The sequence below is a fragment of the Paenibacillus allorhizosphaerae genome (assembly GCF_042659105.1).
Lineage (GTDB): Bacteria > Bacillota > Bacilli > Paenibacillales > NBRC-103111 > Paenibacillus_G > Paenibacillus_G allorhizosphaerae.
The window spans coordinates 519,043-634,385 of the sequence record NZ_JBHSRV010000001.1 but is presented as its reverse complement, the minus strand read 5'-3'; the positions used below and the strand labels follow the sequence as shown (position 1 = coordinate 634,385).

Annotated in this window: 110 protein-coding genes and 1 pseudogene (2 of these 111 only partly in view); 88 read left to right on the top strand and 23 right to left on the bottom strand. The window is 51.7% G+C overall.

The features are described from left to right. The 4 genes from ACFQI7_RS02690 to ACFQI7_RS02675 all read left to right on the top strand — a co-directional run. Positions 1–281: the 3' portion of a phosphotransferase family protein gene (locus ACFQI7_RS02690; RefSeq protein ID WP_218096858.1), read on the top strand. It extends 523 nt beyond the left edge of the window; only the last 281 of its 804 coding nucleotides appear in the window; its start codon lies off the left edge, out of view; its stop codon occupies positions 279–281. A gap of 36 nt (positions 282–317) precedes the next feature. Further along, the gene (locus ACFQI7_RS02685) at positions 318–440 is read left to right on the top strand and encodes a hypothetical protein (protein WP_268966793.1); all 123 of its coding nucleotides are present in this window, start codon (positions 318–320) and stop codon (positions 438–440) included. Continuing rightward, on the top strand, positions 424–675 hold the full coding sequence (locus tag ACFQI7_RS02680) for an HAD family hydrolase (protein ID WP_218096857.1): 252 nt from the start codon (positions 424–426) through the stop codon (positions 673–675). The genes ACFQI7_RS02685 and ACFQI7_RS02680 overlap by 17 nt, the downstream gene beginning before the upstream one ends. Before the next feature lie 164 nt (positions 676–839). Then, positions 840–1,796, top strand: coding sequence for a D-2-hydroxyacid dehydrogenase family protein (locus ACFQI7_RS02675; RefSeq protein WP_218096856.1), 957 nt, complete (start codon positions 840–842; stop codon positions 1,794–1,796). Positions 1,797–1,873: 77 nt separating this feature from the next. On the opposite strand, the gene ACFQI7_RS02670 is transcribed toward ACFQI7_RS02675, so the two are convergent. Continuing rightward, positions 1,874–2,776, bottom strand: coding sequence for an AraC family transcriptional regulator (locus tag ACFQI7_RS02670; protein WP_218096855.1), 903 nt, complete (start codon positions 2,774–2,776; stop codon positions 1,874–1,876). A 195-nt stretch (positions 2,777–2,971) separates the two neighbouring features. Here ACFQI7_RS02670 and ACFQI7_RS02665 point away from each other — a divergent pair, with 195 nt between their 5' ends. The 4 genes from ACFQI7_RS02665 (at position 2,972) to ACFQI7_RS02650 (ending at position 6,625) form a co-directional block, all read left to right on the top strand. Further along, on the top strand, positions 2,972–3,997 hold the full coding sequence (locus ACFQI7_RS02665) for a Gfo/Idh/MocA family protein (protein ID WP_218096854.1): 1,026 nt from the start codon (positions 2,972–2,974) through the stop codon (positions 3,995–3,997). 117 nt (positions 3,998–4,114) lie between these two features. Then, positions 4,115–4,942, top strand: coding sequence for a sugar phosphate isomerase/epimerase family protein (locus ACFQI7_RS02660; protein ID WP_218096853.1), 828 nt, complete (start codon positions 4,115–4,117; stop codon positions 4,940–4,942). After that, positions 4,939–5,889, top strand: a complete 951-nt coding sequence (locus tag ACFQI7_RS02655) for a sugar phosphate isomerase family (RefSeq protein ID WP_218096852.1) — start codon at positions 4,939–4,941, stop codon at positions 5,887–5,889. The genes ACFQI7_RS02660 and ACFQI7_RS02655 overlap by 4 nt, the downstream gene beginning before the upstream one ends. A 31-nt stretch (positions 5,890–5,920) precedes the next feature. Further along, positions 5,921–6,625: a PIG-L deacetylase family protein gene (locus ACFQI7_RS02650; protein ID WP_218096851.1), complete on the top strand. Its 705-nt coding sequence runs from the start codon at positions 5,921–5,923 to the stop codon at positions 6,623–6,625. Between the two features lie 113 nt (positions 6,626–6,738). Here the strand turns inward: ACFQI7_RS02650 and ACFQI7_RS02645 are convergent, their stop codons facing one another. The 4 genes from ACFQI7_RS02645 to ACFQI7_RS02630 form a co-directional block, all read right to left on the bottom strand. Further along, complete coding sequence (locus ACFQI7_RS02645; RefSeq protein ID WP_218096850.1) at positions 6,739–7,758, bottom strand: phosphotransferase enzyme family protein; 1,020 nt, start codon at positions 7,756–7,758, stop codon at positions 6,739–6,741. Further along, on the bottom strand, positions 7,751–8,578 hold the full coding sequence (locus ACFQI7_RS02640) for a putative protein N(5)-glutamine methyltransferase (RefSeq protein WP_218096849.1): 828 nt from the start codon (positions 8,576–8,578) through the stop codon (positions 7,751–7,753). The genes ACFQI7_RS02645 and ACFQI7_RS02640 overlap by 8 nt, the downstream gene beginning before the upstream one ends. Positions 8,579–9,172: 594 nt before the next feature. Beyond that, positions 9,173–9,676: an HD domain-containing protein gene (locus tag ACFQI7_RS02635; RefSeq protein WP_218096848.1), complete on the bottom strand. Its 504-nt coding sequence runs from the start codon at positions 9,674–9,676 to the stop codon at positions 9,173–9,175. 23 nt (positions 9,677–9,699) lie between these two features. Further along, the gene (locus ACFQI7_RS02630; protein WP_218096847.1) at positions 9,700–10,386 is read right to left on the bottom strand and encodes a helix-turn-helix transcriptional regulator; all 687 of its coding nucleotides are present in this window, start codon (positions 10,384–10,386) and stop codon (positions 9,700–9,702) included. A 179-nt stretch (positions 10,387–10,565) separates the two neighbouring features. Between ACFQI7_RS02630 and uppS the strand changes: the two genes are divergently transcribed. Further along, positions 10,566–11,315 (top strand): polyprenyl diphosphate synthase, encoded by a 750-nt coding sequence (uppS, locus tag ACFQI7_RS02625; RefSeq protein ID WP_218096846.1) that lies wholly within the window; start codon positions 10,566–10,568, stop codon positions 11,313–11,315. A gap of 116 nt (positions 11,316–11,431) precedes the next feature. Here uppS and ACFQI7_RS02620 read toward each other — a convergent pair whose 3' ends face one another. Next, positions 11,432–12,334 carry an AraC family transcriptional regulator gene (locus ACFQI7_RS02620; protein ID WP_218096845.1) on the bottom strand — a complete coding sequence of 301 codons (903 nt, stop codon included), beginning with the start codon at positions 12,332–12,334 and terminating at the stop codon, positions 11,432–11,434. 251 nt (positions 12,335–12,585) lie between these two features. Here ACFQI7_RS02620 and ACFQI7_RS02615 point away from each other — a divergent pair, with 251 nt between their 5' ends. The 6 genes from ACFQI7_RS02615 (at position 12,586) to ACFQI7_RS02590 (ending at position 19,445) form a co-directional block, all read left to right on the top strand. After that, on the top strand, positions 12,586–13,929 hold the full coding sequence (locus ACFQI7_RS02615; protein ID WP_218096844.1) for an ABC transporter substrate-binding protein: 1,344 nt from the start codon (positions 12,586–12,588) through the stop codon (positions 13,927–13,929). A gap of 516 nt (positions 13,930–14,445) precedes the next feature. Beyond that, entirely contained in the window at positions 14,446–15,207 is a 762-nt protein-coding gene (locus tag ACFQI7_RS02610) for a DeoR/GlpR family DNA-binding transcription regulator (RefSeq protein WP_218096843.1), read from the top strand. A gap of 33 nt (positions 15,208–15,240) precedes the next feature. Next, positions 15,241–16,302, top strand: a complete 1,062-nt coding sequence (locus ACFQI7_RS02605) for an ABC transporter ATP-binding protein (protein WP_218096842.1) — start codon at positions 15,241–15,243, stop codon at positions 16,300–16,302. Then, on the top strand, positions 16,295–17,173 hold the full coding sequence (locus ACFQI7_RS02600; protein WP_218096841.1) for a carbohydrate ABC transporter permease: 879 nt from the start codon (positions 16,295–16,297) through the stop codon (positions 17,171–17,173). The genes ACFQI7_RS02605 and ACFQI7_RS02600 overlap by 8 nt, the downstream gene beginning before the upstream one ends. A 127-nt stretch (positions 17,174–17,300) precedes the next feature. Further along, positions 17,301–18,041 carry a carbohydrate ABC transporter permease gene (locus ACFQI7_RS02595; RefSeq protein ID WP_377516745.1) on the top strand — a complete coding sequence of 247 codons (741 nt, stop codon included), beginning with the start codon at positions 17,301–17,303 and terminating at the stop codon, positions 18,039–18,041. Positions 18,042–18,146: 105 nt separating this feature from the next. Then, on the top strand, positions 18,147–19,445 hold the full coding sequence (locus ACFQI7_RS02590) for an ABC transporter substrate-binding protein (RefSeq protein ID WP_218096839.1): 1,299 nt from the start codon (positions 18,147–18,149) through the stop codon (positions 19,443–19,445). An 85-nt stretch (positions 19,446–19,530) separates the two neighbouring features. Here ACFQI7_RS02590 and ACFQI7_RS02585 read toward each other — a convergent pair whose 3' ends face one another. Beyond that, positions 19,531–19,842: a VOC family protein gene (locus tag ACFQI7_RS02585; RefSeq protein ID WP_218096838.1), complete on the bottom strand. Its 312-nt coding sequence runs from the start codon at positions 19,840–19,842 to the stop codon at positions 19,531–19,533. A 257-nt stretch (positions 19,843–20,099) separates the two neighbouring features. Here ACFQI7_RS02585 and ACFQI7_RS02580 point away from each other — a divergent pair, with 257 nt between their 5' ends. The 7 genes from ACFQI7_RS02580 (at position 20,100) to ACFQI7_RS02550 (ending at position 30,050) form a co-directional block, all read left to right on the top strand. Then, entirely contained in the window at positions 20,100–21,107 is a 1,008-nt protein-coding gene (locus ACFQI7_RS02580; protein WP_230414596.1) for a glycosyltransferase family 4 protein, read from the top strand. A 120-nt stretch (positions 21,108–21,227) separates the two neighbouring features. Next, positions 21,228–21,647: an Rrf2 family transcriptional regulator gene (locus ACFQI7_RS02575; protein ID WP_218096837.1), complete on the top strand. Its 420-nt coding sequence runs from the start codon at positions 21,228–21,230 to the stop codon at positions 21,645–21,647. Between the two features lie 62 nt (positions 21,648–21,709). After that, complete coding sequence (locus tag ACFQI7_RS02570) at positions 21,710–22,975, top strand: MFS transporter (RefSeq protein ID WP_218096836.1); 1,266 nt, start codon at positions 21,710–21,712, stop codon at positions 22,973–22,975. Between the two features lie 117 nt (positions 22,976–23,092). After that, entirely contained in the window at positions 23,093–24,133 is a 1,041-nt protein-coding gene (locus ACFQI7_RS02565; protein WP_218096835.1) for a LacI family DNA-binding transcriptional regulator, read from the top strand. Between the two features lie 363 nt (positions 24,134–24,496). Next, positions 24,497–26,431 carry an FAD-dependent oxidoreductase gene (locus tag ACFQI7_RS02560; protein WP_218096834.1) on the top strand — a complete coding sequence of 645 codons (1,935 nt, stop codon included), beginning with the start codon at positions 24,497–24,499 and terminating at the stop codon, positions 26,429–26,431. A gap of 20 nt (positions 26,432–26,451) precedes the next feature. Next, complete coding sequence (locus ACFQI7_RS02555) at positions 26,452–27,756, top strand: ABC transporter substrate-binding protein (protein WP_218096833.1); 1,305 nt, start codon at positions 26,452–26,454, stop codon at positions 27,754–27,756. A gap of 209 nt (positions 27,757–27,965) precedes the next feature. Next, a complete protein-coding gene (locus ACFQI7_RS02550; protein WP_218096832.1) occupies positions 27,966–30,050 on the top strand; it encodes an RCC1 domain-containing protein in 2,085 nt (694 codons plus the stop codon). Positions 30,051–30,146: 96 nt separating this feature from the next. On the opposite strand, the gene ACFQI7_RS02545 is transcribed toward ACFQI7_RS02550, so the two are convergent. Then, the gene (locus tag ACFQI7_RS02545; protein ID WP_218096831.1) at positions 30,147–30,962 is read right to left on the bottom strand and encodes a helix-turn-helix domain-containing protein; all 816 of its coding nucleotides are present in this window, start codon (positions 30,960–30,962) and stop codon (positions 30,147–30,149) included. A 429-nt stretch (positions 30,963–31,391) separates the two neighbouring features. Between ACFQI7_RS02545 and ACFQI7_RS02540 the strand changes: the two genes are divergently transcribed. The 4 genes from ACFQI7_RS02540 (at position 31,392) to ACFQI7_RS02525 (ending at position 37,109) form a co-directional block, all read left to right on the top strand. Then, the gene (locus tag ACFQI7_RS02540) at positions 31,392–32,390 is read left to right on the top strand and encodes a sugar phosphate isomerase/epimerase family protein (protein WP_218096830.1); all 999 of its coding nucleotides are present in this window, start codon (positions 31,392–31,394) and stop codon (positions 32,388–32,390) included. 374 nt (positions 32,391–32,764) lie between these two features. After that, the gene (locus tag ACFQI7_RS02535) at positions 32,765–34,081 is read left to right on the top strand and encodes an ABC transporter substrate-binding protein (RefSeq protein ID WP_218096829.1); all 1,317 of its coding nucleotides are present in this window, start codon (positions 32,765–32,767) and stop codon (positions 34,079–34,081) included. A 312-nt stretch (positions 34,082–34,393) separates the two neighbouring features. Next, positions 34,394–35,398 (top strand): ComEC/Rec2 family competence protein, encoded by a 1,005-nt coding sequence (locus ACFQI7_RS02530; RefSeq protein WP_218096828.1) that lies wholly within the window; start codon positions 34,394–34,396, stop codon positions 35,396–35,398. A gap of 202 nt (positions 35,399–35,600) precedes the next feature. Beyond that, a complete protein-coding gene (locus tag ACFQI7_RS02525; protein WP_218096827.1) occupies positions 35,601–37,109 on the top strand; it encodes a UDP-N-acetylmuramoyl-L-alanyl-D-glutamate--2,6-diaminopimelate ligase in 1,509 nt (502 codons plus the stop codon). A gap of 55 nt (positions 37,110–37,164) precedes the next feature. Here the strand turns inward: ACFQI7_RS02525 and ACFQI7_RS02520 are convergent, their stop codons facing one another. Then, positions 37,165–37,884, bottom strand: coding sequence for a DUF421 domain-containing protein (locus tag ACFQI7_RS02520; RefSeq protein ID WP_218096826.1), 720 nt, complete (start codon positions 37,882–37,884; stop codon positions 37,165–37,167). 416 nt (positions 37,885–38,300) lie between these two features. On the opposite strand from ACFQI7_RS02520, the gene ACFQI7_RS02515 reads away from it, so the two are divergent. The 3 genes from ACFQI7_RS02515 to ACFQI7_RS02505 all read left to right on the top strand — a co-directional run bounded on the left by ACFQI7_RS02515 (position 38,301) and on the right by ACFQI7_RS02505 (position 41,028). After that, complete coding sequence (locus ACFQI7_RS02515; protein WP_218096825.1) at positions 38,301–39,233, top strand: macrolide 2'-phosphotransferase; 933 nt, start codon at positions 38,301–38,303, stop codon at positions 39,231–39,233. Between the two features lie 199 nt (positions 39,234–39,432). After that, complete coding sequence (locus ACFQI7_RS02510) at positions 39,433–39,885, top strand: GNAT family N-acetyltransferase (RefSeq protein ID WP_218096824.1); 453 nt, start codon at positions 39,433–39,435, stop codon at positions 39,883–39,885. A gap of 60 nt (positions 39,886–39,945) precedes the next feature. Continuing rightward, positions 39,946–41,028, top strand: coding sequence for an S-layer homology domain-containing protein (locus ACFQI7_RS02505; RefSeq protein WP_218096823.1), 1,083 nt, complete (start codon positions 39,946–39,948; stop codon positions 41,026–41,028). A gap of 101 nt (positions 41,029–41,129) precedes the next feature. On the opposite strand, the gene ACFQI7_RS02500 is transcribed toward ACFQI7_RS02505, so the two are convergent. Further along, positions 41,130–41,435 (bottom strand): winged helix-turn-helix transcriptional regulator, encoded by a 306-nt coding sequence (locus ACFQI7_RS02500; RefSeq protein ID WP_377516579.1) that lies wholly within the window; start codon positions 41,433–41,435, stop codon positions 41,130–41,132. A 251-nt stretch (positions 41,436–41,686) separates the two neighbouring features. Here ACFQI7_RS02500 and ACFQI7_RS02495 point away from each other — a divergent pair, with 251 nt between their 5' ends. Further along, entirely contained in the window at positions 41,687–42,862 is a 1,176-nt protein-coding gene (locus tag ACFQI7_RS02495; protein ID WP_329958195.1) for an MFS transporter, read from the top strand. 181 nt (positions 42,863–43,043) lie between these two features. Then, positions 43,044–44,099, top strand: coding sequence for a hypothetical protein (locus ACFQI7_RS02490; RefSeq protein WP_218096821.1), 1,056 nt, complete (start codon positions 43,044–43,046; stop codon positions 44,097–44,099). 41 nt (positions 44,100–44,140) lie between these two features. Here ACFQI7_RS02490 and ACFQI7_RS02485 read toward each other — a convergent pair whose 3' ends face one another. Continuing rightward, the gene (locus ACFQI7_RS02485) at positions 44,141–44,557 is read right to left on the bottom strand and encodes a CBO0543 family protein (protein WP_329958194.1); all 417 of its coding nucleotides are present in this window, start codon (positions 44,555–44,557) and stop codon (positions 44,141–44,143) included. 99 nt (positions 44,558–44,656) lie between these two features. Here ACFQI7_RS02485 and speD point away from each other — a divergent pair, with 99 nt between their 5' ends. The 3 genes from speD (at position 44,657) to ACFQI7_RS02470 (ending at position 46,634) form a co-directional block, all read left to right on the top strand. Then, positions 44,657–45,466 (top strand): adenosylmethionine decarboxylase, encoded by an 810-nt coding sequence (gene speD / locus ACFQI7_RS02480; protein WP_218096820.1) that lies wholly within the window; start codon positions 44,657–44,659, stop codon positions 45,464–45,466. Positions 45,467–45,628: 162 nt separating this feature from the next. Next, positions 45,629–46,123, top strand: coding sequence for a hypothetical protein (locus ACFQI7_RS02475; RefSeq protein WP_218096819.1), 495 nt, complete (start codon positions 45,629–45,631; stop codon positions 46,121–46,123). Next, the gene (locus ACFQI7_RS02470) at positions 46,104–46,634 is read left to right on the top strand and encodes a hypothetical protein (protein WP_218096818.1); all 531 of its coding nucleotides are present in this window, start codon (positions 46,104–46,106) and stop codon (positions 46,632–46,634) included. Before ACFQI7_RS02475 ends, ACFQI7_RS02470 begins: the two co-directional genes overlap by 20 nt. On the opposite strand, the gene ACFQI7_RS02465 is transcribed toward ACFQI7_RS02470, so the two are convergent. Then, positions 46,631–47,515 carry a LysR family transcriptional regulator gene (locus ACFQI7_RS02465; protein ID WP_218096817.1) on the bottom strand — a complete coding sequence of 295 codons (885 nt, stop codon included), beginning with the start codon at positions 47,513–47,515 and terminating at the stop codon, positions 46,631–46,633. The genes ACFQI7_RS02470 and ACFQI7_RS02465 overlap by 4 nt on opposite strands. A gap of 204 nt (positions 47,516–47,719) precedes the next feature. Here ACFQI7_RS02465 and ACFQI7_RS02460 point away from each other — a divergent pair, with 204 nt between their 5' ends. The 4 genes from ACFQI7_RS02460 to ACFQI7_RS02445 all read left to right on the top strand — a co-directional run bounded on the left by ACFQI7_RS02460 (position 47,720) and on the right by ACFQI7_RS02445 (position 51,818). Next, positions 47,720–48,613 (top strand): DMT family transporter, encoded by an 894-nt coding sequence (locus ACFQI7_RS02460; protein WP_218096816.1) that lies wholly within the window; start codon positions 47,720–47,722, stop codon positions 48,611–48,613. 29 nt (positions 48,614–48,642) lie between these two features. Further along, the gene (locus tag ACFQI7_RS02455) at positions 48,643–49,383 is read left to right on the top strand and encodes an SDR family NAD(P)-dependent oxidoreductase (RefSeq protein WP_218096815.1); all 741 of its coding nucleotides are present in this window, start codon (positions 48,643–48,645) and stop codon (positions 49,381–49,383) included. Positions 49,384–49,472: 89 nt separating this feature from the next. Continuing rightward, positions 49,473–49,868, top strand: a complete 396-nt coding sequence (locus tag ACFQI7_RS02450) for a CHRD domain-containing protein (RefSeq protein WP_218096994.1) — start codon at positions 49,473–49,475, stop codon at positions 49,866–49,868. A gap of 489 nt (positions 49,869–50,357) precedes the next feature. Further along, positions 50,358–51,818, top strand: coding sequence for a hypothetical protein (locus ACFQI7_RS02445; RefSeq protein ID WP_218096814.1), 1,461 nt, complete (start codon positions 50,358–50,360; stop codon positions 51,816–51,818). A 32-nt stretch (positions 51,819–51,850) separates the two neighbouring features. Here ACFQI7_RS02445 and yyaC read toward each other — a convergent pair whose 3' ends face one another. After that, on the bottom strand, positions 51,851–52,459 hold the full coding sequence (gene yyaC / locus ACFQI7_RS02440; RefSeq protein ID WP_218096813.1) for a spore protease YyaC: 609 nt from the start codon (positions 52,457–52,459) through the stop codon (positions 51,851–51,853). A 156-nt stretch (positions 52,460–52,615) separates the two neighbouring features. Here yyaC and ACFQI7_RS02435 point away from each other — a divergent pair, with 156 nt between their 5' ends. From ACFQI7_RS02435 to ACFQI7_RS02385, 11 genes are all read left to right on the top strand, one after another. Then, positions 52,616–53,362, top strand: a complete 747-nt coding sequence (locus ACFQI7_RS02435; protein ID WP_218096812.1) for a creatininase family protein — start codon at positions 52,616–52,618, stop codon at positions 53,360–53,362. A 2-nt stretch (positions 53,363–53,364) separates the two neighbouring features. Next, entirely contained in the window at positions 53,365–54,822 is a 1,458-nt protein-coding gene (locus ACFQI7_RS02430) for a hypothetical protein (RefSeq protein ID WP_218096811.1), read from the top strand. 191 nt (positions 54,823–55,013) lie between these two features. Next, positions 55,014–55,724: a TenA family transcriptional regulator gene (locus tag ACFQI7_RS02425; protein WP_218096810.1), complete on the top strand. Its 711-nt coding sequence runs from the start codon at positions 55,014–55,016 to the stop codon at positions 55,722–55,724. 158 nt (positions 55,725–55,882) lie between these two features. Beyond that, positions 55,883–57,364 (top strand): aldehyde dehydrogenase family protein, encoded by a 1,482-nt coding sequence (locus ACFQI7_RS02420; protein WP_218096809.1) that lies wholly within the window; start codon positions 55,883–55,885, stop codon positions 57,362–57,364. 31 nt (positions 57,365–57,395) lie between these two features. Continuing rightward, positions 57,396–57,869 carry a GlcG/HbpS family heme-binding protein gene (locus ACFQI7_RS02415; protein ID WP_218096808.1) on the top strand — a complete coding sequence of 158 codons (474 nt, stop codon included), beginning with the start codon at positions 57,396–57,398 and terminating at the stop codon, positions 57,867–57,869. A 44-nt stretch (positions 57,870–57,913) separates the two neighbouring features. Further along, a complete protein-coding gene (locus tag ACFQI7_RS02410; RefSeq protein ID WP_218096807.1) occupies positions 57,914–58,504 on the top strand; it encodes a chromate transporter in 591 nt (196 codons plus the stop codon). Beyond that, positions 58,501–59,031, top strand: coding sequence for a chromate transporter (locus ACFQI7_RS02405; protein ID WP_218096806.1), 531 nt, complete (start codon positions 58,501–58,503; stop codon positions 59,029–59,031). Before ACFQI7_RS02410 ends, ACFQI7_RS02405 begins: the two co-directional genes overlap by 4 nt. A gap of 86 nt (positions 59,032–59,117) precedes the next feature. Beyond that, entirely contained in the window at positions 59,118–59,795 is a 678-nt protein-coding gene (locus tag ACFQI7_RS02400; protein ID WP_218096805.1) for a GntR family transcriptional regulator, read from the top strand. 44 nt (positions 59,796–59,839) lie between these two features. Further along, positions 59,840–60,124 (top strand): 2Fe-2S iron-sulfur cluster-binding protein, encoded by a 285-nt coding sequence (locus ACFQI7_RS02395; protein ID WP_218096804.1) that lies wholly within the window; start codon positions 59,840–59,842, stop codon positions 60,122–60,124. A gap of 73 nt (positions 60,125–60,197) precedes the next feature. Beyond that, positions 60,198–60,686 (top strand): RidA family protein, encoded by a 489-nt coding sequence (locus tag ACFQI7_RS02390; RefSeq protein ID WP_230414595.1) that lies wholly within the window; start codon positions 60,198–60,200, stop codon positions 60,684–60,686. A gap of 28 nt (positions 60,687–60,714) precedes the next feature. Further along, positions 60,715–61,011 (top strand): hypothetical protein, encoded by a 297-nt coding sequence (locus ACFQI7_RS02385; RefSeq protein ID WP_218096802.1) that lies wholly within the window; start codon positions 60,715–60,717, stop codon positions 61,009–61,011. Positions 61,012–61,141: 130 nt separating this feature from the next. Here the strand turns inward: ACFQI7_RS02385 and ACFQI7_RS02380 are convergent, their stop codons facing one another. The 3 genes from ACFQI7_RS02380 to ACFQI7_RS02370 all read right to left on the bottom strand — a co-directional run bounded on the left by ACFQI7_RS02380 (position 61,142) and on the right by ACFQI7_RS02370 (position 62,626). After that, positions 61,142–61,477 (bottom strand): 2Fe-2S iron-sulfur cluster-binding protein, encoded by a 336-nt coding sequence (locus ACFQI7_RS02380; protein WP_218096801.1) that lies wholly within the window; start codon positions 61,475–61,477, stop codon positions 61,142–61,144. 321 nt (positions 61,478–61,798) lie between these two features. Beyond that, positions 61,799–62,092, bottom strand: a complete 294-nt coding sequence (locus ACFQI7_RS02375; RefSeq protein ID WP_218096800.1) for a hypothetical protein — start codon at positions 62,090–62,092, stop codon at positions 61,799–61,801. 303 nt (positions 62,093–62,395) lie between these two features. Further along, a complete protein-coding gene (locus ACFQI7_RS02370) occupies positions 62,396–62,626 on the bottom strand; it encodes a hypothetical protein (RefSeq protein WP_218096799.1) in 231 nt (76 codons plus the stop codon). A gap of 191 nt (positions 62,627–62,817) precedes the next feature. Between ACFQI7_RS02370 and ACFQI7_RS02365 the strand changes: the two genes are divergently transcribed. From ACFQI7_RS02365 to ACFQI7_RS02260, 22 genes and pseudogenes are all read left to right on the top strand, one after another. Next, the gene (locus ACFQI7_RS02365) at positions 62,818–63,459 is read left to right on the top strand and encodes a DUF2306 domain-containing protein (RefSeq protein WP_218096798.1); all 642 of its coding nucleotides are present in this window, start codon (positions 62,818–62,820) and stop codon (positions 63,457–63,459) included. Between the two features lie 261 nt (positions 63,460–63,720). Then, entirely contained in the window at positions 63,721–64,719 is a 999-nt protein-coding gene (locus tag ACFQI7_RS02360; protein WP_218096797.1) for a Gfo/Idh/MocA family protein, read from the top strand. Between the two features lie 40 nt (positions 64,720–64,759). Next, positions 64,760–65,359, top strand: coding sequence for an adenylyl-sulfate kinase (cysC, locus tag ACFQI7_RS02355; protein ID WP_218096796.1), 600 nt, complete (start codon positions 64,760–64,762; stop codon positions 65,357–65,359). Further along, positions 65,356–66,801, top strand: coding sequence for a sulfatase family protein (locus ACFQI7_RS02350; RefSeq protein WP_218096795.1), 1,446 nt, complete (start codon positions 65,356–65,358; stop codon positions 66,799–66,801). Before cysC ends, ACFQI7_RS02350 begins: the two co-directional genes overlap by 4 nt. A 125-nt stretch (positions 66,802–66,926) precedes the next feature. Further along, complete coding sequence (locus ACFQI7_RS02345; RefSeq protein WP_218096794.1) at positions 66,927–68,324, top strand: sulfatase-like hydrolase/transferase; 1,398 nt, start codon at positions 66,927–66,929, stop codon at positions 68,322–68,324. A 203-nt stretch (positions 68,325–68,527) separates the two neighbouring features. Then, positions 68,528–68,902, top strand: a complete 375-nt coding sequence (locus ACFQI7_RS02340; RefSeq protein WP_218096793.1) for a sensory rhodopsin transducer — start codon at positions 68,528–68,530, stop codon at positions 68,900–68,902. 98 nt (positions 68,903–69,000) lie between these two features. Next, complete coding sequence (locus tag ACFQI7_RS02335; protein WP_218096792.1) at positions 69,001–69,759, top strand: DeoR/GlpR family DNA-binding transcription regulator; 759 nt, start codon at positions 69,001–69,003, stop codon at positions 69,757–69,759. Positions 69,760–69,996: 237 nt separating this feature from the next. Then, entirely contained in the window at positions 69,997–71,943 is a 1,947-nt protein-coding gene (locus ACFQI7_RS02330; protein WP_218096791.1) for an ABC transporter substrate-binding protein, read from the top strand. 123 nt (positions 71,944–72,066) lie between these two features. After that, positions 72,067–73,065 (top strand): ABC transporter permease, encoded by a 999-nt coding sequence (locus tag ACFQI7_RS02325; RefSeq protein ID WP_218096790.1) that lies wholly within the window; start codon positions 72,067–72,069, stop codon positions 73,063–73,065. After that, positions 73,062–74,216: an ABC transporter permease gene (locus ACFQI7_RS02320; protein WP_218096789.1), complete on the top strand. Its 1,155-nt coding sequence runs from the start codon at positions 73,062–73,064 to the stop codon at positions 74,214–74,216. Before ACFQI7_RS02325 ends, ACFQI7_RS02320 begins: the two co-directional genes overlap by 4 nt. A 17-nt stretch (positions 74,217–74,233) precedes the next feature. Continuing rightward, the gene (locus ACFQI7_RS02315; RefSeq protein WP_218096788.1) at positions 74,234–75,295 is read left to right on the top strand and encodes an ABC transporter ATP-binding protein; all 1,062 of its coding nucleotides are present in this window, start codon (positions 74,234–74,236) and stop codon (positions 75,293–75,295) included. Beyond that, positions 75,282–76,301, top strand: coding sequence for an ABC transporter ATP-binding protein (locus ACFQI7_RS02310; RefSeq protein ID WP_218096787.1), 1,020 nt, complete (start codon positions 75,282–75,284; stop codon positions 76,299–76,301). The genes ACFQI7_RS02315 and ACFQI7_RS02310 overlap by 14 nt, the downstream gene beginning before the upstream one ends. Then, positions 76,298–76,702, top strand: coding sequence for a hypothetical protein (locus tag ACFQI7_RS02305; RefSeq protein ID WP_218096786.1), 405 nt, complete (start codon positions 76,298–76,300; stop codon positions 76,700–76,702). The genes ACFQI7_RS02310 and ACFQI7_RS02305 overlap by 4 nt, the downstream gene beginning before the upstream one ends. Continuing rightward, positions 76,677–77,153: a hypothetical protein gene (locus tag ACFQI7_RS02300; protein ID WP_218096785.1), complete on the top strand. Its 477-nt coding sequence runs from the start codon at positions 76,677–76,679 to the stop codon at positions 77,151–77,153. Before ACFQI7_RS02305 ends, ACFQI7_RS02300 begins: the two co-directional genes overlap by 26 nt. Then, positions 77,153–77,977 (top strand): sugar phosphate isomerase/epimerase family protein, encoded by an 825-nt coding sequence (locus ACFQI7_RS02295; protein ID WP_218096784.1) that lies wholly within the window; start codon positions 77,153–77,155, stop codon positions 77,975–77,977. The genes ACFQI7_RS02300 and ACFQI7_RS02295 overlap by 1 nt, the downstream gene beginning before the upstream one ends. A 103-nt stretch (positions 77,978–78,080) precedes the next feature. Further along, positions 78,081–79,010, top strand: a complete 930-nt coding sequence (locus tag ACFQI7_RS02290) for a helix-turn-helix domain-containing protein (RefSeq protein ID WP_218096783.1) — start codon at positions 78,081–78,083, stop codon at positions 79,008–79,010. Between the two features lie 14 nt (positions 79,011–79,024). Next, positions 79,025–80,980 carry an ABC transporter substrate-binding protein gene (locus tag ACFQI7_RS02285; protein WP_218096782.1) on the top strand — a complete coding sequence of 652 codons (1,956 nt, stop codon included), beginning with the start codon at positions 79,025–79,027 and terminating at the stop codon, positions 80,978–80,980. A gap of 149 nt (positions 80,981–81,129) precedes the next feature. Beyond that, positions 81,130–82,119: a Gfo/Idh/MocA family protein gene (locus ACFQI7_RS02280; RefSeq protein WP_218096781.1), complete on the top strand. Its 990-nt coding sequence runs from the start codon at positions 81,130–81,132 to the stop codon at positions 82,117–82,119. Between the two features lie 37 nt (positions 82,120–82,156). Next, complete coding sequence (locus ACFQI7_RS02275) at positions 82,157–82,957, top strand: sugar phosphate isomerase/epimerase family protein (RefSeq protein ID WP_218096780.1); 801 nt, start codon at positions 82,157–82,159, stop codon at positions 82,955–82,957. Between the two features lie 48 nt (positions 82,958–83,005). Next, positions 83,006–84,403 carry a sulfatase family protein gene (locus ACFQI7_RS02270; protein ID WP_218096779.1) on the top strand — a complete coding sequence of 466 codons (1,398 nt, stop codon included), beginning with the start codon at positions 83,006–83,008 and terminating at the stop codon, positions 84,401–84,403. A gap of 245 nt (positions 84,404–84,648) precedes the next feature. After that, on the top strand, positions 84,649–86,157 hold the full coding sequence (locus ACFQI7_RS02265) for an MDR family MFS transporter (RefSeq protein ID WP_218096993.1): 1,509 nt from the start codon (positions 84,649–84,651) through the stop codon (positions 86,155–86,157). A gap of 83 nt (positions 86,158–86,240) precedes the next feature. Then, positions 86,241–86,596: pseudogene (locus ACFQI7_RS02260) on the top strand (ABC transporter substrate-binding protein); the annotation flags it as partial. A 141-nt stretch (positions 86,597–86,737) separates the two neighbouring features. Here the strand turns inward: ACFQI7_RS02260 and ACFQI7_RS02255 are convergent. Together ACFQI7_RS02255 and ACFQI7_RS02250 are read right to left on the bottom strand one after the other, a co-directional pair. Further along, positions 86,738–87,943, bottom strand: a complete 1,206-nt coding sequence (locus ACFQI7_RS02255) for an MFS transporter (protein ID WP_218096778.1) — start codon at positions 87,941–87,943, stop codon at positions 86,738–86,740. 72 nt (positions 87,944–88,015) lie between these two features. Then, a complete protein-coding gene (locus ACFQI7_RS02250; RefSeq protein ID WP_218096777.1) occupies positions 88,016–88,297 on the bottom strand; it encodes an ArsR/SmtB family transcription factor in 282 nt (93 codons plus the stop codon). Between the two features lie 110 nt (positions 88,298–88,407). Here ACFQI7_RS02250 and ACFQI7_RS02245 point away from each other — a divergent pair, with 110 nt between their 5' ends. Beyond that, a complete protein-coding gene (locus ACFQI7_RS02245) occupies positions 88,408–89,478 on the top strand; it encodes a DUF3231 family protein (protein WP_268966791.1) in 1,071 nt (356 codons plus the stop codon). 56 nt (positions 89,479–89,534) lie between these two features. Here ACFQI7_RS02245 and ACFQI7_RS02240 read toward each other — a convergent pair whose 3' ends face one another. After that, complete coding sequence (locus ACFQI7_RS02240; protein ID WP_218096775.1) at positions 89,535–91,196, bottom strand: hypothetical protein; 1,662 nt, start codon at positions 91,194–91,196, stop codon at positions 89,535–89,537. A 517-nt stretch (positions 91,197–91,713) separates the two neighbouring features. On the opposite strand from ACFQI7_RS02240, the gene rsgA reads away from it, so the two are divergent. From rsgA to ACFQI7_RS02225, 3 genes are all read left to right on the top strand, one after another. Beyond that, a complete protein-coding gene (gene rsgA / locus ACFQI7_RS02235; RefSeq protein ID WP_218096774.1) occupies positions 91,714–92,817 on the top strand; it encodes a ribosome small subunit-dependent GTPase A in 1,104 nt (367 codons plus the stop codon). 202 nt (positions 92,818–93,019) lie between these two features. Further along, positions 93,020–93,691: a hypothetical protein gene (locus ACFQI7_RS02230; protein ID WP_377516563.1), complete on the top strand. Its 672-nt coding sequence runs from the start codon at positions 93,020–93,022 to the stop codon at positions 93,689–93,691. Positions 93,692–93,873: 182 nt separating this feature from the next. Next, positions 93,874–95,613: a glycoside hydrolase family 55 protein gene (locus tag ACFQI7_RS02225; RefSeq protein ID WP_218096772.1), complete on the top strand. Its 1,740-nt coding sequence runs from the start codon at positions 93,874–93,876 to the stop codon at positions 95,611–95,613. 159 nt (positions 95,614–95,772) lie between these two features. On the opposite strand, the gene ACFQI7_RS02220 is transcribed toward ACFQI7_RS02225, so the two are convergent. Further along, positions 95,773–96,105 carry a hypothetical protein gene (locus ACFQI7_RS02220; protein ID WP_218096771.1) on the bottom strand — a complete coding sequence of 111 codons (333 nt, stop codon included), beginning with the start codon at positions 96,103–96,105 and terminating at the stop codon, positions 95,773–95,775. A 170-nt stretch (positions 96,106–96,275) separates the two neighbouring features. Between ACFQI7_RS02220 and ACFQI7_RS02215 the strand changes: the two genes are divergently transcribed. Genes ACFQI7_RS02215 through ACFQI7_RS02205 form a run of 3 tightly spaced genes read left to right on the top strand, consistent with a single transcriptional unit; the run spans position 96,276 to position 100,572 of the window. Then, positions 96,276–96,959, top strand: coding sequence for a TetR/AcrR family transcriptional regulator (locus tag ACFQI7_RS02215; protein ID WP_218096770.1), 684 nt, complete (start codon positions 96,276–96,278; stop codon positions 96,957–96,959). Continuing rightward, on the top strand, positions 96,956–98,683 hold the full coding sequence (locus ACFQI7_RS02210; protein ID WP_218096769.1) for an ABC transporter ATP-binding protein: 1,728 nt from the start codon (positions 96,956–96,958) through the stop codon (positions 98,681–98,683). Before ACFQI7_RS02215 ends, ACFQI7_RS02210 begins: the two co-directional genes overlap by 4 nt. Then, the gene (locus ACFQI7_RS02205) at positions 98,680–100,572 is read left to right on the top strand and encodes an ABC transporter ATP-binding protein (protein ID WP_218096768.1); all 1,893 of its coding nucleotides are present in this window, start codon (positions 98,680–98,682) and stop codon (positions 100,570–100,572) included. Before ACFQI7_RS02210 ends, ACFQI7_RS02205 begins: the two co-directional genes overlap by 4 nt. 128 nt (positions 100,573–100,700) lie before the next feature. Here ACFQI7_RS02205 and ACFQI7_RS02200 read toward each other — a convergent pair whose 3' ends face one another. Beyond that, a complete protein-coding gene (locus tag ACFQI7_RS02200) occupies positions 100,701–101,126 on the bottom strand; it encodes a VOC family protein (RefSeq protein WP_218096767.1) in 426 nt (141 codons plus the stop codon). Between the two features lie 198 nt (positions 101,127–101,324). On the opposite strand from ACFQI7_RS02200, the gene ACFQI7_RS02195 reads away from it, so the two are divergent. After that, entirely contained in the window at positions 101,325–101,642 is a 318-nt protein-coding gene (locus tag ACFQI7_RS02195) for a metal-sulfur cluster assembly factor (RefSeq protein ID WP_230414592.1), read from the top strand. Positions 101,643–101,696: 54 nt separating this feature from the next. Here ACFQI7_RS02195 and ACFQI7_RS02190 read toward each other — a convergent pair whose 3' ends face one another. Continuing rightward, positions 101,697–102,263 carry a hypothetical protein gene (locus tag ACFQI7_RS02190; protein WP_218096765.1) on the bottom strand — a complete coding sequence of 189 codons (567 nt, stop codon included), beginning with the start codon at positions 102,261–102,263 and terminating at the stop codon, positions 101,697–101,699. Here ACFQI7_RS02190 and ACFQI7_RS02185 point away from each other — a divergent pair. The 7 genes from ACFQI7_RS02185 (at position 102,238) to ACFQI7_RS02155 (ending at position 110,051) form a co-directional block, all read left to right on the top strand. Next, positions 102,238–103,578, top strand: a complete 1,341-nt coding sequence (locus ACFQI7_RS02185; RefSeq protein ID WP_218096764.1) for an ABC transporter substrate-binding protein — start codon at positions 102,238–102,240, stop codon at positions 103,576–103,578. The two genes, ACFQI7_RS02190 and ACFQI7_RS02185, sit on opposite strands and share 26 nt — an antisense overlap. Before the next feature lie 32 nt (positions 103,579–103,610). Continuing rightward, entirely contained in the window at positions 103,611–104,504 is an 894-nt protein-coding gene (locus ACFQI7_RS02180; protein ID WP_218096763.1) for a carbohydrate ABC transporter permease, read from the top strand. Between the two features lie 10 nt (positions 104,505–104,514). Next, positions 104,515–105,315: a carbohydrate ABC transporter permease gene (locus tag ACFQI7_RS02175; RefSeq protein ID WP_218096762.1), complete on the top strand. Its 801-nt coding sequence runs from the start codon at positions 104,515–104,517 to the stop codon at positions 105,313–105,315. A 108-nt stretch (positions 105,316–105,423) separates the two neighbouring features. After that, a complete protein-coding gene (locus ACFQI7_RS02170; RefSeq protein WP_218096761.1) occupies positions 105,424–105,840 on the top strand; it encodes a VOC family protein in 417 nt (138 codons plus the stop codon). 229 nt (positions 105,841–106,069) lie between these two features. Continuing rightward, entirely contained in the window at positions 106,070–107,788 is a 1,719-nt protein-coding gene (locus ACFQI7_RS02165; RefSeq protein WP_218096760.1) for a bifunctional metallophosphatase/5'-nucleotidase, read from the top strand. Between the two features lie 176 nt (positions 107,789–107,964). Next, positions 107,965–108,426: an MEKHLA domain-containing protein gene (locus ACFQI7_RS02160; protein WP_218096759.1), complete on the top strand. Its 462-nt coding sequence runs from the start codon at positions 107,965–107,967 to the stop codon at positions 108,424–108,426. Between the two features lie 326 nt (positions 108,427–108,752). Beyond that, positions 108,753–110,051: an ABC transporter substrate-binding protein gene (locus ACFQI7_RS02155; RefSeq protein WP_218096758.1), complete on the top strand. Its 1,299-nt coding sequence runs from the start codon at positions 108,753–108,755 to the stop codon at positions 110,049–110,051. Positions 110,052–110,154: 103 nt separating this feature from the next. Here ACFQI7_RS02155 and ACFQI7_RS02150 read toward each other — a convergent pair whose 3' ends face one another. Further along, positions 110,155–111,060 carry an ArsR/SmtB family transcription factor gene (locus tag ACFQI7_RS02150; RefSeq protein WP_218096757.1) on the bottom strand — a complete coding sequence of 302 codons (906 nt, stop codon included), beginning with the start codon at positions 111,058–111,060 and terminating at the stop codon, positions 110,155–110,157. A 474-nt stretch (positions 111,061–111,534) separates the two neighbouring features. Here ACFQI7_RS02150 and ACFQI7_RS02145 point away from each other — a divergent pair, with 474 nt between their 5' ends. Then, a complete protein-coding gene (locus tag ACFQI7_RS02145; RefSeq protein ID WP_218096756.1) occupies positions 111,535–112,839 on the top strand; it encodes an ABC transporter substrate-binding protein in 1,305 nt (434 codons plus the stop codon). Positions 112,840–113,554: 715 nt separating this feature from the next. Next, positions 113,555–115,343, top strand: partial view of a family 43 glycosylhydrolase gene (locus ACFQI7_RS02140; protein WP_230414591.1) — the 5' portion only. It continues 365 nt past the right edge of the window; only the first 1,789 of its 2,154 coding nucleotides appear in the window; the start codon lies at positions 113,555–113,557; its stop codon lies off the right edge, out of view.

The following is a 115,343-nucleotide window of genomic DNA, read 5'->3' as shown; positions in this document are numbered from 1 at the left end:
ATCCGGCCGGCGATGCCGCCCGATCGATTCTGCTGTTAAGTTATGGAACGATGCCGGACGGAACGCCCAACATTGTTAAAGCGATCGTTCAATTCATGAGAAACAAAATAAGGAAAGGATACACCAAACATTATTTGGAGCTCTCGGGACAACCGTATTCGAATATCGACAGCTGGATGCTGCCGGTAGCTGCCGCCAGATTGGTAGAGTGGATACCGCCGGCGGAAAAAAACAGCTTGCTTGAGCTCATCCGGGAGCGGCTTGGATCGATTCCGATGTAAACCATCAAGCAATTGCTTGTAGAAAGGGCGTCAGTCATGATAAAAGCCATCCTCTTTGACTGCTACGGCACGCTGGTTGATACGGGCAGCGGTTCCATTAAGGCAGTCCGGCAAATATTAGCAAAGAATAAAAGCACGGTGAATGCCGAGCAGTTTTAAACCGAATGCTACGTTTTTCGAACGGTTGTTAAGCAAATTGAAGCTGGGGCCGCACGAAGTCGTTTATGTCGGAGACTCGCCGGTTGACGATATCGAAGGTTCCGCTCAAGCGGGGATACGCAATATTTGGGTCAATCGAAAACGAGATACGTTTACCGGGGCTATCGTGCCGACGTACGAATGCGCGGATTTGCACAGCATTTTGGAGTGGATATACTCCGACCCAACGCATTGACGAGAATCAACAGCCGAAATACCGCTGTTGTTTACAAAGCGTTAAGTTCAAGAATATACTGTAACTAATATGTGTGCAATATGTACAAGCATTGATCAGGGCGGGCATTGTTGTGCGCCTGCTTCGCATCAGTGTAATTTTTGTGTTTTGAAGGAGGCCATTTTATGAAGCTTCGCTGTGCGATTTTGGACGACTATCAACAAGTGGCGTTAACAGCTGCGGATTGGTCGCGGATTTCGGACAAAGTCGAGGTCAGAAGCATCCATCGGCATATTGATAATCCGGATGAGCTGGTCGGTCAGATCGCCGATTGCGAGATTGTCGTGATTATGCGTGAACGGACTCCTTTTCGCGCGCCTCTTCTTGCCCGGCTTCCCCGTCTGAAGCTGCTCATTACGACAGGCATGCGCAATGCGTCGATTGATTTGGCTGCAGTCGCTTCGCAGGGAATCACCGTTTGCGGCACGGGAGGTGCCGGCAACGCAACCGCCGAGCTCACGTGGGCGTTGATTTTGGGGCTCGCCCGCAACATCGTGCCGGAGCACAACGCAATTCGGAGCGGTCAGTGGCAGAGTACGATCGGTGCGGATCTATACGGTAAGACGCTTGGGGTGCTTGGGCTCGGAAAGCTGGGCAGCAAGATCGCCAAGTTCGGCCACGCGTTCGGCATGGATGTCACGGCGTGGAGCCAAAATTTGACGAAAGAGCGGGCCGACGAGGTTGGCGTGAGATTAGCCGCCTCCAAGGAGGAGCTGCTGGAGAGCAGCGACTTCGTGTCTATACATCTTGTATTAAGCGACCGGACAAGAGGCTTGATCCGTGCCGCGGATCTCAAGTGTATGCGTCCTTCGGCATATCTGATCAATACGTCTCGCGCACCGATCGTGGATCAAGCCGCTCTGGCCGAGGCTTTGCAGAACGGCTGGATCGCCGGGGCTGCAGTAGATGTGTTCGAGGTGGAACCGCTACCGAAGGATCACATCTTCCGGTCGCTTCCGAATCTGTTAACTACGCCGCATATCGGCTATGTATCGAAAGCGAATTATGAGGCTTTTTATAAAGACGCAGTGGAAGATATCAAAGCCTATTTATCCGGAGCTCCGGTTCGCACGCTTTCTTGATCGCATTGAACAAATTTTATACTGCGCGCCGTTTTTTAAAAAAGTCTCCGTCATCGACCGACGGGGACTTTTTTATCTTACGAACGCTGATTGAACAGCCGTGAAGTTAACGTTTTGGCATATTCGGACGGCGTCATGCCTGTCGTCTTCTTGAATTGGCGCGAAAAATAATGAAGGCTGTTGTAGCCGAGCAGCTCGGAGATTTCCGTTAAATTGTAGTTGTTTTCGCGGATGTACCTTTTGGCCGTTTCGATCTTCAGATGGTTCCAGTATTCCATCACGCCGCGCTCCTGCCTGTTTTTGAAAATAATGCTCAGATTGGATTTGCCGACGCAAAAATGGCTGCACAACTGGTCGAGCGACAGCGTCCCGTGCAAGTTCTGCTTCATGTATTCGATGACGTTGTCGAACAGATCGGCCTCCCGCTTTTCTTTGACCGCGGTAGGTGCCTTCCGCCACTCTTGCTGCACCGCATGGTTGCGGATGAGAGAAACGAGCAATATTTCCAAGTACGAAACAAACAGCTGCTCGCTCGCGAACGGCCGGTCGTTCGGATTCGCTATCAGCCGGACGGTGCCGTGGGTCGGATTCGGACCGAAGGCATGGAAGCTTTCTTTGAGCAGCAGCGCCATGATCGACCGTTCTTCGCTGCCCAGGTGAAACCATTTGTTTTGTTTGAAAAAAGCAAGCGAGGGCGCATCGCATTCGAAAGTGACGAGGAAGACGTTCGGCGCGATTTTCCCGTTGGTGCGTGTGCTGTGAAACTCGTTCGGCTCGTGAACGAGCATATCGCCCTGCTTGAGCAAATACATGCCGCTGTCTGTAGTCACCTCGATTTCGCCTTTATCGACGTAATACACTTCCCAGAAATCATGCCGCTCGCCATTAAAATAATAATTTTTGGCAAACTCAAAATAATGGCACGATATCAGCTTTTCAATAAAGATTTCCCGGCTAACGTTGTACCGCTCAAAGAACATGCGAAGCAGCTCCTTTCTGCGCCTTCGTGTGTAGTTCTATCCTATTTTCTATGCGTGAAGAACAATTCCTTCCGAGTGCAAAATGTATGGAACATTGTATAACTTTCAGTGAAAAAAGAAAGTCGAATCGGATAAATCTTATATTCCGTTTTCTTATTATAATAGCGGTAACCTTCAATTAAGGAGATGGAGTCATTGTTAAAAATCGGATTAATCGGGCTCGGGTACATGGGCCGGATGCATTTCAGCTGCTACAAGAAATTGGAGGAAGCCAGCGCGGACGCTCGATTGACGGCGATATGCGACGGCGATGCATTAAAGTTCCAAGGCATATTCGCAGGCGGCAACATTCAGGTGCCAAGCGGCCAATTCGACTTTAGCCCGTATCGTCAGTACACCGATATTGACCGGATGCTTGAAGAGGAGGAGCTCGACATGGTCGATATCGCGCTGCCGACCTATTTGCATGCGGAAGTGGCGGTCAAAGCATTGAACAAAGGAATTCACGTGCTGTGCGAGAAACCGATGGCGTTGACGTCGGCACAAGGGGAGGCGATGATCCGGGCGGCGGAGCAGTCCGGGAAAAAGCTGATGATCGCGCAGTGCCTGCGTTTTTGGCCGGAGTACGAATATTTGAAAGAAACGGTGGAAAGCGGCCGTTACGGTAAAGTACTCGGGGCGTATTTCTTCCGCGGCGGGCATCCGCCAAAGTGGACGTTCAACGACTGGATGATTAAGGAGAGTACAAGCGGCGGAGGCTTGCTTGATTTGCATATTCACGATGTCGATCTTGTCCATTGGCTGTTTGGCAAGCCGCAATCGGTCTCGACCATAGCCCGGAGCGTGCTGCCGGAGAGCGCCTACGACATTTTGTCCACGAATTACTTGTTTGACGACAATAAAGTCGTAAATACGCAGATCGACCGGTCGCTCGGAGGCGAGTTCGGCTTCGAGATGGCTTACCGCGTCAACTTCGAGGGGGGCAATCTGTTGTTCGAGAACCGGGTGCTCAAAGACAATCCAAACGATGGGAAAGGCTTTGTGCCGCAGCTGCCGGCAGAGAACGGCTATTACCGCGAAATTCGCTACTTTATCGATGCGGTTCAGCACGATAAGCCCATTGAAAGATCAGCCCCGCATGATTCGTTAATGACGTTGAAAATTGTCGAAGCGGAGAAGCGCTCGGCCGACAGCGGAGGCATCAGAGTTACGGTTGCCTGATACGTCGGCGCCGTCGATGGAGCGATTCAATAGATCTCGTCCAGCATACGGTCGGCGAACACAACGATTTGCTTTTGCGAGGAAGATACAGACTGCTAACTTAAAAGGAGGAGACCGATGGAAATCGGAGTTATTAACATACTGAAAAATAACGGAAATTGCTTTGAACATGTCAGTCAATTCGGCCTTAACGTCTGCCAGTTGATGTGCTGGAATCCGGAGATGGCAACCAAGGAAGTGTTCGATAACGTCATTCGCGAGTCGAATCGGCATGGCGTGCGCATTTGTGCCCTCTGGGGCTGGGTGCCGGGTCCGGGCAAATGGAACTTTACAGAAGGACCGGTTACGCTTGGCCTCGTTCCGTCACAATACCGCGAGGAGCGGGTGAACATTTTGAAAACATGGGCGGATTACGCAGCCTACATCGGGGCCCCGGCGCTCATAACGCATTGCGGCTTTATTCCGGAAAATATGACCGATCCGGAATACCCTGGCGTCGTCGAAGCCATCCGTGAAGTGGCGCAGCATTGCGAGAAACTAGGGATCGGCTTCTGGTTCGAGACCGGGCAGGAAACGCCGGTCGTGCTGCTACGCACCATCGAGCGGGTAGGCACGTCCAATCTTGGGATCAACCTCGACCCGGCTAACCTGATTTTATACGGCAAAGGCAATCCGATCGACGCCCTCGACGTCATTGGCAGTTATGTCCGCAACATTCATGTGAAGGACGGTTTGTACCCGGAAGGCGGCAATGCACTCGGCAAAGAAGTTCCCGCGGGACAAGGGAAAGTGCGGTTCCCGGAATTTATCGCCAAGCTGCAGCAAATCGGGTATACCGGTGAGCTGATTATCGAGCGGGAAATATCCGGCGATGAGCAAATTCGCGATATTCGGGCGACAATAACCAATTTGAAACGATGGATGGGTGAGGAGGAGCTTCAATGAATTTGTTAACGACGTTAAAGGGTTCGCTCATGGAAGGGTATTTTCCGCAGGGCTGGGATTTGGAAAAAATCGACCGCTGCGCCAGCCATGGGCCGGCGGACGTGTTCGTGCGGGAGCCGCATTGGCATGAACGCTTCCAGCCGGTATCTTGCGGGTCGGTGCATGATTTTGAAGTGTATATGGGCCACGAGATCGCGCTGCAAATTAAGGCGGCCCGCGAGAACAGCCAGAAGCTGGCCATCATCTTCCCCGTCGGTCCGATGGGGATGTACCGATGGACCGTCTTTTTCTTGAAAAGCTGGAACGTCAGCGCGTCCCACGTACACGGCTTCAACATGGACGAGTGGAGCGATGCCGACGGCTTAACGCTGCCTCCATCGAATCCGGGCGCGTTCCAGTATGCAATGGAACATTCGTTTTACAATGTGCTGGGGGAGCTGACCGTTCCCGAGAACCAGCGCCATTTTGCGACCCGTGACACATTGCCTACTTATGCGGAACAGATCGCAAAGTTGAAGAACGAAGGCGCGAAGCTGGTCGTCGTCTACGGGATCGGCCGCGTGTTTCATATCGCGTTCTGGGAGCCTCACTTTGCAGGAGAATATGAGAGCGAAGCGGCTTGGCGCGCGCAGACCCATCGCGTCGGGGCGAGGCTTCATCCGCTGACGATCGAGCAAAACGCGATCACCAGTTTCAAAAGCCGGACGACGCTTGTACCGTGCTATGCGAATACGATCGGCCCGGGACTGTTTCTTGAGGCGGACTACGCGATCGGCGGCGCGGACGGCGCCTTGGGGCGGGGCATGATGTGGCAGGGGATGTCGCTGTGGACGACATTGAAATACGGTCCGAATCCGTGGATCCCGTCATCCTACATGCCGACCATGGCAGGGAAACTGTTCTTCCTGGAGGAGCTGGCCGGTCCGCTCGAGCCGGAATTGAACTGAGCTTCCATTAACTCGAAAAGGAGTTCTCCCAATGAACATTTTAGCAGTAGGCGCGCATCCGGACGATATCGAAATTTCTTGCGCCGGAACGTTGGCCAAACTGAAGCAGGCGGGTCATCACATCGTATTGTGCCACGCTTGTAAAGGGGATAAAGGCCATTACCATATTCCGGCCGACGAGCTGACCGAAATTCGCCGCCAGGAGGCAAGGGAAGCGGGCGCGCTCATCGGAAGCGAGGTGCTTTCGCTCGAATTCGGCGACGGTGAAATCATCGCGGACAATCAAGAGAACCGGATGATGTTCGTCGATATGGTTCGCTATGCGAAACCGGATATCGTCATTACGCACGCGCCGAACGATTATATGCCGGATCATATCGCCGTCAGCCAGCTCGTCTTTTACGCGACATTCTTCGCGACGCTTCCGAACATGAAGACAAGCAGCGAGGCGGCGCAAAACGTGTCGGCGCTCTATTATATGGATAATTTGTCGGGGCTCGGCTTCGAGCCGACTTTCTACGTCGACGTTACCGATCATTTCGCGACGAAGATCGAGATGCTGTCGAAGCACCAAAGCCAGCTCGTTTGGCTGAAGGAGCACGACAACGTGGACATCGTCGATTTCGTCACTACTTTCGGCAAAACGAGAGGCATTCAAGCGGGCTGCACGTATGCCGAAGCGTTCGTGCAGCATCTGGTCTGGACCCGGCCGAACGCCGTTCGGTTTCCGGTATGACCAATACAATCTATGAGAAAAACGGTTCCGGGTCGTTCGCGCCCTCGAGCCGTTTTTCAATTTCAATCGGCAACCTATCATGAAAGGAACGGGAGGGGAGGATGGCGGCAAAATTAATCGGTAATCAGAGCGCCAAGCTTCTTGCCCCGTCCCGAGTACTTGCTTAAGTGTGCGTCAAGCTCCATTTTCATAGGGCCGGCAGAATCGGTTTGGTTCAAAATTCGGCGAGTTTTCTCTACGAATCCCCAGTTCAAGCAGCCGGTTAACCATAGGAGAGAAGGCAGCCTTTCCCAGTCCTCCGGATACATGAAATCGGCAGCCCCATAGCCCTCGAGCAGGCTATGAGCAAGGGCAGGGGAAAACTCGTGCGAGGACAAACCTTCGGCGCGCGAATACCATTTGACCAGCCACGCCAGCGCTTCGACCCGCTCCGTGTACCCGATGTGTTCAAAATCGATGATGCCGATCAACTGTTCCTTGTCATCCCATAAAATATTTAATGGATTCAGATCCGATTGCATCAAAAATTCACGGGTCGACTTATAGGCGTGCTCGATATGCTTTTTTGCATCGGCTATGTAAGGCAAGAGCAGCTCCCGGCATTCGGGCGGTGCGGCGCAGGCGGCTTCTTCCAGCAGGCCCAGAAAAGTGCGGCTTCCTTCGCGATGCGATATTTTGGGCAGGGAACATTCGTAATCGGCGACAAGCGTGTGCAGCTGCCGGACCATGGCTCCCATCTTTGAAGCGACGCTTGGCGAACAGCGGGTAATATGCTGCCCTTCGATCCATTCGAACAGAAAAAAACGGTACTCCGCACCGTTCCAAATGAACTTGTGGTATGCATTCCCCGACAGTGCTGCGACCGGACGCATAAACGGGATGCCATTGTCGTTGAGAAAATAAATGAATTGCATTTGCTCGGCCAAAATCGTATCCGTTAGCGGCAAAAAGACATCGTGCTCATACCGTTTGCCGCTGATGAACCTTGCGGAGTAAGCCTTCTCTCCGATTCTGATTTTGAAATGATCGTCGCCGTGAAAATGTTTCTGCATGGTTGTCTCGATAACGAGGCAGTGAGGAATGAGATTATAAGCAGCCAGCGCTTGTTGAAGCATGTCCATTTGTTTATCCAAAGTCATCCTCCTTATGAGCGTCCGATCCGCTGTTTACAGGAGCGGGTTTGGTTCCGATGACGACTGTGGCGTCCATTTCATCGCACCTTGCGATCTGCGGAATCAATCCGCAACGAGCGAAGATTTGGGCGGACTGCGGCGCTTGACGCTCGCTTGCTTCGACCAACAGATGCCCGCCCGGCGCGAGCCAGCGGCTCGCTTCGACGGCGACTCTCCGCTGGATGTCAAGGCCGTCCGCGCCCCCGTCGAGCGCGACCCGTGCCTCATGGATGCGAGCTTCCGGGGGAAGAAGCTCGATCGCTTCGGTAGGCACGTAGGGGACGTTGGCGATCAGGACATCGACGCGTCCCCGCAGCGCTGCCGGCAGGGGTGCATACAGATCGCCTTCGTACACGCTTCCGCCGAAGGCAGCGACGTTGCGGCGAGCACATTGCACCGCAACAGGGTCGATGTCGGCGGCGTGCAATTCGAGCCGGTCGCAGACCGCGGCAAGCGCCGCACCAAGCGCTCCCGAGCCGCAGCATAAATCCACCGCGACCGCTCCCGGATGGGCGAGGGCGGCGGCTTGGCGTACGAGCAACGCGGTGCGTGGACGCGGGACGAACACGCCCGGGTCCACCGCGATCCGCAAACCGCAAAATTCCGCCCAGCCGACGATGTGCTCGAGCGGCAAGCCTGCGGCACGCCGGTTCACCATGGCGTCGAGATCGGCCGGTGTCCGTGCCGATTCAGCAAGCAGCCGAGCCTCTTCTTCGGCGAAAACGCAACCGGCGGCACGCAGTCTGGAGACGATGCTTGACATTTCATGTCGTATGTTCATTTATTCCTTTCCGACCGGGCCAATAATTGCAGAGAAGAAGTGAAGCCCGATTTGATCGATTTATGAAATGGTAGTCCTTTTATCTATGCAAACCCCGCGTAGACGACGAAGAGTCGCTACAAACTAATTTTATCGTTCTCGCAAGATGCTGCACAGGTAGAAAACGGTTATAACGAACCGCCCTCTTGCGCATTGGTTTTGGTTGCGAAAATGAACCTTCTTTTGGTGAACAAAAGCAGGGAAACCATGATCAAAAACAGGATCGCATTGCTGAGGCGAGAATACATTAATCTGTCCAGCGAATGGGTAAGCGTAGAGTCGATCATTTGAAACGTTCGTACGAATAACCATCCTTGATGGATGAAGCAAATCGTATATAACGTGATGGCGATTCTCCAGCCCCATTTTTTTTCGATTAATAGACCTACTCCTGCAAAGACCCATATTAACCCGCTTACTGTAAACGACTTAACAATCTCGGTTGCCCCTACGGATAAGTTAAACCCGCTGTTAGTAATTAATGTTATGTTTTGCAGCCAAAATAGCAGCCCAATGCCAATCTGAACGACGGAGAACACGTTGACGAAAGTGAGTCTATTGATTATTTTCTTTATTTCCCAACGTGAATCCGAGTTCGTCCAATACGTTCCGATGCCTGCCGTAGTACCGGTATTTCTTATCATATGCCGAGTCATTTATAAAATGGGTCAATGCATCCGCATCTTTCAACACTTCATCGTAATCGTCTTGTATAATATGTTTGTCATTATGACGAAATATCATCGTGCAGATCGTCTCGATCTCGCATTCGGTATAGGAACCAATGCTCTGAAGAATTTCTCTCGCTTCTATACTGCCGTATTCGCCGTGCTTTCGATGTTCGTCCACGCTCAGCGGAAGATGGCGGTACAGCCACAAATCATGCAATAATCCTGCGCTTTTGCAAATATCGGCGTCCAATCCGCGCTTTAATGCGATCAGCCCGCAAAATATCGATACGCCATACAAATGCTGGCTGGCAGGATGCTCCTGATCGTTAGTGAATGTTTGAAGTTTGCTTCTTACGGCGTGTCTCAGCAATTCGAATTTATCGGACAATTCTCAATCCAACTCCTTCCTAATTATTTATAGTGTATCGCATGCATGACCCTCAATATGTCCGCGTCGACTTGCCCTTCCATCACGGCCGCATCGATCAAAGAATGCATAGAACCGTCAAGGTACGGAAGCATGACGGCAAGTAGAGAGCCGCTCAGCTCGCCGTCTATGATTTTGGCGAATATCATGTTCACCGACTCCTTATCCAGAAACGGAATGAACCGTTCCAGCATCGTTTCGTCAAGTTGGTCATATGACGCTCGCTTCAGGAGATTGCTGAGTCCTGTCTCATTCATATAGGCGGCAAGTTCAACGACGTGCTTAATATCGATTCCGTGCTGTCCCAATCCTTCGGAGATTAACTCCAATGTGCTTGCTTTTAGCATAGGAGCAACATTCACAATGGAAACGACCGGCAGCTCGCCCACCTGCAGCATATCCGCGACCATATCCGGATTTCCTGAAGCTACATGGATCATGATTTCATTCTCCGCTTGCCCCGGCTCCCCATAGTGCAAAAGCCGGTCAACGGTGACGCCGAATACGGCGGACAAATGCGGCAGCAACGAGATGTCGGGGAACGAATCCCCCATCTCCCATTTGGATACGGCCTGCCTCGTTACATTCAACAGATCGGCAAGCTGTGATTGGGTTAAATCTTTGTGTTTGCGCAGCTTTGAAATGGCAGCGCCGAATTTTCGCATATCCATGCAATCTTCTCCCTGCAAATCAGTGGCATATGTATAATATTACCAATGAAGCGGGAGGAAGCAAAGCAAATAACGGTTGCGCATCAGGCAAATATCAGTGGAAATGCATGGAAAAAATGATGTGTTTTCACTATAATCGGATGAATGAGATTGATTGATGTACGGGGGGCGGGAAACGGATGATGAATTTCTCAAAGTTGAAGGATAAGTATAAAGCCGGAAAGATGAAAAAACGAATCAATTGGAACGGACCGCTGCCGGCGCACATCGCGATAATGATGGACGGCAACGGCAGATGGGCGACAAGACAAGGGCTGCCGCGGACCGCGGGACATTTGGCGGGCATGAATGCAATGCGGGAGACGATTCGCTTTTGCCATAAGACGCATATTCGTTATTTGACGCTCTACGCGTTTTCTACCGAGAATTGGAAACGGCCGAAGGAAGAAGTCGATTATATTATTCGTCTGGTGCATGCTTTTGTGACGGATCGCACGCTGAACGAATTGAACCGCAATAACATAAAAGTGAACTTTATCGGCGATATTTCCAGGTTCGATCTCGATACCCGGCAAATCATGCAGCATGCAGCGGATGTAACCCGGTTCAATACGGGAATGACGGTGAATTTTGCTGTAAATTACGGCGGCCGCAGCGAGATTGTCCAAGCCGTCAAATCGCTCGTCGCGGAAGGAAACAGCTCGTTTTCCATGGAAGAATTCGAGTCGCGATTGTATACCTCCGGCTGTCCGTCACCCGAGCTGATTATTCGAACGAGCGGTGAAAAGCGGTTGAGCGGATTTTTGTTATGGCAGTCGGCGCAAGCCGGGCCTTGGTATACCGACGAAATGTGGCCGAGCTTTAACGAGTATTTATATTATCAGGCTTTGCATGCGTATCAGTGCCGGAAAGTCAGGACGATCTCTTGAGAGAACTTTCCTTCAGTTCATCAGATTGTTGGTCTTACTTGTTCAAGTTAACTCATAGAGGGAACCTCACCAAACGAGGTTCCCTTTTGTATTCATCATTAACTTACACGCGGCTACTAATGCCGCTGCTGCCTGTACTGTGACGGCGAAACGCCCATCGTATTGCTGAACGCTTTGGAGAAATAGTGAATCGAGGAGAAATTGTACTTTTGCGCGATCTCGGTCACGGTCAAGTCGGTCTCGGTCAAATCGTCCGCCGCCTGGTGCAGCCTCCGCCGCTGGATATACTCATGCGGAGTCAGTCCGGTTTCCTGCTTGAAAATTTGATGAAACCGGCTTCGCCCCATTCCCAGTTCTTTGGCCCAGACGTACAATTCCGACTCCGACTGCTCCAAAGAGGCGTTGTCGATTTTTTCCAATAGCTGCGCAATCCGGGGATCGCACCAGGAGTCGTTTCTCACCGCGAGCGTCAAGTAATGATGAAGAAACGTTTGAAACGCGGCGTTATACTGCAGAGACTCGATCGGACTGCGCACGCCAAGGATCGAAGGGGGCTGCGTAAAGGCGTTGAAATAAGACAGCCACAAGGCGATGTTGTTCACTTTCATCACCTGATGCAGCTCAAGTCCGGACATGAAACTGGCTCTTTCCTCCAAAAACGGCCGATCCGCTCCTTTGAAATAATCCCGCTGATAATGAAATTCCGGCCGATGGACGTACCGCCAATCGAAGTAAGCGCACCGGTGCACCATCAACTGCTTCTCATCGGATATCCATTGATGGGGGAGTCCCGCCGCAATAAACACGAGCGATCCGGGCTGAAGCGAATGCTCTCTGCCGTCGAGCAGAAGCGTGCCGCGACCCTCCTCCACCAGGATGACCGCATTTGCGTAGCACACACGCAGCGGGCAATATTCCTTTGGCGTAAATTCATATTTTTGCGCAAATAAGAGCAGCGGATTGAAATCGGAATATCGGGTCAAGTAATCCACTTTTAAACGGTAAACCGGAATTTTCATCGTAGCACACGTCCTATGGCTTTGATCGTTCTTCTTATTATATTAATCCGATTATTCGCGGCATTCAACAATACAGCCCGATTTGTGCCATAAATCGAGGCATCGCATCGGAAAAAATGACAAAAAGTAAGCGTTTTCCGTAAAGACAACGTTTTTGGCGCCGAGTATCATAAAAGAAACCGCTATCATTTGTGTGCGTCGAAGCGGCTCTAAAGCAAAGGTTCAATCTACAGAAGTGGGGGGAATATGATATGGGCGCAACGATAAATAATAGAAGATCCGCTCTTATGGCACTTACGGGCATGGTATTATTGGCGGCCGTCACGGGCTGTTCCGGCGGGAGCGGGAATCCGGATAAAGCGGCGACTCCTGCCGGCGAGACCCCGAAAGCGGATCCGTTCGATACGAAGATGACAGCGAATTTATCCATGTATGTAGATATTAGCCTGCCGGACGAATGGTATAAAAAATTCATCATCGATCCGGTGACCCGCAAGTTTCCCAATGTAAAGCTTGAGCTTGTCCGCAAGGGCAAAGGAACGAATCCAAGCGAGCTGGTCGTCGCGGGAACGTTTCCGGATATACTGTATAACAGCCCGCCCAGACTGAACGAATACAAAGATCTCGGGTTGTTGTACGACATGAGCGACTTGATCAAAAAGAACAACGTCGATCTGAGCAAATTGAATCAGCCGGCGATGGATACCATCAAGCAAGTGGCGGGCCAAGGTCAAATCGTCGGGCTTCCGTTCTGGGTGAACTGGTCGGCGTTGTACTACAACAAGGACATCTTCGACAAATTCGGCGAAGCGTATCCGAAGGACGGCATGACGTGGGAGGAAGCGATCGAGCTGTCCAAGCGTCTCACGAGAACCGACAACGGAATAAGCTATAGAGGACTGGATCATTCGCTCGGTGGCTTTGTCGGCCAGCTTTCACTCGGCTATATCGATCCGAAGACGGAAAAACCGGCACTGCTGCAAACGGAAGGATTCAAACGTTCCTATGAAATGCTGCTGAGCTTATACAAAATTCCGGGTAACCAGGAACGAACATCCGCGCCCAAGGACGCGTTCCTGAAGGACAAAACGCTGGCCATGTGGCCGATGTATGCGGACGTACCGTCCTGGATCGCCGAACTGGAAGCGAAGGGCGAGAAGTTTAACTGGGACATGGTGCAGATGCCGGCGTTCAAAGAATCGCCGGGTGTATCGCAGGCAGTCGACTCCCATAATCTGCACGTCACCAGCAGCAGCAAAAACAAAGAAGCGGCGTTCCAGGTCGTGATGTTCCTGCTATCCGAGCAGCCGCAGCTGGAATTGGTCAAGAACGGTTTCCTTACTTCGTCCACGGACAAGGCGATCAATCAGCATTTTGGGGAAGCGATGCCGATCTTCAAAGGAAAAAATTTGAAGCCCGTGTTTGACTCCAAACCGGCTCCGAAAGGCGCCATGCATAAATACGATTCCATCGTTTCGAGCGAGTATACGAAAGCGTATACGGCAGTCGAGAACGGCTCCAAAGATGTGAATACGGCACTGCGGGAAGCAACGGAATTGGCTGATAAAAGAATAGAGGAAGCGAAGAAGAAATAGCGCCGATACGAGCTTAACAGTGCGAAAGCTTTATCCGCTGGCCGTTTCAAGGCAGTTACCCATCAAAGGGGGTAGCTGCTTTTTTTTGTGGAATTTTCAGAGGGAGCGAGTAGGGCAATGATATGAACTGGGACAAGCAGTCACTTGAGAACTTTGCGAATTATTCATACTTGCCTTAACACTTACATAATGTTGTATCAATATACTTAAAAATGAACAAAAGTAAGCATAATTGAACTGCAATTTGCATTGTCTCAACGGAACGATGATAAACGGCCTGAAGCCCGTTATGAAGGCGTTTCATTTGCCGATATGGGTCAACTTGTAGGCAGCAAGACATGCGTCAGTGGGGAAACAGACCGACGGTATACATGCAATCGGCTTTACAGATTCGACATATTGACTTAATACTCCTCTGATCCTTTCACGGTATCATTTGAAATGAACATAAATGAACAAAACTTACTATGAATCCGCACTCTAGCCATCCGATTGAACCAAAGGAGAGATGTCGGTTTGTTAGCGGTCCAGAGAAAGCTGCGGATTGTGGAGTACGTCAGGCAGCATCGCATGGCGACCATTGCCGCACTAGCCAAACAATTTCATGTACACGAGGCGACGATCCGGCGGGATCTTACGGAGCTGGAGCAAGAGGGATTTCTAAGGAGGACGCACGGCGGCGTTATTTTGGAGCAGTGGACCCACCTGGAGCCCAGCTTTAACGAAAGAGCGAGCCATCATTTGGATCAGAAGGCGCGAATCGGCCAAATGGCGGCAAGTCTCGTAGCGGATGGAGAGAACGTCATCATCGATTCCGGAACGACGACGCTTCATATCGCGAAAAATCTCGTCCATCGTGCCCATATTACCGTCATAACGAACGATATGAATGTCGCAGCGGAACTCCGCGACGCGCCAATGGTGAACGTGATTGTGACCGGAGGCGAGCTGTATCCGTCCAGTTATATGCTCAACGGCATGTTTACCGAACACGTGCTGCGATCGCTTCATGTGGAGAAAGCGTTCATCGGTACGCCGGCGCTTCATCCGAAGTACGGCTTAATGCACCCGGAAGCCCGGCTGGTGCCGGCAAAACAAGCGATGATTCAAGCTGCCGGAGAAATCATCGTGGTAACCGACGATAGTAAAATCGGCAAGCTGTCGCTTCATACCGTTGCGCCAAACAGCTCGATTCACACGCTGATTACGGGGACGGAAACGGAGGACATCAAGCTTAAGCCGTTCGTTGACCAGGGCATCAAGGTGTACACCGCTTGAATGGAACGGCAAATTAGAGGAGGGGGAATGAATGTGGCATCCATTGAGTTTGTGCGAGTGACGAAGTCGTTTGACAAAAACGTAGTCATCAAAGATTTGAACTTAACGATCGAGGACGGGAAATTCACCGTACTGGTAGGACCTTCCGGCTGCGGAAAGACGACGCTTCTCCGAATGATTGCCGGCATCGATCCGCAAACGTCCGGTTCGGTGCTGATCGGCGGGAAAGACGTGACGCGCGTCGCTCCGGGACAAAGAGGGGTGGCAATGGTTTTTCAAAATTACGCGATTTATCCTACGATGTCGGTGCGGGAAAACATTGAATTCGGCCTGAAAAACAATAAAGTCGAAAAAGAAGAACGAACCCGCCTCGTAGAAAGCGTAAGCGCAACGGTTGGGCTGCAAGATTATTTGGACCGCAAGCCGTCTACGCTATCCGGCGGACAGCGTCAGCGCGTTGCTCTGGCCCGTGCGATGGTCAAGAAGCCATCCGTGTTTCTGATGGACGAACCGCTATCCAACCTGGATGCCAAGCTTCGGGCGCAAATGCGCATCGAATTGATTGAAATGCACAAGAAACTGGGCACGACATTCGTCTATGTCACCCATGATCAAGTGGAAGCGATGTCGATGGCCGATACGATCGTATTGATGAATCAAGGGCAAATCCAGCAGGAAGCGAAACCGGAAGTAATCTACCGGCAGCCGAGCAACTTGTTTGCGGCGCAGTTTATCGGCGTTCCGCCGATGAATGTAGGGGATCTCGGGATCGACGGGGTGAAGTTCGGCTTCCGGCCGGAAAGTGCCGTATTATCGAATGAACCTCATGGCGAGTTTCATTATGCCGTACGCGGGACGATTGCGACAAGAGAGATGCTGGGATCGGAGACGCTGTATCAGGTGAGAAGCGACCGGCATTCCTTCATGGTGAAAAGCACGCAGGATCTGTTTTCCGTGGATCAACAAGTACATCTTGGCGTGGAAGCTTCGAAGCTATACTTTTTCGCAGCGGACGCAAATCGCATTGACCCGAACGACGTTCGCTTTGGCGGCTATCTGAAGTCGCTCTCGGCCGGAGGTCAGGCGCATGGATAGAAGAAAGCTGTGGGAGACGTTTCGTCCGTATGTCATGATCTTTCCGGCGATGACCGGCATTATTCTTTTTGTCATTTACCCTGTACTGTATTTAATTTATTTGAGCTTTTACAAATACAACCTGCTCAATAAAGACAAAAGCAAATTTGTCGGCTTCGATAATTTTGTCGAGGTGTTGTCGCGGGATGACTTTTACAAGGCGCTGGGGAACACGGTCATCTATACCGTCGGCGTTGTCGTACTGACGATGCTGCTGTCGCTCGTGATTGCCGTTTGGCTGAATAAGAAAACCCGAATGAACGCGTTCGTGCAGGCCGGTATCTTCACGCCCCATATTGTCTCGATCGTGTCGATTTCGCTCGTGTGGCTGTGGCTGATGGAACCGAATCACGGATTGCTCAACTACGTGCTCAAAACGTTCGGCTTGCCGCCGTCCCAGTGGCTGCAAAGCTCCAAAACCGCACTGATGTCCGTCATTATCGTCGCGGTGTGGCAAAATATCGGCTATTTCACGCTCATCATCGTGGCGGCGCTGCAAAGCATTCCGCCTAGCATTTATGAGGCGGCCGCACTTGACAATGCGAGCAGGTCCAAAGTGTTCTGGAAAATTACGATCCCGCTCATTTCGCCGCAGTTGTTTTTCATTCTGGTCATTATGACGATCGGTTCCTTTAAAGTATTCGATACCGTTCAGGTGATGACGGGCGGCGGCCCGAACGATGCGACCAAGACGATCGTCTACTATATTTACGGCTTCCGAACGACGAATATCGGCTACTCCGCTGCGACCGGCGTTGTGCTGATGGCGATCATCGGATTGTTGACGTTCGTCTATTTCCGGCTGCTGGCCAGAAAAGTTCATTATCAATAACCTGATGCCGGACAACGAAAGGGGGTTCCCTATCTTGAAAACATATGATTTAAATTGGCTCCGGTCAACGCTCGAATTCATCCTGAAAGCAGCGATATTGCTGGTGTTTGTTTTCCCGTTCTTATGGATGATATCCACTTCGCTGCAGACGTTCGAAGAGACGTTGTCTTTTCCGCCGACCTGGATTCCGTCATCGCCGCAATGGATTAACTTTGCCGATGCGATGAACGCCGGTCCGTTTCTGACGTATGCCAAAAACTCGATTATGATCACCGTTTCGATCATCGTCATCCAGATGGTGGTCATGATCCCGGCCGCTTATGCGTTCGCCAAATACAATTTCGCGGGAAAAAACATATTATTCGGTATGATTTTGCTTGCTTTCATGATTCCGGGGCAAGTGACCTTCATTCCCGTCTATTTGATGCTGGCGGACTGGGGAATCATCAAGACGCTGCTGCCGCAAATCATTCCGTTCATGTCCAGCGCCTTCGGCATCTTTTTGCTGCGCCAATATTTTATGCAAATCCCGCAAGAACTTATCGAGGCAGCCCGGCTCGATAACGCGAGCGAATTCAAGATTATGATGAAAATCATGATTCCGATGTCCCGGGCGGCACTAGCGACGATTGCGCTATTCAGCTTCGTCAGTCACTGGAACGATTATTTCTGGCCGCTCGTGATGACCGATTCGGCTGCCGTCCGGCCTTTGACGATGGGCATCGCCAAGCTTCGGGAGACGGAAGGGATCAGCAACTGGCATACGATCATGGCGGGCAACGTCGTCCTGGTCGTGCCGATTCTTATCGTCTATGTATTTTGCTCGAAGCAAATTGTGAAGGCGTTCGTCTATTCGGGAATCAAGTAAGAGAGTCTGGCCGGGAGCGGTCAAACCGTGGTTTGCGCGCTTCGGCGCATCAAATGATAGTATAGCTTCTTCAATTGAAAAAGAAATTACAGGAGGTCAACCGCAATGAACAAAAAGCATGTCGTATTGAGCTCGACCTTAGCATTGAGTCTGCTCGCGGGCTGCACGCAGCCGGCAACCGACACGGACTCGGGGAAGGCGCCGGCCGGGGATCCGGCCAAAGGAGGCAAGGCCACCGTTCAGTTCTGGCATTCCCTGGGCGGGAAAAACGGCGAATATATCGACGCCATGATCAAGCGCTTCAACGAAACACATCCGAATATTGAAGTGGTCGGATCGTTCCAGGGCAGCTACGATGAAACGGTAACGAAGCTGCAGCAGGCGGTTGCGGCCAAGACCGCGCCGGATGTGACGATGCTGGAGCGCGCTTACGTCGAGCTGTTCTCCGATGCGGATGTGCTGGAAGATTTGACGCCGCACCTGAAAAAATCGAACCTGAGCGCAGATCTGTTCACGCCCGGTCTTATGGGTCATTCGACGTTCAACAAGAAATTGGTCGCGCTGCCGTTCAACCGCTCTACGCCGATCCTGCATATTAACAAATCGATTCTAGACGAGAAAGGGCTTGCCGTTCCTACGACATGGGACGAATTGAAGAAAGTAGCCAATGCGCTGGTCATCAAGGAGAACGGCGAATACAAGCGTTACGGGATGACGATGCCATATGACACATGGTACCCGATCGCGATGATTACGGAAGCGGGAGGCAAGTTTTTCAGTGACAACAACAAGTCGATCGGCTTTTACGACAACGGGGTAGGCGTGAAAGTATTCAGTTTCTTGAAAGATCTGCAAAATACCGGCGGACTTTATTACCCGCCTGCCAAAGATTCCGGCAATATTACGAATCAGATGTTCGTGAGCGGGAAAGTCGGCATTTTGTACGGATCGACCGGGAGCATCGGCAGTCTCGCCAGCACGGTGCAGTTCAACTATGTAACGGCCTTCCTGCCAAAAGATAAAGTGTATGCCAACCCGACAGGCGGGGCAAACGTAGCGATGCTGTCCTCGTCCAAAAATAAAGAGGCGGCATGGGAGTTTTTGCGCTGGTTGTCCACCGATCCGAAAGGCGGGCTGCAGTTCGTGCTTGATTCGGGATACCTGCCTTATACGAAGGCGATGGTGGAATCCAAGGAAATCAAAGATTTGTGGGCGAAAGAGCCGAACCGCAAAGTAGCTTACGATCAGCTACAATACGCGGTCGATACGAATAAGCATGTCGCTTGGCCGGAAGTCATGAACGAATTTTTCTCGGCGATGGAAGCGATCTTGTACGACAGCAAAAATATTCAGTCGACGCTGGATACGTTCAAGAAGGAAGCGGAGCGGATTTTGTCCAAATAATACAACTCGCGGATCAGCAATCCGGTTAATGATAAATATGGCGTATAACAACGTTCAAGCAGGCCTTCGCCAGGCCTGCTTTTTTCTACGCTACAGGTCCGCCGATGCAAAACCGGTACCCGTCGGGATCATAAACGAGAAATTCCCGCATCCCGTAAGACTGGTTCACCGGCTCGGATTCGATGATTGCGCCTCTTGCCTGTAAGTCCTCATACACGGAGTCGACATGATTAACCCAAATATATGTCTCCATATACCCGTTAATCGTATGATTCGGACGAATGAGCTGTTTGTTTTTCGCTTCCTTGCTGCCATGAAGAACTTTTAAGGCTAAAGGAATAACGTCCGGTTTGTAGCTTTTGGAATTATTGTATCGTTTGACGATCGACGCGTGCATACCAAATATGACCTCCTTGCTTTTTCAAATTGTACCATGTAACGCCGAAACAATTATGTATTTTTTTATCAAAACTGTCTAGGATTGCAGTGCAATGCTTCATTTTACGATAAAAAGCACAACAATAATTCGGAAAAATAGGCGTTAACCGCGAAGACGGCGTTCAAGCCTGAATAGAGTACGTATATATGAACGTCATGTATCCGAGCCGCATATATAAAAATGAGCGGGATGGACATAAAGGAAGGATGGGGTATGTGAAGAACGCCAAAAAGTTGAACATCGTACAAGTCATCTCCAATGCTCCGGACACCAATCCGCTGCCTCCGACAAACCAAGGAGGAACGGAAAAGGTCGTCTATGAGCTTACGCAAGAATTGATTCGCCGCGGTCACAAGGTCAGTCTGTTCGCAGCCAGTGGAAGCAGAACGAGCGCACGCGATATACCGTTTCCGAAACATATGACAGGCGACAGCATTCGAAAATATGTACTGAAGAAAATGCCTCGTGGGGTTGACATTATTCATGACCATACGTTTCCTTCCATACTCGGACGCGCGAAACTGCCCATTCCTGTTGTATGCACGTTTCATCTGCCCATGAAGCATCGGGTCCCCAATCCTGTCTATGTAAGCAAAAGGGCAAGAAAAGTAATGGGGAAAAACAGAGGATTTTATGTCTACAACGGAATAAATCCTAGAGACTACGAATTCAGCGAGCGGAAGGGCAGCTATTTGCTTTTTATGGGACGGGTATTGGAAGAAAAAGGAATATTACAGGCGATTCATATTGCCGAAAGAACCAATAAAAAACTTTTGATTGCCGGACCGATTAAAGATTTTGCGTTGTATACGAAAAAGATCGTTCCGCGAATAAGAAATAATCCGAATATTAAGTATGTCGGAGCGGTCGGCGGGAAACGAAAGCAGCAATTGTTGAAGCATGCCCAATGCTTATTATTTCCGACACTATGGGAAGAACCATTCGGCCTGGTTATGATCGAGGCGATGGCTTGCGGCACGCCGGTTGTCGCTTTAAATAACGGAGCCGTTCCGGAGGTAATGGCCAAATTTCCCGGACTTGTCTGCAGAAGCGTAAAAGAGATGATAAGGAAAGTACAACAGGGCCGCTTTCCTTCGCCCCGCGTGCTTCGCAAATACGTGTTGTCCCGCTTCACGACAGCGAAAATGACCGACCAGTATTTAAAAATATACCGATACGTTATAATGCGCCGCAACTCGAAAACGGCCTTTCTGCGTCGATAGCAGAAGGGCCGCTTGACGGTTCTCAGCGTATTCTCGTTATAAAAAAATGTTGCTGCATAATCTTGACAAATATAACTGTAATAAATAATATTATAGTTACAACGAAGGGGGCATTCGGCAATGAACAGTGACTTTACGATTGCGGTACACAGTCTTTCCTACCTGGCGCATCTCCCGGACCGCATTGCGCCGAGCGATCGTATCGCGGCAAGTGTTTCCGTTCACCCTGTAAGAGTCCGCAAAGTGTTAAGCTTGCTCTGCAAGAAAGGATACATCAAATCCAAAGAAGGGGCCAAGGGTGGGTTTGAGCTGAACTGCGCGCCGGATCAAGTCACATTGGATGAATTGTATTTGCTGACATCGGAAGGCTCGATTAAGCCGAAATTCCCGAATCCGAATCCGCAATGTTTGATCGGCTCGAATATCGAGAAAGCGATGGACGGTATTTTCATCGATTTGGAGGCCCAGGTCGGCAGTTATTTAAAACTATATACGATCGCGGACGTTCTTGATCGCGTCGAGAAGCAGTCCAGGAAATAATATTTTTTTTGATATTACTGTAATATTTTTTGATACAGAATTATAAATAGGAGTGGGTAGAGATGGAGACGGTATCGAAGCGTTCCAAACTGTATTATGGCTGGTTCGTCGTTGGGATCACCTTTTTGATTTTGCTGGTGTCGGCTGGAATCAATTCCATACCGAGCGTACTGATGCTGTCATTCGAGCAGGAATTCGGTTGGGACCGCGCGGCCGTGTCGGGCGCCGCATCGATTAAAATATTCCTATACGGCCTGATGGGACCGTTCTCCGCCGCATTGATGGCACGATACGGCATAAGAAAGATGGTCGTCGTCTCGCTTTTGTTGCTTGCGGCAAGCTTATCTTTGACGCCGTTCATGACCGCGGTATGGCAGTTTGATTTGCTATGGGGCGTAGCCGTCGGACTCGGTACCGGGATGCTGGCCAATGTACTTGGCGTGACGGTTGCGAATCGCTGGTTCGTCAAGCACAGAGGGCTTGTGGTCGGGATTCTTACGGCGAGCGCCGCGACCGGCCAGCTGCTGTTCCTGCCTCTGCTAGCTCGAATTACGGTGGATCTGGGCTGGCGATTTGCCGTATATGCGACGATTGCGGTCATTATGTTCTTGATTCCACTCGTTGCCATACTGATGCGGAATCATCCGTATGACGTCGGAGCGGCGCCGCTCGGAACGGACGAAGTCGTCAAGCCTACTCCTTTTCGGGGCAATTTGTTCCTCGAACCGCTGCGCGCTTTAGGTTCCGCTTCGAGGAGCGCTACCTTCTGGCTGCTGGCCGGCACCTTTTTCTTCTGCGGCTTTTCCACCAACGGACTGATCGGCACGCATCTCATTCCCGCCTGCGGCGATTACAGCATACCGATCGTGGCGGCCGCCGGGCTGCTGGCGCTCATGGGCATGTTTGATCTCGTCGGCACGACGCTGTCGGGCTGGCTATCCGACCGCTTCGACAGCCGCTGGCTGCTGTTCTGGTATTACGGTCTGCGCGGACTTTCGCTGATTTTTCTGCCGACCGCGCTTGGACTCGGCTATACGCAGATGCTTATATTCGCCGTATTTTACGGGCTGGATTGGATCGCAACGGTGCCGCCGACGGTGAGAATCGCTTCGGATACGTTCGGGAAAGAACGGGCAGGCATGGTCTTCGGCTGGGTCGTCGTCGCTCACCAGATCGGCGCTTCAACGGCGGCTTACGGTGCCGGGGTCATGAGAGACTTGCTCGGAAGCTATACCGTCCCGTTCGTACTTGCCGGATTTGTATGCCTGTTCGCTTCCTTGATGGCGGTCAAAATTCAACGAGCTAGGAATGCCGTCCATGCCCTTTGATTAGCGACGTAAGGATCAGGGAATTTGATCTCAGGTTAACACGCAGTTGAATGTTTAACGTGTTTTATATAAGATAAAGAGACAGATCACGTATGTTCGTCGGAAGGAGCAGCAAGAATGCCCACATTGCAAGACATTGCGAATATCGCCGGTGTGTCCAAGGCGACCGTTTCATTGGCGCTTTCCGATCATCCCCGCATCTCGCTCGAAACGAAGCATAAAATTCGTCACATCGCCAAAGAAATCGGTTATGCCGCGGGGCAGCCGGGTAACGCAGCGGAAGCAAAGACATCTTCGATCGGGGTCGTCTACGTAAGCGATAATCAGGATTATGAGCATGGATTTTTTCGCGATACGGTGATGGGAATATGCAGGGAAGCGTCGCGCTATAATTATAACGTAGTCATGATCGGCATTCATAAACTGTACCAGGGGAACATCGTCGAAGATGTTGCCGACAAAGTGGTCAAGTCCGGTGTCGAAGGGATTGTGGTCGTGTCCAGCATTCCGAATCTGCAAGGATTCGAGAAGCTGATCGCCATGCGTTTTCCGATGGTTTTTATCGGGAGCCGGAAAGTGGCGGGTTTGACCGATCCGATTCATTCCGTTGCCTCCGACAATTACAACGGGGGAAGAACGGCTGCGGAATATTTGCTCGAACTGGGTCATTCCAATGTGGCTGTCGTTCACGGACTTCATTCTCCGCCCTGGGAGCGGGAACGAATAAGCGGTTTTTATTCGGCCCTGAGAAGCGCAGGATTCCAAGCAGACGAGGATCAGGCGATTGAGGTTTCGAACCTGTTACATCCGGAAGCGCCATGCTGGAGTCAGCTCAAGCAGCAAAGTCCGACGGCCGTATTCGCAACGAACGTTCATGTCGGCATGCTCATGCTTCATTATTTGCGGGAGTGCGGCTTTCGCATACCCGATGACGCATCGCTGATCGTATTCGACGATTCTCCATCCTTTCCTATGGAAAATCCGCCGATCACGGTCGTAAGACAAGACATGAAATCATTAGGCGTGCTGTCCGCGAAGAGATTGTTCGATCTTCTGGAAAGCTCGGACCCGTTGCCCAATCAGATCCTCATCTCTGCACAGCTGATCGAAAGGAGCTCCTGCGCCCCGCTGTCGAACCGTAAATCCGAACCGGAATAGGTATCGGATTTTTTTTGTTTTTGTGCAAAATACACTCGAAATGTTGCTAAACGTATAAGTTAATAAATAGCTTTATCGAAAATAAATTATTGAAACAGTTGGAGTAAGGCGATATAATCGAGTTAATAAATAAGTTAACATGTTGACAGGGAAAAGGAGGTTTGATATTGGAAAAAAAGCTCGTCCGGCACGAGTAAAAGCAGCAGAAGGAATTTCGTGAAAGGTTTTCTACAATATGAAAACGGTTACAATTTTGTTTGAATACTGACTTGAGTGCGTTGCAACGTTCGCGAACATTTGAGTCCATTTCTTTGGTCGCATTCGGATCTTGAAAGACTACAAGGATAAGGAAGGTGTATACATATGATACATAGGACAGAACAGCGTTATGAAACCGTTATTTACGGAGCGACACCGGGAGGGATCGGGGCGGCGGTGGCATCCGCCAGACGGGGACGGAAAACCGCATTGATCGAACCGTCTCCATTCGTCGGCGGCTTGATGACTAGCGGGTTGGGCATGACGGATATCCGTTCCATGGATGCCGCAGGGTCCATCTTCAGGGAGTTTGCGTCCAAAGTGCTTGAGCATTACACCGAAACGTACGGAGACTCATCCGAACAAGTAAAGCAGTGCAACCAAGGGCTAAGATTCGAGCCGTCCGTAGCCAAAAAAGTGTTCGCCGGCATCTTGCAGGCCGAGCCCGATCTTCAAATGCTCCGTTCCTGCGAGCTGATTTCCGTGACCATGAACGGGAAGCGCATACAATCGGCTGCGTTCTGCTCCTTGTCGGGAGGGCCGGAGCTTGCGTTCCAAGCCGACATGTTTATTGATGCCACCTATGAAGGCGATCTTGCGGCAATGGCGGGGGTACCGTATTCGCTAGGGCGCGAATCTCGGGACGATTGGAACGAGGAATTTGCCGGGAGGCTGTATATCGATTTTACGAGCAAAGACATATTCCCGGGCAGTACCGGCGAAGGAGACGGACGTATACAAGCATACAACTTCCGACTTTGTCTGACGCAAAACAAAGAGAACCAGGCTCCTTTCATCCGTCCGTCCGATTACCGGAGAGAAGATTACGTCAGCCTGATCGGGGATGTGACGGACGGACGGGTCAAATCGATTCGCGAAGTCATCAATATCGTGGCTATCCCTAACGGAAAATCGGATACGAACAACCATCATAACTGTATGTGTTCCACGGACTTGCCCGAGGAGAATACCGCATATCCCGAGGGAAGCCGCGATGTAAGGGAGGCGGTCATCCGGCGCCACCGCGAATATATTCAAGGGCTGCTCTGGTTTTTGCAAAACGACGAAGAGCTGCCTGCATCGTTCAGGGAGGAAGCGAAGCAGTGGGGGTATGCAGCGGATGAATTTACGGAGACGGATCATTTTCCGCCGCAAATCTATGTCAGAGAGGCCCGAAGAATTCATGGAGAATACCTGTTCACGGAAAATGACGCACGGCTCGCGCCGGGATTGGGCAGATCTCCCATACAATTCGACAGCATCGCCACCGGAAACTATGCGATCGATTCACATGCCGTTCTCAAACGCGAGGCCATCGGCCAAAACCGCGCGTTGGAAGGCTTTCACGGATTCGGCTGGCTGACCGAGATCTATCAGATTCCGTACGGGATCATCGTCCCGCAGCAGGTCGTCAATCTGCTTGTGCCTGTAGCCGTTTCGGCAACGCACATGGGCTTCGGGACGATCCGGATGGAGCCGTGCTGGATGCAGCTCGGATTCGCCGCCGGAGTGGCCGCCGATCTAAGCATAGCCGAGGAGGTTTCTGTTCAACAATTATGCGTGGACCGGCTACAGGATGAACTGATCGATGAAAAGCAAATGATTACTTACTTTAAGGACGTCAAACCGGGCAGCGATGAGGGCAAGGCCGCTCAATATTTCGGGACGAAGGGCTGGTTCACGGAATTGACGGCCGATCTGGAACGCGAGCTGACCGTGGCGGAAGCGTCGGATTGGATCAGCCGGTGCAGAGCGCTGACCGGCGGGCGTAAAATTCCGAGTCTTCCGGCGACGGATCGGATCTTACCGGTCGGAGAGGACATGGGGCCGCGAAACCCTTGGAAGAACGAGGCGCCGTACAGGGAGTATTGGGCGGAGCATCCGCAATTAAGCCGGGCAATGGCGCGCAGATGGATGCAAGCCGCGTTCAAAGCCGTCGGAGCCGAGCGGCAGCCGTCATTAGCGAAAGACGCGGACAACGTAAGCCGCGGAGAATGGATTACCGTCCTTTATTTCTTGTTAAGAGCCTGCAGAAAATAATTATTTTTGGGGGTATAGGAATGAAGATCAGGACGAATCCGGTCAAAGCGGCGGTAGCCTACGGGACCCCGCTCCTATTTCTCGCGATGTGTACATCGGCGTGCGGCGGAGGCGGAGCTCCGGCCGATCAAGGTGCGGTACCGCAGACACAACAGCAGCCGGTGACGCTGACCTTTTTCACGGAAGGCAATTCCGTTGTGTTGGCGGAACAGATCGAACAGCTCGTTAAGGAGAAATTTCCTCATATTACGCTGAAAACGATCAAGCATGGAAAGGGCACGACCATCGAGGATACGCTAAACGCCGGCATTACGCCCGATCTGATTTCTTATTCGTTAGGCGGACTATGGAAAGTCAAAGAGCTGCAGCTTGCTTCCGATTTGACGCCTTTTCTGCAAAAATACAAATTCGATCAAAACCGGCTTGCAAACGGCGTCGTCGATACGGTGAAATCGTATTCCGATAAAGGTGAATTTTTGGTCATGCCGTTCGAGCTGAACAATAACGTGCTGTTTTACAACAAAAATATTTTCAACAAATTCGGCGTTCCTTTCCCGAAAGACGGAATGACGTGGGAAGAAGTGAACGAGCTTGCCAAAAAAGTGAGCCGTACCGATAACGGCGTGCAGTATAAAGGCTTTCAATATAACGGGTTAAACATCGTATACAAAAACCAGATGGGGCTCACCTTTGTCGATCCGAAAACGATGAAATCGACGGTCAATAACGATCAGTGGAAGAAATGGATGGAAACGATGTCGTCGTTCTATCGTATTTCCGGAAACGAAGTCAGTGGAGACGAGAAAGACAACTTCTTGAAAAATCAAACGCTGGCGATGCGAACGGGCCCTAACTTTTTGACCGAGCTGCCTGCGGCGGTGGAAAAAGGGCTGGATTGGGACGTGGTCGCGCTGCCCAAATTTGCCGGAATGGAAAGCGCCGGATCGCAGATGAACGCACCTTACTACACGATACCTCCGACAAGCAATAACAAGGATCAGTCGTTCCAGGTTATCGCTTTTCTGCTCTCCGATGAGGTGCAGACCGTCATGGCGAAACAGGGGAGAATCCCGATCGTCAAAAGCGAGCAAGTGGTTCAAGCGTTCGGCAGCGGACTAGACGTGCTGAAAGGGAAAAACTTGTCGGCCTTCTTCAAGGACAACATCGCCAAATCGATTCCTCCGACCAAATTTGACGGTATAGCAAAAGAAGGGCTCACCAGCATTGGTTTGGCTCAGGTCAATACCGGAGTAAAGGATGTAAATACGGCACTAAGGGAAGCCGAAGAGCAGATCAACATCAAAATTGCGGAACAAAACAAGTAAACGCGTTAACTGAAAAGGTTTCGCAAAAGAAGGGTTGTAGGAGACGGCAGGCACCGTTAACTACAACCTTTTTCGTATCTTGACGAAAGGACTTCAATTCGCATCGTTTTTTTTTCATGGCGGCAGCAACCTTTTTCCAAAATATGGAGTCTAATCTGAAGAAGGGGATGCATTTTCCGACGATATTTATAATGAATAGGGGAATTGTCATGAATACGGAGAAACGAATTTTGCTCGTCCTGTGCTCGCTGCTTTTGTACGGATCCGTCTTCGTATACGATGGTTCCGAAACTAACTCGGAGGTATCTGCTTTTTCTGTAAGTGCACCTCAGCATCCTCTGGATGTGTCGGATACAATAATCAGCGGGCAGCGTCAGATAGAATCGAATGAACAGCTGGACAAAATCGTATCGATTTCAACGGGGAAAGTGTTCGACGCAGCGGGCTACGGCTGGAAACCGGGAATCTCCTATGCGATAGACGAAGACGGAACCGCATGGCAATGGGGATACGGCAAGAGCAAGCCGTACCGTGCATACCCGGAGCAGGTGGCGGGACTCGATCGCATTACGCAGATTACGGGCGAATTCGCACTGACCCAGGACGGTCAAGTGTGGCGAATGGATGCGGATAATCCGCCTACGGCGCTGGAAGGGATGGGGGACATCGCAGCCATTCAGCAGCTGGACGAGATGTTCGGTACTTTGTTCGTACTGAGAAACGACGGAACGGTATGGCAGCTGAAACAAGACCAAACGTTACCCGAGCGTCTCGCTAATTTCGCCGACATTCGCGGCATCATCAGTTCCTATATGTCTTTGTTTCTGCTGAACGATGCGGGACAGCTTTATTATATCGACGGCAGATTCGGAGAGATAAAGCCCGAGCAAGCAAGTATGGTTGAAGTTCCGCATAACGTCGTTCGACTGGCGGTCGGTTATAACGACGCTGCGTTAATCCAAACCGGGCAAGGTGAAGCGTATGCTTTTTCGCCGGATAAAAAAGAGATCGTGCGGATGCCCGCGGCGGATGAGGCGGTGCGTATGGCGGTCGGAGGCGAAGGGAATACATATTTGATCGTTAAAGCGGACGGCTCGGTATGGGGCTGGGGGACCAACAAAGACGGCATCCTTGGCGACGATCTGCCCGATCAAGTGGATACGCCGGTTCGAATGGAAGGGCTGGAACACATTGTCGATGTCCAGATGGGAACCGACCATGCGCTGGCGCTCAGCAGCAGCGGCTCCGTCTTCTCATGGGGCAGCAACATGACCGGGCAGTTGGGGAGAGTACCGTATTTGCTCGACCGCTGGACCGAGCTCGGAACAATGGACGGCATCCGTCAAGTAGTAACGCTGCTGGATCGGCCTTATTTTATTAAAGAGGACGGCTCTCTGTGGAGCCTGAATGACGATCTATTGGCTTATGAAGTCAAAGGACCGGCCCGTCTTCGAACGTTAACGGGGGTTTCTGGCGTTCCGATCACACTAAGCGAGGACGGAGTCGTGCGCATTTGGTCCGATCGGTTCGAATCGTACAGGACGCTGGATCTCCCGTTTCAAGCAAAAGACATCGTTGGCGGCGGGGAGCATCTCCTGCTTCGGAGCGAGGACGACCGACTCATAACGGTGAAATTCAAACCGGAGATCGGGAAAAAGGGCGGACGTTACGTTACGGTATCACTTATCCCTGAAAAGATGGAGGAGGCGCAGTTGGATCCGACGTTGACGGCCCGTGTGAAATCGTTGTATGCCAACCACTATACGTTCATGGCTTTGACCGAAGATGGTCGCGTGTATTATGCCGACAAATCGGAGGATGCGCCATTTGCGTTTAAGCCGGTTGCAGGCTTGCAGCATATTCGGCAGCTGGCGCATGAATATTTTGTCAGGTATACACTGGAGCCTGCGCCAGTGTGGGCACTAGACGAGAATGGCCGATTATTCGAAATTCACGTAAATCAAGTGATGGCGTCAGGGCGGAAGCTGGCGGCGATCGAGGCGACGGTACTGCCAGAGACGCAGGAAGGCATCAAGGCGATCAGCGGCAAGCTGCGAATCACGGCAGACGGACAATGGTTCGAGCAAGACGGGAACCTGCCGCAGCGCCAGCCGATCCCGGAAGAAGTCCGGCTCTTATCGTCCAACTACGATTACGCGATCGAAGGACCCGGATCATACTATCATTTCATCGTCACGAGCAGCGGTACATTGGCCGTGATCGGCTATAACCCGTTCGGCGCGCTTTCGTCGGTGCCGGGCTCAGTCGTACTACCGCACGCGACAACATCGTAACGCATGAACTTGATCCGAAGTCGAGAGAGGCGACGTCTTTCTTCCTAGGATCGCATGTCACGAAGGCTCTGGAATTCGTTCCAGAGCCTTTGCGCGTCATACGCGGTTTTGTTCGCGATACTTCGACGGACTCATGTTCATGCTTCGGCTGAATACGCGGCTTAAGTAGAAGCCGTTCTCATAGCCGCACCGTTCGGCGATTTGCTCCAGTGTCAAATCGGTATCGAGCAGCAGCCCGGCCGCTTTGCGAATACGCAGCGTGCGAACGAGCTCCGACGGCGACATGTGGAACGCCTTCTGGAAGCGGCGGGTAAACTGGACAGGGCTTAGACCGAGCCACCCGGACAGCTCCGTCATCCCGAACGGGGTATGCGCTCTGTCGTACAGCCATTTGGCCGCGCGGTTCATCAGATCGTCGTCCGAGTCGGTCAAACCGTCAAGTCCGTCCTGCTTCGTCTCGGTATACCATTCGTCGCAGGCGAGCAGCCACATATCGTTCAGCATCGATTGCTTCCGTTTCACGCTGCGCGGATCGATTGCCAGATGGAGTTTGCGCAAATAAGCTAAATCCGAGGCGAAACGTTTGCCGTCCGTCGGGTGCGATTTGAGCGACGGCATCGGGATGTCGATATTCGGAGGCAGCGGTTCGGCAAACTCAAAGGCGACATAGTGCAGCGCCATCGGAGACAGCGCTTCGCGTTCGAACGCATAGCCGGGTGGACAAAAGATAAGTTCCCCGGGGCCTACCATCCCGCTTCTCGTGCCGATCCGAAATTCGAATTCCCCCGATTCGACGGCAAACACCACCCACGTCGGATACGTATCCATATGAACTTTAAACCTTTCTTTCCGCTCCCAGTACGTATGGGAAACAAGATTCAAGGATTGATCCCACAAATATTGCTCGTCCATGATTCACCTCGGATGCAAGAAGAAATAATGTACATTCTGCGTGAATAATCGCTACATATACAACAGCCGTAGCCGTGTTCAGTTAGATGATGAAATAATGGATCAACCGATCGGATGCCATCAACTCTATTCTCTCACATTTTGGGCCGGGTTGCAGCACATTTACAAAAAACAGACGTCGGTTCCATGATTCATTCGACAAAAACAGCATAGCCGTCCTCATAAATGGAAGGCTGTCGCACTTAAAGATGAGAGACGTGTTGAAACATGTTTACGGTGCATCTACGAACAGTGGCGAGCTGATGCGGTGCTGGATGCTGCGGGATTTTGTAATAGAAATAAAGTGTATGTTAAATTGAAGAAATATTGCATGTTCATGATCGGTGCCGCTAAGTAAGATGAAATAGAAATCAACTCGGAGGGATACCCGTGCGTCTTTCAACATCTACGAACATATTCACGGTGAATCGCAATGGAGGACCGCTAACAGACACGCTGGAGTGCATTCGGCACTGTGCGGAAGTCGGATACAGCGTGCTGGACATCGATTTTCGTTTTGTACGCCATCCGGAATTTTTTTTGATTCAAGACGATTGGGAGTGGCAGTTCGAAGCGATCGGCAACGAAGCGAACAAGCATGGGATCGAGTTCTCGCAGTCTCATATGCCGTTCTATGATCCGTTTCATCCGGCCGATCCGTATTATACCGATCCGGAGCTCCGCGCCTGGTTTGAATCGATGTGCGAGCGCGCTTACTATGCAAGCAGCGCATTGGGCGTCAAATGGGCCGTTGTTCATGGATTTACGGCTTTCGATAAAAACGGCGCCTCCAAAGCATCCAAACAGCAGACGATCGCTTACTATAGTCCCTATCTGGAGCTGGCCAAAAGGCTCGGCGTCGGAATCGCCTTTGAGAATATGTACGATGCCGTCGGTCCCGTCTTCCAGCGGCGATATACGGCCTCTTACGAAGAACTGGTCGATCTCGTACAATCGTTTCATGACGAAGCCGTGGGCATTTGCTGGGATTTCGGACATGCCAACATGATGAAATACGATCAATGCGAAGCGCTCCGGTATATCGGCAAGCATCTCAAAGCAACGCACGTGAGCGACAACTTCGGGGAGGCGGACACGCATCAGCTTCCTTTCATGGGCACGGCTCCGTGGGAGGACATCATGAAGACGCTGGCGGAAATCGGCTACAACGGCGATTTGACATTCGAAGTGTACGGCGCGACGAATCATCTTCCCGCTTCGCTGAAACAAAGCGTGCTTCGACTTTCGCATGAAACAGGCCAATATTTGCTTTCCTTGCAGCAACCCCGCTCGGGAGCCAAGGGGGTCGTGATTGGAACGGGAAGGACGGGGGCGATCCGGATTCGATTCGAAGATTTCGCGGTCGGTGCAATAAGACAGCATTCCTAAACTTTCCAAACTGCCGGTAAACAAGTTCCGAAAGGAATTATGATTTGCCGGCTTTTTTTAGCGGCCGCTCATCTCGAATGCCCTCGTTAGAGGTTTTCTTATTAGCGATATATAGGTTTGCAGAAATAGCGATATACATTTACAAATCGTTGAAAATGAGATATTATAATATCAATTTAAGATACAACTTACATACATGTATTATCGAGATCGAAACAACCCCCTCCGTTCCGCATCATGTTCATCATCACCATCGCAATGAATTCCCACCGAGTCACCGAGCAATCTTTGTCAGCTTTCCAATTGCATACTCGCCTACGATTTCAACATGTTCTCACTTTATGATGTTCATATTAAAAGGAGAGGGTTATGTTATGAGAGGAAATCATCGGGGAAGCGTACCGGTACTGCTGCTTGCAACCGCTTTGTGGTTAACGGCGTGCGCAGGAGCGGGAACGTCGGACGTCAAAAATGATTCAAGCGGCGGCACGCCGAAAACTACGGACGAGCCTGTCGAGATGGTGTTCGCGCAGTTGACGGGAAATTTTTCGGAAGAGTCGTTCATGCAGTTGTACGGCAACAAGATAAAGGCGAAATTTCCGAACATTACAATCAAGTACATTGTGTTGAAAAACGAACAGCATTTGAAGGAATTGCTCTCCATCAAGCAGCCGTTTGATATTGTTATCGGTTCCATCGGAACGACGCCGTCATATTTGCTCGCATCCGAGCTTCAAACCGACATCAGCGACCAAATCAAACTGCAGAAGTATGACCTCAACCGGCTGGAGCCGACGTCGGTGGAAATCCAGCGGCAAATGGCGAACGGGGGGATTTACGGTCTTCCCATCAGTACGAGCTCGGCCGCCCTATACTACAACAAAGACATATTTGACCGATTCGGTATCCCTTACCCGAAAGACGGGATGAAATGGGATGAATTATACGATCTGGCGAAACGGATGACCCGGAATGAGGACGGCGTTCAATACAAAGGGCTTACGATGTCATTTAACCATATGATGCTGATGAACCAGTCGGGTGCGATTTCGGTTGACCCGAAAACCAATAAAGCCAATTTTACGAATGAAACGTTCAAGCAAGCTTTTGAAAATTTAGCCCGCTTCTACCAAATTCCCGGGAACGGCGTTCCGAATAACAAATATGCGCTGGCGGGTCAGACGGATCCGTTCTATAAGGACAAAACCGCGGCCATGATCATGACGACAAGCGGAAGCGGATCGTCGCTCTTCAAAGATGCGGTGAACTGGGACGTCGTTCAAATTCCGTTTTTATCGGACAAGCCGGGAGTCGGACCGCAAAGCTATCCGGGGTACATGTACATGACGAAGCTGACGAAAAACCGCGAGATGGCATTCAAAGTGCTGGCGTACGCAACGAGCGATGAGTGGCAGCTCGACAGCATAAAGACGGGCAACGGTCCGATTCTGAAAGATCCGGGCATCATGAAAAATTTCGGAGTCGACGTGCCTGCACTCAAGGGGAAAAACATCCAATCCTTATACCCCAAAAAATTCGCCGACCCGACGCCGAAAGGGAAGTACCAGAACATCGCAGACGTGGAAATGCTGAACGCGCTAAACGATGTATTGAGCGGAACGGATGTTAACACTGCTTTGAAACAAGCGGCGGAACGCGTCAACAAAAAAATCGAAGAGCAAGGAAGCTGAGTAATTTCATCATAACATAACGTTCGGTACAGCCTGTGAGCAAGGTTCTAGGAGAACTTATGCGCACAGGCTTTTTCTATGCAACGCACAGACAGCGCTTTACCAAATCTTTACCTCGGTTTTTCGCAATATCGCAAAGAAGGACCTTGTAAATAAAACCATCTTATTGTAACCTGATGATAATAAATCAAATTGATTAAATAAAAATGAGTATCCGATGGGAGCATCTTCAAGGAAGATACATTCGCGTTTTTAAGAAGCTTTTCCAAATGGATATTCCGCACGGATAAAAAAAAGGAGGAAGGTTGGGCTATGAAACTGCCTATCCAAAAGCATGGCGTGAAAGTGGCGGGCGCAGTCGCGATAAGCGCCTTGCTCATTACGGCTGCTTGTGCCAAAGTCAATCCCGAGCCCAAGCAAGCGGCGGCACCCATGCAGCAGGAAGACAAGAAGCAAGAAGTGCCGCTGCGAACCGGCGAAGTGTTCGACAAGGAAAAATATAAGGGTCTTTTGACGATTCGTTATTTCGATTTGAAAGACCAAAAGGTAGGGACCGGAGACAGCATCCTGATCACGAGTCCCGAAGGCAAGACGATGCTGATCGATGCGGGGATCGCCGATACGGGTTGGCAGGTCGTACGCTACTTGGATCAGCTAGGCATCGAAACGCTCGATATTGCCCTCAACACGCATCCGCACACGGATCATATCGGCGGCTATGCGGAAATATTGAAGAAAAAAGACGCTAAGGCGTTTTACATGGAAAACTTGCCTTTCCCGTCGTCCGGCGCCTACCGCAATGTGATGGCTCAGGTGGAGAAGAAAAAAATCCCCATTACCATGCTTGAGGAAGGCGACACCTTCGAGCTGGGGAACGACCTGAAATTCGAAGTATTCAGTCCGAAGAAGGGTGCTCTGCCGGCGGCGGTAACCAACTATGATACGGCTACGCTTAATTTCTTTTCGCTTGTCATCAAGATGACCTATAAGGACAACACGTTCTTGTTCCCGGCGGATATTTACAAGGACAAGGAGATGGAGCTCGTTACGCTGCACGGCAAAAAGTTCGATACCGATTTTGTGCACGCCCCCCATCACGGAAGCTCGACTTCCTCCTCGCCGACGTTCATCGATGCCGTCACTCCCAAAGTAGCGGTGATTAGCATGAATTTGTTTAGCCGCGGAGAAGTGTTGAAGGTGTACGAAAAGAAGGGCACGGACGTGTACGCAACCGGCTTGAACGGCAACATTCTGATCACGTCGGACGGCAAGAACATGAAAGTGATCGCCGAGAAAGACAGACCTGCAACGAAGTAGCATGCAAGCTGCTACAAGCAATGACTCCTTTTCGCACTTGTATCATCTACTGCTTGTCCCGGAGATGCCACCGATACGATATGTCGGTGGTTTTTGTTTGTTGGTTACTTGGCAGTCCGCTGTCAGCCGGCTGCGATTGAACTATATCGTAATTTCTGAGAATATAATGAGGTACAAATCGGAACGTAAGGTGGGATCGGTATTGAACGTAAAAGAGTTGGCCTCTGTAGTAACGTTTTGCGGCATTCGCGGCGATGACACTGCGGAAATAACCGGGATCCAGATGGATTCGCGCAAAATTCGCCCGGGGGATTTGTTCGTATGCATCCGCGGCCGCAATTTCGACGGGCATCAATACGCGGACGAAGCCGTCGCAAACGGAGCTGCAGCACTGCTTGTCGAGCACGAACAGAATGTAAATATCCCGCAGCTTGTCGTGAAAAACGCCAGAGATGCCATGGCGATCATCGCCAGTCACTTTTACGGTTATCCAAGCCGTGAGATGCGCGTGATCGGTGTGACCGGCACGAACGGCAAGACGACGTCCACTTACATGATCGAGCAAGCACTTCGGGACGCCGGCTTTGTCACGGGTGTCATGGGGACGATCGGCATTCGGATCAACGGTGAAATCGTTGACCCGGAGCAGCAGTTCGGCGGCATACAAACGACGCTGGAATCCGTAGATTTGCAGCGGTATTTTCGGAAAATGAGAGCGGCTGGAACCGAATACTGCCTCATGGAAGTTGCAAGCATTGCTCTTCAAGCGGGCCGAGTGAAAGGGGTCGACTTTCGCACGGCGTTATTCACGAATTTAACGCAGGATCATTTGGACGATCACGATACGATGGAAAAGTACAAGGCGGCGAAAGGTTTGTTTTTCTCACGGCTTGGCAATACATACGGGCCTGAGGGCCATGATGTGAAGTATGCTGTGCTCAACGCGGACGACGCCGCATCCGGCGAATACGCGGGCGTCACCGCGGCGCAGGTCGTAACTTACGGCGTCGAGAAGGCTGCGGATATATCGGCAAGTCAGCTGAGCGTATCGCCGCAGGGCACCCGTTTCCATGTGACGACGCCGATAGGTTCGATCCCCGTGTCAATGAAATTGATCGGCAAATTCAATGTTTACAACGCGTTGGGGGCCATCGCCTGCTGCATTCTGGAGGGACTCTCTTTGGATCAGGTAAAACAGAGCTTGGAGCGGCTCGACGTGATCGCCGGCCGGATGGAATCCGTCGACGCGGGCCAGCCGTTCCTCGTACTGGTCGATTACGCGCATACGCCGGACGGACTCGATAATGCGCTATCCGCCATTCGCGAGTTCGCGCAAGGAAATGTAATTACCGTCTTCGGCTGCGGCGGCGATCGGGACCGCACCAAGCGGCCGATCATGGGGAACGTTGTCGCGAAGCATAGCGACTATATTGTCATTACATCGGATAATCCGCGCTCGGAGGACCCGGAGGCGATTATGGACGACATTGAAACGGGGCTTCGCGAAGCGAACTTTGGCTCTGAACAGTACGAGCGAATTGCAGACCGGGCAGCGGCCATACAAAGAGCGGTGCAGCGGGCCCATCCGAACGACGTCGTGCTGATCGCCGGGAAAGGGCACGAGACATACCAGATCGTCAAAGGAGTAACCGCTCATTTCGATGACCGGGTTATTGCTAGCGATGCGATTGTGCATCGTCTCGGAACGTAAACGGGCAGGCCGTTCCTCCGGCCGCCTGTTTTCCATTCAAATGGACGGATTCTGCTCATTCTTGATCGATCGGATGCCGGATCCGGTCGCGGTACAGGTCGAAAAACAAATCGCCGTTCGTTTTTCGCACAGCGTAGCTAACTTCTTCCAAATTAACGCCACGCTTTTGCAATTGTTTTGTCATCCATTCCGGAGACATGCCGTTTTGCAGTAAATTTTCCGTAATGATTTTGCCGTCCATAATAAGTTCCACAGGGAATTGCAGCTTCGTTTGGCTTGTCAGAAACAACGACTGCAAGTCTTTGCGCATAACGTACCGGCATTCCGGCTTTCGCAGGATGGATAGTTTGCCGTTGAGCTCCAGCACGGCATATTCCACTTCATCCGGATCAAAAATATCTTTTTCCCTTAATTCCTGATTTAACGCGTCGAGGGAAACGTGCATTTTTTTTAAATTATTTTCCAGTATTTTTCCATTTTCAATGATAACTGTCGGCTTGCCGGCAAGCCACTTTCGGCTTTTTCGGCTCTTGAGCGAGATCAATGCGACGAGATAGGCGATTCCGGCAAACGTCGTAAATGAAGCAACGGATTGCCAAGTCTTCAAATGCGTGTTCAATGCAATATTACTGGTAATTGCGCCCAGCGTAATCGACGCGACAAAATCGTGGTAAGTCATCCTGGCGATCGTATGCTTGCCAAGGAGTCTCGTAAAAACCATAATGAGCGAAAAAGCAATGATCGTGCGTATGATCGTCTCCCAAAACAGTGACATGCAGACCCACTCCTTCCCAATATAGTATTTCTTTGTCTGGAGCCGGCCATACTTGAAAAATTCGCAAGATCGGGAGAGTTGCACAAATTGAAAGGATATGGTAATGTTTTCGTATTCGATTGGAACGGAGGGTTACGTGTGATCAATTTTTCCCGATTGAGAAAGCAAAGCAAGTAATTGCGAATGCTGCTCTGTGTCTGCAGAGTAATCGGGATCGGTTTGTCTTCACACGGATACCCCAATCGTTTTGAATTAAGACGAGAGGACTCGTTCTCTGACAAAATCCGGGAACAGGTCATCCTTTTGTTTTGCGTTCGAACAAACGGGCAGGACATTCCTTTTTCGATTGCAATCAGCACAGGCGGCGAACCGTCTGTGTTTTTTATTTTTTTACTCGAAAAGGAGCGAATGTCATTATGACAATACAACATACAAACGATCATTCATCGCAAATTGACGAAATGATAGCCGTTGCACGCGCAAACGGGCTGCGGCTGAATACAAAACAAATCGAAATCAATGAATCGGGCATGGACTTTCTGGTCGCATTTGCGAAGGATGATGCCGGGGAAGCGTGGGTGCTGCGCAAGCCGAGACGTGCGGATGTATGGGAGCGGGCGGTCAATGAGCAAAAGGTGCTTACGCTTGTGAGCGGGCGGCTCCCGGTTCAGGTGCCGGACTGGCGCATATGCACGCCGGAACTGATCGCGTATCCGCTGCTCGGCGGCCGCCCGGTGGCATCGGTGGACCCGGCGGCAGGTGGCTATGTTTGGCTGTATGAGCAGCAATCGCTTTCCGATGCGTTTTTCGATTCGCTTGCGGAAGCTTTGGCCGCGCTTCACGGCATCGATCACGCGGCGGCTGCGAAAGCCGGCGTTCGAATCAAAAGCCCCCGCGAGGCGCGCGACGCTTTTGCCGCCAATATCGAAGAGATCAAGCGCAGCTTCACGATTCCCGATAAGCTTCATGCGCGATGGTCGGCATGGCTGTCCACGGATTCATTCTGGCCTGATCATTCGGCGTTGCACCACGGCGATTTGCATCCGCCGCATATACTCGTGGACGAGGCGCAGCGCGTGACAGGGCTGATTGACTGGACGGAAGCGGAGATCGCCGATCCGGGCAAAGATTTTGTCATTTACTTCGCGCTGTTCGGCGAGGAAGGCCTTCGCGATTTGCTGCGGCGTTACGAGCGGGCTGGAGGCATCGTATGGCCACGGATGCACGAGCATATCGCCGAGCAATGGGCCGCTTATCCGGCGATTGTAGCGAAATTTGCGCTCATTACCGGGAAAGAAGCCGATATGGAGATGGCTAGAGGAATGATCGCGAATTGGAGCGCAGAATAACGGTCCGCGGCGGATAGCCGATTGCGCAAGGACGATCAAGACCGCTGCTTGCCGGCGGTCTTGCTTTCATGCGGCAGGCCAAAGAAAGTGATGTTGAACGCGTTGTTGTAACTTAGCAAGCATTGACGATGGTATAATTATCCAGTAAGCGGATGGAAACATACCTTTCTGCCGGTTGGACGATAAGGAGAGAAGCAAATTGGAAATACGAAAGCTAACGTTGCATGAACAACCGCCGATGGAACTGCTTTTACTCGCGGATCCTTCGCCGAAGCTGGTCGAGCAATATTTGAAGCGAGGGGATTGTTTTGTCGCCGAAGCGGATGGTGCCACCATCGGCGTGTACGTACTGCTGCCGACAAGGCCGGATACGACGGAGATCGTCAATGTCGCAGTCGACGAACGCCATCAGGGCAGAGGCGTCGGAAAACAGCTTGTAAACCATGCCATTCAAACGGCGAAGGCGCAAGGATACAAGACGATTGAGATCGGCACAGGCAATTCCGGCGTGGGGCAGCTTGCGCTATATCAAAAATGCGGGTTTCGCATAACCGGCGTGGACCGGGACTTTTTCTTAAGACATTATAGCGAAGAAATTTATGAGAACGGCATACAGGTCATGGACATGGTGCGGTTATCTCAAGATATATAATGAGCTATCACGGAATAGGGAGTATGACTCGAAAACAACGCAATGCCGAGGGGTGAACGCATGAGGAAATACGCAGTAATCATCGGTCTTTGCCTGGCATTCGCGACCGTTTTGCCGGCAGGAGGGTTGCCCCGCGTCGAAGCGGCCAAGTCTTCCGCCGATTATAAGGACTTGTCGACGGCGGATGCCAAGACGAAGCAGCAAGTGGATACGGGCCTTGCCTTGGGCTTATTCCAGGGGGTAACGGAAGATCGCTTCGGGCTTAACGAAACGGTTAACCGGGCCGAACTTGCAATAATGGTTGCGCTTGCCGTCCACTTGAGAGTGGATGTATCACGAGACGTTTCCCATTATGACGACGTACAGGCGAACGACCCGGACTACGGATATGCGCTTCCGTACATAGAGGCGCTTCAGGAGGCGGGCATCATCGACGGGAGCGGGGCGAACCGGTTCGAGCCGGGAGGGGACGTGACCCGGGAGCAGCTTGCCGTCATCTTGATTCGCAGCAGCTCGAAGCATGAGAAAGAAGCGCAGCTTACCGGCGGAGTGAACGATCCGACCGTATCCGATTATGCAAAGCCTTACGTGGCGCTTGCATTGCAGAAATACGAATTTCTGCGTACGGACGGCAATTTCGAGGGTACGAAGAGCATCGAGCGGCGGATGTATTGCGGCTGTAAACCGCCGGATGCGGGCAAGCTTGTGCAATCGCTCGATGCAATACCAGATAAAGTGCCGTTTTTCATCCGCGTCTTCGATAAGCTGATGTCTCTCGATAGCGCGTTGAACGGAAATATGAAATTTATTTCCATCTATGTCAAGAACGTTCAGAACGACTGGACAGAGGAAGAGCGAACGCAGTTGGCCGCTTATGTCGAACAAAAATACGGTGTGGAGCTGCTCTATTATTCGCATGAACAACTCGTATCGCATCAATGGATCAACGAGCAAACGAAATCGCTTCAAGGCATTCTTCTGCAAATTGAAAAGATCCGAATTGACGAATCCGGGACGGTGGCAACGGTGGCCGGCGCCAAATACAGGTCTCCGAAAGGAGCGGTCGGGACGGAACAACTGATATTGAAACGCGAGAACAACGACTGGGCGATCCACGAAATGAAAGGCTCGTGGATTAGCTGATCCAAGCAAGCGTGGAAGAGGGCGGCAGCGGCAATGCAGCATGCTGCCTTCGGACGCTGCTTTCCGCCGGAAGGCTGCTCAACGTACTGAGCGGCCTTCTTTTATTTTCCGCCATCGCCCCACTTCAAGACCCACTTCTCCATTTCCTTCAGCGCCGCTTGAAAATCCATCCCTTTTTCCGTTAACGAATATTGCACCGTTACCGGCACGGTCGGGAATACTTCCCGGAGGACGATGCCGTTTTGTTCCAGGTGCCGCAGCGTATCGGTAAGCGACTGGGTTTTTATCACCTTGACGCTTCTTTGCAGCTGTTTGAACCGCTGCGGTCCTCTGCACAGCTCGTCGATGACCAGGAAAGCCCACTTAGCGCCGAGAATTTGCAGCACTTCGCATATGTTGGAACCCATCGAATGTTCTGCTTCGGGAGAGGCACTCATAACGACACATCCTTACAAAAAGTTAGTTAGTCAAAATAAAAGGACAATATCCAAATACTTTGCCTTCTTACATTATTATCGCAGCTCAAATATAATGTCAATCAAGCGAAACAGCAAACATGATCACTATCGGAAGCCGTCGACTGCGCATGTGCTAGCCATGCACGGATTCGGCCGTCCGCTGAAGTGAAGACTGATAGCTCACACGCAGAAAGGAATGAATGATGATGAATCGACTGTTTATTTATATTCTTGCGCTCGGCGTATTTGTAACGGCAACTTCCGAACTGGTCGTAGCGGGAATTCTTCCTGCCATTGCCGAGGATCTGCACATTTCCATCGCCATTGCCGGGCAGCTGATCACCGCTTATTCTGTCGCGTTCGCCGTTGGCACCCCGATTATCGTGTCGTTGACTTCCCGACTGGAACGCAAAAAAGTGCTGGCCGGCTCGCTGGCTGCTTTTATCCTGGGCTGCCTCGTTTCTTTCGTCAGTACGAACATTTCGATATTGATGATCTCCCGAATGATGCTGGGAATCAGCTCGGGCGTATACCTTGTCGTCGTATTCAGCTCGGTCGCCAAATTGGTTCCGGCGGACAAAATCGGCGGCGCGATCGGCACCGTCATTCTTGGCTTCAGCTGCGCAATGGTGCTCGGAGTTCCGCTAGGCATCGCGATTACCCAGTGGTTTCATTGGCAGGTGATCTTTATGATGTTGGCCATATTCAGTCTCTTGATCATGTTCATCATAATCCGGCTGCTTCCGACCATTGAAGGCGACGCTCCCGTGTCGTTCAAACAACAATTCGCCGTACTCGGCAATGTGGCCGTGGTGAGCGGGTTGTTCCTCAGCTTTTTCCGCGAATCGGGCAATTCGGTCATGTTTACGTATATGACCCCGTATTTGCAAACGATTCTACACATGACATCATCCGAAATCGGTGTAATGATGCTTATATTCGGTCTATTCGGAGTGATCGGTTCCCGGCTCGGCGGGTACATCGTCGACAAGTGGGGAACGGCCCGATTAATGATCGGCGGCATCGCCATCCATGCCCTGTCGCTCGTGCTTCTGCCTCTATTTTCCGCAACGTATGCAGTTGGTTTGGGGTTGATTGCCGTCATGGTATTTACGATGTTCGTGACCGGTCCGGCGATTCAAACGTATTTCATTCAACAGGCGCCGGAGTCGTCCAATCTGATTCTCAGCCTGAATACGTCGATCATTCATCTGGGGCTGGCAACCGGAGCGGGGGTCGGCGGAGCGATCGCCGGCGCCGCTTCTACGGTGCTGTATAATCCGTGGATCGCGAGCGGGATTGTCGTCCTCGGGCTGGCTGCCGCTATCGTTTCCGTCGCGTGGGGCAGGCGTGTGTTTTCCAAAGTGGCAGCATAAAGAGTCAATCGCGCCGTTCCACGAAATTTTCATAGACAATGGTACGATATACGACTATTCTACATGTTGAAGGAAAAATATGGATAGGACTTGACGGAAACAGAGAATTCATCCGGCCAAATGATCAAGACGAGGGTGCACGGCATGCAGCTCAATTATAATAGAAGAGAGGCGCAAGCATATGCTTATGAAGCAATGGCTATTTCCGGACGATTTGGCACAGCTTGATCTGGGCGAATCCGGCGCCAAACCGGGACAATGGCGCGGCCAAGATGCGCTTTATTTTGAAGCCTTTCTTACGAATCCCGTACTCGTGCGCAACTACACGCCGCCGGATTGCTTTCGGCTTCGGGCGGAGGTAGCCATTCCCGGGCCTAACGGATTTCTCGGACTCGTGTTCGGCGTCCGCGACGCGCAAAATTACGAGCTCATCTACATCTCAGCGGCGAGCGCTTCAAGCATCGGCGACATTCAGTACGATCCCGTTATGAACGGCTCCACCACTTGGCAAATATATAACGGCCCCGGCTATCAAGCGCAAGCGCCGGTGCCGCCAGGAGAATGGGTCGCGCTTACGCTGGAGGTCCGCAAAGACACAGCCGCGATTTGCGTTGGCGATAACGCCGTCCCGCAGCTCATCGTTTCAAAGTTGCAGCACGGTCCCGCTGTAGGCAGCATCGGAATGTGGGCCAACTTGCCCGGTTACATACGCAGCATGACCATAGAACAAATACAGCCTGAGCATACGGAGCAGCAGGAACAACGACCGCCGCAATGTAACCGGCTGCCTGCTGACTCGATGCTGTTGACGGAATGGCAGCTTTCCGAACCTTACGCATCGGACGGTCCGACCGGACCATTACAATTCCCTACGAAAGTAGTTGCCGAGGAGAACGGAACCGTTAACCTCAACAGGCTTCACCCCACCAGCGAGAAAGGGACGGCGCTTCAAGCGGAGTGCACGCTGTTGCTGCCCGAGGAGCGGGAGTCGATGCTGTCGTTCGGCTTCAGCGATCGTATGCGGTTATGGGTTAACGGCATGGAAGTGTACCAGGGAGACTGGAAGTGGGGGCCGCCGGCAAGCGACGGGCGGATTCGCCCGGATCACGCCGCTGTTCCCGTACGCTGGAGAGCGGGCCGCAATTCGATTCGCGCCGAAATTACCAACCTGGAAGGCAAGTTCGGCTGGGGATTTTGCGTGAAAGCACACTTGTCCAACGCCGAGTATCGGAATTAAGCGAAGCTGAAAAAACCATCGCGACAATCGCGGTGGTTTTTTTATTTCATTTTTTCAACAGGCAAATCGAACGTGATCCAGAACAGGACGGCGGCGCAAAATGACAGCACCCATGCCCACAACGGATGTTTGTAATGGAGGCGCAGCATCGGGAACGTAATCAAGTTCATAAGAACGGACCACCCTATGTTCCATCCGTGATGGTGAGAAATTCCATTCCATGTATGCAGCGTTATGAATTCGACCATTGAATAGAGCAGCACCCAGCCCAATATATACAAGATTTGCTTTGCTTTTTCGGAAGGATAGTGGCCGAGATAGATCAGGACGGTGGCGGGGAACGAAATAAAATCAAGCGTGAACGAAATTAACGTATGATTCGGAAGGATGGCCCGCCCCTTTCGATACTCGATGAAAATGCAAAAAGTATTATTTCCAATGCAAACCTTTTGTAACAAAAAAAAGAAATTAGTTCGAAAACGAAAAAGCTTTTCCCGGAATCAATCATACAGATTAAGGAAATAGTAAATACGATACCGGAAGGAGGATGGCCCCAAATGAAATTAACGCCTGAACAGCGGGTCACGCTGCATGGGTTTAACAATCTTACCAAATCGTTGAGCTTCAATATGTACGACATCTGCTATACGAAAACAAAAGAGGAACGGGAAGCATACATCGATTATATCGATGAGCAGTACAATGCGGACAGGTTGACTTCCATATTAAATCATGTAGCGGAAATCATCGGCGCGCATGTGCTGAATATCGCCAAGCAGGATTATGAACCGCAAGGAGCGAGCGTGACGATGCTGGTATCGGAAGGGCCGATTGTTGAAGTGCCGACGGAGTCTTACGATGAATCGCCCGGACCGCTTCCGGACTCTGTGGTACTGGCGCTGGACAAAAGCCATATTACCGTTCATACATATCCCGAATACCATCCGGATGAAGGGATCAGCACATTCCGAGCGGACATAGACGTATCGACCTGCGGGGAAATTTCGCCGCTCAAAGCGCTCAATTACTTGATTCGATCGTTCGATACGGACATCATGACGATGGATTACCGCGTACGCGGCTTTACCCGAGACATTCACGGCCACAAGCTGTTTATTGATCATGAGATCAGTTCGATCCAAAACTACATTCCCGATGAAATTAAGGAAATGTACCATATGATCGATGTCAACGTGTATCAAGAAAATATTTTTCATACCAAGTGCAAACTGAGACAGTTCGATTTGAACAATTATTTGTTCGGATATACGAAAGATAAGCTGAGTGAGGAAGAACAACGAGATATTACGGAGAGTTTGAAATGGGAGATGGACGAAATCTTTTACGGGAAAAATATTGCCTACTAAACGGAAACGCCCGCAAAATGCGAGCGATACGAAAGTAGAAACTCGCCCAGCAGGCAGCTTCCCCGCGAACTTCGCTGCTTTCCGAAAAGCCATCTATGCCCGGAATACGGCGGGCAAGAAAGGGAATACTTAAAAATCATGCCATGAATGGAGGTGTCGCCGATGGTCGTTATGAACGCGATCATGTTGATGATCAGTATCGCCGTGCTATCCACTATACGTATGATGCGCGGAACGTTCCGGCCGCTGGAGAAAATGGTATATTATATGGTCATTACCGTCGCCATCGAACAAACCCATTCGGCGATCATCGATAATTTGAAATTGATTCGGTTTTCAGAAAGCGTTTCCGCCTTCTTTTTCTTTAAAATGAATCAGATTATCGTTTTCCCGATCGTGACGCTTTGGCTGCTGCATTCGTTTTTTGCCGTGGACGGACGAACTGTACGGAAAACGTTGCTTGCCGCCGTTTGGTTTCTCGCATTGTCCGGCTCTTACTTTTTGTTCGAGGTGCTCGGGATTTTTCAATTAAAGGGTTGGAAGTTGCTCTATTCGTTCGCTTACTGGTTAACGGTTTTGACGGAATCGTTTTGTTTTGCATGGTGGTTTCGAAAACTGTTGAGAAAGAGAGAACGCGATGATCCTGTATCCGCCTGAACGGTTTGACGTCAATGAATGGTTTGTGCTCAGTGCCGTCGCCCTTGTATTCATCGTTTCGTTTTTGCTGCCCAAACGGCTTTCAGCCATCGAAATTACGGTGATCGCCGTATTCAGCTTGTATTTATCGCAAACGGTCGACTCGTTGATTGCCGTGACGCCGTTCGATTTTTACGATGTGAGCGACTCTGCCAAATACGAAATCATGGATATCGTTATCTATTACTTGCTGTATCCCCCGGTGGCTTATATTTTTTTGCATTTTTATGACAGATTGCAGCTGAACACGATACGACTTATCTTGTATGTGATCGGCTGGTCGTTGTTGACGGCGTTCCTGGAATGGTTGTCTGTATTGTGTCATGTGTTCACTTACAAAGGCTGGCACATTGTTTACTCGCCTTTTGTGTACATTGGAGTATACACGCTTAACATCCTCGTTCTCCGCATCACCCGGCATTGGGAGCGGGGCGGCGGCGAATGGAAACAGGCGCGGAAGGTTCCCCGTTAACTGCCCACGCTGACGGCGATTCCGGTGCCGGAACCGGGCAGCATGCCGATAAACGCTTGCAGGGCGCTGCTGATGAACGAGTCTTTTCGCGTGATGAATTCGGTTTTCATGTGACGGTACGACGGCTCGATTTCATAAGTGCGAACCAGTCCGTCAGCCTCGTGCTTGCGAATGACCGCTTTGGGCATCATCGATATGCCGAGTCCCGCCGACACCCCGCCGATGATCGCTTCCAATGTGCCGAATTCCATAATGATCGACTGCGTTAAGCCGTTCGCCCGCAGCCAATCTTCCAGCACCTCCCGGTAAGAACACCCTCGGCTGAACACGAGAATCGGTCTTTTGACGGCATCCTCCAGGCTGGTAATCGACGCAGTCGACGCGATGACTAGCTCTTCCTCGAATGCCGGAATGGATTGAAGCTCCGGGTGACGGCATTCGCATCCGATAAAAGCGCCGTCCAGTTCATAATGAAGCACTTGTTCCATTAAAAATTGCGTATGCCCCGTAGCGATCGACAGCACTACGTTCGGGTACTGCTCGTAATAGGCGGTGAGCAGCTTGGGCAGACGGACGGCGGCGGCCGTCTGGGTGGACCCGATCATAAGCGGTCCGGACGGTACCTCGGAAGAGGAGAGCGCCTTGGTCGCTTCGTCCAGCAAGCCGACGATTTTGTCGGCGTAGCCGAGCAGCGTTTTGCCGCTGGAAGAGAGCGTCATACCGCGGTTATGGCGGTGAAAGAGCACCGTACCGAGCTCCGATTCCAGCTGCTGCACTCTTGCGGTCACATTGGATTGCACGTATCCGAGCCGTACGGCCGCTTTTGTAATCGATCCTTCGCGGGCAACCGCTTGAAATATGCGCAAATCTGCACTTTCCATCGAAACGACCTCCATTTCATGCGATCATTGTTACTATTGTGATGGTTCACGCTCGACCGTCGCGGCTTCGCCGAGGGGGTCGAGCGTGAACCATCTTGCTATCATATTTAGTGATATTCAACATCTGTAACAATCATTATACATAAATGCAAACCTCCGTTACAATAAGTTCACACCAACGAGAGAGACGGAGGGAAAATCCAGATGAGTAAAATAAAGTATATCGGACTCGTTCTATTTACGACGTTATTAATGGGCGTTGCCTTCCCGGTCGGTAAAATCGGGATGTCTTATGCGCCTCCGTTCTTCCTGATGGGCATCCGGTTCGTTTTGGCCGGTGCCTTATTGGCGTTCATCGTCCGCAGGAAACCGAGACCGCGCGGGGCGAAACAGTGGCTGCAGGCGGCAGCTGTGGGTCTGTTCCAATCGGCGGGCGTCATGGGCTGTGCGTACTACAGCATGCACTGGATTACTTCGGGTGAATCCTCGATCATCACCTGCACAAACCCGCTGTTGGTTATCGTGTTCGGCACTTTGTTTGGCGGCGCAGTGTACCGCGGCCGTCAATGGCTTGGCGTCGTGGCCGGGTTCCTCGGGGTCGCCGTCGCCTTCGGTTTTCATCTCGGCTTACAGCCGGGCACGTTCATCGGTTTTGCGGGGGCGCTCAGCTTCGCTTCGGCGACCCTGCTGATCAAACGATGGGGTGTCGCGTTCGATATGACCGTCCTTGCCGCGTATCAGATGCTTGCCGGCGGGCTTGCGCTGTTCCTTTTAAGCGCCTTGACGGAGCACCCGTATTTTACGGTTAACGCGGCATCCATAACCGTACTGCTGTGGCTGGCAGTCATGTGTTCGATCGTTCAGTTCACGGTTTGGTTTTACTTGCTCCGTAACGGAGATCCAGCGAAGACGAGCGCGTTCCTGTTTCTCGTGCCGCTGTTCGGCGTATTGTCAAGCTGGCTGCTGCTCGGCGAGCAGGTGAACCGGTATGTCGGCCTGGGAGGCCTGCTTGTATGCGCCGGCATTTTTCTGGTCAATTGGGGAGGGAATGGCTATTCCGCGGCGCCGTTGGTGAAGAAGGCTGCGGTGGAAAGGTAAGAGAAAAAGGGACAGAGGAGAGAGAAACGATGGACTTGAAACAAAAAGTGGCGATTGTTACGGGAGGCGGCACGGGGATCGGACGTGCCACTTCCATCATGCTGGCCGAGCGGGGAGCGAGTGTTGCGGTGAACTATTCGCGCTCCAAAGCCGAAGCGGACGAAACCGTGCAGCGGATCCAAGACTACGGAGGCAGCGCTGTCGCCGTTGAGGCGGACGTATCGCGGGACGCCGAAGTGCGGGCTATGATCGACGCCGTCGTGCAGCGATTCGGCACGATCGATTTGCTTGTCAACAACGCCAGCATTACGAGGCACATTCCGCTTGACGATCTGGAGGCGGCTGCGGAAGACGTGTGGGACGACCTGTTCGCAGTGAACGTCAAGGGCATGTTCTACTGCGCGCGCGCCGCCGCTCCCTTGATGAAGAGCAAGAAGCAGGGAGCGATCGTCAACGTCGGCAGCATCGCCGGATTGACGGGTTCGGGTTCTTCGCTTCCATACGCCGTATCCAAAGCGGCCGTACATGGGCTGACCAAATCGCTGGCCCGCGCATTGGTCCCGGAAATCAGCGTCAACAGCGTAGTGCCGGGAGCGGTGGCGACCAGATGGTGGGCGGGGAAGGAAGAGCAAATGCAGCGCTTGATCGGCCATTTGCCGCTGCAGCGCATATCGACGCCGGAAGAGATTGCGCAAATGATCTGCGCCGTATTGGCGCAGCCGTCGATGACGGGACAGATTATTACCGTGGACGGCGGGCAAACGATGTAAATATGATTTTACAGGCTGATATACAAGCACTTCTCTCAACTTCGAATAGATTAAAGTGACTTACATGAGAGGAGTGAAGACATATTCGTATCTTTAAAGCTAGATTAGCCGGTCGTAATGAGGTTCCCCCTGTACGAACGATCGCGAGCGGAAATGCCATACTTCAGTTGAACGATAACGGAACTCAATTAATATTTCGTCTAGTCGTCAGAAATATTCAGAAGGTTACGCAAGCCCATATTCATCTCGGGAGAATAGGGCAGAACGGTCCCGTTGTCGCATTCTTATTCGGGCCTTCCAAATTCGGCATATCCGTAAGACGCGGCGTAGTCAAGGGAGTTTTGACCAGACGCGATCTGGTAGGACCTTTGCAAGGCAAATCGCTTCAAGATTTAATCAGGGAGTTTGAAAGAGGCAATGCATACGTCAACGTGCATACCGTGCAGCATCCGAACGGAGAAATGCGCGGGCAAGTCTTTAAATAAATGAAGCAATGACTCATGGAAGGACATCGCCATAGGATGAAACGGCGGTGTTTTTTTCATTCCCGATCGATCGGATTAACGAAATAGGAGCGGCGATACATGAAGTCCGAACGATAAGTCGGTAGAGGTTTTATACAACATTTGCTATTGGATTTTGGTATACAATATTCAATAAACCTTTGACATCTAAATTGAATCGGGTTAAAATATGTTTGAAATCGCTTTCAAAACTGCGGTTTGATGATGCAAGTGAGGTGGTTTATCGGAAGAAACGGCTTATGGTTGTCCAGCGGCACATTCATTGTAGTCAAAAGTGCAGGTTCAGATTCGCTTATTGCGTTGGTATGAGGGCATCGACCAGTATACTTACGCGATACACATCCCTATCTCTATTGTAAAAATTGTATACAATATCCCAAAATGTGATCATTATGCCAGTAGAATGAACAGCAATGCTCTTCGTTGAACAAAAAATGATAAAGCTGAGGGATGCAAATGATTACATTCGCACATGTAATGTATGCACTGGTAACCGTAAGTGTCATTGTCGTCATGTTGTTTCGCCGCGGTGTCATTATTCCGACGCTGCTTGGCACTTTTCTTATCGGCTGGATTTACAAAGGAGATTTGATCAGCGGATTCAAAGCGGTGTATAACGCGAATTTGACGGCAGCGAAAGAATTGTTCACAATCTTCCTCATTATTACTTTCATGGTTGCGCTGCTGGCCTCACTGCGGGATATCGGGGCGGACCGCCGCATGATCCGGCCGATTCAGAAGCTGATCGTGAACGGCCACGTTGCATTTTTCGTACTGGCCTTCGTGACGTACGTGATCTCGCTCTTCTTCTGGCCGACGCCGGCGGTTCCACTGATTGGCGCGCTGCTCATTCCGGCCGCGATCCGCGCAGGGCTTCCAGCGATGGGAGCGGCGATGGCGATCGCACTGGCAGGACAAGGGATGGCGCTGTCGTCCGATTATGTGATGCAGATCGCTCCGATGCTCAGCGCCAAAGGGGCGGGCGTACCCACGGCATCCGTGGCGGACAAAGCGATGGTATTGTCCTTAATTACAGGAGGCATCTCGATCGCCGGGGCATACATTATGAACCGGAAAGCGATTCGTAAGGCCGGTGCGACCGATGTGCTGGAAGAAGCTAAAGTACCGTCGAGCGCGGTTTCGACCGTGGAGTATGCGGAAGCGGCGGCCGCCGTGGAAACGCTTCATCCGTCCGTGATAAGATGGTCCAAAATTTTTGCAGTTCTCGTTCCATTATCCATGCTGATCGTGATGGCGGTGATGGCCGCGAGCAAATTCGGCGGCGGTTCCGCGATGGGCGGTTTTGAAGGCGGGGACGGGGCTGCATTCATCGGCGGCGTAGCTGTCATACTATTGATTTTATCCTGTACCGTGTTCTCCAAAGTTCGGGCGCTGGACAAGATAAGCGACCATCTCACCGAAGGGTTTGTGTTTGCTTTTAAGGCGATGGGACCGGTGATTCCGATTGCTGGCTTTTTCTTTCTTGGGAACGCCGACTTTTCGAAGAGCATCTTATCGCTTGGCGACAATGTACAAGCTCCCGCGTTTCTGTACGATATCGTGATGTCCATTCAATACGCGATTCCATCCAACGGATTTATTACCGCCTTCGGCATTTTGATCATGGGGATTATCGCGGGATTGGAAGGATCGGGCTTTTCCGGTTTGCCGTTAACAGGTTCGCTTTCCGGTGCGCTTGGCCCAACGGTAGGCATTGACCCTTCCACGCTTGCCGCTATTGGCCAGATGGGCTCCGTATGGTCCGGCGGCGGCACGCTGATCGCCTGGTCTTCGCTCGTAGCGGTAGCAGGCTTTGCCGGCGTATCGGCGATTGATCTGGCACGGAAAAATTTCTTGCCGGTCATGATCGGCTTGGCCGTGTCGACGATCGTCGCCATCTTGATTTGGTAAGTAAAGCGGAAAAACGCGGCGTCAAACCAGGTTTATGTCGCAGAAGACAAATGGTTTGGCGCCTGCAGTTCCGAACGCTGCTGTTCGGCGGATACGAGCCGCGGCGCGATATCTTGGCACGCTTTCACCAGAATGCGGCTGACGACCGCGACCATCTCGTCTACGAACGTCAAGCTCGTATGCTCGAGCACTTTATGATTCAAAGGACCGTAGTTGTTGACGATGCCTTTGATATGAAGCGACCCGACGGGAGGAAGTTGTTTGTCCAGACTGCCGCCCGGTTGAAGCGGCTCTTCCACGACTTGAAGCGTCCCGATTTTATAAAACTGTCCGAGGCAGGCATCGACCGCGATGACATACGCCCGGCTGTGATGCTTGGCGATATGCGTCAGCGTCTTCAAAAGATTCAGCGCATGGACGGGCTTTTCCGACGTTCCGTAAATTCGAACATAACGGTGGCCATCGAACCGCTCGGACAGCCGGCTCCCGACCAGGGGGCCGAGCGCATCGCCCGAGTAACGATTGGTGCCGACGCATACGATAACGATTTCAGTGTACTCCGGCGATTTCATATAATGTTTGACGATGGCGTCCGATAAATAAGCCGTCGATTTTTTATCCAGATAATGACAATAATGCATGAGGTCCACCTGCTTTTGCTTTTTTCATCGTGTCGTAAGGTTATACTTCAATGATAATGGATGAATCGGAAAATACAAAGAAACAAAACGAAACATTTTGTGATCTTTCAGACATATGGTATACAATATACCATAAATGGAGGGAGTTTTGAACCTATGACGACGGCGTATGTATTAACCCGGATGACTTGGCCGGAAGTGAAGGAAGCGCTCGAGACGGTCCGCATCGCGATTATTCCGCTTGGTGCGCACGAGCAGCACGGTCCGCATATGGCGGAGAGCTGCGATGCCGTCCTCGCCGAAGAGATGGGCAAACGGCTGGCGGAGAAGCTGTATCCGGATGCGATCATGACGCCAACCATTAATATGGGAGTATCGCCGCACCATATTCATTTTCCAGGCACGATTTCTTTGGAGCCGACGACGCTCATCGCCATCCTCCGCGACATGATCAAATCATTGAAGCAGCACGGCATCGGCAAGTTTCTGATCCTGAATTCCCATGGCGGCAACCAGGCGACGCTTGGCGTAGCAGTGGACATGCTCACGCCGGAACTAGGAGTGGACATTTTTTACGCCAAAACGACGGCTTCCGCCAAAGACGTGATGGATCGGCGAATCGAATCGAAGCTATACGGTCACAGCTGCGACCGAGAAGTTTCCGAAGCGCTTTATTTGGCGCCGCATCTTGTGCGCACCGATAAGCTGGAGAAAGCGGATTTTCAGGAAGGACGGTGGCGAAAGCTACGCCCCGGCAATCCGCTGCAAGGATTTTATTATTACGAGGAAATGACGCGCAACGGATGCCTCGGCGACGCGACCAAAGCGAGTGCGGATATCGGAAAGGAAATCGTGGAGACCGCGTTGGAACGATTGGCGAAGGCCGTAAGAGAAGTGCTGTAGCCATGAAGCCGCTCTTGTTTCTGGCCGCCATCGCCGCTTATTTATGCTCAGCCGTATATCCGAACGAATGGCTTAAATACGTCGTTTCCGTGCTCAGCCTGCTGATCGTTCTCGTCGTATTTCGCTCCGTCAAACGTTTCGTGCAGGGGATCGGGGCGGTATTTTTGACCATCGGCGTCGCTTTGCTTATTGCAGGCGGATCGTCATGGCAAAGCTATGTGCTAGGATTCGGCAACATGCTGAACATTTTAAGCTTGTTCGCGCTCATTCCGTTAATCGCGCTGCCGATCCAGCTGGGGCGGTATGCGGCTAAGGTGCGGTCGATGATTCAAAGCAAAATCAAACATTCAGGCGCGCTCTATTCCGTTACTTCCTTATTATCCTATGTCCTCAGCTCTTTTATGAATTTGGCGACGCTGCCGATGATGTACCACAGCATTCGGCCTTCGCTGGATTATTATCCGATCGAGCAGAAGGAGCGGTTCATCAGCCGCGCGATTACGCACGGCTACAGCATGCCGATTTTGTGGACGCCCGTTGCCCCGATTGTCGGGATTGTCGTTGAGATGACGGGGGTCAAATGGAGTGCGATCCTGCCGATCGTCATTCCGTTCAGCTTGCTAGGACTCGCACTGGACTGGTTTATGGGGGCATGGATTGCCAAACGCAGGCAGAAGCGTGTCGACCAATCGGTGCTAGAAGAAGTATCCGCGGCGCGGGAGCCGTTTCCTGAGTCGAGCCCGATTGTTCAACCGGACCCGTTCACGCAACCGAATCAACCCAATCAGCGGAATCGGCCCGGTTCCGGTGAAGAGAAAGCATACCATCCGGTACAAATTTTGATCGCAATCGTCGTTTTTAACGGACTCATCTTCGTGATGGAGCAGTTTATGCATTTGAGCTTTCTTCTGCTCGTCTCGATCGTCGTTATCCCGTTCGGGTTCGCGTGGTCGCTGCTGCTTGGGAAAGGAAAAGCGTTTCTGGCGATGAGCGGAAAAATGCTTCCCGAGCAAGTGCTCAAGATGAAGGAGCAGTTTTTTGTCTTCCTGAGCGCCGGATTTATGATCTCCGCCATCCAGACCACCGGGGCGGGGCATACGCTTAATGCGTGGATTCTCGACGTAAAAAATTTCGTCGGAGCCGACGTGTTCCTGCTGCTGATTCCGCTCATTCCGCTGGTGCTTGCTTTCATCGGCCTGCATCCGGCTGTAGGCCTGGCGTTGACAGCGGAGTCGCTGAACCCGCATGCGCTGGGCATTTCCGTGGAGATTACGGCGATTGCGATGCTGGCGGGGGCGGCAACGGCATTCCTGATGGGGCCGTATAATGCAACGGCCGGGATGATGTCGAATCTGATCGGTCACAGCTCGTATAAAGTGTCCAACTGGAACGCGCCGTTTACCGCGGCCTATCTGGTGCTTGTGATGGTTCTGCTGCTGCTGCTCAAAAATGGTGGTTGACAGACAAGCCCATCGTAAGTAATAATAAAGCCAGAATCATTTTGGTATACAATATACCAAGTACAATCAGTAATTTGATAGCGGTTACAAAGTTGTTTGACAGCGGTTACAACATTCCGGTTCGCGTACGATCGGACTGGAGGCAAGCCTGGTTCCAACCTACATTTTACAATTCGAGAGGAGAGTTTCAGATGACAGAAATCGCAACGAAAGCCCGCTTAATGAACAAAGAGGAATTCCGCTATGCACTTGAGCAAGCGATTGAAGGAAATGCAGTTGCTAAAGCTCCTTTTACGACGATGTGGGCCAACGGCGAATTGAAGAAAGAACATTTCGCCCGTTGGGTGGAACAGCATTACGCTTACGTCGGTCCGTTCGCTGAATACCTCGCTTATATTTACGCCAACTGTCCGCATGAGGACGCCAGAGACTTCCTGCTGCAAAATATGTGGGAGGAAGAGCTCGGCGGCGACCGCCACACCGATCTGTTGATCCGCTTCGGCGAAGCTTGCGGAACGACCCGAGAGCGCGTCGAATCGATGCAGCATCTGCTGCCGGAGACGATCGGCTTGCAATCCTGGTGCTACCGGATGGCGTTCAAAGAAAACTTCCTGTTCGCCACCGCGGCGCTCGTAGTCGGTCTTGAATCGCAAGTGCCGGCGATCTACCGCCGACAAACGCCAACGCTTCGCGATCATTACGGATTTACGGATGAGGAAGTCGAGTTCTTCGACCTTCACATCGTATCCGACGAAATCCACGGCGAGCGCGGCTACCAAATCGTACTGGAGTATGCAAGAACGCCGGAAGACCAGCAGCGCTGCATTAAAATCGTGGAAGAAGCGACGAAAATGCGCAGAATGTACATCGCGGCCATCTCTCGTGAGTTCTGTCTGGAATAGACCGGCAATAAAGCAAAACCATAATTCCCGAGAAATACGTTTTCTCGGGAATTGATGTAAACAAGCCCAACTGCTCTGAACTGGCCTTGAGAAGCAGCCGGCGGAGCAAACGGATAACCGTTCTTCCATTCTTCAACTTTGAAAGAAAGGGGATTCACATGGCGATTCAAACGGCAGTGGAAACGTACAAAAACCTGATTAATGGAGAATGGGTGCCATCGGCGAGCGGAGAAACGTTCGAAAGCGTAAATCCGGCCCGCGTCTCGGATATCGTCGGACGGTTCCAGGCGTCGGTCGAGGAAGACGTTGTCCAAGCAATCGAGGCGGCGGAGCGCGCTTTCCGAATTTGGCGCTACACGGCCCCTTCCAAGCGGGCGGAAATAATGTATAAAGCGGCCGATTTGCTTGAAGCGGGCCTGGAGCAGTATGCGGAAGAGCTTACGAGAGAGGAAGGCAAGACGCTCGCCAGCAGCCGAATGGAAGTGAAGCGCTCCGCACAAACGCTGCGCTACTACGCCTCGGAAGGATTAAACGTGACCGGCGATACGCTTCCGTCCGATGACCCGACGACTTTCGTATATACGAGAACCGAGCCTTTGGGCGTCGTCACCGTCATTACTCCGTGGAATTTCCCGATCTCGATTCCGGTTCGTAAAATCGCGCCGGCGCTCGTAACCGGCAACACGGTCGTGTTCAAACCGGCGTCGGATACGCCGCTCATCGCACTTCGCCTCGTTCAGGCGCTGCATGAAGCCGGGCTGCCGGCAGGCGTCATCAATTTCGTGACCGGCTCGGCTTCCAGAACCGGCAAGCCGCTTGTGACGCATCCGGCTGTCAAAGCGGTTACGTTTACCGGTTCGACCGGTGCCGGAGAGAACATCAATCGTTCCGTGCGTTTGTCCACACGCGTCCAACTGGAGCTTGGCGGCAAAAACCCGCTCATCGTGATGGACGATGCCGATATGGACGAAGCGGCTGAACTTACGATCAAAGGCGGGTTTGAATTGACCGGCCAAGCTTGTACCGGAACGAGCCGAGTTATCGTGATGGATTCCGTACATGACACGTTCGTTGCCAAGCTGATCGAGAAGACGAGAACGCTCACCGTCGGAAACGGGCTGCACAAAGGGATCGAAGTCGGTCCGCTTGCCAACGCCAGCCAGCTCAAGAACGTGCTGGAGTATATCGAAATCGGCAAAAACGAAGGCGCGGAACTCGCGTTTGGCGGGGAGCGGCTAACCGAGGGCGAACTGACTGATGGTTATTACGTCAGACCGGCGGTGTTCACGGGCGTTATGCCGAAGATGCGCATCGCGCAGGAGGAAATATTCGGGCCGGTCATCTCGGTAATCCGCGTCGCAAGCTTTAGGGAAGCGATGGAGGTCGCCAACGATGTGGAATTCGGCTTGGCTGCGGCAATTTGCACTTCCGATCCGAACCGGATGCAGCAATTTGTCCACAGCATCGAAGCCGGTATGGTCAAAATCAACCGCCCGACGACAGGCGTTGCGTACAACGCGCCGTTCGGAGGCGTCAAAATGTCCAGTACGGCCACTTACCGCGAATCGGGACGCGAGGCGCTCGAATTTTACACGCACACCAAAACCGTATACCACGGCGTTCGCAGCATCGCCGATTGATTGCTAATTGATGCAGAATGGAGGCATTCGGGTGAAATCCGTGTTGAGGCTGGAATTGGAAGAAGCGAAAGTGATGATGGAAGCCGCGAAACAAGCGGCGGAAGAAGTGAACGCCCTGGAAACGATATGCATCGTGGATGATGGTGGGTATGTGATCGCCATGGAACGCATGAACGGCGCGCGCATCACCGGCCCGGAAATTGCGATGGCGAAAGCGTTCACGGCGAGCGGCCACAAGCGCTCCACGCATCTGTTCAATCAGCCGGGCGGACCGGCGACGACGACCGGCGAAGCGTTCGGCATTCACGTGATGATGCCCGGTAAGTTCGCCATCTTCGTCGGCGGATTCCCGATCGTCGTGAACGGCGAAGTCGTCGGCGGCGTCGGCGTCAGCGGCGGCAACGGGGAGCAGGATACGGCGGTCGGCACGGCGGCTTTAAAAGCGCTTCAAACTAAGTTAGGCAGCGGATACGACGTCATGACGCAGGCGGACATTAAGAAATAAGAAATCATTGCCGTTCATGTGATCCGCTGCGGACGGAGGCTAAGATGCAATACTGGAATCTGTTCCTCGGTTTTTTCCGGATCGGGCTGCTCGGCTATGGCGGCGGGCCCACTATGATTCCGCTTGTCCATGCCGAAGCCGTACAAAAATACAGCTGGATGACGGACGAGGAGTTTACGGACGTCCTGGCGATGGGCAATGCGCTGCCCGGACCGATAGCTACCAAAATGGCCGGCTACATCGGTTACAAGGTGAAGGGGGCGCTTGGCGCTTTTATCGCCATCGCGGCGATGGTCATTCCCGTCCTCGCCGGCATGATCCTGCTGCTCGGCCTTATCTACAAGCTGAAAGATTCCGGCATCGTCGGCGGCATGACGCACGGCATGCAACCGGTGATCGGCGTAATGATGGCCGTCATGGCTTATGAATTTTTCAAGAAGTCCTGGAAAAGCTGGACGAAAAGCAGGACGCTCGCCTGGACGCTCGTCTCGGTCATCGCGCTTATGCTGCTCGACTTAAATCCGGGATTACTTATAGGCATCGCGCTTGCTTACGCTTTTATCGAGTCCACGTACGTTCTGGAGCGCAGGAAGAAGAAGAAGAAAGCCGATTCGGACAGGGGTTTTTCCGCATGACGCTACTTGAAATTTTTTGGGCATTTTTCGTTCCCAATATTTTGGGCTATGGAGGCGGCCCGCCGATCATTCCGCTCTTGCAAGCGGAAGTGGTCGATCATTTCGGGTGGATGACGATGGAGCAGTTCGGCGATGTGCTGGCGCTTGGGAATGCGCTGCCGAGTCCGATCGCTACGAAGCTGGCCGGATATATCGGCTATCAAGTCGCCGGCATTCCAGGCGCCGCTGTCGCTTTGATCGCCACCATCGCGCCGACGGCCATCGCCATGGTTATATTGTTCAAATTTCTCGATTTTTTCAAAGCTTCTCCGCAGGTGGCGGCGATGACGCAAATTGTCCGGCCGATCGTGGCCGTCCTGCTCGCGACGCTCGCGCTGCAGTTTTTCACAAGCGCGTATCAGTCGTCCGGCATTTGGCAGACGGCCATCCTGTCGGCGGTCAGCTTCGTCGCTCTGGAGAAATGGAAGATTCACCCCGCCGTCGTTGTGGGACTCGCACTGGTATACGGAGCGTTAGTGCTCTCTTGATCCGACAAGTTTGCCTCCGATTTGATGTTGAATGATGACATGATATCCATTACACTTAAGAAAAACTCATATCGGGGGTATACCAAATGCCGGATCTGCCAGTCGTATGGAAAGATGAAGAACTGAGTCCAATTCGCGATAAAGTGTATCAATATATTAAACAAGCCATTGTGCAGGGCGTGTACAAATCGGGCGACCGCATTATCGAGCGGGAACTTGCGGATCAACTGAACGTGAGCCGTACGCCGATCCGCGAAGCGTTGTTTCGCCTCGAATCCCAAGGATTCGTGAAGACGCTTCCACGCAAAGGCGTCGTCGTCTCCAAGCTGACGCCGGAAGAAATTATCGAAATCTTCACGATTTTGTCCGCTTTGGAAAGCTTGGCGGTGAAGCTGGCTGTTCAAAAGTCGAAGCCGACGCATGCGGAACAATGGACCGCTATTATTCACGAGATTGATGCGGCTCTAGCCAAGCCTGGCACTGTGGAGCCGGGCGACAAGTTTCACTTTGCGATTAACGATGTCATTTGCCGCGCGGCGCAAAGTCCGCGATTAACGCAGATGCTCGACGGCTTGTCCGATTACATCCGTGCTTTCGTTCAGGTCGGCTACGAGCTGCCGGGACGGCAGCGTAAGGCAATGGAGGAGCACCGGGATTTGGCGAAGGCGCTGCGTAACGGCGAATCGGAGCTGGCCGAAAATTTGATCAAAATTCATATTGAAAATTCTAAGAAAGCTTATATGGAAGCGCTCGAAAGAGAATAACGAAAGCAAAGTCATGATTCATGCGCTAGATGGAGGTTTTTTGTATGCCGAATATCATATTGCATCAAAACGGCCAAGTGTTTCAACAAGAAGTAAGCGCAAACAGCAACTTGGTAGTGTTAGCCGGAATAAAAAAATTCCCCCATCTGAAATATGGCTGCGGTATGGGCAAGTGCACCAAATGCATGGTCAAAGTGGTTTCCGGAGGAGAGAAGCTCCCCGAGCCGAATTGGAAAGAAAACAAAATGCTTGGCGATAAACTCAGCGAAGGGTTCCGTCTTGCATGCCAATTATATATTACGGATGATCTTGAAATACGTCAGGAATAGCGGTGAGTCGCAGATGATTGAGAACTGTCAACGATCTAGTTGCTGTCAGTCACAATGCAGGAGGGGACGCCTGGTGCAACAATCCGGACAAGCTGAAGCGAAACTGAAGGAACTGAACATCAAGCTGGAGTCTTTGCCTAAACCGAGCGGCAACTACGTGCCTTTTACGATGGTGGATCCGATCCTTTATTTAAGCGGCGTGACCCCGAAGGTCGGCGGCGTCCTGCAATACAAAGGAAAAATAGGACAGGAATTGACGCCGGAACAAGGCTATCAAGCGGCCAGGCAGTGCATTATCAATCAACTGGGGACGCTGCGGGCGGCCTTGGGGGACTTGGACCGCGTAGTCAGCATTATCAAAATGGAAGGCTTTATTAACGCGACTCCGGAGTTTACCGATCTTCCTGCCGTGCTTAACGGCGCATCGGATTTGCTCGTCGACGTATTCGGCGAAAAAGGCGTTCATGCTCGCTCGGCGATCGGCGTCGCATCATTACCGGGCGGCGCGGCGGTCGAAGTGGAACTTATCGTTCGTTACGAATCATTCGGATCATTCGTCTAATCATTCTAACCATGCGGAGGTTTTGAACATGAGCGAATACATTTTGGTATCCACGACGGAACGCTACCGGACGGTAACCGACAATCCGGATTTGGAGAAAATCGCCGACTACGATTACTATTTCTTCGGCAAGAAAAAAACGACGTTTTCCATCTGCAAAATTAAAAATCACGATACGAGAATCGTCATCCAGGGAATCGCCGAAGTTTTTCCGGACAACAGCATACCGCTCAAAGTGTTCCCGAAATTTGAATCGACGGCCGAAATCGAGAAGGAAATATACGAACTGGATATCGACGACGAAAGCAAAGTTGTTAAAGTATAATCTGTAAGAGAAAGGCGCGGCGTTCGCAAAATGCTGCGTTTTTCTTTTTTTCTCCGTCACCAGAACATAAAAAAGCAGTCCGGATGATGATCCGAAACCGCTGTACTTACCATGCGTATTTATACATTCGTTATTGAGCCGCATTAATACGGCGTTGAGCGATTTTGTTCAAACGCTCGAGATCTTCTTCGCCCCATGCTATCGTGACGTCGCCGGTAACAAAAGTTTGACAGGCCAGCCGGTAGCCTTGATCGATCTTGTCTTGGCCCAATCGGTCGATTTCTTTCTTCATTACTTTGCTAACGCTTTCATTTCCTTCGACAATACGAACCCGGCAAGTGCCGCATAAGCCGCCGCCGCATTTGTAAGGAACAGAACCTTCATATCGGATGGACATTCTCAGAAGATTGGTATCGTTTGCAACTTCGATGGTTTTGCCTGACGTTTGCAGAGTCACTGATGGCACAAGGCATCCCTCCCATACGGTATATGCCTATTATAACATACTATATTGGTTTATGGTATACCAAATGCAATTGTAGTCATGCCGGCGGAACGGACGATAAATGTGCATGACCGGATCTTCATTTAGAGTGCAGCCAACCTTCCAACATAGGAAGGAGATACAACGGAAGAAAATGCTTCAATAAAATATACGTACGTAAAAAAACCGGGAAGCTTGCTGCCCGGTTTTTGGCTTGTTATCGATTGATATCCTCGTGCCAGCGCTTGAATTGCCCGGTACGAAAAATAAGTGAGAGGAGCGAGCTATGCGGCTTTTTTCCGCTTACTCCGTTGCCGTGATGTAGCGGGAGCCTGCCGGCAGCTTAATGTCTTTATGGACCACGACAATCCCGATTCCATCGGGAATGAGGGCTACTCTCGAATCTTTGGTCACTATATATATCCCGGGGACGGAAATGCCGTTTACTTTCGTTTGAGCGATCGAGTTCGTGTAGGTCGGAATCTCCTTGGCCTTATCCGTCGCCGTCGTAGTCGCCGTTGCAGCACTTACCGCATTCGGTAAAATCAAGCTGGAACATACCACAAGCACACTTAATTTCGTTTTTAGCGCCTTCATGAAAATCACTCCTTTAATGGAAGGGTATTGAAGTACTAAAAAACGTATGACATAAAATTGTAAATTATTCATGACATTAATAAAATTGGCCAATACCAAGTGTAAAATTACCGCAATGAGAAAACAGAGCCGTTATGAGGCTTGTCCATTCAAGCTGACCACCCGCCGTGCAAATCCGTAGCTGGCGCGCACAGAGGCACACTGGGAAATCCCGCATACGCTTCGTCCTGGCGATAAGCTGCATCATCAAAAAAAAGTGCCAACACAAGGTTGACACTTGCATCATTTTCTTAAAACTGCGGATCAAATCAGCAAAGTGACCGCCAACAGGTCGAACAGCACGAGCGGCAGCAAAAAAGGGAAAAATGAAGTGTGAACTTTGTTTCCGCTACGCACGGATGTCACTTTCAGATATACCTTTTTGCCGGTTACTTTTACGATTTTACCGGTATACGTATTTCCGTTTTTAGCTTTAATTCTGACGTTTCGGCCAACGTTTCTTTTGCATTGTTTGTACATGGAAACGGCTGACATGTGGTTACCTCCTTTACACTGTAGTTGTCCATTATATGTTTTGAAAAGGATTGCGTGTGGGTGGGTTCCTGCATCTGCCGATTTTTACACTTTTTTTAGAAATGATTTCAGCATTGTTTATAATTGGCGTCTATGATGGAGAGAGCCGGGGAGCTGGACGAAGTCCCCTTTTTCCGAAAGGATGCGAATCGATGAGAATGAACGGAAATAATCGGCTTGCGCGGAGCGTCGTCTTCCTGCTGCTTGCAGCGGCCGCTATATTCGCAATCGCCCCGTACCTGCTGTTCGACCCTGCGTACAGCCGCGTGAAGCTCAGCCCTGCTTTGTCCATCCACTATCCGCTGCTGCTTGTGCATATTTTTACGTCGTTTCTGGCTTTGGCTACGGGTTGGATCCAGTTTGTTCCCGGTATCCGCGCCAAATACGTGCACCTGCACCGATTAATCGGTCGCATCTATCTGGGCTGCATTGCGGTCGGCGGAATAACAGCACTCGTCGTAGGGATGTATACCGAAAGTTTCATTCGCCAGCTTGCCTTTATCACCTTGGCGCTGTTATGGTTCATTACGAGCTGGAAAGGGTATCGCAGGATTCGACAAGGACGGCTGGAGGAACATCGGCTTTGGATGCTGCGAAGTTACGCGGTAACGCTTGTCGCGGCGACGGCGCGCGTCGTTACGCCGTTGTGCCTGCTGGCCTATATTGCGTCGCATGGAACGCCGGCAGGGGGAGTGCAGGCTGCGATCGGGCCGGTGCTGGAAGTGAATATTTGGGTAGGCCTTGTCCTCAACTTGTTGATATGCGAATGGATCTTCGCGCGTCGTACCGGGTAGCGGGCATTTATAAAAAACCATTGCTTATACAGCGATGGTTTTTCGCATGTGCAGGGCAAAGCGAAAACGATTGGAAGTTTACCGGGAGCAGCGGGGGTGAAAAGCATCATGACCGGATCGACAATGCAGTTGTCTAAATCAGCAATGCCCTAAGCCTCCAAACAATCGTACAATGAAGCTATGGGCGACTCGGGTTATGCGAGCCGGTGCTACTGTATGATTGCCGGTACTATGATGTAACAAGAAGAAAGGATGGATGACATGATCAAAGTAGCCGTCGTCGGCGTGAACAACATCGGAAAGGTTCACTGCAAATATTATTCGCAAAATCCGGATACGCAGCTTGCTGCGGTATGCGATTTGATGGAGGAACGAGCGAACGCCGCCGCGCGCGAATATCAGGTGAATGCTTACACGGATATACGTGCGATGCTGGAACATGAGGATATTGACGTCGTGTGCGTAGCAACGGCCGGGGTGGAGAAAGGGAGCCATCATTTCGAGCCGGCCATGATCGCGATGGCGGCGGGCAAAGACGTGCTCGTGGAGAAGCCGATTTCCAACCGCGTGGAGGAAGCGAGAGAGATGGTGCGATTTGCGCGGGAGCAGGGCGTGCGGCTGGCCTGCAACTTGAACCATCGCTTCACGCCGGCAGCCGCGAAAGGGAAAGAGCTGCTGACACGAGGATCGTTGGGGTCGCCGTTGTTTATCAATATGCGGCTGACGATCGATAATAAATCCGAAGCGAGCGAATGGTTCCATATGCGCGCCCTGCATCCGCATTCGATTGATGTGATGCGCTACTTTATGGGCAACGTGCGCCGGGTGCAGGCGTTCATGACCAAAGCGGAAGGACGCAGCACCTGGTCGACCGCTTCGGTGAATATGGAATTCGAGAACGGTGCGGTCGGGCATTTGACCGGCAGCTACGATATGTCGATGAAGCATCCGATTGAATATTGCGAAGTTGCAGGCAATCAAGGACGCTTTGTGATCGATAACGTGTACGAGAGCTTTACGTTTTATCCCCACAAGAGCGACGAGCTGCTCGTGATGCGCAATCCGATATTCCGCGGCATGCAAGGATTTGACGATACGTTCAAAAACCGGATCGAGCGGTTTATCAGTCAGATAAAAGAAGGGGTGCCTCCCGAACAGATCGAAGCTTCCGGCGAAGATGCTTTGGCGGCTCAGGAAGTCATCGAAGCGGCGATCGCATCGCAGATGAGAAACGGTGCCGTCATTGATGTGCCCAAATGAAATCGCTTGCGCGGTAAAGCATTCGAGAGGAGCGGCGGCTATGAACGCGAATGACCATACCGATGGAATTGTACTTTGGTTTACCGGACTGTCCGGTTCGGGTAAGACGACGACGGCGAGGCAGCTTTTTCAGCTGCTGAAAGACGCCGGACGCCGTGTAGAACTACTCGACGGCGACGAACTTCGCGAAACGATCTGCAAAGGTCTCGGCTTCAGCCGCGACGACCGGTTTGAAAACATACGGCGCATCGCCTACGTGGCCGGGCTGCTGTCGAGGCAAGGGGTCATTGTGCTTGTATCGGCCATTACCCCTTATCGCGAAATGAGGGATTATGTTCGCAGCCGGATTCCCGGTTTTGCCGAAATCTATGTGCAGTGCCCGTTGGAAGAGTGCGAGCGAAGAGACGTTAAAGGACTGTACGCGAAGGCGCGAAGACAGGAAATCACGGCGTTTACAGGCATTTCCGATCCGTACGAGGAGCCGCTTCAGCCGGATATTCTTATAAACACGGCGCTTCATTCCGTCGAAGAAAATAGTCTTGCGATTATGGAATGGCTGATCCAGCGCACGGCAGCAACCAGCGGCAGCGCTGTGCCTGAGAATGAGAAAGCGGCATTTGCGAGGAGGCGGCTGCCATGAAAATCATTATGATCTCTCTCGATACGATGCGGGCTTCGCGGCTGGGCTGCTACGGTTATGCCAAACCGACCAGCCCGTATATCGATGAAATTGCATCGCAGGGCGTATTGTTCGAGAACGCATATGCCGCCGACATTCCGACGGAGGTTGCCCATACTGGTATATTTACCGGAAAGGTGGGGCTCACGACCGGAGTCGTATCGCACGGTTCGGAGCTGGGCATGCTCCCGAAATCGACCGAATGGCTGCCGACGCTGCTTCGTTCGGCCGGGTTTACGACAGGCGCGGTAGACAATTTGTATCAGCTCAAAGAATGGTTCGCGCGCGGTTACCGCTATTATATCAACAGCGTCGGAGGGAAACGCTGGATCGACGGAAGAACCATTAACGATTTGGCCAAGCCGTGGATTAAGGAACATAAGGACGAGAACTTTTTTTTGTTCCTTCACTATTGGGACCCGCATACGCCCTATTTGCCGCCGGAACGATACGTGCCCCTGTTTTACGAGGCCGGCCGCAACGCTTATGACCCGGCGAACCTTAGTATGGAAGGCGCATATAATCACATGGCTTACCCGTTCTTTAAGCACCACCATTACGACTTGCTCGGCCCCGTCACCGACGCCGAGTACATTAACGCGCTGTATGACGCGGAAATCCGGTATTTGGACGATCTGCTCCGGGAGCTCGACGATTACTTGGAGGAACAAGGGATTCGCGAGGACACTCTACTTATCCTGTTCGGGGATCATGGCGAAAGCTTGACGGAGCATGGCATCTACTGGGACCATTGCGGCTTGTACGAGACGACCGTTCACGTTCCGGTGATCATGAGATGGCCGGGAGCCGTCCCGGAGGGACGGCGGGTGAAAGGACTCGTCCAGCAGGCGGATTTGATGCCGACGGTACTGGAGGCTGCGCGGATGGCGGCGTCGTCGGGGACCGATCCGTCCCGTCTCACCGCGCCTGCGGGGCTGGACGGGCACAGCCTGTGGAGCACGATCCGCGGCGAGACCGACCGGACGCATGCCGCAATCTATCTTAGCGAATGCGCCTGGCAGGCCGCCCGCGGCATTCGCAGCGAGCGGTACAAGTTCATCCGCACGCTGGATGCGGGGCCGTTCTCCCGTCCGCCGAGGGAGCTGTACGATTTGCTCGCCGATCCGGAAGAGACGGTCAACTTGGCGGAAATGCTTCCGGAAACGGCCGACGCTCTGGATCGGCAGCTGAGCGACTGGGTAGACGCAAAGCTGCAAGGCCGCCAAGATCCGATGATCCGGCAGCTGCGGGAGCTGGGACTGCCGTTCCGCAACCGGATCGAGAAGATTTTGTCCGACGTCGGATTAACTTGGGAAGAATGGCTCCGTCATCCGAATCGCGAGCGTTTCGATGCGCTTCACGCGCAGAAAGCGTATGGCATCGTTCCGGGCGGGGCGAAGTAATGCCTGCGTCGTACAATCGCACAACGCGTAAACCGGCAGCGGCGTCGAAAAAAGGAAGCTGTTGTAACGAACCTGCGGTTCCACCGTGCGTACCGCAAGAATGAAAACGAAAGGATCGTTTAGCGATGCAGAAACGACCGAACCTGTTAATCATTATGGCCGATCAGCTGCGCTACGACTGCGTAGGATACAGCCGGGGCTATCCCGTACATACGCCGAACCTGGATCGGCTTGCGTCCGAGGGCATGGGGTTTTCCCATGCCTATACGCATATTCCGCTGTGCTGTCCGGCCAGACAATCGTTCATGAATGGACGGCGGGCGGAGACGTTCGGAAGCTTGTGGAACTTTAACATCGCGCTTCCGATTCCCGGTTTGGCCCCGGAGCAGTATGTTTGGCCCAGAGAACTCGCCGCGCTAGGCTATCGTGCCCGATATTTCGGCAAGTGGGGCGTGCATCCGGAACATGACCCGACATGCTACGGGTACGAGCGGTATGTAGGAGAAGGGGATTACCAGCATTTCAAGGCGAATCGCTACCCGCAAGTGAAATACACGCATGGTTATTTCGGGGAGGCGGATCCGATTCCGCTGGAGGATGCAAGAACGCATTGGTTTGCCAGGCAAACGGTAGACAGCATCAGTGAACTGACAGCAACGGGGACACCTTGGCATATTCGGCTGAATTTCTCCGAACCGCACCTGCCCTGCAGGCCCGCCGGCCGTTTCGCATCCATGTACGACCCCGATGCGATCCCCGAGTGGCACAACTTCCAGGACAACTTCCTCAACAAGCCGTATATTCAGCGGCAGCAGCTCCTCAATTGGCAGGTACATCACTATAAGTGGTCGGACTGGCAGCCCGTCGTCGCTCGCTATTACGGGATGGTCAGTCAAGTCGACGACGCGGTCGGACTCGTCCTGCAGCAGCTGGAAGCGCTCGGCATCGCGGACGAAACGATCGTCGTCTTCACTTCCGACCACGGCGATATGTGCGGAGCCCACCGGATGATGGATAAGCATTACATCCTGTACGACGATGTGGTCAAAGTTCCGTTGATCGTCAAGTACCCGGGCCTGTCCGCGCCGGGAACGGTGTGCGACGCGTTCGTTTATAATTTGCTGGACGTGCCTCCGACGATCTTGGAGCTGCTGGAACTGCAGGCGCCCGATTCGATGCAGGGACGTTCGTTACTGCCGCTGCTGCAAGGCGGGGGAAATGCGCCGACGGACTGGCGGGATGCCGTCGTGGCATCCTATAACGGCCAGCAGTTCGGTTTATACACTCAGCGGATGATCCGCACTAAAGATTGGAAATACATTTGGAATACAACCGATGTGGATGAGCTGTACGATTTGGCGCAGGATCCCGGCGAATTGAACAACCGCATTACCGACCCGGCTGCCGCCGATACCGTTAAGCAGCTTCGAACGGCCCTATACCTTCAGCTTATTCAAGACGGAGACGGCCTCGCAGCGAACCATTGGATGAAAGACCAGCTCCTGCTTGGGAATAAATTGTAAACCGCGAACGAAAGTAACATAATCAAAAATAAACGGGCATATATTGCAGTACAATCGAAACGATTGGGAAACAAATCCGCTGAGATTCGGGAACAATACATTCATTCGGATATCGGATTGCATTATTTGACAGCGCTTACAACAAAGGTGTTGATTATGGACAGGGCGGCATGTACCGAACAAACAAATAGGGAGGATACGAAATGGGAAATTCGGCAAAAGGTCACACGTTATGGTTTATTCCGGACGGATATATTCCGCCGCAAAGCTCAGGCTCTCTTACCAGTCACGAATCGATCTGCGTACTCAACTGCAGCGAAGAGGAAGCCAAGCTGCAAATTACGGTTTATTTCGAGGATCAGCCTCCGCTCGAGAAGCTGGAAGCTTCCGTATCGGCCCGCCGAACGTTTCATATCCGCACCAGCCTGCTTGAGCAAGACGGCCGGCGCATCCCGGCCGGCGTTCCTTATGCGATGGAAGTGGAAAGCAATATTCCCGTTATCGTGCAGTACAGCCGACTGGATGCGACCCAGGCGGAAAATGCGCTGATGTCCGTTATGGGGTATCCTGCACGCTAAGCCGCGCATTCATTTCGGACGGCCCGATCGGCGTGCTTCGGGCATTGCTGGCAGCCGGTATCATATAGAGACACTGAAACGTTGGGGAGGCTATGTTCATGCTGGTTGCGGAGCGGCATCGTGAAATCGTGAATGTTCTTGATCAAGAGGGAAGCGTCAGGGTGACGGAGCTGGCCCGTTTGTTCCAGGTGACGGAGGAGACGATTCGCCGCGACCTGGAGAGGCTTGAGGCGGAAGGGAGACTCGTGCGCACCCACGGCGGCGCGGTAGGCATTAGGCACTATGAACGCGAAGCGCCGTTCTCCGAACGGGAAATCAGCTACATGCAGGAAAAGATCGCGATCGCTAGAGAAGCGGTGCAAAGGGTGGTGGAGGGCGACACGATCCTTCTTGACGCCAGCACGACCGCTTGGCAAATGGCGCGGCTGCTGCCTGACATGCGATTGACCGTGCTGACCAACGCGATCAAGGTAGCCGTTGAACTGGCGGACAGGACCCGGATTCGGGTCATATCTACCGGGGGCACGCTGTCCCCGGCATCGCTGTCCTTTGTCGGGCCGGCGGCGGAGCGAATGCTTAAGGAGTATCATGTGAACAAGCTGTTTTTCTCCTGCAAAGGCATTGATGTCGAATTAGGCTTACGCGAATCCAGCGAATCGAATGCGATGATCAAGCGGCGCATGATGTCGATATCCGATCATCGATACTTGCTCGCCGACCACAGCAAATTCGGCACCAGAGCGCTAGAAATGCTGGCGCCGCTGAAAGAAGTGGAGGAAATCATCACAGACTCCAAAATCGATACAGCCCTATTACAACAACTGAAAAGTAGGGACTTCTCGGTCAAGCTTGTATAGTGCTCAAGTCACGGATACGAAAAAGCATCGGAAATGTGCAGACATGGGATGCTTTTTTTGTTCTTTCTCCGTTTTTTTGTTGAAGTTTGCGGCATCCCTTTTGGTTTTGTGGGACTGTGGAAATAAATCGCGAAATCCAAAAAGAAATAGTTATTTTTTCGGAAATCGCGTCGTAAGCTAGAGCAACAAAATGAAGCGCTTACAGCTATCGCAGTCAAATGAAACTGGAGGGATTCGATGAAAAGGTCGTTTTGGTGTATGACGGTAACAGGTCTCCTGATTTCCGCGACCTTGAGCGGATGTTTCGGCGGACCGGCAGCCCAGCCCGCAAAAGAACCCACGAAAACGGACACAAAGGAAAACACGGCCGCACCGCCGACCGGCGGGGGAGGAGGCGGCAGCGGAGGCATGGAGCTGAAGCAATCGCCGATGCTCGATGGGAAAGGATTGCCTGCGCTGAAAGATCGTCTGCCTGATGAACCGAAAGTCGCCAACGAAATGCCTGCCGATATGCTGAAAACGGAAATCGGCACGTACGGCGGCACGCTGCGCACCGTGACTTCGGTGATCGGGTGGGATGCGGACGTGTTCGTCATGAGTAACGAGCCGCTGCTCAACACGCCGGGCATTCTCGGCAAAGAAATTACAGGCAATGTGCTGAAAGATTACAAAGCGAGCGCGGACAGCAAAGAGTTTACGTTCATCATGAGGAAGGGGCTCAAGTGGTCGGACGGGAAGCCGGTTACTTCCGAAGACGTCAAGTTCTCGATTGAAGACATTTTGTTTAACGAGGAGCTGACCCCGGTATTTCCCGCGTGGCTGAGAGCGGGCGGCAAAGCGGATGGGGCGCCGCCGAAGTTTAAGGTGGTCGATGAGTACACGTTCCAGATTTCGTTCGATCAGCCATACGGCGGCTTCCCGATTCGCCTCGCGATCGAAAGCTGGCGCGGCTATAGCGATTATATTCTCAAACCGGCGCATTTTCTAAAACCGTTCCATAAAAAATACGCTGATCCGAAGCAGCTCGAAGCGAAGCTGAAGGAAGGCCAATACGGGCCGGACGATTGGGTGAAAATGTTTAACGATAAAGACGTTACAAGCCGCGAGCTGACCAAACCCGAAGCAATCGGATTTCCAGTCCTGTATCCCTGGATGATGGTGAAACGGTCCGATTCGACGACGGATTACGAAAGAAATCCGTATTATTTCAAAGTGGACGCCAAGGGCAACCAGTTACCTTACATCGACAAGATTCAAAGTGCGCTCGTGCAAAACATTGAAATGGTTACGATGAAAACGATCGCCGGCGAAGTGGATTTCTCGCGCGAATCGGCGGCACTGATCAAAATGCCGTTGTACAAGGAGAACGAGAAGAAAGGCGGTTACCGGACGCTCCTGTCGGATATGCACGTCACACCGACGGATATTTTCCTGAACGAAACGTACAACGATCCGACATGGCGCAAAGTCGTACAGGACGTTCGTTTCCGGAAAGCGCTAAGTCTAGGACTCGACCGCAAAGAAATTATCGATACGATCTACTACGGGTTTGCCGAACCGGGGAAAATGGAAGATCCCACCTATAACGTGAATGAGGCCAACAAGCTGCTCGACGAAATGGGAATGAAGAAAGGCGCCGACGGATTCCGCCTTGCGCCTGACGGCAAAAAGTTCAGCATCGCCTTCGAAATCGGAGCCCAGGCGCCGGATATCGTGCCGCTGACCCAGCTTGTGGTCGAGTTTTGGAAGAAGCTCGGTATCGATGTAACGATGAAGACGATCGACCAGACGCTGTGGGGCTCGCGCCGGGATGCCAACGAGCTGCAGGCGACGATGATCTGGACGCATACGCCGCTGTGGTATATGGCCGATTGGGGTCAAAACTTCTGGGGCAGATTGTGGAGATTGTGGCTTGATACGGGCGGCAAGCAAGGCGAAGAGCCGCCGGCCGACGTTAAGAAATTTTACGACTTGGTGGATAAAGTGTCCACCAGTCCTCCGGCTGAGGCGATCAAAGCGATTGAAGACGTGAAAAAAGAAATGGGTAAAAACTACTGGTATTTCGTGCACATCGAAAATGTGAAGCAGCCGCTAATCGTGAATGCGAAGCTCGGCAACATTCCGGAGAAAGGGTTTGCCATTGCGGCCAACTTCAGCGGCGAGCAGTTCTTCTTCAAAAAATGACCCGGAAACGGGAATAGCCGTCATCCGGCAACAGGCAGGATCTCAGGCAGCGGCTCACAGGTTGGGCCGCCGCCTGGGATTTTTTGCCCGGGGCCGAACCGGCATAAAGGGGATGAGCGCAGCATGTTACATTTTATCGGGCACCGGGTGCTCCAGTTAATCCCGCTTTTGATCGCCATAAGCATCATCGTATTCGTCATTATCCAGCTACCGCCCGGTGATTTTCTGACAACGTATATTCAGCAGCTGGAACTTTCGGGGACGAAGGTCGACGCCTCCACGATCATCAGCCTGAAGCAGCAGTACGGTTTGGACCAGCCGATGTATGTGCAGTATTTCATTTGGATCAAAAACATTATTTTGCACGGCGATTTGGGGCGGTCGTTCCAGTGGAATTTGCCCGTTTCGCAGGTGATCGGCGAACGGCTCGGACTGACGATGGTCATTTCCGTTTTGACACTCATTTTCGTGTGGGTCGTCGCGATTCCGATCGGCATTTATTCGGCTACGCATCAATACTCGATTCTGGATTACGTGTTTACGTTTATCGGCTTTATTGGCCTCGCGGTACCCGGTTTCCTTATCGCGCTCATATTGGTATACGCGGTGTTCGTAAATACCGGGCTTTCCATAACCGGACTATTCTCTCCTGAATTTCAAGATGCGGCTTGGAGCTGGGACAAAATCGTCAATATGCTGCAGCGCATATGGCTGCCGATCGTCGTCATCGGGATGTCGGGAACGGCCGGACTGATTCGCGTGACCCGCGGAATGCTGCTCGACGAGCTGCAAAAGCAGTACGTCATTACGGCCCGGGCCAAAGGGGTGGAGGAACGCAAGCTGCTGTTTAAATATCCGGTGCGGATGGCGATCAATCCGCTGATCAGCACGATCGGCTGGACGCTGCCGAGCATCATTTCCGGCGAAGCCATCGTCTCCATTGTCCTGAATATGCCGACGACCGGCCCGATCCTGCTCAAAGCATTAATGTTTCAGGACATGTATCTGGCGGGAAGCTTCCTGCTCATCTTGAGTGTCTTGACCGTCATCGGTACACTGCTCTCGGATATACTGCTCGCGATTGTCGATCCGCGGATCCGGTTTGGAGGGGTGCAGGAATGAGCGCGATCTTGCAAAAGTTAAGAAGCGGTCTCAAGCGGCGACAGAAGCCGGAAAATGCGAACGCCGATCAATACGAGGTCGCTTCCCAGTGGCAGCTGATGTGGTGGAAGTTTAAAAAGCACAAAATGGCGATGGTCGCCGGGGTCGTGCTGATCCTGCTCTATTTGATGGCGCTGTTCTGCGAGTTTCTCGCGCCCTCGCTTCCACTCGAACGGTTTACCGAGTACAAAAACGCGCCGCCTTCGAAAATCCGCTTCGTCGATCAGGAAACCGGGTTCAGCCTGCGCCCCTTCGTTTATGACATGAAGCAGCAGGTCGACAAAGAAACGTTCCGGAGAACGTTTCAGGAGGACCCGTCGACGAAATTTCCGATCCACCTGTTCGTACGGGGGGAGACGTATAAATTTTGGGGATTGTTTGAAACGAACGTTCATCTGTTCGGTCTGAACGACCCGAAAGGTCCGCTGTTCCTGATGGGGACGGACGACCTCGGCCGGGATTTGTTCACGCGCATATTGTACGGCGCGCGCATCTCGCTTTCCTTCGGGTTGATCGGCATTGTATTCACGCTGATTTTGGGGCTGTTGCTCGGCGGTCTCTCCGGTTATTTGGGAGGAATCACCGATACGATCATTCAGCGGTTGATCGATCTTTTGATCTCCAAGCCTACGATTCCGCTTTGGATGGCGCTCGCCGCCGCACTGCCCAAAGACTGGACGCCGCTGCAAATTTATTTCGGGATGATTCTAATCATGTCGATTATCGGCTGGACCGGACTTGCCCGCGTCGTCCGGGGGAAAATGCTTTCGCTGCGCGAAGAGGATTTTACGATGGCGGCTAGGCTTGCCGGAGCGAGCGACATGCGGATCATCAACAAACATCTGCTGCCTTCGTTTGCCAGCTATATTATCGTCAACGTCACCCTTTCGATCCCGGCCACCATTCTCGGGGAGACGTCGCTCAGCTTTCTCGGCCTCGGCTTGCAGCCGCCGGTCGTGAGCTGGGGCGTACTGCTGCAATCGGCGCAAAATTTGGAGACATTGGCTCATCACCCTTGGCTGCTGTGGCCGGCCGCCTTTATCGTCGTCACCGTGTTAATGTTCAATTTTCTCGGCGACGGATTGCGGGATGCGGCCGATCCTTACAAGTAGAGAGGGGGCAACCACGGATGGTTCATGAACAAGGGAACGGCCATGACGACGTTATCCTCGAAGTTAATAACCTGCGGACGTACTTTCGTCTCGACGAAGGGCTGCTAAAAGCGGTGGACGGCGTGGACCTGAAGATCAAAGCGGGAAAAACGCTCGGCATCGTCGGCGAGAGCGGCTCCGGGAAAAGCGTCACCTCGCAATCGATTTTGCGAATTGTGCCGAAGACGGCTGCCGTGGAAGGCGAAATTAAGCTGCGCCGCCGAAAGCAGGGCAAGACCGAAATCGTCGATCTGGCACGCATGGAACCGGAAGGCGCCGATATCCGCTCGATTCGCGGTGGAGAGATCAGCATGATCTTCCAGGAGCCGATGAAGGCATTTTCCCCGATTCACACGATCGGCAATCAGATCATGGAAGCGATTTTGCTCCACCGCACGAAGGATAAGGAGGAAGCGAAACGGACGGCCATCGACACGCTGCGGAAGGTCGGCATGTCTAACCCCGAGCAGCGGTTCGGCGAATACCCGCACCAGCTGTCCGGCGGGATGCGGCAGCGGGCGATGATCGCTATGGCGCTTTCCTGCAGTCCGTCCATCCTGATCGCAGACGAACCGACGACGGCGCTCGATGTGACGGTGCAAGCCCAGGTGCTGCAGCTCATCAACGATCTGAAGCGGACGATCGGCACCTCCGTCATTTTCATTACGCACGACCTCGGTGTCATTGCCGAAATGTCGGATGAGGTGGCGGTCATGTATTTGGGGAAAGTGGTGGAGTACACGGACGTGGATTCGCTATTCTACGGTGCGCTGCATCCGTATACGCAGGCGCTGCTGCACTCGATCCCGTCTGTCGCGAAGCGCAATGCGCGGCTGGATTCCATCGAAGGCACGGTGCCGTACCCGATGAACTTGCCGAAAGGGTGCGGCTTTTATTCCCGCTGCAAACGGGCGCAGGATGGCTTGTGCAATAGGGAAGACGTGCCGCTCGTCGAAGTGAAGAAAGGCCATTACGTACGATGTCTGCTCGTCGAAACAAAAGCGCCGGCAGGGGTGGGAGGCTTGCATGGAGAACAATAGCCGCATTCTGGAAGTGACGTCGCTCAAAAAATATTTTCCGGTCAAGAAAGGGTTTCTGAAGCGAACGGTAGGTCACGTCAAAGCGGTGGACGATATTCATTTCTATATCAATGAAGGGGAGACGCTGGGGCTTGTAGGCGAATCCGGCTGCGGCAAGACGACGCTCGGGCGATGCATACTGCGCGCGATCGAGCCGTCGGAAGGCTCCGCGCTGTTCAAAGACCGGAAAGGGAATCACGTGGAGCTGACAGGGCTCGATCCGAAGCAGCTGCGCGCCATCCGAAGAGATATGCAGCTTATATTCCAGGATCCGTACTCTTCCTTGAATCCGCGCATGACGGTGCTGAACATTATCGGCGAGCCGCTTCTTTGCAACGGCATCGCCAAAGGGGATGAGCTGCGGGAGCGGGTGAAGCGGTTAATGGAGCTGGTCGGACTGAACAGCAGGCATCTGGAACGGTACCCGCATGCGTTCAGCGGAGGGCAGCGTCAGCGGATCGGCATCGCCCGCGCTCTGGCGACCAATCCGAGGTTCATCGTATGCGACGAAGCGGTATCGGCGCTCGACGTATCGGTGCAGGCGCAAATATTGAACTTGCTTCAGGACTTGCAGGAACAGTTGAATTTAAGCTACTTGTTCATTTCGCATGATTTGGGCGTCATCCAGCATATTTCCGACCGGGTCGGTGTGATGTATGTCGGCAAAATGGTGGAGATGGCCGAGACCGAAGCGTTGTTCAATACACCGAAGCATCCATACACGGAGGCGCTTCTTTCGGCAAAGCCCTTGCCTGATCCGAGGGCCAAATCAAAGCGCATTATTTTGGAGGGGGAGGTGGCCAATCCGGCCAACCCGCCGTCCGGCTGTTATTTCCACCCGCGCTGCAAATACGCCAAAGACATCTGCAAGCAAAAAGCGCCGGAATGGACGGAAGTGGGTAAAGATCATTATGTGGCGTGCCATTTGGCCGGGGAGCTTGAGCTGCAAGGGGTGCATTCGCAATGACGGCGATCGTCGTTATTATTGCCGCTACGCTGCTCTCACTGTTTGCTATCATGGCCGCCACGAGCTGGCTCATGACCCGGCTTATGAAAGCGTATGTCGGGTCGAAGCACGAGCTGTTGGAACAAATCATTCGTACGGAGCGGGTGCCTGAGCAATGGTCTTCCTCTTACGGCGGTGCGGCTGCCAACCTGGCAGGCCGCTCGGATGGTTCGACGGCCCCAGCGGACAGGAAGGAAGCCCGGAAATCCATACGCAAGCTTGATCGGCTCATCGGTTATGTGAGAACAACAAGACTGGTGGAGGATGAAGAAACACGTCAGACACTGCTTGCCGACCTGTCACGCATCCGATCGCAATGGGGGGAAGGCCGCCGCCATGAACAGCCTGCCGGATCGCAGTAGTAAGAGACGGTTATCCGCCATCCTCGCTTACTTGCTAAGCGCCTTTACAGGGGCGTTAGGGCTGCTCAACTGGATTGTTCTGCGGGAAATGCTGATGACGATTGTATCGAACAGCTCGATCAGCCGCTGGTCATGGCAGGCGATCGATCAATTCAGTTTTTTGCTGCTCGGGATGATATGGCTGGCGTTTGTCTTGTATGTCCAGCATGACTACGTGAAGCGCGCCGAACGTCAAGCCATGTGGAGCATGGTTTCGATAATGACCGGCATTCAGGCGGTATTGCTCTTTTTATCCCACCTAATTCCGCCGGCAATTGGTATAATAAGGTATACGAGCCTGCAATTCACTATTGCCGGAGCGGAAGGGATAGCAGGGGCCGCGTTGTTGTACTTCGGACTCTACTTATCCGGAAAAGAAACGAAACGGAATCACGGGAAGGAGCGGTTGTGATGGATGTTGGCGTCGTTTCGCGCAGCTTTCGGCAGCTTACGAATCAAGAGGCGGCCGAGCTGATCGCATCGAACGGGTTTGCATGGACGGAGCTTTGTTTTTCCCAGACCGATTCGAACTACTGGGTATACAACGGGCGATCCGACTTGTCGGAGCTGACCGACGAACGAAGTAAGGAGATTGTGGGTACGTACCGAAGCCGGGGCATTTCGGTGCCCTCGCTTGGTGTATTCACGAATTTGCTTGAGCCGGACGATGAAGAGTGGGAGCAGAACCTTGCGTACTTCGAACGGCATATGCAGATCGCTTCCCTCAATCAAATTCCTTACGTCGCGACGGAATGCGGCTTTGTAAAAGGGGCGCGTGGCGTTCATGCGGACAAATATGAGTCGGCTTACCAGCGCTTGGTGGACAGCTTCAAGCGGCTGGCGGCCATGGCGGAGCAGTACGACGTTCACGTGGCACTGGAGCCTTGCGTGCTTGATGTCGTACCGAGCGCGAAGCGGACCGCCGATTTCATCAAGGAGGTCGGCTCGGACCGGGTGCGCGTGCTGCTCGATCCCGCTAACCTGATCGCCAACAGCTCGGAGGAAGACATGTACCGCTATTTGGCGCCGCATATTGCTTATTTCCATGGAAAAGACCGCAAAGTGAACGACGCGTACGGTCGGGCGGTCGGTGACGGGGATATCGATTGGCCGTTGTTTCTGAAGCTGTATCACCAATACACCGAAGGCGTTCCGTTTATATTGGAATACGTGACCGCCGATAATTTTTGCGAAATACGCGACCGCGTGCTGGAAGCTGACAAGAAAAGCTCATAACCGCAACAATGAAAATCCATTCGTACGATACGAAAGTACATTTCTTGAAAGAACGGAAGACGAACTTCCGGTTCAAACTTACGGTTGGAATGAGGCGATTCCGGTGGAATTCAAATTAACGAGCAGCCAATTTATGAAGGAAGCGGCGTTTCCTTTTTGGATACATCGCTTCTTTCACGACCATGCGAACACCCCTTCCGCGCATAGGCATGATTTTATCGAACTCGTCTATATCGTTTGCGGGGAAGCGGAACACGTGTTCGAAGGGGAATGCTACAACATTCGCGCAGGGGACGTATTCATCATCAATCCCGATGAAGTTCACGCCTACCGGATTGAGCCGGGCAAGCGGCTTGAAATTATTAACTGCCTGTTCCTGCCGGAATTGATTCAGGAAAGCTGGCTGCGGGAGCTGGGCATTTCCCAATCGATGGATTACTTTTACGTGCACCCGTTTTTGGATAAAAGCGAACGGTTCCATCACCGTTTGAATTTGCGCGGACAGGATGCGTCGCGAACGCTTGCCCTGCTCGAAGGCATGATTCAGGAAACGGACCGGCGGCAATCCGGTTATTCGACGCTAATCCGCATTCAATTGGTGGAGCTGCTCATTTTGCTCTCGCGTTATTACGGGCAGCTGTATGCTTTGAACCGGCAAAAGCCGCAGCGCGAAAGCGATCACCAGCTCATCGTCCGGCGCATCAGCGGATACCTGGAAAGATATTGTGACAAAAAAGTATCGGTACCGTCCATTTGCGAGTTGTTCAACGTCAGCACGCGTCAGGTGAATCGCATTTTCAAGAAAGAAACGGGCCTGACCGTCATCGAGGCGGCGCATCAAATCCGCGTCGAAAAAGCGAAATATTTACTGGAGGAAACCGATGAGAAAGTAATTACGATTGCCGGGAGAGTCGGATATGACGACCCCGCTTTTTTCAGCCGGTTATTCCAACGGCTCGTCGGCTGTTCGCCCGGCAAATACCGCGAGCACCACATTGCGACGAGAGCGACCGGCCATCTCAGTCAGACGTAGAGGGGGAGCTGGAAGTGGAGGGAACCGGACGGATGAAAAGAGGCATTACCATCGCAACGCTGTTCGTGCTGCTGGCGGGCGCGACGTTGACAGGTTGTCGCGAGCCGGCCGAGCGAACTTCCGAACAGCCGGTTCCTGAAAAGGACGCGACGACAGGCTCCGCTCCCGCGGCCACACCTCCCGTCATTACGGAGAAGGGGCTTAAGCAATCGCCCCTTCTCGATGGCAAAGGACTGCCGGACATTGCGGAGCGGCTGCCGAAAGAGCCGAAGCTGACCAACGAGATGCCGCCGGAGCTGCTTACGTATCAGATCGGAAGCTACGGCGGGACGCTGCGAACGGCTAGAACGGATGTGAATACGGACAATACGGTATTCATTATCGAGAACGAGCCGCTCGTCAATACCCCGGGACTTCTCGGCAGCGAAGTGACCGGCAACGTATTGAAAAGTTACCAAGTGTCTGATGATCAGAAACAGTTCACCTTCCGCATGAGGGAAGGTTTGAAATGGTCGGACGGCCAGCCGGTCACGACGGAGGACGTGAAGTTTGCCGTCGAGGACGTGCTGTTAAGCGAAGAGTTGACGCCGGGCGGTTTACCTCCGTGGCTGAAAAGCGCCGCCGATTCTGCAGGGGCGCCGATGGCATTTGAAGTGATCGACGATTATACGTTCAAAATCAGCTTCGACAAGCCGTACGGCGGATTTTTGATGCAGCTTGCGGTTCAGGGCTGGAGAGGCTATAACGATTTGCTGAAGCCGAAACATTATTTGAAGCAGTTCCATGCGAAATACACGCCGCCGGAAAAGCTTGAGCCGCTGATCAAGGAAGCAGGCTTTCCATCGGGCGATTGGGCGAAGCTGTTCAACCTGAAGGATATCATCAATACGGAGATTACCCATCCGCAAGCCGTCGGCTTTCCTGTGCTTTCTCCATATATGCAGGTGAAAGCGGGCGACACGATCGAGTTTGAGCGCAACCCGTATTATTTCAAGGTCGATGCGGCCGGGCAGCAGCTGCCTTATATCGATAAGCTGCGAAGCAGTCTTGTGCAAAATGTGGAAATGGTTATCTTGAAGATCATGTCCGGGGAAATCGATCATTCGTACGAATATGTGACGATCCCCAAGCTGCCGCTGCTCAAGGAACAAGAAAAGAAAGGCGGATATACGCTATATTTGACCAAACTGCACCGGACGGCGAACGACATTCATTTGAATTTGACATATAAGGACCCGGCTTGGCGCAAGGTAGTGCAGGATGTAAGATTCCGCAAAGCATTGAATCTGGCGCTTAATAAAAAGGAAATCGTCGATTCCGTCTTTTTCGGCATGGCAAAGCCTTCGCCGATTCAGGATACGACGTTCGATCTGAAGGAAGCGAACCGGATTCTCGACGACATGGGCATGACGAAAGGCGCGGACGGCTTCCGGGTCGGTCCCGACGGCAAAAAATTCGCGATCCCGTTTGAAATCTCGTCCAGCAATCAGGATTTTATCAAATTAGGCCAGGTCGTGACCGAGCAATGGCGTCTGCTGGGGCTCGACGTGACGATGAAGCAGATCGATTCCGCCTTATGGGACACGCGCAACAAAGCCAACGAGCTGATGGCGACTGTTATGTTCACACCGGGTCCCGTACAATGGTCGCGTCAGGAATGGGGGCAAAACATATGGGCGCCGCTTTGGGACCGGTGGTGGAATACGGGGGGCAAGGAAGGGGAAGAACCGCCGCCCGAGGCGAAGGCGTATTTGCAGTCGATCTTCGAATTGCGCGAAGTCTCACTGCAGCAGGCGGAGAAGAAACGCGATGAAATCAGAGCCAATCTGGGGTGGAATCTGTGGTACTTCGTTCATGCGGAGGACGTCGTGCTGCCGGTCGCCGTCAATTCGCGCATCGGCAATTTCTCCGATAAGGGTTGGGGCATCGCTTATAATTTTGCCGGGGAACAATGGTTCTTCAAGAAATAAGATGCGAGGAAGAAGATGTCCGAATACGCTATCAACTTAGCGCAATAGGCCATGAGACGGGCGGGTGAGGTTGCTACAATAAATGCATGCGGAATGCAAAAGCTCATTCGAATATATTAAGCGGTTTCAATCAAAGGAGGAGAGCAAGGATGACACTACAGGTTGGCGTTGTCGGCGTCGGCAACATCGGCAGCACGCACGCATCCGTCTATAAGGAGAATCCAAAGACGGAGCTGGTCGCAGTATGCGACATTATTAAGCAGAAAGCCGATGCGGCTGCAGAAAAATTCGGCGCAAGAGCTTTCTACAGCGTGCGGGAAATGCTGGAGAGCGGCATACGACTAGATGCGGTTAGCGTATGTACCAAGGGGGAGGAGAACGGCGGCGAGCATTTCGCACCGACGATGGAACTGCTCGAAGCGGGCATTCCCGTACTCGGCGAGAAGCCGATCTCCAATCGGGTCGAGGAAGGCAAGCAAATGGTGGAGCTTGCGCGAAGCAAAAAAATTCCGTACGCGGTGAACTTGAACCATCGGTTCACGCCTGCGGCGCTGCGTGCCAAAGAATGGGTGTCGAGCGGGCGGCTCGGCCAATTGCACATGATCAACATGCGGATGTGGATCAACAACCCGGTTGAAACTTCCCCATGGTTCCATCTGCGCGCGCTGCATCCCCATTCCTTCGACGTCATCCGTTATTTTTGCGGTGATGTGAAGAAAGTGGCCGCTTTTATGATGAAAGGCGAAGGCCGCACGATCTGGTCGAATACGCAGGTGCTTTTGCAGTTTGAGAACGGCGCCATCGGCAATTTGGTCGGCAGCTACGATGCGGGCAAAAGCTATGGGCTTGAGCTGTGCGAAGTGGTCGGATCGAAAGGACGTTTCGTCCTGGAGGATGCGTGCGAGCATTTGACGTTCTACCCGAGAAACAGCATCGAGACGGAAACGTACAACTACCTCGGCGGGATGCGGTCGTTCCCGGAAACGTTCAAGAGCCGCATCGGCGATTGGGTGAACCAGCTTGAAGCGGGCGCCGCATATGATCAAATCAACGGGTCGGGCGAAGATGCGCTGAAAGTGCAGATGATTATTGAAGCGGCGATTCAATCCTGGGAAACCGGTGCGATTGTCGAGCTGTAGAACTGGCGGTAAAACAAGCGGGCAACGGAGGGGAAATATGATAAAGCTGGGCGTGAATACGGTACTGTTCAAAGAATTTGATTTCGCTACGGCCGTCAAGCATATCGCATTAAGCGGCTATGACGGGGTGGAAGTATCGGCGATCAAAGGGATGTGCGAGCATCTGGTGCTCGACGAATGGGAAAAGCAGGCGGCGGAGTTCAGGCAAATTGTAAGCGATCACGGCGTGCAGTTTTTATCAATGGAAGTCGCTTCGTTGGACGAAACACGGCTGCTCCGCGCTTTTGAAGCAGGAGCCGAAATCGGCATCCCCGTCATCAACGTCGGGCCAGGGGGCAAATCGGGCGTGGAGGAGGATCTGCAAGCATCCATCGAGAAGCTTGCCAGATTGTCCGAGAAGGCGGAAGGATATGGCGTGACGCTCTGCGTCAAGGCGCACGTGGGGAACGCGATCTACAATACGCCGACAACGCTTCGCGCCATGCAGGAGATCGCATATGCCGCATTCGGGATCGATATGGACCCGAGCCATATTTACCGCGGCAACGAGAACCCCGAAGAGGCGCTCCCGCAAGTGCTGCAGCGCGTGAAGCATATCCATATCCGGGATTGCAAAGGCAGAACTTCGGGGCCCGGTTCTATCGCCAATCAGGCATGCGGACGCGGCGACATCGATCTGGCGGCTTATTGCAAAGCAATGGTCGACGGCGGTTATGACGGTCCGGTCTGCCTCGAAGTTATCGGAGCGAAAGGCCATTCGCTGGCCGAGGTATCCATCGTGGCCGCCGAAAGCTACGGCTATTTGAATGCGTGCCTCAAAGCGCTCGGCGCAAGATAATACGAACGGAACGAATTCCCGAAATCCGGTACAGAAAGGGCAATGACGATGAAAAAGAAACCGAACCTGCTGCTATTCGGCATCGACAGTTTGCGTCGAGATCATATGAGCGCCTACGGTTACCAACGCCTGACGACACCGCATATCGACAAGCTCGCGCAGGGCGGAGCGCTGTTCGAGAACCATTTCAGCCCGAGCGTGCCGACCACGCCGGGATACGCTTCCATGCTGACGGGAATGGACTGCTTCGGATCGGATGTCGTTGCGCTGCGGCATAAAGGTCCGCTCGGCAACCACGTTGCGACGCTGTCCGAGGTGCTGGGCGATAACGGATACAATACGACATGCATCGGCTTTACAGGCAATCCGTCCTCCCGTGGATTTCAGAAGTATATGAACTTTGAAGGGTGGGGACCCAATGAAACCGGCCGCAGCCCCAAGGCGGAAAATCTCAACGCCGTCGCGATCCCGGAGCTGAAGCGGCTTGCGCAGGAGGATCAGCCTTTCTTCCTGTTCCTGCGCCATATGGACCCGCACTCGCCTTATTTGCCGCCACGGCCGTACGAAAGAATGTTTTATGACGGAAACGAATGCAGTCCGGACAACGAGTCGTTAAAAGGACTGTACGAATTCAAGCCGTTCCGCGATTATTTCGCTTCGTGGTTCCCGGAAGGATGCACGGATTCGGACTATATCGACGCCCAGTATGACGGCGCGATTGCCTATATGGATGCATGCATTCAAAATATACTGACGACCGTCGAGGCGCTTGGCATCGAGGAAGAAACGCTCATTATCATCACTTCGGATCACGGGGAAACGTTGAACGAACATGAATGCTATTACGATCATCACGGCCTGTATGAGACGAATCTCGTCGTGCCGCTGATCCTTAAATATCCAGGCAAAGTGCCGGAAGGAAAGCGTTATTCCGACTACAGCCAAATAAAAGACATTATGCCGACGATCCTGGATTTGCTCGAAATCAAGACGGATATCGCTTTCGACGGACGCAGCCTGCTGCCGCTGCTCGAAGGGAAAGAACGGACTCGCGAACCGGAATTTTATATTACGGAGTGTACCTGGATGCGCAAGCATGGATGGCGCACGCCGGAGTGGAAGCTGATTCATGCGCTGGAGCCGGATTTTCACTTCAAGCCGGAGATCGAGCTGTACAATCTGATCAAGGATCCGCAGGAGCTGCACAACGTAGCGGAAGAAGAGCCGGAAATCGTGGCCTTGCTGGAATCGAGACTGCAGGCGCACATCGCGAAGAGGGAAGCCGATACGGGCCGCACCAACCCGATGTATACGAATTTGGACTGGCACGGCAAAGGCGGCGGACCGTTCCAATCGTCGCAGCAAGCTTATGACTCGATGTATATCGGCTCGCCGAAAACGGCGCAATCGCTCCAGGCGAAGGCAGGCAAAGCAGAAGTCAAATAGTAGCGGATTACCGAGTTGAATATTCAGATGAAAAATAGGGCTGATGCAGCTCTATTTTTTTTGCGTTTCTGCCAAGAAAATTATGCCAGTAGCGGAGGAGAGGTCGATTATAAATATTTTTTCCTTTGAAATGGGAAATATCCTGTGGGATCTTAGATATGTAATGCAGCGCTGTTTAATTTCAGTTCATATTGCCGTAGTACTCTCTTGATGCCCGCACGGGCACATCCATTGATTTGAGGTGAATTACAATTAACAAAGAAAACAACAAAGCGCTCGTCCTTACCGGCCTCCTGATCGGCATCATCTTCGCGGAGCTCGACGAAACGATCGTATCGACGGCGATGCCGACAATCATTCGCGAGCTGCACGGCTTGCCCTTGTATGGCTGGGTTGCCGGCGTGTACATGCTTGCCGTGACGATGTTCATGCCGATTCTCGGCAAGCTGGCCGATTTGTACGGGCGCAAACGCGTTTATTTGAGCTGCATGGCACTATTCATCGCCGGTTCGATCGTCAGCGGTCTGGCTCCGTCGATGACGGTTCTATTGATCGGCCGCGGAATACAAGGGATTGGCGCTGGCGGGCTGATGCCGCTCGCGCTTGTCATTATCGGTGAGACGTACCCGCTGGAGCAGCGGGCCAAAATCCAAAGCTTGTTCGGCCCGATGATGATCATTCCTCAACTGCTCGGACCGACGGTTGGCGGTTATCTTGTCGGCCATGTCAATTGGCACTGGGTGTTTTTGATCAATATCCCTGTAGGCCTTGTCGCCGCGGCCGTGCTCTCCATAGGCATGCGGGAATCGATAGGTGAAGAGAAACGATCGATCGATTGGGCAGGGGCATCGACGCTTGTACTTGCCTTATTATCGCTGCTATTGGCGCCGGTGCTCGTTGACAATCAAGGTTACGCTTGGACATCTCCCGTTATTATCGCGCTGCTGGTGCTGTCTTGCGTATTGTTCGCCCTGTTGATTCGGATCGAGTCGAAAGCGAAGGAACCGATCATACCGCTACATTTATTCCGAAACCGGAATGTCGTCGTACTTTCCGTGTTGGTATTCACGCTGATGCTGGGCATTATGGGAGTCATTGCGGCGTTTCCGTTTTACGCCCAGAACGTCATGGACCTGACGCCGACAGCTTCCGGCTATCTGACGCTGGCTTTTATGGCGGGAGCGATCCCGGCCAGCGTATTGAACGGATTTTTGATTACGCGGATCGCGTACCGCAAATTGTTCATCGTCTCGTTCACGCTTCCGGTTGTCGGTTTTTTGCTGCTGTCGCGGATTCACGTCGATACGAGTGTCGTGTACATCGTCGCCAGCTTCCTGATTCTCGGTATCGGGCTAGGCGCCTTGTTCGGCGGAGACAATCTGATCGTTCAAGAATCGGTCGACAAGAAGGATAGCGGCATCGCATTGTCTACGGTGCAGTTAATTCAATCGCTCGGGGCGACGATCGGCTTGAGCGTATTCGGCAGTCTGTTATCCAATCGCATCAGAAGCGGAGTTGCCGATTTGAACGAGCAGCTTCCGCCCGGAACGCTGGATCATGTGGAAACCGGCGGCATTCCGCTGGGACTGCCATCGGAACTGGTCACGCAAGTGAAGCTTGTTTTCGCGCAAGCGTTCCAGAGCATGTTCTCGATTTCGCTCGTGTTCGTGGTCGCGGCATTTTTCATTTGCTGGTTTTTGAAAAACGAGGTGCTGTCTTCCGATCGGACGGAAGCCGCTCAAGCGAACAGTTAAGCTTGCAGGCGTTATTCAATGGGATGGGGGGGGGCTGCTCATATTTATGCAGACCCGGTAAGTCAGCATAATGAGGCGTTGCAACGGCTAAAGAGCTGAGGGTGTTCGGTTTTAGACGGCCGATGGGACCGATGCTGTTTGAAGATTTGGGACTTAATCCGGCCAAGGGGTTGAGAAGATCAGTAAAGTTAAATCGTTCGACGTCATTTCGCAAGAAGTGCTGCCCGATTACGATGCCGATGCGATTTTCATCGTCGTCAACAATGAGGACGGCGCCAAAAAATTGTATGCGCAGCTGCAATCCAGCCCGATCTGGCAAGGCTTGAAAGCGGTGAAAGCGAACCATATATACCCGATTCCCGATCAGCCGTGGCTGGATTACTCGGCAATGGGCAATAAAATGTTGCTAGACCATGCAGAAAAGCTGTTTTCCAAATAATTGACAATCAAGCGACTCCTATATAGGGTCGCCGAATTCCAGCTTGCGGTGAACGGATCGAAGGAAAAACAATATACAATACAACGAAAAACGCAGGGCCGTTGAGCGCCCTGCGTTTTTCGTGCGGATGTTCAATTCACTTCAAGCGCTGGCCTTGCGCAATCGCCGCCGTTCCGCCGCGTGAATGTCGGATTGGGAGCGGGAGCGGGACAGCCGGAACGATACGGCTGCCGTGCCTGCGGCAACGGCAACGCCGGCCGCGCCGATCCAGGTTATCGACGACAGCGACGACTGTTCCACGACAACGCCGCCGATTCCTGCGCCGGCAGCCATCGCAAGCTGCAGGACCGAGGTATTCAAGCTCAGCATAATGCCGGATGCGGCCGGAGCTAGCGTAATTAAGTAATACTGCTGAGTAGGACCAGACGACCAGGCGGAGAACGCCCAGATCATAAGCAGCGGGATCATGGCGGCTGGGGATTTGGCGCACAGCGACAGCACTACCAGCGCTGCGGCATGAAGCAGCATGCCGCCGATCAGTGTGCGGGGCACGCCCCATTTGTCCGTACCGAAGCCGCCTAATTTCGAACCGAGCAAGCTCGCGATGCCGAAGGCGAACAAGCTGGCGCTCACGCCTTGTTCGCTCATTCCCGTAACCGTAAGGAGAAACGGAGAAATGTAAGTATAGGCGATGGCATATCCGCCAATCCAGAAGAACGTCACGAGCAGCGCTATAATAATATTCGGCTGTTTCAGCAGAGCCAATTGATCGCGCAGCGGCACCGGCTCTTCACCGTCCGTCCGCGGAATCGTGAAGGCAATCGCGACCATGGCGACGATGCCAAGCAAACCGATCCCGCCGAAGATCAGCTTCCAATCATACATGGAAGCAACGACTCTTCCGATCGGAACGCCGACGATGAGCGAGGTGCTAAAGCCCATGACAAGCGTCGCGATGGCACTGCCTTGCTTCTCGGGAGCCGCCAGTTTGGAAGCGACGGTGAGCGCGGTAACGACGAATACGCCGGTGCTGATCGCAAGGACGATTCGCGAGGCAATCAGATATTCAAATCCCGGGAGCGCAAGGGCTGCTCCGTTGCCGATGGCGAATAAGCCCAAAGCATAGAGCAGCAGCTTGCGCCGCTCCATGCGGGCCGTTAGGGCCATAAGAATCGGAGTCCCGAACGCGTAGGCGAGCGAAAATACAGTAATGAGCTGACCTGCGGCCGAAACCGACACACCGATATCTATAGCCACTTTATCCAGTATTCCGGCAATGATGTATTCCGACGTTCCAACCAAGAAGCTGACAACCGCCAGCATATAAATTTTCCACGCATTTGACATGTTGCATGCGCTCCTTTCTCCACTCCGTTAATATTATATTTCTAGAAATATAGAAATAAAGATGAAAAAAATTTAAGTAAGCAAATACGGTGCGTACTTTTGGGCCGCTTCACGGTTCACGCTGTAATATATATAAGTACCGTCCTTGCGGAGATCGAGCAGTCCGCAATCCGTCAACTGTTTCAGGTGGTGGGAGAGCGTCGATCCGGCGATGGATTCAAGCTTGCTCTGGATATCGGAGCAGCACAAATTTTTCTCCTCCGTAAGCAGCATTGCAATTTTGAGCCGGGTCGGTTCTCCGAGTGCCTTATATATTTTGACGGCTTGCCGTACTTCTGCATTATCCCGAACCATCGTCATCACCTTGCCGTAGTCTTATTTCTATACTTATGGAAATAAACAATAGCATACCATTTTTCAATTGTAAAGAGCTTTATTCCAAAACATATTCGATATGAATAGTCATGCAAAACAAGGAAACATTAATCTGGAATAATCTAAACGTGAGGCAGGTGTTACGATTGAGTTCAACTCATCATCCGAAGCTGACATCAGCAGAGATTGCAGGTTTATGGATGCAGTACATGAATGAAACGGCTAGTCTTTACATGAACAAGTTTTTGCTTCAAAACTTGAACGATGACGACATACGAGCCATTTATGAATATGCAGTCCACTTGGGGGAACAGCACGTCGAAAAGATCCAATCCTTTTTTGAAAGCGAGAGCTACCCCATTCCCGAGGCTTTTACGGAGCAGGATGTGAGCACAAAAGCACCTAAGATGTTCTCGGATCCTTTAGCTCTTCATTATTTAAACATCATGTCCATCCATGGCTGTCATGGCTATAGCGGCGCCATTACGACGTCTTCCAGGAAAGATGTAAGGGAATATTTTTCGGAGTGCCTCGCATCTTCGGTTAAATTATGCAACTGGACCAAAGACCTTTTAATAGACAAGGGGATCTATTTCCGTCCGCCGGCGATCACGCCTCCCGAAAGGCCGGAATTTGTGCAGAGCAAAAGCTTTGTGGCCGGATTGATCGGCGAGAAGCGGCCGCTCACTTGCATTGAAATCACGGATATTTTGTTCAATTTGAAAAAGAGCATATTGGCCAAAGCGGTGCTTGTCGCATTTCATCAAGTTGGGAAGAGTAGTATTGTTAAACGCTTTTTACTGGAGGCCATTGAAGTCAAAGAAAAACATATTGAAACGTTTGCTGCGACGCTTGACGACGATAATCTTCCCGCTCCGCCTACGCTGGAATCGGAAATTACCGACACGATGCTTTCTCCCTTCTCCGATAGGTTGATGATGTTCCAGGTAGGATTTTTATTTTCAAGCGCTATGGTGTATTACGGATCGGGTCTCGCTTCTTCGCCGCGGAAGGACCTTGTTGCCAAATATATGATGGCGATCGGTGATGATATGAAAGTTAGCGCGAATTGGCTGAGGGTGATGACGGATCACGGCTGGATGGAGCAGCCGCCGCTTACGGAAAACCGAAAAGCGCTGGCCATGGCGAGTAAAGCGTAACCTGCTGCGAGCAGAGGCCAGCGGCAGTTTGACCGGAAGCCTCTGCTCATGAAGTGTCATGTCAGCAGCCGATGCGCGAGCGGCAGTTCGCCAATGAAATACGTTCCCCCAGCCTCATATGTTTCCCCTGCCGCAGCCGTATATTGATCAAATATTTGAGGATACAGCTTCTGCATTGTAGCGTCCCGATGCTGCAGCCATACGACAGAGCCGTTTTTCCTTCTTCCGGCTTGTCCGTACCGGAACGTCTTGGCAATATCGTGAATGGTCATGGCCAGCACCGTGTCCGGTTCACCGTTCGTCCCCGAAGCGCTGTGAATGTACGCGTAGCTTGCGGATTGATCGTTCTCGATCAAGTCGGTCTTGCTGCCGTCCGTAGCGCTGGCCTCGTACGTCTTTCCCGATCCGGTCACAAGTTTATTGGCGAATGTCCCGGCCGCCGGGAACATCATCCCGTAGCCGGTAAAAATAAAGACGGACCGCAGCCATCTCACTTTCACTTTCACGGAAACGCCACTCGTGCTGGCCGTATGCACGCAGTCGATTTCAGCGACCGGGTTCGCCGGGTCGTTCGGATGTTTGGCTATCATTTGCTGCACGATTTTGACCGAACGCACGGGGCGAAACGTCACATCGGCGGTCCAGGCCGAAACTTCCGTATCGTCAAAATAAACGCGTTGCGAACCGCCTGTATAGACGGTACCGACGTTCACATGCTCGGGCAGCCAATGATTGGCGAAGCCGGAGCCGGCAGGGGATACGTTCAGCGCGAACTCCTTGTTACTCCACGAATGCAGCGCTTCAAACAGTTTGACCGGATTGTTCACTTGAACCGATGTCGAGTCGTACAGCAGCGCCGTCCGGTAAGGTTCGTCCTTGGAGGCGGAATTCGCCGCGTTACGGACCCATCCTCTAGATGTGCCTGCTCCGCCGGAAGGGGGGTGGGTCGGATCGTCGCCTTTAAACGTTGCCACTACCGTATGCGTACCGTCCGAGAGTCCCCTTGCAACCGGTCTGCAACCGTAATTTCCACGCAGCTCCGGCTTAGGAACCGCGTCGATGTGGGTGCTGATCGAAGCGGCCATGCTGCCGTCCACCGCAAATTCCCATACTCCGCCCCGGTTGTCGGTATAATGCTGAAAGTCGAAACCGGTACCATTGAATGAAAACGAAAACGTAGCTCCCGCTTGCGTCGTATAATCGTTCGGCGGAAAATTGGTCACCCAGTTGCCCGTTTTCGCCGCATAATCGATGACGCCCGCAACGGTTGACGTCGAACTGAGAATGGAAACCGCCCCGTTTTGGAGCTTGATGAAGTCGTCGTTCGGATCTTTCATGAAGGCGTAGTGAGCGCAACGTTTTCCTTTGAACGGAATGAGCACCTCGATACTGCGATTGCCGGTAACTTTGACGTACAGCTGCGTCGCCGTCTCGTTATGTTCGCGAAGAAGCTGTACGAAGTCTACTTGAGGTGCAGGAGGCGATGTGCCTGGAAGCGGGTTGTCCGGAACCGGATCGTAGGTATTGCTGCTAACGGTTGAAGCCGACAAGCCGGATGCAGAATTGTTAGCCGTTGCTCCGAATGCCGTGCCGCATACGAACGCCGCCCCAGCCATGCCTGCCGATGCAAGCAGCGCTCTCCTCGTTAATTTTTTGCCGGGTAGCTGTTCATCGTGATCGCCTTCCGTTTGTTCATTGCCACTGTGACGTATCGTCAATCGTCCCACTCTCCTTTTCGATGATTGCGGCAGCCTCTGCATCCGAAATTGCCGCCGTGTACCGGTGCGATCATTTACAAATCTAGAGACATCATACCATCCGTTCATCGCGAATTTCTTTATACAATCTTCCGGATCTTTTGTATTTGTATTGCGGCAGCTCGTGGCAAAGACGTCTATAATCGTTTAATCCCTGTTCAGCGCCGGCCGCGCGTGTTAACATGAATTTACATTCAGCAAACGGAAGGGGTGAGGACAATGAAAAACGTACAATCGGATAACGCTTGTCCTCGCGCTGCAGCACGGTTTTCCTGGTAATCGGTATCAAGGTAACCAAGGGTTTTGCGCTCTGAGGGCAGGTCATCGCTTTCAGGGCTATTTTGTATGTTCACAAACGCAAACAATACGTCGGCTTCGTTCGTTTCGTATTTTAGCGTTGTTGAAACAGCCTCTGTTGCAGGGGCTGTTTTTTTTTTGCAACGAACTTTGAAGGAACACATTGAGGGAGGAATCCGAAGTGGATTTGACGAGACTGGGATGGAACACGGAATTACACGAACAATTTGGCGTATATGCCGCACAAGGATATGGTTGCGGACGTATCGCCATCGAACACAAAGGGCTGTACCAAATTTGGACGGCCGACGGGGAACGCACAGGCGAAATTAGCGGGAAGATGAGACATCAATCGACCTCCCGCGATCAATACCCTGCCGTCGGCGACTGGGTGGTCATTCAAGATCGCGGGGGTGAACACAAAGCGACAATTCATGCGATTTTGCCGAGAAAAAGCAAGTTTTCGCGCAGGGCGGCAGGCAATAAGACGGCAGAGCAAATCGTAGCGGCGAATGTCGATACTGTTTTCTTAGTCAATGCGCTAAATAACGATTTCAATCTCCGAAGAATCGAACGATATTTGACCTTGACTTGGGAGAGCGGGGCGAACCCGGTCATCGTGTTAAGCAAAGCGGATTTGTGCGCGGATGCCGACAAAAAAGCGGCGAGCGTTCGCAGCATCGCCCCGGGCGTGCCTGTCCATGTCATCAGTTCGATCCAAAAGGAGGGGCTGCCATCGTTATCCGGCTATTTGGCCCAAGGGCAAACGGTTGCGCTGCTCGGTTCCTCCGGGGCCGGGAAATCTACACTTATCAATTGTCTTGCCGGTGCAGACATTCAAAAAGTGAACGATGTGCGGCAAGGCGATGACCGCGGCAAGCATACGACCACGCATCGCGAGCTCATCATGCTTCCGGACGGCGCTTTGATTATGGATACGCCCGGTATGCGCGAATTGCAGCTGTGGGAAAGCAGCGACGGACTCGCCAATGCATTTGAAGATATCGATACGCTTGCGAAAGCGTGCTACTTTAACGATTGCAGCCACCGGCACGAACCGGGATGTGCGGTACGTCTCGCGCTCAAGAACGGTACGCTGGAAGCGAAGCGATTCCGGAGCTATCAAAGCTTGGGGGCGGAATTAAAGCATTTGTCCCGCAAAATGGAAAAAACGATCCGGAGCGTCGAAAAAGAGAAGGGTAAAAAGTACGCTAAACAAATGTTGGAGAAAGAAAAAGGAAAACGGCATGCCGCTTTCCGCGATGAGTACCGAAAAGGAAGATGATTCGGGCAAGCAGCAATGCATGAATGATAGAGGAGGTCCAACGTGAACATATGCGTCGGTGGTCTCGGGTAGGTCGGGCTGCAACCGCTGTCGTCATGGCATGCAGCGGGTTCAGGATGTATGGGAAGGAACGATAGCCCGATGGAGTCATTCTAATATCGGATGATGCGCGATATGTTAGGAGGAGGTGACCGCTGCGGGAATGCGGCGGCAATTGCAGGCGAAAGGGAGCGAGTACATGGCTAAAACGGTCGTTATCGCATGGGCGTTCTGTTTGATGCTGTTCTTTGCTATGACAGATGAGGTCCGTGCGCAGCAATTGAAGTCCGATCACGTGACCATGGGTGCCGAACATTCCGGCCATATGCATCCCGAAGCGGCAAATCAAGTTCAATCGGCCGGTTCAGGCCGGTTCTCCATGCAAAAAGCAGCGGATTCACCTGGCATGCTGCCGGTCAGCGTCGTTTCTCTTATTGTAATGGGCCTCGCCAGCCTGATGATTACGGTAAAAGTTAGAATGAAAGGCGCGAGCCTGCCCCCCATGTCCGGCATGATGGCCGCCATGTCCATCGGCATGACGTCAAGCGTGACGATTGGAACGACGGTCGGTTTAATGATGGCGGAAATGTTGGTACCTACCGCGATTGCCGTAGCCTTCGGAATGGCTGCCGGATATTTCTCCGGCCAGCCGTATGGACTGCTGGCTTCGATGGACGGCATGTTGGCCGGCCTGATGGGCGGCATGATGGGAGCGATGCTTGGCGTAATGGCGGCGGGCGAACATCCGGTATGGACGGTGTTATTTATGGATCTCGTTTTTTTGATACTGTTGATTCCGCTGTACGCTTTGCTGAAAGAAAAGAACAAGGTCTGAACGATGCGACGATTACAGGTTTAATACAGGATACTATCGTTGGACGGTTGTGTTCATGTCAGTCAAATGACGTGAGACATTCATGAATGTGGGCAAAGACAGTTATCCCGGCGGCTGTTATGCTTATTATCATCATCGAGATATTTCGGAAAATAAACGTTATCCGAAGGAGTGAACCGTACTTGACGAATGATAGCCGGGAATTGGAACAGGAAGCTGTGTCTCACCGTCTTTGGAGCAGAAGGAAGCTGCTTGCCTCGCTTGGCATGCTCGGAGCATATGTGGCTGCGTCCGGCGCAGGATCGGCACAAGCCGTTACGGTTGCCGACGCGGTATATACTCCGGAGAATCCGCCGCCCCATCCGCATAAAGGACAAAATGAATCGTGGATCGATATTACCCGCCCCCCGTACAACGCCCGTCCCGGAGGAGAATTCGATAATTCGGCGATATTTCAAGCAGCAATCGACGATGCCGCGAATGATGGGGCTAAAATTTATGTGCCAGCCGGCGATTATTTGCTTGCTTCCGGTTTTGCGATTAACAAAGACCATGTCACCATCGAAGGGACCGGGAGACTCATACTCGGCCGTCATATCGAGCTTCTCGGCAATGGCTTTTATTGCAGCGGGCTGCGGTTCAAAGCGTTGAATACGACAAGCAGCATTCGCGGCCTCTTCGCCGCAACGGCGCAGTTGGAACGAGTCATCGAGCGGATCACGGTGGAAAACTGCGAATTTGAGCATTTTTTTTATGCGACTCATTTTCGCGGCACGGATCAGTTCCCGGTCAAAGACATTGTCGTAACCAACTGCAAATCGGTTGCGCCTGTAGGAACAAACGCAGGACATTTTCAGAACGTGTGCACGATGAACACTTATTACAGCGGGAACAGCTGTTATAACGGGCAAAATGCGACCAGCTACAATTTTTTCGGCGGCAACGGCAAGATCAAAATTATCGGCAACTACGATTTCAACAACTTGTACGGTTCCTGCGAAATCGAAAACTCCCCTGGTGCGGAAGTATTGATCGCAAGCAACAATTTTGAAAAGCAGCTGTGGATTGACGACAGCTCTAATGTAGTCATCGACGGGAATATGATCAAACAGCGAATATTCATCACCGTGCAGGATAACGATTGCGAGAATGTGATCATTTCCAACAACATTACCGACCGGATCTATGTCGACAAGTTCGGTACGTACCGCAACGGCAATATTAAAAACCTGGGTATATGGAATAACGAATTGACCGGCCCGGGCAGTTGGGGCATTTTCATTCGGGGGACGCAGGCCACTTCCTGCCGAATCGCGGACAATCGGATCGCGAGCGGTTTCACAAGCGGTTCGATCGGGATTGTGCGCGGGTCGGCGCTGGACTTGGACATTTGCGGCAACGACGTGAACGGGGCGATAATATTCAGCGGCTCCGGAGGGACAGTTCGGGTATACGACAACAAGCATTATACGTTATCCGGCCACAATGACGCATCTTCTTTAGAACGGTTGTTTCAATCATCCGGCAATGCGCTGAACGTGACCGACGTGAAGTTCGTTCAGTCCCAGTCCATGGTTGCAGCCGCCGGGGCCGCAGGTTCCGTCGCGTTTGCGTTGAATCCGCTCGCCGCCGATTCAGGGAAAGTCACGAAGTTGACGTTCACGGTATGCGTCAAGGGAGTGACGCAGCTATTCGATGCAGCTGAACAATCGGTCATCGTATCGAATTCGGCGGGGGAGACCCGTACTTCAGCCGGGACGCTCAACAGAGTTTCCATGGGACCGGAGACGCTGTTTCTTACCGCATATCATTGGAATGCCGAGAAGTCCGAGCTCGTTGTATCGGTAAGCAACCAAAGCGCAGGCTCGATGTCCGTCAGCATTTCGTTAATGGAATACGCAGCCGTAAAGGCGCCGACTTAGGATGGATGGAGGTAGCGTCAGAGAGGGTAATCGCTAATTCTGCATTAACGGAACTCAACGAAGAAGGATGCCTTGATACAAAAATGCCCTCACATCTCCTGCCGGAGAATATGAGGGTATTTTTTGTATGAGAGGAAAGCCGTTACCTCATACTGCCGATTACGAAAGCGTTTCTTCGTTGCTGTTCGCTGTAGCTTGCGCTTGCGCCAACTGCTGCTGGGCCGTTTCAAGCTGCTCTTGTGCCGATTGAATGGCTTGCGGATCAGCGCTCGCTTGAGCTTGATTCAATGCCTGTTGCGCCTGATTTACTGCATTTTGAGCTTGGTTTGCTGCGCTTTGCGATTGCTGCGCTTGTGCGGATTGCGTCGCTTGCGTAGCTTGAGCGCCTTGTGCTGTCGCACCGGCTTGGGTGTTAGCGGTTGCTTGCGTTTGGTTCAATGAATTTTGCGCTGCAGCAGCGTTAGCCGCATTTTGCTGTTCTTGATTAGGCACTGGTGGTCCCTCCTAAGTTTTGCCTGTACAACAAGGTTAATATGACCATCTACGAAGGGATTCATTCATCACAATTAAAAATAGGGATAGATGCGCTTGACAGCGGGCTTAGCTGTAAGCTATAGTTTTGGTTGACATGAAAGTCAATTAAAAAACGAGGTGATCGCCCTTTGCCGCGCAATAAAGAACAAAATGAAGAAATCCGGCGCCAACGGAAAGAAATGATCATGAAGGGCGCTTTAAAGGTATATGTGGAAAAGGGGTATGCGGCCGCAGAAATCGGAGACGTTGCTGAGCAGGCGGGTATAGCTAGGGGGCTTGTTTATTATTATTTCAAGGATAAGTTGACGCTATTTCGGGAACTGTTTCTTTTCATGTTTGAACAATCGAATAAACAAGTACAAATGCATTTTGAGAGAAACCTCCCCGTTCCCGTCATGTTGGAAAGTTTTGTCCGTTCCATGTATGACAACTTGATGGCGCAGCCGGACAGTTTTTTGTTTTTTATGCGCATGCGCCACGAATTGCATCAATTGTTCACGGCGGAGGAATTGAATGAATGGAAATGGCATCGCGATAATCTGAATATGATTCGCGAGACGATGCAACGAGGCATGGATGCCGGGGACATTCGCTCCATGTCTCCGCAGTTGCTTGCTACGCAATATTGGGGGGCCATGATGCACGGGATGATGCATCTGCGGCAGATGAATCTGGAGCTACAAGAGCAAGGCGTGAGCAAGACAGAAATTGAACGCATGTTTCATCGCGATATGGAGGATGCCGTTGCCTCCTGTATAGCTCTTGTCGGCCCGTCAAGCCGCGAAAAATCAAGTGGAGATGATAAAGCATGATCAAGTTGTTTCAATATTTGCGGCCCTACCGTTGGTCGATTGCCTTGGTGCTGCTGCTCATTTTCCTTCAATCCTTGTCCGATTTGTATTTGCCAACGTTGATGGCGGACATTGTGAATCAAGGGATTGTAAGCGGGGATGTGAGCCATATTTGGCGCATCGGCGGACTTATGCTGCTGGTAACGGCGCTAAGCGGAGGCTTTTCCGTCTATGCGAGCTACCACTCGTCCAAAATTTCCGCAGGCTTCGGTCGCATCGTCCGCGGCAAAACGTTCGCGCAGGTCGAAGACTTTTCACTGCAGGAATTTGATAAGCTCGGTACGGCGTCGCTGATTACCCGTACGACGAATGACATTACGCAAGTACAGCAAGTATTGCTCATGATGATGCGGATGATGGTATCCGCGCCGATGATGTGTATCGGCGGCATTATCATGGCGTTCTCAAAGGACCCGAAGCTGTCGCTCGTCATCGTGTGCGTCGTGCCGATATTGGCGCTTACGATTTTCCTGATTGCCAGGAAAGGCATGCCGCTGTTCAAATCGATCCAATTCAAGATCGATAAACTGAACCTCGTATTGCGTGAGAATTTGACCGGGGTCCGCGTAATCCGGGCGTTCAATCGGACGGAGCACGAGAAGAAGCGGTTCGATGCCGCGAACCTCGATTTGACGGAAACGGCCGTGAAAGTAAACAAAATTATGGCGGCCATGATGCCGATGATGATGCTGATTATGAACCTCACGTCCATTGCGATCATTTGGTTCGGAGGCCATCGTATCAGCACCGGCGATATGCAAGTGGGCGATTTGATGGCGTTTCTGCAATACGCCATGCAGATCATGTTCTCGCTCATTATGGTGTCCATGATGTTCGTCATGGTGCCGCGAGCATCGGCTTCAGCTGCGCGGATCAATGAAGTGCTGGATACCGTGCCTGTCATTACGGATCGCGATACGGCGCGAACTACGGCGCAGCGGGGCGGCCATGTTGTCTTCGATCGCGTCACATTCAGCTATCCCGGTGCGGAGAAGCCCGCCGTTTCCGATATCTCGTTCGAAGCAAAGATCGGGGAAATTACCGCGATCATCGGCGGCACGGGCTCGGGTAAAACGACATTGGCCAATCTGATCACCCGATTTTACGATATTGACGGCGGCCGCATTACGGTCGACGGCATCGATGTACGAGATATGACGCAGGAGGCGCTGCGGTCCAAGATCGGCTTCGTCCCGCAGAAGGCGGTACTGTTCACGGGGACGATTCGGGAAAATATCGCCTACGGCAAAGAAGACGCGGCGGAGGAACAAATCCGGCATGCCGCAGAAATCGCGCAAGCCGCATCGTTTATAGCGGAGAAGCCGGAAGGCTATGATGCCGTCATCTCGCAAGGCGGAGCGAACTTGTCGGGCGGCCAGAAGCAGCGGCTGTCCATCGCGCGGGCGCTTGTCAGAAAACCGGATATTTACGTATTCGACGACAGCTTCTCCGCGCTGGATTATAAGACGGATGCGAACCTGCGTGCCGCGCTTGCGCGGGAAACGACGGATGCTACGGTTATCATCGTCGCACAAAGAGTCAGTACGATTAAGAATGCGGACCGCATTATCGTTATGGAAGAAGGGGCCATTGCAGGGATAGGCAATCACGAGCAATTGATGGAGACATCCAAAGTATACAGGGAAATCGTGTCCTCACAGCTCGCGGAGGAGGAAATCGCATGAGTGAACAAAATAAACCGCGAGGAAATGACGGCCGACCGATGGGAGGCCCTATGGGGGGACCCGGACGCGGACCGATGGGCGGCGGCTTCGGGATGCCGGGGCAGAAGGCCAAGGACGCCAAGGGCACATTCCGCAGGCTGCTCGGCTATTTGAAACCTTTCCGCGTGCAGCTGTTTGCCGTATTGATTACTGCTGTGTTAAGTACCATATTCAGCATTGTAAGCCCGAAAATTATGGGGAAGGCTACGACCAAAATGTTCGAGGGCATATTGGCGAAGATGAATGGCGTTCCGGATGCGGCGATTGATTTTTCCTATATTTTCAATATCGTTCTGATCTTAATTGTTCTTTATGCGTTCAGCTCTTTATTCGCTTATATTCAGCAGTATTTGATGGCCGGCGTCGCCCAGAGGACCGTGTATCATCTCCGCAAAGAGGTCAAAGAGAAATTGACGCGCCTGCCGCTCAAATATTATGATTCGCAAACGCACGGCGAAATCATGAGCCGGGCCGTGAACGATATGGAGAACATCAGCGGGACGCTGCAGCAAAGCTTGACGCAAATGATCACTTCCGTGATTACGCTGATCGGCATCATTGTAATGATGCTGACCATCAGTCCGCTTTTGACGCTCATTCTCGTGCTGACGCTGCCGCTCAGCTTTATCGTCATCAAAGCGATTGCGGGCCGCTCGCAGCCGCACTTTATGGGGCAGCAAAAAGCGCTCGGCGAACTGAACGGTCACGTGGAAGAGATGTATACCGGCCATAAAATCATTAAGGCGTTCGGTCACGAGAAGAAATCCATTCAGAAGTTCGATTCGATTAACGACCGGTTATACGAATCAGGTTGGCGGGCGCAATTCATCAGCGGGATCATGATGCCGCTGATGACGGTCATCAATAACATCGGGTACGTGCTCATTTGCGTCGTTGGCGGGGTGCTGGTGACGCAACGGGCGATTGCGATCGGCGACATTCAGGCTTTTATTCAATATGCGCGCCAATTCTCTATGCCGATCGTGCAGACCGCGAATATCGCCAACGTCATTCAATCGACGCTGGCGTCGGCGGAACGCGTATTCGAAATATTGGATGAGACGGAAGAAGTGCCGGAGGCTGCGCAAGGAATCGTCGTGCAGGAACCTCGCGGCAATGTTCGTTTCGACAACGTCAGCTTCGGCTATAAGGAAGACGCGACGTTGATCCATCAGATGAATATCGATGTGAAGCAGGGGCAGACGATCGCGATCGTCGGGCCGACCGGAGCCGGCAAAACGACGCTCATTAATTTGCTGATGCGTTTCTACGAGATCAACGAAGGCGCCATCACCATCGACGGTAACAATATTGCCGGCATGAAGCGGGAGCAGCTTCGCCGCCTGTTCGGCATGGTGCTGCAGGATACGTGGCTGTTCAACGGGACGATCCGGGATAATATCGCATACGGCCGCATGGGTGCAACCGAGCAAGAAATCATTGAGGCCGCGCAAGCGGCGCAAGCCGATCATTTCATTCGTACGCTGCCCGAAGGGTATGACACCGTGTTGAACGAAGAAGCGTCCAACATCTCGCAAGGTCAGAAGCAGCTGCTGACGATCGCCCGCGCCATCTTGGCGGACCCCGCGATTCTGATTCTGGATGAAGCGACGAGCAGCGTAGACACGCGAACGGAAATTTATATTCAGAAGGCGATGCATGAGCTGATGAAAGGGCGTACGAGCTTCGTCATCGCGCACAGGTTATCGACGATACGAGACGCTGTTTTGATTCTTGTCATGAATCACGGCAACGTGATCGAACAAGGAAAACACGAGGAACTGCTTGCCAAAGGCGGCTTCTACGCCGAACTGTACAACAGCCAATTCGCTGAGGGGACGGTAGCTTAGACAAGCAGACGACGTACATGCAATGAAAAATGGAAACGGCTCTGTCCACGAGGAACAGAGCCGTTTTGCATTGAAACCGGACGCGGAAGCGTAACCGCGCGAAACCGGCGGGTTATGTAGAAATCGGTTTATTGCTTGCTTTCCGTATAGATTTGGAAAGTTACACCGTACTTGTCGGTAACAATTCCGTAAGCAGGGCTGAAATGCGTATCCTGCAGAGGCATGTTCACTTGACCGCCTTGCTGCAGCGCTTCGAAGATTCGTCTTGATTTGTCCGCGTCGTCCGTCGAAACGCAAATGGTAACTTGATTTCCGATATGGTGGGGTTGACCCGGGAACATATCCGAGAACATCAGGTCCGTTTCGCCGACTTTTAGCATCGCGTGCGCAACAAGACCTTTTGCTTCCGCCGGTAACGGAAATTCCGGATTTTCCGGCATCTCTCCGAACGTTTGCTTAAAGAGGAGCTTGGCGTCCAATGCTTGTTCGTAAAAAAGGATCGCTTCTGCCGCATTTCCATTCATCATCAAATAAGGTATTAACCGCAAAGTCATCAAGTCAGCTCCTTCGTTATTTACCATCTCTGGTTCATTATTCCCCATAATTCCATTTTACAATATGAAACATATGTTCGCAAGTGGCAGCTGTGCTTTAAGTATACAAATGCAAATAATCGCCTGACAATAGGGGCAATCTACATAGTGCAAAAGGGAAGATGCACCAATCCAAGTATGAAATGGAGGCGAAATATTTTGAAAGCGGAGGAAAAAATATGGTCGGCGCTGGAAGAAGTCATCGATCCTGAGATCGGGGTCAATATTGTGGATCTGGGTCTTGTTTACGAGGTGTCGGTAGAGGACAATGGCAAAGTGAGCATCGAAATGACTTTGACCATTCCCCAATGCCCGCTTGCCGATGAAATCGTCGATAATGTAAAACGGACCGTATCGCAAATTCCGGAAGTGAAACAAGTCGACGTCCGGCTCGTTTGGGAGCCCAAATGGACGCCAGCCAAAATGAATGACCAGGCGAGAGAGGAAATCAGGGCGCGGCAGACGCTTGTTCAATAAACGGTCGCTCGGCAAAGACGCTTAAGTTGCTCGTCATTCGCCCGTTACGCCAGGTCAAACCTCCCACCAGATGAAGCAAAAAATTAACGAAATCACGGTCACGGGACTGCCGGTAACGGTTCCCGTCGCGCTTTTGGCGGCCATTACGCTTGTGTTTGAGCTGCCGAAGTTCAAATTTACGGGTGTTACTGTCGTCCCGGTCACCGTTCCGTTTTTTAGGATGGCGATGGTTGCCCCCGCAATCGAAATGCCGCCGGAAACGCGCGAAACAAACATGGTTTTGCCGCTTCCTGCCGGATTCGATATTTGCAGGAGAAGATTTTGTCCCGCTGCAAGTGCATGGCGAAAACCTCTGTAAAATTTTAGTTGCAGTCCCGCTACGGTCAGGTTATAATTGGAAAACGATACAATGAAAGCGTTCACAAGGGCAGAGACCAGGAGAACCCCGAGTGCAACACATTTCTTTTTCCCATGGAGGAGAAGGAGATGGTTGCTGCTCGGTTTTTTTATTTTTCGGAAGGGGTGATCGCCAAATAAACGAGAGATCGCAAGTGTCATAGTTTGGCCATTTCGAAGCCCAGGGAGATGAAAGACAATGGTCTTTTCCAAATCGAAATCCATTATTGTAACCGTTCTCATCGCTAGCTTGTTGCTGATTACCGCGTGCGGCGCACCTGCGGCTCCTGCTTCCGGAGGGAATGCGGCTGGCGGCGATTCCGCCAGTAAATCGAACAAGCCTATCGAATTATCGTTCTACTTTCCGGTAGCGGTCGGAGGACCGCTGACCAAAATATTCGACAGTCTGGCGGAGCAGTTCAACAAGGAGAACAAAGACGGCATTACGGTAAAGCCGATTTACACCGGCAGCAATCAGGATACGCTGATTAAAGCCCAAACGGCCGTGATGGGCGGCACTCCGCCCGATCTCATGCTGGTATCGTCTACGGACTTGTTCACATTGCTCGACATGGACGCGATAATTCCGCTTAACGATCTGATCGCTAAGGACGGCGGGGACGCCTATATAAAAGATTTTTACGAAGGCTTTTTGGCTAACGCGCAAACGGGAGGAAAAACATATAGCATTCCGTTCCAGCGCAGTACGATTATTTTGTATTACAACAAGGACGCGTTCAAAGAGGTCGGGCTCGATCCAAATAAACCGCCGCAAAACTACAAGGAGCTGACGGAGTATGCCAAAAAGCTGACGAAGCCCGGCAGATGGGGACTCGAAATTTCCTCAACCGAGTACATCGGATGGATGTTCCAGGCATTCGCGCTGCAAAACGGCAAAAACCTGATGGATCAGGACGGCAAAAAAGTGTTCTTCAATACGCCGGAAAACGTGCAAGCGCTGCAGTTTTGGATCGATTTGATCAAGAAGGAAAAGGTTATGCCGGAAGGCGCTACGAACTGGGCGACGATTCCTTCCGATTTCATGAGCGGCAAAACGGCCATGATGTATCACACGACAGGCAATCTGGGCGCCGTGAAGAACGGAGCGAAGTTTGAATTCGGAACCGCGTTTCTTCCTGCCGGCAAAAATTTCGGCACGCCGGTAGGCGGGGCGAACCTGTATATTTTTAAAGGCATCGCGAAAGAACGACAAGAAGCCGCATGGAAATATATTCGCTGGCTGACGCAGCCGGAACGTCTTGCCCAGTTCAGCATCGACACGGGCTATGTCGCACCGACGAGAAGCTCGAACGAAACGGAAATCATGAAGAAGTACATCGCCTCCTTCCCGCAAGCCGTTACGGCGCGCGACCAATTGAAATACGCGGCCGCTTCGTTCTCCACGCACAGTTCCGGCGAAGTCGGGAAAATATGGAACGATAATCTGCAGTCCGCCATCACAGGAACCGCTACGGCGGCGGAAGCACTCAAGAAGGCGCAGGAAGCGGCCGAGAAGGTGCTTGCTCCTTTTAACAAATAACGGACAGACACAAGTGAATGGAGGAGTGTCCCATGGAGAAGCGGTTGTTTGCCAGAAGATTGCGCGAAAACACGCAAGCTTGGCTGCTTCTCCTTCCTACTTTCGTCTTCCTTGCCATGTTTACGTTTTACCCACTGATCAAGACGGTGTATACCAGTTTCTTTATGAAGAAGCTGGCGGTCCGGGTTCCGCAATATGTGGGGTGGGGAAACTATCAGAAGCTGTGGGAAGACGAAAAGTTTTGGAAGGTGCTTGGCAATACGATTGTTTTCGTGATAGGGACGGTGCCCGCCGCGATGGCGGTTGCCATGGCGATGGCGTTGTTCGTGAACCGGGCCATTCGAGGCGGCGGATTCATGCGCACGTTTTATTTTTACCCGACGGTCATTCCGGCCGTCGCGATCGCTAACATTTGGCTGTTCATTTACACGCCGAAATACGGCATTCTGAACAGTATTCTAGAATGGTTCCACATTCCATCGGTCAATTGGCTCGGCAGCGTCGACACGGTGCTCGGAGCGACGATCGTGATGGCGGTCTGGAAGGAAGCCGGGTTTTTGATGGTGTTTTATTTGGCCGGCTTGCAGAACATTCCGAAAGATCTGTACGAAGCGGCGGAAGTGGACGGAGGCAGGCCGTGGTTTGTATTTTGGAAAATTACGTTTCCGCTGCTCATGCCCAGCACCTTGTTCATATTCATTATTGCCACAACCGGTACGTTTAAGCTGGTGGATCATTTGCCGGTGATGACGGGCGGCGGACCGGACAATGCAAGCAACCTGTTGTTGTTCCATATTTATGAGACTGCGTTTAAGTTTTGGGATGAAGGCATGGCGGCAACGTTAACGGTCGTGTTGATCGTGCTGCTTCTGATCGTTTCTTGCGTTCAATTTTTCGGGCTGGACAAAAAAATTCATTACAGTTAGGATGATTGGAATGCGCTACCTGAAAAACGGCTTAATGTACCTGCTGGCTGCCATTTGGATCATCCCGTTAGCTTGGACCGTATTAACCTCGTTTCGGCCCCGAGATTTGATCGTGGCATCCGGATGGACGCTGCAGTTTACTTTTGACAATTATATACGGGCGTGGGACGCTGCTCCTTTCGGCCAATATTATGTCAATACGATTGAGATCGTGATCGGCATTTTGGCCGTTCAGCTGGTGACCGTCATATTGGCGGCTTATGCGTTTGCCCGATTGAGATTTTGGGGGAAAGATGTGCTCCTGATGTTGGTCATGATGCAGATTATGGTTCCTCCGGATATATTGATCGTTCAAAACTATCAAGTACTGAAAAGTTTGCACCTGATCGATACGAAGCTTGGCATCATGATTCCTTACTTTGCTTCCGCGTTCGGAACGTTTTTGCTCAGGCAAACGTTTAAGTCGGTGCCGTATGAGCTGGAGGAAGCGGCTAGGATGGACGGCTGCAATGTGCTGCAAATTATAATGAAAGTATACGCGCCGCTTGCCATTCCATCGATTATCTCCTTCGGCATCGTCTCGATCAGCCATCATTGGAACGCGTTCTTATGGCCGCTCATCGTTACGAATTCGCCGGAGAACCGGCCGCTTACGGTCGGGCTTGCCATATTCGCTCATGCATCCGAAACAGGCGCCCAATTTGCGGAGGTGACAGCAGCGACGTTAATCATCGCCATCCCGCTGCTGGTCGGCTTCTTCACTTTTCAAAAAGGGTTTATTAACAGCTTCATGCATTCCGGCGTGAAATAACTCCCCGTCGCTTAAAATATAGCAATTCATAAGAAACCTTGACATTTGCTCTATGCTATATTGGAGAAGTGAAAAAATTTGTGTAAACGAAGGGAGTTACTTCATCCAATGGCACTGACAGCGGACAAAATTTTTGTGAATTTGCCGGTTAAAAATTTGAAGCAGTCCATCGACTTTTTTTCGAAGATCGGATTTGAATTCAATGCCCAATTTACGGACGACAACGCAACATGCATGGTGATCAGCGATCACATCTATGTCATGCTGCTCGTGGAAGATTTCTTCCGCACCTTCACGAAGAAAGATATCGCCAATGCGGACAAAACGACGGAAGCCATTGTCGCATTGTCGGCCGACAGCAGGGAGCAAGTCGACGAGATTGTGGACAAGGCGCTGGCTGCCGGCGGAAAAGTATCCAATGATCCGGCGGATCACGGGTTCATGTACACGAGAAGCTTCCAGGATATCGATGGACATCTGTGGGAAGTCATGTACATGGATCAATCTGTCGTCAATCAAGGGTAAGCCGGAAGAAGCGTAACGGCAGAACGCATACAAGCTTTTTCGTTTTCGCGGCAGATGGGGAAAGCGAACAACATTATCATATCCTAGTTAAAGAAACATCGCTTACGCAGCGATGTTTCTTTGCGCATTGGCCAATATATTGCATAAATCGGACAATATCGTTCATTGTTGCCTTTTCACCCATCGGGTAAGCTGACTGTAGCCATTTACACGTAAAGGAGCCTATTTGATGTACGAGACCCGAGAACCGCTAAGCGATCAAGCTACACGTTCTGAAACTGAACCGATTGAGCTTCAACTGCTGGCGATCACTGATTTTCACGGTTATCTTCAGCCTGCCAGCGATAAAGCGAACGGAGAAATTCAATCCTTAGACGGACCTCTTGTCGTAGGCGGAGCAGCCTATTTGGCAGCTCACCTGAAGCGGCTGCGAGCAGGCCATGCGAACTCGCTGCTGCTGTCCAATGGCGATAATTTTAGCGGGTGGCCGATCGAGACGGCTGCGTTCAAAAGCGAACCTACAATTGAATTTTTGAATGCGATCGGAGTGGAGGTGTCTTCGGCGGGAAATCATGAATTCGATGTCTCCCCCGAATTTTTAATCCGTCACATGATGAACGGAGAATGCTTCGGTACCGAGGACATCGACGGCTGCTACAAGGATTCTACCGGAAAGCCGTTTCGCGGTTGCCATTTTGATTATATAAGCGCCAATGTCCGGGACGCGCGGAACGGACAGCTTGTGCTGAAGCCGTATATCATCAAGCACATCCCCGACGGTCGCGGCGGCACCGTTCCTGTGGGGATTATCGGTTTAATCGAGGAAGCCGCATTTACGAAAGAACAGATGTCAGTTCAATCGGGCGTGTTATATGCGGACTCGCTGCTGGAATCGGCTAATCGCTATGCAGAGGAGCTGCGGGATCAAGGCGTACAGACGATTATCGCACTGGTGCACGAGGGCGGGTCAGCAGACAGCAGCGGCTTGGACTTTAATGGCTGCGAGCGGCCGTGGGGACCGGCAATCGACTTTGCGGCAAAGGCTTCCCCGGCTATTGACGTCATCATCACCGGTCACTGGCATGCGGCATTCAACTGCCTCATCGACGATCCGGATGGAAATCCGCGTCCCGTTGTGGAAGGAAGCAATCACGGCAGACTCATTACGGAAATCAATCTGTATATTGATCCGCTAACCAAAGACGTGTTACGGGACAAAACCCGTTGCATTAATCACCCGAATACGAGAGATATTGCGCCTGATCCGGATATCGAAGCGATGGTGGCTTATTGGTCGAAACGTGCGCAAGAACAACAGAATGTTCCTCTGGCCAAATTGAAAGGGGATCTCCTTTGCGCGCGCAATGCTTACGGTGAAAGCGCGTTCGCGAACGTCGTAGCGGACGCCTTTTATGCCGCAGCCCAAAAAATACCTCAGCCGGTCGATTTCGCCATGACCGTCGGGCTGCCGAAGGGTGACCTGTTATTTGCCAAAGGTACGGTACCGACCGATCTTGACGGAACGATTACGTTTGGAGAGCTGCTGCATAGTGTCGGTGCCCATACTTCGGAAATCGTGGTTACGCTGAGTGGCAAACAGATTCAACAAATTTTGGAGGAGCAGTGGAGTCAAGGGACGGATGGGACGGTTATGTTTCAGCCGGTCAATGTCTCATACAATGTGCAATACGCCTACGACCTCCATCAGCCGCTCAGGGCTCGTATCGCTCCCGCCGATGTCATCATTAACGGGGAGAAGCTTGACCCTGATCGGCGATACCGTGTGGCTACGAACGGACTTGTCGCGGTTAACGGGGGAGGATACCCGTCATTTTCGGGATACTCCGATGCGCTGCGAATCGCTTCTTGGCCCGTGATGGATTACATCAAGGCTCAAGGTGAAATTCAAGCGCCCAAACTAAACCGAATTCGTGCGAAGCATGCATAATGGACGGCAGCCTATTGAGCCGCGAGATGGAGCGTCCGCGATTGAATATCGCCGTAATCTATACTACTCTTATATAGTAAATGTAATGAGAAATAGATGAATGCGGTTCAGAAGTTACCGGCTGCGTTGTATCGGAAGCAGCGCGATCGGGTAACGAGGAGGAGGCTATATTCAAGATGAAATACACCGGCGTTGGAGCGACTGACGAGCATGCCAGACGAGTGATGGAAAGCTACCGAAGGTGGACGGGAAAACCGCTGCTGGATGAAGAGTTTGATCCTGCCCATGCGTTCAATGCGCTGTTCCATGCTCCGATGGTAGTACTATCGCATGGGACGGAGGCTGATCCGATATTGAATTTCGGCAGCCGGAAGGCGCTGGAGCTGTGGGAGATGGATTGGGAGATGTTCACACGTACGCCGTCGAGGCTGACGGCGGAGCCGATGGAGCGCGAGGAGCGGGCCACATTCATGAATGCCGTCAGCGAAAAAGGCTATGTCGACGATTATACCGGAATCCGGATATCCCGCACCGGCAGGAGATTTTACATCTTGCAGGCGACGGTGTGGAATTTGACGGATGAGAAAGGCGCGTTTTACGGACAAGCTGCCGCGTTCCGGTCTCATCGCGAAGTGTAACAAACGGCGATAATCTACAAACACCTAATGCAATGCATGATCCGACCAACAGGCGGCGCTTACGCCAAATGCAGCCGAACTGCGACTGAAATCGCGGTTCGCTGCTTTTTTTATGGCCATGAGCAAAATATTGATAATAAATAGCAAAAGCAAAGTAATGAGCATAGAAGCAGCAACATTCTTATAATTTTGAGCAATGTACTGTGAGCGCAGCAGAAGCGATTTATTTATAATATAACTATCGCGAATAAAACGCTTACACCCGGTGTTTTTGGCGATGACAATGATCTATGAATTGCTATATAAACATATGGGGGGACTACAAAATGAAAAAGAGCTTATCCGTTATTGTTTCATCGCTGGCGGCCTTGAGCCTGCTTGCAGCATGTTCGGGAGGAAAAACAACGCCAAATACGCCGGGCGGCGAGGCGCCAAAAGCCGATGCCAAACCGGTAACGATCAAAATTTATCAATGGGTGGCCGTGCCCGACGACCAATGGCAGCAGCTATACGTGGAACCGGTCAAGAAGAAATTCCCTCATATTACGCTGGAGCAGATCACAAGAGCAAAAGGAACGAACCCGGATGAACTTGTAGCCGCGGGCGAATTCCCGGATATTTTTACGATTTCCAATGACACCCGTCAGTACGTCACTCTCGGATTGACGCAAGATATGTCGCCTCTGATCAAAAAGGAGAACATCGATCTTGGCAAATTCGATCCGGCGCTCATTGAACGGAGCAAAGTAGACAATCAACTGGTAGCGCTGCCTTTTTACAGCAGTCCGACTGTGATGTTTTACAATAAAGCGATTTTCGATAAATTCGGCGTTTCGTATCCGAAAGACGGCATGAATTGGGAAGACGTCATCAATCTGGCCAAGCAAGTATCGAAGTCGGATCAAGGCTTCCAGTACAAAGGCTTGCACCCGCAGAGCATCTTCGCCATGAAAGGCGGTTTGCCGATCGATCTGCTTGATCCGAAGACGGATATGCCAACGATCAATAACGATCAATGGAAGCAGCTGCTTACGTTGTATTCGAGCTTGGTCATGATCCCGGGGAACGAGCCGAAAGGAGGCGCGTTTGCGGATGTGGTCAATGCGTTCGTCAAAGATCAAAATACCGCGATGGTCATCTCCAATATGATGCCGTCGCTGCCGGAAGCGACGAAGAACGGTCTGAACTGGGATATGGTGCAGCTGCCGAGCTATAAAGGGTATGACGGACTCAAAGGACTCGGAGATACGTTGTATATGGGCGTAAACAAAGTGAGCAAAAATCAGGATGACGCGCTCAAAGTGGTCTCCGTGCTGACTTCCGAAGAAGTACAAACGACGATGGCGGAAAAATTCGGATATGTTCCCGTACTGAATAGCAAAACGGTGAAAGACGCATACGGTACCGAGATGGAATATTTAAAAGGGAAAAATGTACAGGCGATCTTTAAAGGAAAGATTGCTCCATACATGCCGTCCTCGGCCTACTCCGGCCATGCCGATGTCAGAAAAATTTTCAACGCTAAGGTTGCCGATGTCGTCGCCGGTAAAAAAGACGTAAATACCGCGCTTCGGGAAGCGGACGAAGAAATTACGAAGCTGATACCGCAAATCAAACAAAAATAGTCGATGTTGTGATTTTTGGATTGGAGAAATGATAACAACCTAAAACCCATTCATTGGGTCTTAGGTTGTTTAACGTTCGTTAATCAATAAATAGAGATCTAAACTAAACTGAAATAGTTACTCGAATATCCTGCGGATAGTTGCCGAAGTTCTTGCCAAAAAGGCTGACACCTCCACAATTCGCAGCGGATTCGGGACAAGAGATTCGAAAGAGCAGCTCCTGTCCTGCTTTTATGTTCAGTTGATGAATACGAACGTCCGAAAACCTTACCCCATCGATAAGTGTGCCTTCATCGGTAATGGAGAGGACCTTAAGAAGTCCGTACTGTGTATCTACCCACCACTCGGGCGTGTATTGTCCGCGCTTGCTGCCAAAATCTCCCGGGCAGGTCCAGGTAGCAACATCAATGTTATTGATGGAGAAGGTAATATCCGACGGCCAATTGTCGTTATAATAAGGCGCCTCGGAACAAATCTCCAAAGCAATATTTAAGCTTGACGCGGCTTCTTTTCCCACCAAATAATTCGGAATCCGATATTCGACAAAACCGCTTGCAAACCAAAGGTGCTCTGCCGTCGTGCGCTCGGGGTCGTCGAAATAACGAGGATCGTCCATCATGCCGATGCGCTTGTCAGAGGACGCCAAACCACAGGTAGGGTGAACCTCATACCGGATGTATTGTCCAACCGGTAGGTCGACCGAAAATCCGGTTTGGCTCTGAGGCTTTTCTTCTTCGGCAGTTCGGAGTACTAACGTCAACTTATCCACATTCAATGAACAGCGCTTCTGCGTACCTCGTTTTCCTACCGAATTCTCCGTAGAAACAATCCTAGCTTCCTCCAGCTTCTGGATATGCTTCGTAATTATGGCTGAAGACAAGCCTAATGCCTCTGCGAGCTCACCAATGTTATAAGGTTTCTCATTCAACAATTCAATAATCCGAACTCGCGTTTCGGAAGAAAAGCACTCCAGCACGTTCATATTTCTTGTGGTCACGTCTATTTTCATAAAGCACGCTCCTAACTCATCCAATTATATAACCAAATTGTTAATTAATCAACTTTACATTGACAAAAAAGAAATGGGAATCTATTATATTAACCAGAATACAATAAAGATAATGATTTTATTAAGTAGAAGAAGGAGAGTGCGGACATGGCTCAAAAAATAATGAAACAGGAGTATCCTCGCACACAGATTGTAAGAGAGCATTGGCTGATTTTTAACCGATAACCATGTAGGAGTTGAAGAACAGCTGGGCAGGTGATAAGGGATTTACTAAACGAATCGAGATTCTTTCACAAACAAAGCAAACGAAGCGGAATTTATGAAAACGGTTTCCGGATTAGGTGTGCACCAGGAACTTCTAGGAAGCAAGATAGATGCCCACAATTGATTCTCGATTTAAAGTCGAGTATTTCACCAGCACTGTGTCATATGAAGTTTATTTTGGATAGATACAATGAACATGGAGGGGTCTAATTGAACAGGAAGTTAGTACTTACTGCCACAGTCTTAGCTTTGCTCCTGAATGCCGGTTGCCAAAGTCAAAAGAAGCCCGGCGAAAAAAGCGGGGATATATCCGATGTCAGTACGGAACCCGTTACTTTAAAGTTAATGGTTGCCCATGGCTTTTTCGCGCAAGAAGATTTTGAGGCTTATTTTGCCCAGCAGGTAAAAAAGAAATATCCGCATATTACATTGGAACTGGTTAGCGGCAAGCTGCAGGATATGATAACATCGGGCGATGTCCCCGATATTTTAATCGCCGGGTTGCCCGGGATTCCTGCTTTACAGGATTTACAAATCATTGAGGATCTAAATCCGTATATCAAAAAATTCGGATTGGACCTGTCCAAATACGAACCGATCCCGATTGAGTCCATCAAGAAGTTTGGAGCAAAAGGTGAAATGGTTGCGCTGCCATTCCGAATGAACATCCCTGCTCTCTTCTATAACAAAGACATATTCGAACGATTCGGAATCGCTTATCCTAAGGAAGGCATGACATGGGAAGAGACAATCGATTTGGCGCGCAAGCTGACACGCGATGACGGAGGCGTTCAGTATTTGGGTCTCTACGTGGGTGGGGTGGACCGCTTTGCAATGGGGCTTACTTTGCCTTATGTGAACAAGCAGACGAACGAAGCCGTATTGACAACGGATAGCTGGGCCAGGGTACTGAATCTGCATAAATCGATGTATGACATCCCGGGATATGTAAAGGACGGTAAACTTTCAAGCAACTCGCACACCGTGTTTGTGAAAGACCAAAGAGTTGCTATGGCCGGCTATTGGGGCACAGATGTCATCGGAGAAATCGATAAACTGGCAAAGAGCGGTCAGGAACTTCATTGGGACATGGTAACGCTCCCCACGTTTGAGAAGGGCAAGGGCTATGCATGGCAGGCGGAAACGCATAATATGATTGTGACCACCACAAGCAAACATAAGGACCAAGCTTTCCAAGTGTTGTCCTATGTCGCTGGAGAAGAGGTGCAAAAGATAATCAATAAGAGCGGAAGAATACCGATTCTGAAGAAAACCGAAGAATTGAAGAAAGAGTTTGGCGCGGACTTGGAGTTTCTGAAGGGGAAAAATACGAATGCGTTCTTCACCCTCCAGCCGGGAGTGCATGAACATACGAAATTTGATACGAAAGGCAGAAGCTTAATTGTAGAAGCGAACAATGAGATGATATTGAAGGGTGTCGATGTCAATACCGCCTTGCGGAATGCGCAGGAGAAACTAAACCAGTATATCAAGGAACAAGCTGCTGCCCAGTAATTGTTCCTTGTGCCGATAACCCTCTGCTTTTTCCTGTAGACATTTCCCAAGAAGCAGAGGGTTATCTTTGCAGAATTGTAGTTCCGATTTGTATTGACGGTAAAAGGGGAGCATACCAGCTACTCTTTTTGTTTTAAAACTTCATTTTCCATATGAATAAACGATGTTACGCTCATTGTACTTTACATGGCTAGTAAGCCTTTTGGATCTAAACAAACGAAAGCGCTAACATTTGTCGATCTAGTTCCAGAGAAATTCAATATCTTAGTTCAATCCGCGATAAGATCAGGCGTTAGAAATCCCTGTGCGTACTATTTGATACAAAATGTATAGATTCCAAAAGTGGGTAATCGTTTCGGCCCTCTTTTGGGAGTTCATATCGGAATATATGTTAGCAGCAGCTCTGCGGCCAAAGAGAGGGAGGAGAGACTCCTTCTCAATGATAGATTTCTTTGGCGAATTCGGAAAGGAGGTGAGAGGAAGGACAACGGTAACTTTGGGAGGTGAGGGAACAGCTCAGGGCAAGCGCTATCATAATCGCGCAAAATTAATTGAAGGTTGTTTATTCGGATTTTTTAATAAAAGGTTGTGTCATGATGAAGCTTAATGAGAGCCGGTTTTGGCTGAGTGATTAAGTAAGAAATATTCACAAGTAGTGCCTGAGGAAGACTTCAGCATTTGAGGTAGTACAAATTTTGAAGGGGTGGAATGGTTAATGGTATCCAAAATGTATAAGAAATCTGCAGCATTCGTTTTATGTATTGCACTGATACTTCTCGGTTCGTTCACGTCAGAGAAACAATCTTATGCGGCGTCTACCGGAACGTTCTATAATCCGATCATGTCGAATGGTGCTGATCCATGGATGATCCAACACAATGGCGTATATTATTTTACCCGCACCACGGGCAATAACGTAACCATTTGGAAATCGGATTCGATCAGCGGTGTGGAGAGTAGTCCCAAGGTCGTCGTTTGGTCAAATGCGAATACGACATTCAGAGATATTTGGGCTCCGGAGCTGCATTATTATGACGGTTATTGGTATGTTTACTTTGCGGCAGACGTGAACGGCGACAATTCGACCCATCGCATGTATGTATTGAAAAGCGCCGATTCCGATCCGCTCAGCAAGTACACTTTTATCGGCCAGGTGACCGACCCGTCAGATCAATGGGCAATTGACGGGACGGTGTTATCGTATAATAACCAGTTGTATTTTATATGGTCCGGTTGGAACAGCACGACGGATAGGGTTCAAAGACTGTTTATCGCGCCTATGGATTCTCCTACCCATATAAGCGGCAATCGGGTTGTTATCTCTTCTCCTACGTACAACTGGGAAAAGAGCGGTTCTGCCATTAACGAAGGGCCTGAAGTGCTGCAGCACGGGGGGAAAACATTTGTCGTATACTCTGCGAACGCCAGCTGGCAAAATGCATACTGTCTCGGAATGCTGACGCTGGAAGGCACGGATCCACTTGATCCCGCCTCTTGGGTGAAGAAAGAAACCCCTGTTTTTCAGTCTGCAGGGATTGTGTATGGTCCAGGGCATAGCTCCTTCACGAAATCGATCGATGGCACCGAAGACTGGATCATCTATCATGCGGCCAAATACAGCGGCGCAGGTTGGACCCGGAATGTTCGTGCGCAAAAATTCAGTTGGAATGCCGACGGCACGCCGAATTTCGGTACCCCGATATCGCCCGACTTGCCGGTAAACTTACCTTCAGGCGAAGCTCTGCAGCGAACCACTTATGAAGCGGAACAAGCGGCAACATTCAATACCCAAGTTGTCAATCAATCATACGCTTCCGGTGGAAAGGTCGTCGGCCATATCGACTACGCGGACAGCTTTGTTCAGTTCAACGTCAATGTTCCTGTATCCGGCAGCTACACGATGTATGTACGTTACGACAATGGAACGGGCGGGGACAGTACGCATAATGTTTCGGTGAATGGTGGCACAGCGAAAGCAATAACGTACACGAAAACCGGGGCTTGGACGCGTAGTAATATTGTGACGTTAAACGTTTCTTTGATCGCAGGCAGCAATACGATCAAATTCACCAAGGGTTCAGGCTTCGCGGAAATCGATTGCATCCAAATACCGATCATTACGCCGATCACATCTGCGGCTCTTTCACCTGAAGTTCCGAATGGCAAAAACGGATGGTACACGCATCCGGTAACGGTAAGTTTGTCGGCAACGGACCAACTGACCAGTGTTGCAAAATCAGTATACAGTCTGGATGGCGGGACAACTTGGCAAACCTATACGGCACCCATCACATTCAGCCAAGATGGAACATACACAGTCACCTATCGTTCGTCTGATATAGCTGGGAATGAGGAGATTGCGAAAGCAGTCAGCTTAAAGCTCGATACGAAGGCGCCAACGATAGAAGTTGCCATTCCTGGAGAAGGCAGCATCTATGATGATAGCGGGGAATTGACCCCTTTGATTACTACGATGGATACGGCATCGGGAGTCGACAACAGCA

Excerpts from the sequence above, each read along its gene's own strand:
- ACFQI7_RS02460 (WP_218096816.1), top strand. The coding sequence starts at position 47,720 with ATGAGTAAAATAAAGTATATCGGACTCGTTCTATTTACGACGTTATTA.
- ACFQI7_RS02395 (WP_218096804.1), top strand. The coding sequence starts at position 59,840 with ATGCCGAATATCATATTGCATCAAAACGGCCAAGTGTTTCAACAAGAA.
- ACFQI7_RS02315 (WP_218096788.1), top strand. The coding sequence starts at position 74,234 with ATGGTTCATGAACAAGGGAACGGCCATGACGACGTTATCCTCGAAGTT.
- ACFQI7_RS02430 (WP_218096811.1), top strand. The coding sequence starts at position 53,365 with ATGAAGCCGCTCTTGTTTCTGGCCGCCATCGCCGCTTATTTATGCTCA.
- ACFQI7_RS02270 (WP_218096779.1), top strand. The coding sequence starts at position 83,006 with ATGAAAAAGAAACCGAACCTGCTGCTATTCGGCATCGACAGTTTGCGT.
- ACFQI7_RS02435 (WP_218096812.1), top strand. The coding sequence starts at position 52,616 with ATGACGACGGCGTATGTATTAACCCGGATGACTTGGCCGGAAGTGAAG.
- ACFQI7_RS02230 (WP_377516563.1), top strand. The coding sequence starts at position 93,020 with ATGCGGCGGCAATTGCAGGCGAAAGGGAGCGAGTACATGGCTAAAACG.
- ACFQI7_RS02275 (WP_218096780.1), top strand. The coding sequence starts at position 82,157 with ATGATAAAGCTGGGCGTGAATACGGTACTGTTCAAAGAATTTGATTTC.
- ACFQI7_RS02160 (WP_218096759.1), top strand. The coding sequence starts at position 107,965 with ATGAAATACACCGGCGTTGGAGCGACTGACGAGCATGCCAGACGAGTG.
- ACFQI7_RS02585 (WP_218096838.1), bottom strand. The coding sequence starts at position 19,842 with ATGCACGCGTCGATCGTCAAACGATACAATAATTCCAAAAGCTACAAA.
- ACFQI7_RS02535 (WP_218096829.1), top strand. The coding sequence starts at position 32,765 with ATGAGAGGAAATCATCGGGGAAGCGTACCGGTACTGCTGCTTGCAACC.
- ACFQI7_RS02200 (WP_218096767.1), bottom strand. The coding sequence starts at position 101,126 with ATGACTTTGCGGTTAATACCTTATTTGATGATGAATGGAAATGCGGCA.
- ACFQI7_RS02575 (WP_218096837.1), top strand. The coding sequence starts at position 21,228 with ATGAACAGTGACTTTACGATTGCGGTACACAGTCTTTCCTACCTGGCG.
- ACFQI7_RS02565 (WP_218096835.1), top strand. The coding sequence starts at position 23,093 with ATGCCCACATTGCAAGACATTGCGAATATCGCCGGTGTGTCCAAGGCG.
- ACFQI7_RS02420 (WP_218096809.1), top strand. The coding sequence starts at position 55,883 with ATGGCGATTCAAACGGCAGTGGAAACGTACAAAAACCTGATTAATGGA.
- ACFQI7_RS02295 (WP_218096784.1), top strand. The coding sequence starts at position 77,153 with ATGGATGTTGGCGTCGTTTCGCGCAGCTTTCGGCAGCTTACGAATCAA.
- ACFQI7_RS02320 (WP_218096789.1), top strand. The coding sequence starts at position 73,062 with ATGAGCGCGATCTTGCAAAAGTTAAGAAGCGGTCTCAAGCGGCGACAG.
- ACFQI7_RS02255 (WP_218096778.1), bottom strand. The coding sequence starts at position 87,943 with ATGTCAAATGCGTGGAAAATTTATATGCTGGCGGTTGTCAGCTTCTTG.
- ACFQI7_RS02660 (WP_218096853.1), top strand. The coding sequence starts at position 4,115 with ATGGAAATCGGAGTTATTAACATACTGAAAAATAACGGAAATTGCTTT.
- ACFQI7_RS02630 (WP_218096847.1), bottom strand. The coding sequence starts at position 10,386 with ATGGATATGCGAAAATTCGGCGCTGCCATTTCAAAGCTGCGCAAACAC.
- ACFQI7_RS02550 (WP_218096832.1), top strand. The coding sequence starts at position 27,966 with ATGAATACGGAGAAACGAATTTTGCTCGTCCTGTGCTCGCTGCTTTTG.
- ACFQI7_RS02650 (WP_218096851.1), top strand. The coding sequence starts at position 5,921 with ATGAACATTTTAGCAGTAGGCGCGCATCCGGACGATATCGAAATTTCT.
- ACFQI7_RS02410 (WP_218096807.1), top strand. The coding sequence starts at position 57,914 with ATGCAATACTGGAATCTGTTCCTCGGTTTTTTCCGGATCGGGCTGCTC.
- ACFQI7_RS02405 (WP_218096806.1), top strand. The coding sequence starts at position 58,501 with ATGACGCTACTTGAAATTTTTTGGGCATTTTTCGTTCCCAATATTTTG.
- ACFQI7_RS02335 (WP_218096792.1), top strand. The coding sequence starts at position 69,001 with ATGCTGGTTGCGGAGCGGCATCGTGAAATCGTGAATGTTCTTGATCAA.
- ACFQI7_RS02185 (WP_218096764.1), top strand. The coding sequence starts at position 102,238 with ATGGTCTTTTCCAAATCGAAATCCATTATTGTAACCGTTCTCATCGCT.
- ACFQI7_RS02205 (WP_218096768.1), top strand. The coding sequence starts at position 98,680 with ATGAGTGAACAAAATAAACCGCGAGGAAATGACGGCCGACCGATGGGA.
- uppS (WP_218096846.1), top strand. The coding sequence starts at position 10,566 with ATGATGAATTTCTCAAAGTTGAAGGATAAGTATAAAGCCGGAAAGATG.
- ACFQI7_RS02615 (WP_218096844.1), top strand. The coding sequence starts at position 12,586 with ATGGGCGCAACGATAAATAATAGAAGATCCGCTCTTATGGCACTTACG.
- ACFQI7_RS02685 (WP_268966793.1), top strand. The coding sequence starts at position 318 with ATGATAAAAGCCATCCTCTTTGACTGCTACGGCACGCTGGTTGATACG.
- ACFQI7_RS02300 (WP_218096785.1), top strand. The coding sequence starts at position 76,677 with ATGAACAGCCTGCCGGATCGCAGTAGTAAGAGACGGTTATCCGCCATC.
- ACFQI7_RS02595 (WP_377516745.1), top strand. The coding sequence starts at position 17,301 with ATGATATCCACTTCGCTGCAGACGTTCGAAGAGACGTTGTCTTTTCCG.
- ACFQI7_RS02190 (WP_218096765.1), bottom strand. The coding sequence starts at position 102,263 with ATGGATTTCGATTTGGAAAAGACCATTGTCTTTCATCTCCCTGGGCTT.
- ACFQI7_RS02470 (WP_218096818.1), top strand. The coding sequence starts at position 46,104 with ATGATCCTGTATCCGCCTGAACGGTTTGACGTCAATGAATGGTTTGTG.
- ACFQI7_RS02340 (WP_218096793.1), top strand. The coding sequence starts at position 68,528 with ATGGGAAATTCGGCAAAAGGTCACACGTTATGGTTTATTCCGGACGGA.
- ACFQI7_RS02400 (WP_218096805.1), top strand. The coding sequence starts at position 59,118 with ATGCCGGATCTGCCAGTCGTATGGAAAGATGAAGAACTGAGTCCAATT.
- ACFQI7_RS02500 (WP_377516579.1), bottom strand. The coding sequence starts at position 41,435 with ATGGGTTCCAACATATGCGAAGTGCTGCAAATTCTCGGCGCTAAGTGG.
- ACFQI7_RS02495 (WP_329958195.1), top strand. The coding sequence starts at position 41,687 with ATGATGATGAATCGACTGTTTATTTATATTCTTGCGCTCGGCGTATTT.
- ACFQI7_RS02515 (WP_218096825.1), top strand. The coding sequence starts at position 38,301 with ATGACAATACAACATACAAACGATCATTCATCGCAAATTGACGAAATG.
- ACFQI7_RS02365 (WP_218096798.1), top strand. The coding sequence starts at position 62,818 with ATGAGAATGAACGGAAATAATCGGCTTGCGCGGAGCGTCGTCTTCCTG.
- ACFQI7_RS02445 (WP_218096814.1), top strand. The coding sequence starts at position 50,358 with ATGCAAATGATTACATTCGCACATGTAATGTATGCACTGGTAACCGTA.
- ACFQI7_RS02165 (WP_218096760.1), top strand. The coding sequence starts at position 106,070 with ATGTACGAGACCCGAGAACCGCTAAGCGATCAAGCTACACGTTCTGAA.
- ACFQI7_RS02170 (WP_218096761.1), top strand. The coding sequence starts at position 105,424 with ATGGCACTGACAGCGGACAAAATTTTTGTGAATTTGCCGGTTAAAAAT.
- ACFQI7_RS02425 (WP_218096810.1), top strand. The coding sequence starts at position 55,014 with ATGACAGAAATCGCAACGAAAGCCCGCTTAATGAACAAAGAGGAATTC.
- ACFQI7_RS02180 (WP_218096763.1), top strand. The coding sequence starts at position 103,611 with ATGGAGAAGCGGTTGTTTGCCAGAAGATTGCGCGAAAACACGCAAGCT.
- ACFQI7_RS02530 (WP_218096828.1), top strand. The coding sequence starts at position 34,394 with ATGAAACTGCCTATCCAAAAGCATGGCGTGAAAGTGGCGGGCGCAGTC.
- ACFQI7_RS02210 (WP_218096769.1), top strand. The coding sequence starts at position 96,956 with ATGATCAAGTTGTTTCAATATTTGCGGCCCTACCGTTGGTCGATTGCC.
- ACFQI7_RS02245 (WP_268966791.1), top strand. The coding sequence starts at position 88,408 with ATGCAAAACAAGGAAACATTAATCTGGAATAATCTAAACGTGAGGCAG.
- ACFQI7_RS02555 (WP_218096833.1), top strand. The coding sequence starts at position 26,452 with ATGAAGATCAGGACGAATCCGGTCAAAGCGGCGGTAGCCTACGGGACC.
- ACFQI7_RS02370 (WP_218096799.1), bottom strand. The coding sequence starts at position 62,626 with ATGTCAGCCGTTTCCATGTACAAACAATGCAAAAGAAACGTTGGCCGA.
- ACFQI7_RS02520 (WP_218096826.1), bottom strand. The coding sequence starts at position 37,884 with ATGTCACTGTTTTGGGAGACGATCATACGCACGATCATTGCTTTTTCG.
- ACFQI7_RS02375 (WP_218096800.1), bottom strand. The coding sequence starts at position 62,092 with ATGAAGGCGCTAAAAACGAAATTAAGTGTGCTTGTGGTATGTTCCAGC.
- ACFQI7_RS02640 (WP_218096849.1), bottom strand. The coding sequence starts at position 8,578 with ATGAACATACGACATGAAATGTCAAGCATCGTCTCCAGACTGCGTGCC.
- ACFQI7_RS02305 (WP_218096786.1), top strand. The coding sequence starts at position 76,298 with ATGACGGCGATCGTCGTTATTATTGCCGCTACGCTGCTCTCACTGTTT.
- ACFQI7_RS02330 (WP_218096791.1), top strand. The coding sequence starts at position 69,997 with ATGAAAAGGTCGTTTTGGTGTATGACGGTAACAGGTCTCCTGATTTCC.
- ACFQI7_RS02280 (WP_218096781.1), top strand. The coding sequence starts at position 81,130 with ATGACACTACAGGTTGGCGTTGTCGGCGTCGGCAACATCGGCAGCACG.
- ACFQI7_RS02675 (WP_218096856.1), top strand. The coding sequence starts at position 840 with ATGAAGCTTCGCTGTGCGATTTTGGACGACTATCAACAAGTGGCGTTA.
- ACFQI7_RS02670 (WP_218096855.1), bottom strand. The coding sequence starts at position 2,776 with ATGTTCTTTGAGCGGTACAACGTTAGCCGGGAAATCTTTATTGAAAAG.
- ACFQI7_RS02590 (WP_218096839.1), top strand. The coding sequence starts at position 18,147 with ATGAACAAAAAGCATGTCGTATTGAGCTCGACCTTAGCATTGAGTCTG.
- ACFQI7_RS02680 (WP_218096857.1), top strand. The coding sequence starts at position 424 with ATGCCGAGCAGTTTTAAACCGAATGCTACGTTTTTCGAACGGTTGTTA.
- ACFQI7_RS02655 (WP_218096852.1), top strand. The coding sequence starts at position 4,939 with ATGAATTTGTTAACGACGTTAAAGGGTTCGCTCATGGAAGGGTATTTT.
- yyaC (WP_218096813.1), bottom strand. The coding sequence starts at position 52,459 with ATGCATTATTGTCATTATCTGGATAAAAAATCGACGGCTTATTTATCG.
- ACFQI7_RS02545 (WP_218096831.1), bottom strand. The coding sequence starts at position 30,962 with ATGGACGAGCAATATTTGTGGGATCAATCCTTGAATCTTGTTTCCCAT.
- cysC (WP_218096796.1), top strand. The coding sequence starts at position 64,760 with ATGAACGCGAATGACCATACCGATGGAATTGTACTTTGGTTTACCGGA.
- ACFQI7_RS02385 (WP_218096802.1), top strand. The coding sequence starts at position 60,715 with ATGAGCGAATACATTTTGGTATCCACGACGGAACGCTACCGGACGGTA.
- ACFQI7_RS02150 (WP_218096757.1), bottom strand. The coding sequence starts at position 111,060 with ATGAAAATAGACGTGACCACAAGAAATATGAACGTGCTGGAGTGCTTT.
- ACFQI7_RS02600 (WP_218096841.1), top strand. The coding sequence starts at position 16,295 with ATGGATAGAAGAAAGCTGTGGGAGACGTTTCGTCCGTATGTCATGATC.
- ACFQI7_RS02325 (WP_218096790.1), top strand. The coding sequence starts at position 72,067 with ATGTTACATTTTATCGGGCACCGGGTGCTCCAGTTAATCCCGCTTTTG.
- ACFQI7_RS02505 (WP_218096823.1), top strand. The coding sequence starts at position 39,946 with ATGAGGAAATACGCAGTAATCATCGGTCTTTGCCTGGCATTCGCGACC.
- ACFQI7_RS02455 (WP_218096815.1), top strand. The coding sequence starts at position 48,643 with ATGGACTTGAAACAAAAAGTGGCGATTGTTACGGGAGGCGGCACGGGG.
- ACFQI7_RS02175 (WP_218096762.1), top strand. The coding sequence starts at position 104,515 with ATGCGCTACCTGAAAAACGGCTTAATGTACCTGCTGGCTGCCATTTGG.
- ACFQI7_RS02465 (WP_218096817.1), bottom strand. The coding sequence starts at position 47,515 with ATGGAAAGTGCAGATTTGCGCATATTTCAAGCGGTTGCCCGCGAAGGA.
- ACFQI7_RS02475 (WP_218096819.1), top strand. The coding sequence starts at position 45,629 with ATGGTCGTTATGAACGCGATCATGTTGATGATCAGTATCGCCGTGCTA.
- ACFQI7_RS02570 (WP_218096836.1), top strand. The coding sequence starts at position 21,710 with ATGGAGACGGTATCGAAGCGTTCCAAACTGTATTATGGCTGGTTCGTC.
- ACFQI7_RS02345 (WP_218096794.1), top strand. The coding sequence starts at position 66,927 with ATGCAGAAACGACCGAACCTGTTAATCATTATGGCCGATCAGCTGCGC.
- ACFQI7_RS02155 (WP_218096758.1), top strand. The coding sequence starts at position 108,753 with ATGAAAAAGAGCTTATCCGTTATTGTTTCATCGCTGGCGGCCTTGAGC.
- ACFQI7_RS02350 (WP_218096795.1), top strand. The coding sequence starts at position 65,356 with ATGAAAATCATTATGATCTCTCTCGATACGATGCGGGCTTCGCGGCTG.
- ACFQI7_RS02620 (WP_218096845.1), bottom strand. The coding sequence starts at position 12,334 with ATGAAAATTCCGGTTTACCGTTTAAAAGTGGATTACTTGACCCGATAT.
- ACFQI7_RS02310 (WP_218096787.1), top strand. The coding sequence starts at position 75,282 with ATGGAGAACAATAGCCGCATTCTGGAAGTGACGTCGCTCAAAAAATAT.
- ACFQI7_RS02360 (WP_218096797.1), top strand. The coding sequence starts at position 63,721 with ATGATCAAAGTAGCCGTCGTCGGCGTGAACAACATCGGAAAGGTTCAC.
- ACFQI7_RS02560 (WP_218096834.1), top strand. The coding sequence starts at position 24,497 with ATGATACATAGGACAGAACAGCGTTATGAAACCGTTATTTACGGAGCG.
- speD (WP_218096820.1), top strand. The coding sequence starts at position 44,657 with ATGAAATTAACGCCTGAACAGCGGGTCACGCTGCATGGGTTTAACAAT.
- ACFQI7_RS02490 (WP_218096821.1), top strand. The coding sequence starts at position 43,044 with ATGCTTATGAAGCAATGGCTATTTCCGGACGATTTGGCACAGCTTGAT.
- ACFQI7_RS02250 (WP_218096777.1), bottom strand. The coding sequence starts at position 88,297 with ATGGTTCGGGATAATGCAGAAGTACGGCAAGCCGTCAAAATATATAAG.